104 protein-coding genes and 1 pseudogene (2 of these 105 running past the window's edge) are annotated in these 115,343 nt (G+C 55.8%); 67 read left to right on the top strand and 38 right to left on the bottom strand.

What is annotated here, in order from left to right:
- Both EKN83_RS04340 and EKN83_RS04335 read right to left on the bottom strand, forming a co-directional pair.
- Positions 1–770: the 5' portion of a Cof-type HAD-IIB family hydrolase gene (locus EKN83_RS04340; protein ID WP_126800401.1), read on the bottom strand. It extends 43 nt beyond the left edge of the window; 770 of the gene's 813 nt are visible here — the first part of the coding sequence; it begins with the start codon at positions 768–770; the stop codon falls past the left edge of the window.
- Complete coding sequence (locus EKN83_RS04335) at positions 760–1,974, bottom strand: MFS transporter (protein ID WP_025756088.1); 1,215 nt, start codon at positions 1,972–1,974, stop codon at positions 760–762. The genes EKN83_RS04340 and EKN83_RS04335 overlap by 11 nt, the downstream gene beginning before the upstream one ends.
- An 81-nt stretch (positions 1,975–2,055) precedes the next feature.
- Here EKN83_RS04335 and EKN83_RS04330 point away from each other — a divergent pair, with 81 nt between their 5' ends.
- Together EKN83_RS04330 and EKN83_RS04325 are read left to right on the top strand one after the other, a co-directional pair.
- Positions 2,056–2,619 (top strand): TetR/AcrR family transcriptional regulator, encoded by a 564-nt coding sequence (locus tag EKN83_RS04330; RefSeq protein ID WP_126800400.1) that lies wholly within the window; start codon positions 2,056–2,058, stop codon positions 2,617–2,619.
- A gap of 164 nt (positions 2,620–2,783) precedes the next feature.
- Entirely contained in the window at positions 2,784–4,241 is a 1,458-nt protein-coding gene (locus tag EKN83_RS04325; RefSeq protein WP_260591132.1) for a GGDEF domain-containing protein, read from the top strand.
- Positions 4,242–4,310: 69 nt separating this feature from the next.
- Here EKN83_RS04325 and arsC read toward each other — a convergent pair whose 3' ends face one another.
- The 4 genes from arsC to EKN83_RS04300 all read right to left on the bottom strand — a co-directional run bounded on the left by arsC (position 4,311) and on the right by EKN83_RS04300 (position 8,343).
- The gene (gene arsC, locus EKN83_RS04320) at positions 4,311–4,742 is read right to left on the bottom strand and encodes a glutaredoxin-dependent arsenate reductase (RefSeq protein ID WP_126800398.1); all 432 of its coding nucleotides are present in this window, start codon (positions 4,740–4,742) and stop codon (positions 4,311–4,313) included.
- A 12-nt stretch (positions 4,743–4,754) separates the two neighbouring features.
- Positions 4,755–6,044, bottom strand: a complete 1,290-nt coding sequence (locus EKN83_RS04315; RefSeq protein ID WP_126800397.1) for an arsenic transporter — start codon at positions 6,042–6,044, stop codon at positions 4,755–4,757.
- 40 nt (positions 6,045–6,084) lie between these two features.
- Positions 6,085–6,405 carry a metalloregulator ArsR/SmtB family transcription factor gene (locus EKN83_RS04310; protein WP_045284542.1) on the bottom strand — a complete coding sequence of 107 codons (321 nt, stop codon included), beginning with the start codon at positions 6,403–6,405 and terminating at the stop codon, positions 6,085–6,087.
- A gap of 252 nt (positions 6,406–6,657) precedes the next feature.
- Positions 6,658–8,343, bottom strand: coding sequence for an aspartate:alanine antiporter (locus EKN83_RS04300; RefSeq protein ID WP_008503440.1), 1,686 nt, complete (start codon positions 8,341–8,343; stop codon positions 6,658–6,660).
- Positions 8,344–8,617: 274 nt separating this feature from the next.
- On the opposite strand from EKN83_RS04300, the gene EKN83_RS04295 reads away from it, so the two are divergent.
- Positions 8,618–8,992: an inner membrane protein YbjM gene (locus EKN83_RS04295; RefSeq protein ID WP_045284541.1), complete on the top strand. Its 375-nt coding sequence runs from the start codon at positions 8,618–8,620 to the stop codon at positions 8,990–8,992.
- 30 nt (positions 8,993–9,022) lie between these two features.
- Here EKN83_RS04295 and EKN83_RS04290 read toward each other — a convergent pair whose 3' ends face one another.
- Positions 9,023–9,292, bottom strand: a complete 270-nt coding sequence (locus tag EKN83_RS04290; RefSeq protein WP_006809455.1) for a GrxA family glutaredoxin — start codon at positions 9,290–9,292, stop codon at positions 9,023–9,025.
- 184 nt (positions 9,293–9,476) lie between these two features.
- On the opposite strand from EKN83_RS04290, the gene nfsA reads away from it, so the two are divergent.
- From nfsA to EKN83_RS04230, 11 genes are all read left to right on the top strand, one after another.
- Positions 9,477–10,199, top strand: a complete 723-nt coding sequence (nfsA, locus tag EKN83_RS04285) for a nitroreductase NfsA (protein WP_095449403.1) — start codon at positions 9,477–9,479, stop codon at positions 10,197–10,199.
- A gap of 69 nt (positions 10,200–10,268) precedes the next feature.
- Positions 10,269–11,171 (top strand): 30S ribosomal protein S6--L-glutamate ligase, encoded by a 903-nt coding sequence (gene rimK / locus EKN83_RS04280; protein WP_025756080.1) that lies wholly within the window; start codon positions 10,269–10,271, stop codon positions 11,169–11,171.
- Between the two features lie 63 nt (positions 11,172–11,234).
- Complete coding sequence (locus tag EKN83_RS04275) at positions 11,235–11,711, top strand: YbjN domain-containing protein (RefSeq protein ID WP_025756079.1); 477 nt, start codon at positions 11,235–11,237, stop codon at positions 11,709–11,711.
- Between the two features lie 351 nt (positions 11,712–12,062).
- Positions 12,063–13,175: a spermidine/putrescine ABC transporter substrate-binding protein PotF gene (potF, locus tag EKN83_RS04265; RefSeq protein WP_025756078.1), complete on the top strand. Its 1,113-nt coding sequence runs from the start codon at positions 12,063–12,065 to the stop codon at positions 13,173–13,175.
- A gap of 143 nt (positions 13,176–13,318) precedes the next feature.
- Positions 13,319–14,452: a putrescine ABC transporter ATP-binding subunit PotG gene (gene potG / locus EKN83_RS04260; protein WP_025756077.1), complete on the top strand. Its 1,134-nt coding sequence runs from the start codon at positions 13,319–13,321 to the stop codon at positions 14,450–14,452.
- Between the two features lie 10 nt (positions 14,453–14,462).
- Positions 14,463–15,416: a putrescine ABC transporter permease PotH gene (potH, locus tag EKN83_RS04255; RefSeq protein WP_047958117.1), complete on the top strand. Its 954-nt coding sequence runs from the start codon at positions 14,463–14,465 to the stop codon at positions 15,414–15,416.
- Positions 15,413–16,258: a putrescine ABC transporter permease PotI gene (gene potI, locus EKN83_RS04250; RefSeq protein WP_023310934.1), complete on the top strand. Its 846-nt coding sequence runs from the start codon at positions 15,413–15,415 to the stop codon at positions 16,256–16,258. The genes potH and potI overlap by 4 nt, the downstream gene beginning before the upstream one ends.
- A 65-nt stretch (positions 16,259–16,323) precedes the next feature.
- Entirely contained in the window at positions 16,324–16,797 is a 474-nt protein-coding gene (locus EKN83_RS04245) for a YbjO family protein (protein WP_025756075.1), read from the top strand.
- 40 nt (positions 16,798–16,837) lie between these two features.
- Complete coding sequence (rlmC, locus tag EKN83_RS04240; RefSeq protein ID WP_126800396.1) at positions 16,838–17,965, top strand: 23S rRNA (uracil(747)-C(5))-methyltransferase RlmC; 1,128 nt, start codon at positions 16,838–16,840, stop codon at positions 17,963–17,965.
- Between the two features lie 72 nt (positions 17,966–18,037).
- Entirely contained in the window at positions 18,038–18,745 is a 708-nt protein-coding gene (locus EKN83_RS04235; RefSeq protein WP_025756073.1) for a response regulator transcription factor, read from the top strand.
- Complete coding sequence (locus EKN83_RS04230) at positions 18,729–20,198, top strand: ATP-binding protein (protein WP_126800395.1); 1,470 nt, start codon at positions 18,729–18,731, stop codon at positions 20,196–20,198. Before EKN83_RS04235 ends, EKN83_RS04230 begins: the two co-directional genes overlap by 17 nt.
- An 85-nt stretch (positions 20,199–20,283) precedes the next feature.
- Here the strand turns inward: EKN83_RS04230 and artJ are convergent, their stop codons facing one another.
- From artJ to EKN83_RS04200, 6 genes are all read right to left on the bottom strand, one after another.
- Positions 20,284–21,015, bottom strand: coding sequence for an arginine ABC transporter substrate-binding protein ArtJ (gene artJ, locus EKN83_RS04225; protein WP_126800394.1), 732 nt, complete (start codon positions 21,013–21,015; stop codon positions 20,284–20,286).
- Positions 21,016–21,195: 180 nt separating this feature from the next.
- Positions 21,196–21,864 carry an arginine ABC transporter permease ArtM gene (artM, locus tag EKN83_RS04220; RefSeq protein WP_025756070.1) on the bottom strand — a complete coding sequence of 223 codons (669 nt, stop codon included), beginning with the start codon at positions 21,862–21,864 and terminating at the stop codon, positions 21,196–21,198.
- The gene (gene artQ / locus EKN83_RS04215) at positions 21,864–22,580 is read right to left on the bottom strand and encodes an arginine ABC transporter permease ArtQ (RefSeq protein WP_025756069.1); all 717 of its coding nucleotides are present in this window, start codon (positions 22,578–22,580) and stop codon (positions 21,864–21,866) included. The genes artM and artQ overlap by 1 nt, the downstream gene beginning before the upstream one ends.
- Before the next feature lie 6 nt (positions 22,581–22,586).
- Complete coding sequence (artI, locus tag EKN83_RS04210; RefSeq protein ID WP_025756068.1) at positions 22,587–23,318, bottom strand: arginine ABC transporter substrate-binding protein ArtI; 732 nt, start codon at positions 23,316–23,318, stop codon at positions 22,587–22,589.
- Positions 23,319–23,337: 19 nt separating this feature from the next.
- A complete protein-coding gene (artP, locus tag EKN83_RS04205; RefSeq protein ID WP_008500030.1) occupies positions 23,338–24,066 on the bottom strand; it encodes an arginine ABC transporter ATP-binding protein ArtP in 729 nt (242 codons plus the stop codon).
- 226 nt (positions 24,067–24,292) lie between these two features.
- Positions 24,293–24,811: a lipoprotein gene (locus EKN83_RS04200; protein ID WP_023326990.1), complete on the bottom strand. Its 519-nt coding sequence runs from the start codon at positions 24,809–24,811 to the stop codon at positions 24,293–24,295.
- A gap of 97 nt (positions 24,812–24,908) precedes the next feature.
- On the opposite strand from EKN83_RS04200, the gene EKN83_RS04195 reads away from it, so the two are divergent.
- The 3 genes from EKN83_RS04195 (at position 24,909) to EKN83_RS04185 (ending at position 26,944) form a co-directional block, all read left to right on the top strand.
- Positions 24,909–25,232: a heavy metal-binding domain-containing protein gene (locus tag EKN83_RS04195; protein ID WP_025756066.1), complete on the top strand. Its 324-nt coding sequence runs from the start codon at positions 24,909–24,911 to the stop codon at positions 25,230–25,232.
- Positions 25,229–26,059, top strand: a complete 831-nt coding sequence (locus tag EKN83_RS04190) for an N-acetylmuramoyl-L-alanine amidase (RefSeq protein WP_126800393.1) — start codon at positions 25,229–25,231, stop codon at positions 26,057–26,059. Before EKN83_RS04195 ends, EKN83_RS04190 begins: the two co-directional genes overlap by 4 nt.
- 261 nt (positions 26,060–26,320) lie before the next feature.
- On the top strand, positions 26,321–26,944 hold the full coding sequence (locus EKN83_RS04185; protein WP_025756064.1) for a helix-turn-helix domain-containing protein: 624 nt from the start codon (positions 26,321–26,323) through the stop codon (positions 26,942–26,944).
- Here EKN83_RS04185 and EKN83_RS04180 read toward each other — a convergent pair.
- Together EKN83_RS04180 and EKN83_RS04175 are read right to left on the bottom strand one after the other, a co-directional pair.
- On the bottom strand, positions 26,941–27,549 hold the full coding sequence (locus EKN83_RS04180; protein ID WP_126800392.1) for a hypothetical protein: 609 nt from the start codon (positions 27,547–27,549) through the stop codon (positions 26,941–26,943). The two genes, EKN83_RS04185 and EKN83_RS04180, sit on opposite strands and share 4 nt — an antisense overlap.
- Positions 27,549–29,102 carry an ExeA family protein gene (locus EKN83_RS04175; RefSeq protein ID WP_126800391.1) on the bottom strand — a complete coding sequence of 518 codons (1,554 nt, stop codon included), beginning with the start codon at positions 29,100–29,102 and terminating at the stop codon, positions 27,549–27,551. Before EKN83_RS04175 ends, EKN83_RS04180 begins: the two co-directional genes overlap by 1 nt.
- Positions 29,103–29,401: 299 nt before the next feature.
- Here EKN83_RS04175 and gspC point away from each other — a divergent pair, with 299 nt between their 5' ends.
- The 15 genes from gspC (at position 29,402) to EKN83_RS04100 (ending at position 45,671) form a co-directional block, all read left to right on the top strand.
- Positions 29,402–30,133 carry a type II secretion system protein GspC gene (gene gspC / locus EKN83_RS04170; protein WP_025756061.1) on the top strand — a complete coding sequence of 244 codons (732 nt, stop codon included), beginning with the start codon at positions 29,402–29,404 and terminating at the stop codon, positions 30,131–30,133.
- Positions 30,134–30,145: 12 nt separating this feature from the next.
- Positions 30,146–32,074, top strand: a complete 1,929-nt coding sequence (gene gspD / locus EKN83_RS04165; RefSeq protein ID WP_045284530.1) for a type II secretion system secretin GspD — start codon at positions 30,146–30,148, stop codon at positions 32,072–32,074.
- Positions 32,075–32,087: 13 nt separating this feature from the next.
- Positions 32,088–33,566: a type II secretion system ATPase GspE gene (gene gspE, locus EKN83_RS04160; RefSeq protein ID WP_025756059.1), complete on the top strand. Its 1,479-nt coding sequence runs from the start codon at positions 32,088–32,090 to the stop codon at positions 33,564–33,566.
- On the top strand, positions 33,566–34,774 hold the full coding sequence (gene gspF, locus EKN83_RS04155; protein WP_126800390.1) for a type II secretion system inner membrane protein GspF: 1,209 nt from the start codon (positions 33,566–33,568) through the stop codon (positions 34,772–34,774). The genes gspE and gspF overlap by 1 nt, the downstream gene beginning before the upstream one ends.
- Positions 34,775–34,776: 2 nt before the next feature.
- The gene (gspG, locus tag EKN83_RS04150) at positions 34,777–35,226 is read left to right on the top strand and encodes a type II secretion system major pseudopilin GspG (protein WP_059310662.1); all 450 of its coding nucleotides are present in this window, start codon (positions 34,777–34,779) and stop codon (positions 35,224–35,226) included.
- Positions 35,226–35,711: a type II secretion system minor pseudopilin GspH gene (gene gspH / locus EKN83_RS04145; protein ID WP_104557619.1), complete on the top strand. Its 486-nt coding sequence runs from the start codon at positions 35,226–35,228 to the stop codon at positions 35,709–35,711. Before gspG ends, gspH begins: the two co-directional genes overlap by 1 nt.
- Positions 35,704–36,078 (top strand): type II secretion system minor pseudopilin GspI, encoded by a 375-nt coding sequence (gene gspI, locus EKN83_RS04140; RefSeq protein ID WP_045284528.1) that lies wholly within the window; start codon positions 35,704–35,706, stop codon positions 36,076–36,078. Before gspH ends, gspI begins: the two co-directional genes overlap by 8 nt.
- Positions 36,075–36,728: a type II secretion system minor pseudopilin GspJ gene (gene gspJ, locus EKN83_RS04135; protein ID WP_126800389.1), complete on the top strand. Its 654-nt coding sequence runs from the start codon at positions 36,075–36,077 to the stop codon at positions 36,726–36,728. The genes gspI and gspJ overlap by 4 nt, the downstream gene beginning before the upstream one ends.
- Entirely contained in the window at positions 36,725–37,741 is a 1,017-nt protein-coding gene (gspK, locus tag EKN83_RS04130) for a type II secretion system minor pseudopilin GspK (protein WP_126800388.1), read from the top strand. The genes gspJ and gspK overlap by 4 nt, the downstream gene beginning before the upstream one ends.
- Positions 37,742–37,756: 15 nt before the next feature.
- A complete protein-coding gene (gspL, locus tag EKN83_RS04125) occupies positions 37,757–38,887 on the top strand; it encodes a type II secretion system protein GspL (RefSeq protein ID WP_126800387.1) in 1,131 nt (376 codons plus the stop codon).
- Entirely contained in the window at positions 38,884–39,369 is a 486-nt protein-coding gene (locus EKN83_RS04120) for a type II secretion system protein M (RefSeq protein WP_025756051.1), read from the top strand. Before gspL ends, EKN83_RS04120 begins: the two co-directional genes overlap by 4 nt.
- Positions 39,366–40,163: a prepilin peptidase gene (locus EKN83_RS04115; RefSeq protein ID WP_025756050.1), complete on the top strand. Its 798-nt coding sequence runs from the start codon at positions 39,366–39,368 to the stop codon at positions 40,161–40,163. The genes EKN83_RS04120 and EKN83_RS04115 overlap by 4 nt, the downstream gene beginning before the upstream one ends.
- 263 nt (positions 40,164–40,426) lie before the next feature.
- Positions 40,427–43,108, top strand: coding sequence for a glycosyl hydrolase family 18 protein (locus tag EKN83_RS04110; protein ID WP_126800386.1), 2,682 nt, complete (start codon positions 40,427–40,429; stop codon positions 43,106–43,108).
- 137 nt (positions 43,109–43,245) lie between these two features.
- Positions 43,246–43,698, top strand: a complete 453-nt coding sequence (gene iagB / locus EKN83_RS04105) for a type III secretion system invasion protein IagB (RefSeq protein ID WP_047958137.1) — start codon at positions 43,246–43,248, stop codon at positions 43,696–43,698.
- Positions 43,699–43,835: 137 nt separating this feature from the next.
- Complete coding sequence (locus tag EKN83_RS04100) at positions 43,836–45,671, top strand: glycoside hydrolase family 19 protein (RefSeq protein ID WP_126800385.1); 1,836 nt, start codon at positions 43,836–43,838, stop codon at positions 45,669–45,671.
- A gap of 84 nt (positions 45,672–45,755) precedes the next feature.
- Here the strand turns inward: EKN83_RS04100 and EKN83_RS04095 are convergent, their stop codons facing one another.
- From EKN83_RS04095 to poxB, 4 genes are all read right to left on the bottom strand, one after another.
- A complete protein-coding gene (locus EKN83_RS04095) occupies positions 45,756–46,769 on the bottom strand; it encodes an NAD-dependent epimerase/dehydratase family protein (RefSeq protein ID WP_025756046.1) in 1,014 nt (337 codons plus the stop codon).
- 92 nt (positions 46,770–46,861) lie between these two features.
- Positions 46,862–48,298 carry an SDR family oxidoreductase gene (locus tag EKN83_RS04090; RefSeq protein ID WP_095449419.1) on the bottom strand — a complete coding sequence of 479 codons (1,437 nt, stop codon included), beginning with the start codon at positions 48,296–48,298 and terminating at the stop codon, positions 46,862–46,864.
- 10 nt (positions 48,299–48,308) lie between these two features.
- A complete protein-coding gene (gene ltaE / locus EKN83_RS04085; protein WP_025756044.1) occupies positions 48,309–49,310 on the bottom strand; it encodes a low-specificity L-threonine aldolase in 1,002 nt (333 codons plus the stop codon).
- Positions 49,311–49,347: 37 nt separating this feature from the next.
- A complete protein-coding gene (poxB, locus tag EKN83_RS04080) occupies positions 49,348–51,066 on the bottom strand; it encodes a ubiquinone-dependent pyruvate dehydrogenase (protein WP_126800384.1) in 1,719 nt (572 codons plus the stop codon).
- A 151-nt stretch (positions 51,067–51,217) separates the two neighbouring features.
- On the opposite strand from poxB, the gene EKN83_RS04075 reads away from it, so the two are divergent.
- Positions 51,218–51,652: a DoxX family protein gene (locus tag EKN83_RS04075; RefSeq protein ID WP_025756042.1), complete on the top strand. Its 435-nt coding sequence runs from the start codon at positions 51,218–51,220 to the stop codon at positions 51,650–51,652.
- A 91-nt stretch (positions 51,653–51,743) separates the two neighbouring features.
- Here the strand turns inward: EKN83_RS04075 and hcr are convergent, their stop codons facing one another.
- The 4 genes from hcr to aqpZ form a co-directional block, all read right to left on the bottom strand.
- Positions 51,744–52,712: an NADH oxidoreductase gene (gene hcr, locus EKN83_RS04070; RefSeq protein WP_126800383.1), complete on the bottom strand. Its 969-nt coding sequence runs from the start codon at positions 52,710–52,712 to the stop codon at positions 51,744–51,746.
- A gap of 10 nt (positions 52,713–52,722) precedes the next feature.
- Entirely contained in the window at positions 52,723–54,375 is a 1,653-nt protein-coding gene (gene hcp, locus EKN83_RS04065) for a hydroxylamine reductase (RefSeq protein WP_126800382.1), read from the bottom strand.
- A gap of 144 nt (positions 54,376–54,519) precedes the next feature.
- Positions 54,520–55,419: a lysine exporter LysO family protein gene (locus EKN83_RS04060; protein ID WP_025756039.1), complete on the bottom strand. Its 900-nt coding sequence runs from the start codon at positions 55,417–55,419 to the stop codon at positions 54,520–54,522.
- 168 nt (positions 55,420–55,587) lie between these two features.
- Positions 55,588–56,283 (bottom strand): aquaporin Z, encoded by a 696-nt coding sequence (gene aqpZ, locus EKN83_RS04055; protein ID WP_025756038.1) that lies wholly within the window; start codon positions 56,281–56,283, stop codon positions 55,588–55,590.
- Positions 56,284–56,655: 372 nt separating this feature from the next.
- On the opposite strand from aqpZ, the gene EKN83_RS04050 reads away from it, so the two are divergent.
- Positions 56,656–58,314, top strand: a complete 1,659-nt coding sequence (locus EKN83_RS04050) for an ATP-dependent endonuclease (protein WP_045284513.1) — start codon at positions 56,656–56,658, stop codon at positions 58,312–58,314.
- On the opposite strand, the gene EKN83_RS04045 is transcribed toward EKN83_RS04050, so the two are convergent.
- Positions 58,311–59,267 carry a VirK/YbjX family protein gene (locus tag EKN83_RS04045; RefSeq protein ID WP_094918121.1) on the bottom strand — a complete coding sequence of 319 codons (957 nt, stop codon included), beginning with the start codon at positions 59,265–59,267 and terminating at the stop codon, positions 58,311–58,313. The genes EKN83_RS04050 and EKN83_RS04045 overlap by 4 nt on opposite strands.
- A 159-nt stretch (positions 59,268–59,426) precedes the next feature.
- On the opposite strand from EKN83_RS04045, the gene macA reads away from it, so the two are divergent.
- Positions 59,427–60,542 carry a macrolide transporter subunit MacA gene (gene macA, locus EKN83_RS04040; RefSeq protein ID WP_059386160.1) on the top strand — a complete coding sequence of 372 codons (1,116 nt, stop codon included), beginning with the start codon at positions 59,427–59,429 and terminating at the stop codon, positions 60,540–60,542.
- Complete coding sequence (gene macB / locus EKN83_RS04035; RefSeq protein WP_047958146.1) at positions 60,539–62,479, top strand: macrolide ABC transporter ATP-binding protein/permease MacB; 1,941 nt, start codon at positions 60,539–60,541, stop codon at positions 62,477–62,479. The genes macA and macB overlap by 4 nt, the downstream gene beginning before the upstream one ends.
- Positions 62,480–62,549: 70 nt before the next feature.
- On the opposite strand, the gene cspD is transcribed toward macB, so the two are convergent.
- Positions 62,550–62,771 (bottom strand): cold shock-like protein CspD, encoded by a 222-nt coding sequence (gene cspD, locus EKN83_RS04030; RefSeq protein WP_008499993.1) that lies wholly within the window; start codon positions 62,769–62,771, stop codon positions 62,550–62,552.
- Between the two features lie 267 nt (positions 62,772–63,038).
- Here cspD and clpS point away from each other — a divergent pair, with 267 nt between their 5' ends.
- On the top strand, positions 63,039–63,359 hold the full coding sequence (gene clpS, locus EKN83_RS04025; RefSeq protein ID WP_006174393.1) for an ATP-dependent Clp protease adapter ClpS: 321 nt from the start codon (positions 63,039–63,041) through the stop codon (positions 63,357–63,359).
- A gap of 27 nt (positions 63,360–63,386) precedes the next feature.
- Positions 63,387–65,666, top strand: a complete 2,280-nt coding sequence (gene clpA, locus EKN83_RS04020; protein ID WP_014831269.1) for an ATP-dependent Clp protease ATP-binding subunit ClpA — start codon at positions 63,387–63,389, stop codon at positions 65,664–65,666.
- Between the two features lie 80 nt (positions 65,667–65,746).
- Here clpA and EKN83_RS04015 read toward each other — a convergent pair whose 3' ends face one another.
- Positions 65,747–66,220, bottom strand: coding sequence for an RES family NAD+ phosphorylase (locus EKN83_RS04015; protein ID WP_126800381.1), 474 nt, complete (start codon positions 66,218–66,220; stop codon positions 65,747–65,749).
- Positions 66,217–66,660 (bottom strand): antitoxin Xre/MbcA/ParS toxin-binding domain-containing protein, encoded by a 444-nt coding sequence (locus EKN83_RS04010; RefSeq protein WP_045284498.1) that lies wholly within the window; start codon positions 66,658–66,660, stop codon positions 66,217–66,219. Before EKN83_RS04010 ends, EKN83_RS04015 begins: the two co-directional genes overlap by 4 nt.
- A 234-nt stretch (positions 66,661–66,894) precedes the next feature.
- Here EKN83_RS04010 and EKN83_RS23660 point away from each other — a divergent pair.
- Both EKN83_RS23660 and EKN83_RS04000 read left to right on the top strand, forming a co-directional pair.
- Positions 66,895–67,101, top strand: a pseudogene (locus EKN83_RS23660) (group II intron maturase-specific domain-containing protein); the annotation flags it as partial.
- A gap of 146 nt (positions 67,102–67,247) precedes the next feature.
- The gene (locus tag EKN83_RS04000) at positions 67,248–67,571 is read left to right on the top strand and encodes a hypothetical protein (protein ID WP_126800380.1); all 324 of its coding nucleotides are present in this window, start codon (positions 67,248–67,250) and stop codon (positions 67,569–67,571) included.
- A 51-nt stretch (positions 67,572–67,622) separates the two neighbouring features.
- Here EKN83_RS04000 and EKN83_RS03995 read toward each other — a convergent pair whose 3' ends face one another.
- The 6 genes from EKN83_RS03995 to trxB all read right to left on the bottom strand — a co-directional run bounded on the left by EKN83_RS03995 (position 67,623) and on the right by trxB (position 74,365).
- Positions 67,623–67,952 (bottom strand): DUF4225 domain-containing protein, encoded by a 330-nt coding sequence (locus EKN83_RS03995; RefSeq protein ID WP_260591130.1) that lies wholly within the window; start codon positions 67,950–67,952, stop codon positions 67,623–67,625.
- Between the two features lie 589 nt (positions 67,953–68,541).
- Positions 68,542–68,760 (bottom strand): translation initiation factor IF-1, encoded by a 219-nt coding sequence (gene infA / locus EKN83_RS03990; RefSeq protein ID WP_002211347.1) that lies wholly within the window; start codon positions 68,758–68,760, stop codon positions 68,542–68,544.
- A 284-nt stretch (positions 68,761–69,044) separates the two neighbouring features.
- Complete coding sequence (aat, locus tag EKN83_RS03985; protein WP_126800379.1) at positions 69,045–69,749, bottom strand: leucyl/phenylalanyl-tRNA--protein transferase; 705 nt, start codon at positions 69,747–69,749, stop codon at positions 69,045–69,047.
- Positions 69,750–69,794: 45 nt separating this feature from the next.
- Positions 69,795–71,516: a heme ABC transporter ATP-binding protein/permease CydC gene (gene cydC, locus EKN83_RS03980; protein ID WP_126800378.1), complete on the bottom strand. Its 1,722-nt coding sequence runs from the start codon at positions 71,514–71,516 to the stop codon at positions 69,795–69,797.
- Positions 71,516–73,282: a heme ABC transporter permease/ATP-binding protein CydD gene (gene cydD / locus EKN83_RS03975; RefSeq protein WP_126800377.1), complete on the bottom strand. Its 1,767-nt coding sequence runs from the start codon at positions 73,280–73,282 to the stop codon at positions 71,516–71,518. The genes cydC and cydD overlap by 1 nt, the downstream gene beginning before the upstream one ends.
- Before the next feature lie 114 nt (positions 73,283–73,396).
- Positions 73,397–74,365: a thioredoxin-disulfide reductase gene (trxB, locus tag EKN83_RS03970; protein ID WP_025756025.1), complete on the bottom strand. Its 969-nt coding sequence runs from the start codon at positions 74,363–74,365 to the stop codon at positions 73,397–73,399.
- A 544-nt stretch (positions 74,366–74,909) separates the two neighbouring features.
- Between trxB and lrp the strand changes: the two genes are divergently transcribed.
- From lrp to EKN83_RS03915, 10 genes are all read left to right on the top strand, one after another.
- A complete protein-coding gene (gene lrp, locus EKN83_RS03960; protein ID WP_000228469.1) occupies positions 74,910–75,404 on the top strand; it encodes a leucine-responsive transcriptional regulator Lrp in 495 nt (164 codons plus the stop codon).
- Between the two features lie 135 nt (positions 75,405–75,539).
- Complete coding sequence (locus EKN83_RS03955) at positions 75,540–79,241, top strand: DNA translocase FtsK 4TM domain-containing protein (protein ID WP_126800376.1); 3,702 nt, start codon at positions 75,540–75,542, stop codon at positions 79,239–79,241.
- A 128-nt stretch (positions 79,242–79,369) separates the two neighbouring features.
- Entirely contained in the window at positions 79,370–79,981 is a 612-nt protein-coding gene (lolA, locus tag EKN83_RS03950; RefSeq protein WP_059386168.1) for an outer membrane lipoprotein chaperone LolA, read from the top strand.
- 9 nt (positions 79,982–79,990) lie between these two features.
- Positions 79,991–81,334 (top strand): replication-associated recombination protein RarA, encoded by a 1,344-nt coding sequence (gene rarA / locus EKN83_RS03945; protein WP_025756022.1) that lies wholly within the window; start codon positions 79,991–79,993, stop codon positions 81,332–81,334.
- Positions 81,335–81,426: 92 nt separating this feature from the next.
- On the top strand, positions 81,427–82,719 hold the full coding sequence (serS, locus tag EKN83_RS03940) for a serine--tRNA ligase (protein WP_126800375.1): 1,293 nt from the start codon (positions 81,427–81,429) through the stop codon (positions 82,717–82,719).
- Positions 82,720–82,930: 211 nt separating this feature from the next.
- Positions 82,931–85,375, top strand: a complete 2,445-nt coding sequence (gene dmsA, locus EKN83_RS03935; RefSeq protein WP_126800374.1) for a dimethylsulfoxide reductase subunit A — start codon at positions 82,931–82,933, stop codon at positions 85,373–85,375.
- A gap of 10 nt (positions 85,376–85,385) precedes the next feature.
- On the top strand, positions 85,386–86,003 hold the full coding sequence (locus tag EKN83_RS03930) for a DMSO/selenate family reductase complex B subunit (RefSeq protein ID WP_025756019.1): 618 nt from the start codon (positions 85,386–85,388) through the stop codon (positions 86,001–86,003).
- Position 86,004: 1 nt separating this feature from the next.
- The gene (locus tag EKN83_RS03925; RefSeq protein WP_126800373.1) at positions 86,005–86,868 is read left to right on the top strand and encodes a dimethyl sulfoxide reductase anchor subunit family protein; all 864 of its coding nucleotides are present in this window, start codon (positions 86,005–86,007) and stop codon (positions 86,866–86,868) included.
- Between the two features lie 275 nt (positions 86,869–87,143).
- A complete protein-coding gene (locus EKN83_RS03920; protein ID WP_025756017.1) occupies positions 87,144–88,292 on the top strand; it encodes an MFS transporter in 1,149 nt (382 codons plus the stop codon).
- A 122-nt stretch (positions 88,293–88,414) separates the two neighbouring features.
- A complete protein-coding gene (locus tag EKN83_RS03915) occupies positions 88,415–88,933 on the top strand; it encodes an anti-virulence regulator CigR family protein (RefSeq protein ID WP_025756016.1) in 519 nt (172 codons plus the stop codon).
- 41 nt (positions 88,934–88,974) lie between these two features.
- Here the strand turns inward: EKN83_RS03915 and pflA are convergent, their stop codons facing one another.
- The 4 genes from pflA to ycaO all read right to left on the bottom strand — a co-directional run bounded on the left by pflA (position 88,975) and on the right by ycaO (position 95,278).
- A complete protein-coding gene (pflA, locus tag EKN83_RS03910) occupies positions 88,975–89,715 on the bottom strand; it encodes a pyruvate formate lyase 1-activating protein (RefSeq protein WP_025756015.1) in 741 nt (246 codons plus the stop codon).
- Positions 89,716–89,919: 204 nt separating this feature from the next.
- Positions 89,920–92,202, bottom strand: a complete 2,283-nt coding sequence (gene pflB / locus EKN83_RS03905; protein WP_045284490.1) for a formate C-acetyltransferase — start codon at positions 92,200–92,202, stop codon at positions 89,920–89,922.
- A gap of 51 nt (positions 92,203–92,253) precedes the next feature.
- Positions 92,254–93,111, bottom strand: a complete 858-nt coding sequence (gene focA, locus EKN83_RS03900) for a formate transporter FocA (RefSeq protein WP_126800372.1) — start codon at positions 93,109–93,111, stop codon at positions 92,254–92,256.
- Between the two features lie 406 nt (positions 93,112–93,517).
- A complete protein-coding gene (gene ycaO / locus EKN83_RS03895) occupies positions 93,518–95,278 on the bottom strand; it encodes a 30S ribosomal protein S12 methylthiotransferase accessory factor YcaO (protein ID WP_162185033.1) in 1,761 nt (586 codons plus the stop codon).
- A gap of 127 nt (positions 95,279–95,405) precedes the next feature.
- Here ycaO and EKN83_RS03890 point away from each other — a divergent pair, with 127 nt between their 5' ends.
- The 13 genes from EKN83_RS03890 to EKN83_RS03830 all read left to right on the top strand — a co-directional run bounded on the left by EKN83_RS03890 (position 95,406) and on the right by EKN83_RS03830 (position 110,326).
- Positions 95,406–96,098, top strand: a complete 693-nt coding sequence (locus EKN83_RS03890) for a DUF421 domain-containing protein (protein WP_126800371.1) — start codon at positions 95,406–95,408, stop codon at positions 96,096–96,098.
- Between the two features lie 162 nt (positions 96,099–96,260).
- Positions 96,261–97,349: a 3-phosphoserine/phosphohydroxythreonine transaminase gene (gene serC, locus EKN83_RS03885; protein WP_126800370.1), complete on the top strand. Its 1,089-nt coding sequence runs from the start codon at positions 96,261–96,263 to the stop codon at positions 97,347–97,349.
- A gap of 66 nt (positions 97,350–97,415) precedes the next feature.
- The gene (gene aroA, locus EKN83_RS03880; RefSeq protein ID WP_045284487.1) at positions 97,416–98,699 is read left to right on the top strand and encodes a 3-phosphoshikimate 1-carboxyvinyltransferase; all 1,284 of its coding nucleotides are present in this window, start codon (positions 97,416–97,418) and stop codon (positions 98,697–98,699) included.
- A gap of 185 nt (positions 98,700–98,884) precedes the next feature.
- On the top strand, positions 98,885–99,568 hold the full coding sequence (gene cmk, locus EKN83_RS03875) for a (d)CMP kinase (RefSeq protein WP_013097305.1): 684 nt from the start codon (positions 98,885–98,887) through the stop codon (positions 99,566–99,568).
- A 111-nt stretch (positions 99,569–99,679) separates the two neighbouring features.
- Positions 99,680–101,353, top strand: coding sequence for a 30S ribosomal protein S1 (gene rpsA / locus EKN83_RS03870; RefSeq protein WP_008499966.1), 1,674 nt, complete (start codon positions 99,680–99,682; stop codon positions 101,351–101,353).
- 170 nt (positions 101,354–101,523) lie between these two features.
- A complete protein-coding gene (gene ihfB / locus EKN83_RS03865) occupies positions 101,524–101,811 on the top strand; it encodes an integration host factor subunit beta (protein ID WP_008499965.1) in 288 nt (95 codons plus the stop codon).
- Positions 101,812–102,025: 214 nt separating this feature from the next.
- Entirely contained in the window at positions 102,026–104,290 is a 2,265-nt protein-coding gene (locus EKN83_RS03860) for a ComEC family protein (protein ID WP_126800369.1), read from the top strand.
- Positions 104,291–104,325: 35 nt separating this feature from the next.
- Positions 104,326–106,074: a lipid A ABC transporter ATP-binding protein/permease MsbA gene (gene msbA, locus EKN83_RS03855; protein ID WP_045284485.1), complete on the top strand. Its 1,749-nt coding sequence runs from the start codon at positions 104,326–104,328 to the stop codon at positions 106,072–106,074.
- Entirely contained in the window at positions 106,071–107,048 is a 978-nt protein-coding gene (gene lpxK / locus EKN83_RS03850) for a tetraacyldisaccharide 4'-kinase (protein WP_126800368.1), read from the top strand. The genes msbA and lpxK overlap by 4 nt, the downstream gene beginning before the upstream one ends.
- Positions 107,049–107,092: 44 nt before the next feature.
- Positions 107,093–108,322, top strand: a complete 1,230-nt coding sequence (locus EKN83_RS03845) for a winged helix-turn-helix domain-containing protein (protein ID WP_126800367.1) — start codon at positions 107,093–107,095, stop codon at positions 108,320–108,322.
- Positions 108,323–108,367: 45 nt separating this feature from the next.
- Positions 108,368–108,550 (top strand): protein YcaR, encoded by a 183-nt coding sequence (ycaR, locus tag EKN83_RS03840; RefSeq protein WP_006174474.1) that lies wholly within the window; start codon positions 108,368–108,370, stop codon positions 108,548–108,550.
- Complete coding sequence (kdsB, locus tag EKN83_RS03835) at positions 108,547–109,293, top strand: 3-deoxy-manno-octulosonate cytidylyltransferase (protein ID WP_094918150.1); 747 nt, start codon at positions 108,547–108,549, stop codon at positions 109,291–109,293. The genes ycaR and kdsB overlap by 4 nt, the downstream gene beginning before the upstream one ends.
- Positions 109,294–109,432: 139 nt before the next feature.
- Positions 109,433–110,326: a YcbJ family phosphotransferase gene (locus EKN83_RS03830; protein WP_025756004.1), complete on the top strand. Its 894-nt coding sequence runs from the start codon at positions 109,433–109,435 to the stop codon at positions 110,324–110,326.
- Here the strand turns inward: EKN83_RS03830 and elyC are convergent.
- The gene (gene elyC / locus EKN83_RS03825; protein ID WP_126800366.1) at positions 110,303–111,082 is read right to left on the bottom strand and encodes an envelope biogenesis factor ElyC; all 780 of its coding nucleotides are present in this window, start codon (positions 111,080–111,082) and stop codon (positions 110,303–110,305) included. The genes EKN83_RS03830 and elyC overlap by 24 nt on opposite strands.
- A gap of 124 nt (positions 111,083–111,206) precedes the next feature.
- On the opposite strand from elyC, the gene cmoM reads away from it, so the two are divergent.
- The 4 genes in view from cmoM to mukB are tightly spaced (at most 3 nt apart) and all read left to right on the top strand, a layout consistent with a single transcriptional unit that may run on beyond the window.
- Complete coding sequence (gene cmoM, locus EKN83_RS03820; protein WP_025756002.1) at positions 111,207–111,986, top strand: tRNA uridine 5-oxyacetic acid(34) methyltransferase CmoM; 780 nt, start codon at positions 111,207–111,209, stop codon at positions 111,984–111,986.
- A gap of 3 nt (positions 111,987–111,989) precedes the next feature.
- Positions 111,990–113,312, top strand: a complete 1,323-nt coding sequence (gene mukF / locus EKN83_RS03815; RefSeq protein WP_025756001.1) for a chromosome partition protein MukF — start codon at positions 111,990–111,992, stop codon at positions 113,310–113,312.
- Complete coding sequence (gene mukE, locus EKN83_RS03810; protein ID WP_008499954.1) at positions 113,293–113,997, top strand: chromosome partition protein MukE; 705 nt, start codon at positions 113,293–113,295, stop codon at positions 113,995–113,997. The genes mukF and mukE overlap by 20 nt, the downstream gene beginning before the upstream one ends.
- Positions 113,997–115,343, top strand: partial view of a chromosome partition protein MukB gene (gene mukB, locus EKN83_RS03805; protein ID WP_025756000.1) — the beginning only. The gene runs 3,102 nt beyond the window's last position; the window shows 1,347 of its 4,449 coding nt (coding positions 1–1,347); the start codon lies at positions 113,997–113,999; its stop codon lies off the right edge, out of view. The genes mukE and mukB overlap by 1 nt, the downstream gene beginning before the upstream one ends.

Raw genomic sequence — 115,343 nt, 5'->3', positions numbered from 1 at the left:
TTTAAAACGCCTTCCTCGTTATTGTGCGGTGCTTCAAAGCGAGCCACCGCTTTAATATGCGGTCCGGCATTCGCCATCGCAAAGCTGAAGCCCGACTGACGCAGCATCTCCACGTCGTTGCCGCTGTCCCCGAAGGCCACCACCTCGCTGTTATCTATCCCCCAGCGCTGTTGCAGGATCCGCAGACCGTTGGCTTTATGCACGCCCGGGATAATCAGGTCGATACTGCCGTGACCGGTGGTGACGGGTACCATGATGTCGCTCAGCTTTTCATGCAGCAGCGCCTGAATAGGCGGAATTTCATCGTCAGAGACGTTAAGCCCAAACTTGAAGAAAATATCGTTCAGATTGTCAAAATTGCTGACCATTTCGAGCCGGTGATAGTACTTCGCCGCGATAGCCTTGAAGCTCTCGTCATAGCACTTTAGCGTATAGGCACTGCTCTTCCCGCAGGCGATGATCTCAATGCCCGGGACGTCGTTCAGCACGTTTGCGACGGTCTCAAAATGGGCCTTCGACAGTTCACCGTTAAAGACGTCTTCACCTTCACTCACGACCCAGCCGCCATTTTCCGCGACGAACGCAATCTCATGCGCAATCTCCGGGAAGAACGAGATCAGCTGGTAGTACTGGTTGCCGCTGGCGACCACAAAACGAATGCCCTGCGCCTTCATGCGGGCGTACTGGGCCAGAAAACGTTCGCGATTATAGGTTTTGGCATCGCTCAGAAAAGTACCATCCATGTCGACGGCGATCAGTTTAACGCTCATATCCCTTCTCCAGTGTCGTTTGTTTCGTTTCCGGCCTGGCCACGGCGCGCGCCACCAGCGCCGCGATGATGACCAACCCTAACACCACCAGCATGGCGCTGCGCAGCCCGTAATGCTCACCCAGGAAGCCGAGCAGCGGCGGCCCGACCAGGAAGGCGAGATAGCCGGTGGTTGCCACTACGCTGACGCGCGTCGGGGCATCCGGGCCGGTGTCGCTGGCGGCTGAAATGGTCAGCGGGAAGCCAAGTGAGGCCCCCAGACCCCAGAGGATCACCGAGACGCCGGCAATCCAGCCCACATCCACAAAGATGATCATCGCGATACCCAGGCCGCCGAGCAGGGCGCTGGCGCGCACCACCGCCACGCGGCTGTAGCGGTCGATAAACCAGCCGCCGGTGAAGCGTCCGACGGTCATTCCCAGCGTAAACCCGGCGTAAATCAGCGAACCGGAAGTCGGGCTGAAGCCGTGACCGTCCACCATCAGCAGCGGCAGCCAGTCGTTGGCGGAACCTTCCGCGAATGCCATCGCCAGCACCACCACGCCAATCAGCATCAGTTGATAATCGCGGTAGAAGGGCAGCCCCTTTTCGGCCGAGTGCTGTTCGTCCGCGGCGTTCTTGCCGTTACCGTTCGGGATGGCACGGATGCCGATCAGAATCGGAATGATGCACACCAGCGCCGCCAGCAGGATATGCAGATTCGCGCTTACGCCAGCAGCCGTCAGCGCCATGCCCACGCCAGCACCGGCCAGCGTGCCGAGGCTATAGAAGCCGTGCATCATGGGCAGCACGGTTTTGTTCATCTCGCGCTCAACCGCGGCCCCTTCAACGTTTATCGCCACTTCCGCTGAGCCTAAGCTGCCGCCAAATACCGTCAGCCCCAGAGCAAACAGCACCGGTGAGGCAAACCAGAGCGCCGCACTCAGCACTATCATCCCAATCACCCCGCAGCACATGGTCGTGCGGATCACCGCCCGCGTACCGAAGCGCTTCACCAGCCACGCGGAGCAGAGGATGCCGCTCATCGAACCTATCGACAGGCCGAACAGCACGATGCCCATCTCAGCGGTAGAGACGGACAAAATATCGCGAATGGCGGGCGTACGCGTGGCCCAGGAGGCCATCAGCAGGCCCGGAATAAAGAAGAACATAAACAGCGCCCACAGGCGGAGCTGCAGGGCTTTACGGGGAGAGGTTTGCGTCATCGGGGTTGCACCAGAAGTACATCAATAGCGACAACACTAGCAAGTTTGTGTACATTTGTACACAAACCACGTGAGGAATTTATGAGCAGACCACCGAACGATCCGCATCGCCGGGAGAAGATCCTGCAGGCAACGCTCGATACCATTGCTGAACACGGTATTCACGCCGTCACGCACCGTAAAATCGCCACCTGCGCCGGCGTGCCGCTGGGGTCGATGACCTACTATTTTGACGGAATGGAGCCGCTGCTGGAGGAGGCCTTCACGTGGTTTACCCGGCAGATGTCGCAGCAGTACCGGGATTTCTTCGCGGGTGTCACCGGCCCGGAGATGGCGTGCGAATCCATCACCACCCTGATCCACAGTTCGCAGGTGACGACGCCGCACAACATGGCGCTGATGTATCAGCTCTACGCCTTCATGCACCGCAGCGCGGCGCTCAAAACGGTGATGCAGGACTGGATGAAGATGAGCCAGACCACGCTGGAGCAGTGGTTTGACCCGGTCACCACCCGCGCGCTGGATGCCTTCATCGAAGGGATGACGCTGCACTACGTGACTGACCGGACACCGTTATCGCGCGAGGAGATCAGGGCGATGGTGGGAAGGATTGCGGGCGTTACACCGGTAAGTAAAATAAATTAGTTTATATTTTTCAATGTATTACGATTTTCCTTCATATTGACAATCCGGACTGATCAAGTGACTATCCACCGCGTTGGTTATTTACTGTTCAGTGGTTGAGGTTGGCGTTGGGTGAAAAAGTAAGTACATGGTTCGTGCAGGTTAGTCTGGCAAAAAAGAGAGCGTTGCTAGTCCTGGTGATTTTGGTTCAGGCGGGTCTGCTGATTGGGCATTTGCTCTACCAGCGCGGCTATGTGGAGGATAACGCTGCACGTATCCTTCGCAACACGGCCATTCTCCAGTCCCAGCAGTTTGATACCAGCCTCAACGCGATGCGCTACCAGATGCGCTTTATCGGTAATGCCTTTCTGCTCAACCATACGGTCACGCCTGAAAACGCACAGTCATTCCTGAAAGGAGAGCTGAAGCGCGCCTGGCTGGATGGCATTATCGTCTTTGATGAAGACGGTCATTTTCTCAGCACCCGCGCATTATTTACTTTCGAGCACGCGCTGGACGCTTCTACGCTTGCGCAGGCCAGCTTCCGGCAGCGCCCTCTCTTTAACGATTTTCGCCGGGATGAAGTCACCGAAAGTTTGTTTTACTGGCGGAGCAACGGTACAGATAAAAACATGGTGGGGTTCGTGATGTTCCGTGCGGTGCGCGATGCCCATGGACGCTTTCTGGGCGGTGCGGTGGGTTTCTTCAATGGTCACTCTATGAACGATATGTTCCGCAAAATGGAAGTGCAGGGCTTCGATTTAGGCCAGGGCGGGGCAATGGCGGTCCTTGACCGGGATAATGCAGTGCAGCTTGCCCGCATGGGGGCGAATGGCGGTACGCAATTGAACACCTCCGATCCGCATCTCGCGAAGCTGCTGGAATACGCGAGCGATACCGCACAGGTCCACCAATACACCTCTCCGATTGATGGCGTTGAACGTATGGGGGTATTTCTCAACCTTAACGAGCGCAAATGGGTGCTCGCCGTCGGGCTGGCCCGAAAAGATGTGCTGCACGGCTGGTATTATCAGGCCCTGTGGACGGCGCTGGCGATTCTGGTGATCTCCCTTACGCAGTGGTTTCTTATGCACTATATCCACGTCAACGCCCCGCAGCGGGCGCGTTTCCAGCAGGAGGCGCGGCACGATCCGCTCACCGGGCTGGCAAACCGTCGCCAGTTTGATGAGTGGTCTTTGCGGGCCTGCAATCTTGCCCGTCGGCATCAGCAGCCTCTGTGTCTGATGAGCATGGATCTGGATTTCTTTAAGCGCATTAACGACACCTGGGGTCATGACGGCGGCGATGCGGTGTTGAAGCACATTGGAAACGTGCTTCCGGCACTGGTGAGAGGCAGCGACATTGCCTCGCGCTTTGGCGGGGAAGAGTTTGTCGTGGCCATGCCGCATACCTCTCTGGAGGCGGCCGCAGAGATCGCCGAGCGCGTACGGATGAGCCTTGCCAGCCAGAATGTCGACTTCAACGGGCAGACGATCCGCTTCACCGCCAGCATAGGACTCGCGTGCATGACCCCGGATGAACTTGAAATAGAACATGGCATGCAGTCAGCCCTGGCACGCGCCGATCAGGCGCTATATCGTGCGAAACGTGAAGGGCGCAACCGCGTCTGCGTGGCGAGCTAGCGGGCGGCTGTCTTCGCCATGAGCTCAGAGCCTGACTGGATCAGGCTCTGTCGTCCTTCTGAAGATGGATTATTTTTTCAGGCGCTTCTTCCCGCTCTCATCCACTACCACTTCGCCATCCTCTTTGGTAAACGCCCCTTTTTGCGCATCCGGCAGAATGTCGAGCACGACTTCAGAGGGACGGCACAGGCGCGTGCCCAACGGCGTCACCACGATCGGACGGTTTATCAGGATTGGGTGCTGCAGCATCAAATCGATAAGCTGGTCGTCGCTGAATTTATCTTCGGCAAGGCCGAGTTGTTCATAGGGCTCCACGTTTTTACGCAGCAGATCCCGCACTGAAATGCCCATGTCGGCAATCAGTTTACTCAGTTCATCGCGTGATGGCGGGGTATCCAGATAGAAGATAATTTCTGGCTCCGCGCCGCTGTTGCGGATCATTTCCAGCGTATTGCGCGAGGTGCCGCAGGCGGGGTTGTGATAAATAGTGATGTGGCTCATATCAGTGGCTCATTACAGTGTGAAGGAGAGACGTAGCGCCAGCGCGGCGAGCGTCACAAACAGGACCGGCAGCGTCATGATGATGCCCGTCCGGAAATAGTCGCCCCAGGTAATCGTCATGTTTTTCTGCGCCAGCACGTGGAGCCAGAGCAGGGTGGCGAGGCTACCGATGGGCGTGATTTTCGGCCCCAGATCGCAGCCAATCACGTTGGCGTAATTCATCGCGTCCTTAATTAATCCTGTTGCCGTGCTGCCATCAATGGAGAGTGCGCCAATCAGCACCGTGGGCATGTTGTTCATTATGGATGACAGAAACGCGGTGATGAACCCGGTACCCAACGTGGTGGCCCATAATCCGTGTCCGGCCAGGCTATTCAGAACGCCTGTGAGTGAATCTGTCAGCCCGGCATTGCGCAGGCCATACACCACCAGATACATCCCCAGCGAGAAGATAACGATCTGCCAGGGCGCGCCACGCAGCACTTTTCCGGTGTTTATCGCATGTCCGCGTTTTGCGACGGCAAACAAAATCAGCGCGCCTGCAGTCGCAATGGCGCTGACCGGAATCCCGAGCGGTTCAAGCACGAAGAAGCCGACCAGAAGCAGCAGCAGGACGATCCAGCCTGTTCTGAACGTCGGGAGATCGTGAATGGCCCGAGCGGGTTCGCGGAGTTTTGCCAGGTCATATGCCGGGGGAATGTCTTTGCGAAAGAACAGATGCAGCATCACCAGCGTTGCGGCAATCGCGGCGATATCTACCGGGATCATCACCGAGGCGTATTCGCTGAACCCCAGCGAAAAGAAGTCTGCCGAGACAATGTTGACCAGGTTAGACACAATCAGCGGCAGGCTGGCGGTATCGGCGATAAAACCTGCCGCCATGACAAACGCCAGCGTGGCCTGCTTGCTGAACCCCAGCGCCAGCAGCATGGCGATAACGATTGGGGTCAGGATCAGCGCCGCGCCGTCATTGGCAAACAGCGCCGCCACGGCTGCGCCCAGCAGGACTATCCAGGTAAACAGCAATCTTCCGCGACCGTTCCCCCAGCGGGCGACGTGCAGCGCTGCCCACTCGAAAAAGCCGGACTCATCGAGCAGCAGGCTGATAATGATGACGGCAATAAACGTTGCCGTGGCGTTCCAGACAATATTCCAGACCACCGGAATATCGCTAATGTGGATCACGCCGCTGGCGAGCGCCAGCCCGGCGCCAAGGGTGGCACTCCAGCCGATACTCACCCCTTTGGGTTGCCAGATGACCAGTACCAGTGTAAACAGAAAAATAGCCCCTGCCAGAAACATTTTTTACTCCATTACATCTGTTTTTGTGAATGTGTTTTGCTTAGCACGAGCCCGGAAGTCGGTTTTTCAGCTTCAGGCGCGTCTCTTCCCGCAGGCAGTTCCAGCTGGTGTCGATGACGGCTGCCGCCCATGCAGGCATGTTGGGAGAGAGACGGTAATGGACCCACTTACCCTCGCGGCGGTCGATCACCAGCCCGGACTCGCGCAGCAGGGCCATATGGCGCGAGACTTTCGGTTGCGGCTCGTTGGTGGCGGAGCAGAGATCGCAGACGCACAGCTCGCCGGCTTCGCGGAGCAGCATGACGATGGCGAGCCGCGTTTCGTCGGCGAGGGTTTTGAAGAGGTGGAGTGGGTGGAGCATGGGGTTCCCTGCGGGTGTGATTTTTATATGCGTTTAATCATATGTGTTTTGGTGGCAAGAGAGAAGGCGAGATTTCAGGAAGGAGAATTTCAGGCAACAAAAAACCCATCAACCTTGAACCAAAACGGCGGGGTTGATGGGCTCCACAAATTGGGGACATCAAAGAAAAGCAGTGGCACTAGTTATGACTGCCCCCTGATTAAAAAGTTCTGCGCGTAACAAAAATTTTTTCGTTATGCGCAAACATCAGCGTTATCCGAGTCCTGGCCAGATGATGATGATCAGCGTACCCGCCAGCGTCAGCAGTACGTTAGCGATAGCATACGTGCCCGCATAGCCCAGCGCAGGGATGTTGCTGCGCGCGGTATCGCTGATGATTTCCATGGCCGGCGCACAGGTACGCGCCCCCATCATTGCCCCAAAGAGCAGGGCGCGGTTCATGCGCAGCACATAGGCGCCGAACAGGAAGCAGATCACCACAGGTACCAGGCTGACGATAAGTCCGGAAACCAACATCTGCCAGCCGACAGCGCCCAGGCTGTGGCCAATGCCGCTGCCGGCGCTTAAGCCAACGCCCGCCATAAAGACCATCAGACCGAACTCTTTCACCATGTTCAGCGCGCCCTGCGGAATGTAGCCGAAGGTCGGGTGGTTCGCTCGCAGGAAGCCCAGCATGATCCCGGCGAACAGCAGCCCGGCGGCGTTACCGATGCCGAAGCTAAAGTTGCTGAACTGGAAGGTGATCATCCCGATCATCAGGCCAACGATAAAGAAGGCGCAGAAGGCCAGCAGGTCGGTGACCTGGCTGTGAATGGAGATAAAGCCGATGCGGTCGGCGACGGTTTTCACGCGGCGGGCGTCACCGCTCACCTGCAGCACGTCACCTTTATTCAGGACAACGTTGTCGTCGATGGGCATCTCAATCTGGCTGCGGATCACGCGGTTGAGGAAGCAGCCATGGTCGGTCAGCTTCAGCTGCGCCAGACGGCGGCCCACGGCGTTATGGTTTTTCACCACGATCTCTTCGGTGACGATACGCATGTCGAGCAGATCGCGATCGAACACCTCTTTGCCGTTACGGAAGCTTGGGTCGAGACGCGCGTGGGCATCCGGGTAACCCACCAGCGCGATGTCGTCGCCCATCTGCAGCACCGCATCGCCGTCCGGGTTCGCCAGAATGCCGTTGCGGCGGATACGTTCGATGTAGCAGCCCGTCTGGCGGTAAATACCCAGCTCGCGGAGGTTTTTGCCGTCCGCCCAGGCCACCAGCTCCGGCCCGACGCGGTAGGCGCGGATCACCGGGAGATAAACTTTACGTTTGGAGTCGGTATCCAGACCACGCTCGCGGGCGATTTGCTGGGCGCTGGTCTGCAGATCCTGATGCTGCAGTTTTGGCAGATAGCGTGCGCCCACAATCAGGCTCACCAGACCAATCAAATAGGTCAGGGCATAGCCCAGGCTCAGGTGGTCGAGGGCGGTAGAGAGCTGTTCCCCGGCCATACCGGAATGGCGCAGGGTATCACCGGCACCCACCAGCACGGGGGTGGAGGTCATGGAGCCTGCCAGCATACCGGCCGTTAACCCGATATCCCAGCCAAACAGTTTGCCCAGCCCTAAGGCGATCAGCAGCGCGCTGCCGACCATCACCAGCGCCAGCATCAGATAATTTTTGCCGTCACGGAAGAAAATTGAAAAAAAGTTAGGTCCCGCTTCCACGCCAACACAAAAAATAAACAGCATAAAACCTAAGTTGAGCGCGTCCGTGTTAATGCTGAAATGCTGCTGGCCTAATAATAAGGAGACGACTAAAACGCCAATGGAATTACCCAGTTGAACTGAACCGAGACGCAATTTACCCAGGCAAAGACCCAGCGCCAGTACCACAAATAATAACAGGATGTAATTCCCGTTTAACAAGTCTGCGACGTTTATATTCACGGAGGCTAACTTCTTGTTTACCAGTAAGTTGTTGAATGAAAGGACTATTTGGGCTACTGTTTTCTGGGTCAGGGAACGCGTGCAACACTCCCTGTTTCCTAATTTATTCCCTAAAACATTAGCTGGCCGATAGTTTAATCGTATTAGCTACTGACAGCTACCTATTATCGCATAACCCTGTGCGGGCTTTGGCAAGGATTGCCACATTGCTTTATCTGACTGGGCGTCCACTGGACGAAGCTGTATTTGATAGAGATGAAGTCAGGAGGATAGTTTGAACATTACACGGAACTGGGCGGGGGTGATCAGCTGCTTTTTGCTGTTTATCGTCGTATGCATGGCGCTCGCTTTTAATGTGAAAGGGGCGTTCAGGGCTGCCGGTCACCCGGAGCTCGGGCTGCTCTTTTTTACCCTGCCGGGAGCGGCAGCCAGTTTCCTCTCCCGTAAAGGGGAGGTGGTTAAGCCACTGATCGGCGCCATGCTGGCCGCACCGCTCTGTTTGCTGCTGATGCGGTTACTGTATGTCCCGACGAGAAGTTTCTGGCAGGAGCTGGCGTGGTTACTGAGTGCGGTATTCTGGTGCGCGCTGGGGGCGCTGTGCTATTTGTTTGTGTGCAGTCTGCTTAAGCACTGGCGACACCACAAATAAAAACGCCCTCCAGGTGAGGGCGTCTTAGCGTTACTGGGCGGCAAACAGACCCAGATGCTCTTTAGCGTAAGCTTCAAAGTCGGTGCAGCCACCAATGTGTTTCTGATCGAGGAAAATCTGCGGTACGGTTTCAACCGGTTTACCCACGGTTTTTTCCAGATCGGCTTTGGTGATGCCTTCTGCGTGGATATCCACATAGCGGAAGTTAAAGTCATCACGCTCTTCAGTCAGTTTTTCAGCCAGCTCTTTTGCGCGCACACAGTAAGGGCATCCTGGACGACCAAAAATTACTGCAAACATTTCTCTCTCCTCAAAAAACAAGCCTGACGGCGAATAGGACATATAGTGCCCGATAACCTGCCGTCATTAAAGAAGGTTTCGCCTGTCACTTTGATACAGTAAGGCTATGTTTCGCCAATTACACCGCGCAAATCATTGCCTATACTGGCTGCAATACGGTTTAAGCACGACAAAGAGAGACAAGATGACACCAACGATTGACCTGCTCCTTTCCCATCGTTCCATTCGACACTTCACCGGTGAACCAATTACCGAAGCGCAGCGCGAAGCGATTATTAACAGCGCAAGGGCGACCTCCAGCTCCAGCTTCCTGCAGTGCAGCTCCATTATCCGCATCACCGACCCGGCCCTGCGCGAGCAGCTGGTTACGCTCACCGGCGGGCAGAAACACGTGGCGCAGGCCGCGGAGTTCTGGGTGTTCTGTGCCGACTTTAACCGCCACCTGCAGATCTGCCCTGAGGCCGAATTAGGCCTGGCAGAACAGCTGCTGCTGGGCGTAGTGGATACCGCGCTGATGGCGCAAAACGCCTTTACGGCGGCGGAGTCGCTGGGGTTAGGCGGTGTGTATATCGGCGGGCTGCGTAACAACATTGAAAGCGTGACCGAACTGCTGAAGCTGCCAAAACATGTCCTGCCGCTGTTTGGCCTGTGCCTTGGCTGGCCGGCGGATAACCCGGATCTGAAGCCGCGTATTCCTGCTGCCATGCTGGTGCACGAAAACCACTACCAGCCGCTCGATCGCGACGTGCTGGAGCAATACGACGAGGAGCTGGCGCACTACTATATGACCCGGGGGAGCAATACCCGTCGCGATACCTGGAGCGACCATATTCGCCGCACTATCATTAAAGAAAATCGTCCGTTTATTCTTGATTACCTGCACAAACAGGGCTGGGCGACGCGATAGTCCATTTATCCTGTGCCTGCCTGCGTATATGATACGCAGGCTTTTTCCATGTCTTTAGCGAGGTGCAGGGTGAAAATTGCCATATTATCCCGGGATGGAACGCTCTATTCATGTAAACGCCTACGAGAAGCGGCGGCAAAGCGCGGGCATCAGGTTGAAATCCTCGATCCGATGTCCTGCTATATGAACATCGATCCCGCGGCCTCATCGATTCACTACAAAGGCCGCAAGCTGCCGCATTTTGATGCGGTGATCCCCCGCATCGGCTCCCAGATCACCTATTACGGCACCGCCGCGCTGCGCCAGTTCGAGATGCTGGGCAGCTACCCGCTCAACGAATCTGTCGCCATTTCCCGCGCCCGGGATAAGCTGCGCTCGCTGCAGCTGCTCGCCCGGCAGGGGATCGATCTTCCGGTGACCGGTATCGCTCACTCCCCGGACGACACCAGCGATCTCATCGACATGGTGGGCGGCGCGCCGCTGGTCATCAAGCTGGTGGAGGGCACCCAGGGCATTGGCGTGGTGCTGGCGGAGACGCGTCAGGCGGCGGAGAGCGTTATTGACGCTTTCCGGGGCCTCAATGCGCACATCCTGGTGCAGGAGTATATTGAAGAAGCTAAAGGACGTGATATTCGCTGCTTCGTGGTGGGTAACGAGGTGGTGGCGGCCATCGAACGCCAGGCGAAAGAGGGCGATTTTCGCTCCAATCTCCATCGCGGAGGCATTGCGCGGGTGGCGACGATCAGCGATCGTGAGCGTGAGATAGCGGTGAAAGCCGCGCAAACGCTGGGGTTGGATGTCGCGGGCGTCGATCTTCTGCGGGCGACGCGCGGGCCGCTGGTGATGGAGGTGAACGCCTCGCCGGGGCTGGAAGGCGTGGAAAAAACCACAGGGGTCGATATTGCGGGTAAAATGATCGCATGGATCGAGCGTCATGCGACCCCAGGTTACTGTCTGAAAACGGGTGGGTGAATGGTATTGATCGCACTTTTTGCGTACCCTATGCGAAGTTTTTATTAAAGAGGCTGCACAGCGATGGATTTACAGGTCGTTCCAACACTGGATACGTTACGTCAATGGCTCGATGATGCGGGTATTACGTTCTTTGAATGTGACTCCTGCCAGGCGCTGCATCTGCCTCATATGCAGAATTTCGACGGCATTTTTGACGCCAAAATCGATCTCATTAACGACGTGATCCTCTTCTCCGCGCTGGCTGAAGTGAAGCCGTCTGCGCTGCTGGCGCTGGCCTCGGACCTGTCAGCGATCAACGCCAGTTCTTTGACGGTGAAAGCATTTCTCGACATACAGGATGATAATCTGCCAAAACTGGTCGTTTGCCAGTCTTTATTCTCCGGTGCCGGGCTGTCGTTCAAGCAGTTCGCCTGGTTTATGCGCTTGAGCGAAGAGCAAATTTCCATGGTCATGATGGAAGCCAGTGCACACCATCTCCTGTACAGCACGGAAGACGATGCAGAGAATAATGATGCATCTCCCAATTTTCTTCACTAAACCTGTCTGACTTTTGCGCAGTCGCTGCCATAGCGGCTGCAGAAGGCCATTTTTTCTGCTGCTTTTAACCTTTCCTTAAAGAATTTTTCACCTCCCCAAAGGCCATTTCGGCTTATCACGTAGACATAACCTGCATAAAAAATTGATAAAAGGCGTTTTTTCGTCTGGGCTATAGCCGGGGACACGGGCTACAGTTATTCTTGCGATGCTTAAAAAAGCGAGCGGAGGCTGCCGGATAAAGAGGTTTCTTTTTATTTCGGGCAGAGCGACAAACTATGCATGATTTTTGCATATATCCAGATTGCACAGTTTTAGTTCGTTTGTTAACGAGCTTTCAGAAGGAATAACACTATGATCGCCTTAAATAAAAAATGGTTATCGGGTCTGGTTGCGGGTGCTCTGATGGCCGTCTCTGCCGGCACGCTCGCTGCGGAACAAAAAACGCTGCACGTTTACAACTGGTCTGACTATATTGCGCCGGACACGGTCGCGAATTTTGAAAAAGAGACCGGCATTAAAGTGGTCTATGACGTGTTCGATTCCAACGAAGTGCTGGAAGGCAAACTGATGGCCGGCAGCACCGGCTTCGACCTCGTGGTACCGTCCGCGAGCTTCCTGGAGCGTCAGCTTACTGCCGGCGTCTTCCAGCCGCTGGATAAGAGCAAATTACCGAACTGGAAAAACCTCGACCCGGAAGTGCTGAAGCTGGTGGCCAAACACGACCCGGAGAACAAATACGCTATGCCGTATCTGTGGGCGACTACCGGTATTGGCTACAACGTCGATAAAGTCAAAGCGGCGCTGGGCCCGGATGTCAAGCTGGACAGCTGGGACGTGGTGCTGAAGCCGGAAAACCTTGCGAAGCTGAAAAGCTGCGGCGTCTCCTTCCTTGATGCGCCGGAAGAGATCTTCGCCACCGTGCTGAACTACCTGGGCAAAGATCCGAACAGCAACAAGGCGGATGATTACACCGGTCCGGCGACGGATCTGCTGCTGAAGCTGCGTCCAAACATTCGTTACTTCCACTCGTCTCAGTACATCAATGACCTGGCGAACGGTGACATCTGCGTCGCGATTGGCTGGGCAGGGGACGTATGGCAGGCGGCTAACCGCGCGAAAGAGGCGAAAAACGGCGTGAATGTCTCCTACTTCATTCCGAAAGAGGGGGCGCTGGCCTTCTTTGACGTCTTCGCGATGCCGACGGATGCGAAAAACAAAGATGAAGCTTATCAGTTCCTCAACTACCTGATGCGTCCTGACGTGATCGCCCACATCAGCGACCACGTTTACTACGCAAACGGTAACAAGGCCTCCGTGCCGCTGGTGAGCGAAGAAATCCGTAATAACCCGGCTATCTATCCGCCAGCGGATGTGTTCGCCAAGCTCTTCACCCTGAAAGTTCAGGATCCAAAAATTGACCGTGTGCGTACCCGCGCGTGGACCAAGGTGAAAAGCGGTAAATAACGGCGTTTGGTATTGTTGCCCGGTGGCGCTATCGCTTACCGGGCCTATACAAGCCGTAGGCCGGGCAAGCGTTAGCGCCGCCCGGCGATGCGCACCCTGACGGTGCGTTTGCACCAGTTTTGATCTATGCCGGAGAGCACCCCGTGAATGACGCGATCCCCCGCCCGCAGGCGAAAGTCCGTAAAGCGCTGACCCCGCTTCTTGAAATTCGTAACCTCACCAAATCTTTCGATGGCCAGCATGCCGTGGACGACGTCAGCCTGACTATCTATAAAGGCGAAATTTTTGCCCTTCTGGGGGCGTCCGGCTGCGGCAAATCGACCCTGCTGCGTATGCTGGCCGGTTTTGAACAGCCCACGGCCGGGCAGATCATGCTTGATGGCGTGGATCTCTCCAGCGTGCCGCCGTATCAGCGCCCCATTAACATGATGTTCCAGTCCTACGCCCTGTTTCCGCACATGACGGTGGAGCAGAACATCGCCTTTGGCCTGAAGCAGGATAAGCTGCCGAAGGCTGAAATAACCGCGCGCGTGGCCGAGATGCTGAGCCTGGTGCATATGCAGGAGTTCGCGAAACGTAAACCGCACCAGCTCTCTGGCGGCCAGCGTCAGCGTGTGGCGCTGGCCAGAAGCCTGGCAAAACGCCCGAAACTGCTGCTGCTTGATGAGCCGATGGGGGCGCTGGATAAAAAACTGCGCGACCGTATGCAGCTCGAAGTGGTGGATATTCTCGAACGCGTGGGCGTGACCTGCGTGATGGTCACCCACGACCAGGAAGAAGCCATGACCATGGCCGGACGGATCGCGATCATGAACCGCGGCAAGTTCGTGCAGATTGGCGAGCCGGAAGAGATTTATGAGCATCCGACCACCCGCTACAGCGCAGAGTTCATCGGTTCGGTTAACGTCTTTGAAGGGCTGCTGAAAGCGCGTCAGGAAGATGGCCTGATCATCGAATCGCCGGGGCTGCAGCATCCGCTTAAGGTCGATCCGGATAACTCCGTGGTAGATAACGTGCCGGTCTACGTCGCGCTGCGCCCGGAGAAGATCATGCTGTGCGACGATCCGCCTGCCGATGGCTATAACTTTGCCGTGGGTGAAGTGGTGCACATTGCCTATCTGGGTGACCTCTCCATCTACCACGTACGCCTGAAAAGCGGGCAGATGCTGAGTGCCCAGTTGCAGAACGAACACCGCTATCGCAAAGGCCAGCCAACCTGGGGTGACGAGGTGCGCCTGTGCTGGGATGCGGACAGCTGTGTTGTGCTGACGGTATAAGGAGCGGCCAATGAGTACACTTGAACCTCCAGCCCGCGCAGGTAAACCGGGCGGCGTTGCCAGCTGGCTGACGCGCATGCAGATGAACCACGGCCGCAAGCTGGTGATCGCCATGCCTTACGTGTGGCTGATCCTGCTGTTTCTGCTGCCGTTCCTGATTGTTTTCAAGATAAGCCTGGCGGAAATGGCGCGGGCGATCCCGCCCTATACCAACCTGCTGGACTGGGCCGACGGGCAACTGACGCTGACGCTGAATCTCGGCAATTTCCTGCAGCTGACGGATGACCCGCTCTATTTCGAGGCGTACCTGCAGTCGCTGCAGGTGGCGGCGATCTCGACGCTCTGCTGCCTGGTCATGGGCTATCCGCTGGCGTGGGCCGTGGCGCACAGTAAACCGTCGACGCGGAATATTTTGCTGCTGCTGGTGATCCTGCCGTCGTGGACCTCGTTCCTGATCCGCGTTTACGCGTGGATGGGGATCCTGAAAAACAACGGCGTGCTGAACAACTTCCTGATGTGGTTAGGCGTTATCGATCAGCCGCTGACGATCCTGCACACCAACCTCGCGGTTTATATTGGCATTGTGTACGCCTATCTGCCGTTTATGGTGCTGCCGATCTATACGGCGCTGACGCGTATTGATTACTCGCTGGTGGAAGCCTCGCTGGATCTTGGTGCCCGTCCGTTAAAAACCTTCTTCAGCGTCATTGTCCCGCTGACCAAAGGCGGCATTATCGCCGGGTCGATGCTGGTCTTTATCCCGGCGGTAGGGGAGTTTGTGATCCCGGAACTGCTCGGCGGGCCAGACAGCATCATGATTGGTCGCGTGCTGTGGCAGGAGTTCTTCAATAACCGCGACTGGCCGGTGGCGTCGGCGGTGGCGATCGTGATGTTACTGCTGCTGATCGTGCCGATCATGTGGTTCCACAAGCATCAGCAGAAACAGATGGGAGACCACGGATGAACAACTTACCGGTAGTGCGCTCCCCGTGGCGAATAGCGATCCTGGTTATCGGCTTCACCTTCCTGTATGCGCCGATGCTGATGCTGGTGATCTACTCGTTCAACAGCTCCAAACTGGTGACGGTGTGGGCCGGCTGGTCGACGCGCTGGTACAGCGAGCTGTTCCACGATGATGCGATGATGAGCGCGGTGGGGCTGAGCCTGACCATTGCGGCGCTGGCGGCGACAATGGCGTCCGTTCTGGGCACGATCGCCGCGCTGGTGATGGTGCGCTTCGGCCGTTTTCGCGGTTCGAACGGGTTTGCCTTTATGATCACCGCGCCGCTGGTCATGCCCGACGTCATCACCGGCCTTGCGCTGCTGCTGCTGTTCGTGGCGCTGGCGCATGCCATCGGCTGGCCGGCGGATCGCGGCATGCTCACCATCTGGCTGGCGCACGTCACCTTCTGTACCGCGTATGTCGCGGTGGTGATCTCCTCGCGCCTGCGCGAGCTGGATCGCTCCATTGAAGAGGCGGCGATGGATCTCGGCGCGACGCCGCTGAAGGTCTTTTTCATCATCACCCTGCCGATGATTATGCCGGCGGTGATCTCCGGCTGGCTGCTGGCGTTTACCCTGTCGCTCGACGATCTGGTGATCGCCAGCTTTGTCTCCGGCCCTGGCGCGACGACGCTGCCGATGCTGGTCTTCTCCAGCGTACGCATGGGGGTCAACCCGGAGATCAACGCCCTGGCCTCGATCATCCTCGGCGTGGTCGGAATTGTCGGATTTATCGCCTGGTATTTGATGGCGCGCGCGGAAAAGCAGCGCGTGCGTGATATCCAGCGTGCAAGACGCGGCTGAAGGATTTAAAATTTCCAGTGATGTGCCGCGCATGACGCGGCACTGTTTTTCAGGGAAGTAAAACATTGGGATTATTAAAGAAATCACGTATTACGCACGCGCGTCCTAACGTTCCTGCTCTGGTTCAGGTGGCGGCGCTCGCCATTATTATGATCCGCTGCCTGGATGTGCTGATGATTCTCAACACCCTGGGCGTGCGCGGCATCGGTGAGTTTATTCACCGCAGCGTGCAGACGTGGAACCTGACGCTGGTCTTTTTGAGCAGCCTGATGCTGGTCTTTATCGAGATCTACTGCGCATTCTCGCTGGTCAAAGGGCGCAACTGGGCGCGCTGGGTCTATCTGCTGACGCAGGTGACCGCGGCGAGCTATCTGTGGGCGGCTTCGCTGGGATACGGCTACCCGGAACTGTTCAGCATTGCCGGCGGATCCAAACGCGAAATCTTCCACGCGCTGGTCATGCAGAAATTGCCGGATATGCTGGTGCTCCTGTTGCTCTTTGCGCCAGCTTCAAGCCGACGGTTCTTCCGCCTGCAATAATGTGTATAATCGCTGCCCTCGCTTTCCTTAAGGTTTTCATATGCAGTGCGCACTCTATGACGCCGGACGCTGCCGCTCCTGTCAGTGGATAGAACAGCCGGTCTCTCAACAACTCACCGCCAAAATGACCGACCTGCAACAGCTGCTGGCAGCACACGCGGTGGCGGAGTGGTGCGCACCCGTCAGCGGCCCGGAGCAGGGCTTTCGTAATAAAGCCAAAATGGTGGTCAGCGGCAGCGTTGAAAAACCGCTGCTCGGGATGCTGCATCGCGACGGCACGCCGGAAGATTTAACCGACTGCCCGCTCTATCCTGCCTCCTTTGCGCCTGTTTTTGCCGCGCTGAAACCGTTTATCGCGCGGGCCGGGTTAACGCCTTATAACGTCGCCCGCAAGCGCGGTGAGCTGAAATACCTGCTGCTGACGGAGAGTCAGGCAGATGGCGGCATGATGCTGCGTTTTGTGCTGCGCTCGGAAACCAAACTGGAGCAGCTGCGCGAGGCGCTGCCGTGGCTGCAGGAACAGCTTCCGCAGTTAAAGGTCATAACCGCAAACATTCAGCCGGTGCATATGGCGATCATGGAAGGGGAGAAAGAGATCTACTTGACCGAGCGACACGCGCTGGCCGAGAACTTCAACGGCGTGCCGCTGTGGATCCGCCCGCAAAGCTTCTTCCAGACGAACCCGACGGTGGCGAGTGCGTTATACGCCACCGCCCGCGACTGGGTACGGTCGCTGAATATCCATCATATGTGGGATCTGTTCTGCGGCGTCGGGGGTTTTGGCCTGCACTGCGCCACGCCCCAGATGCAGCTCACCGGGATTGAGATCTCTGCCGAAGCCATTGCCTGTGCGAAACAGTCCGCCGCCGGGCTGGGTTTGACGAATATCCACTTCCAGGCGCTGGACTCCACGCAGTTCGCGACCGGCCAGGGCAACGTGCCGGCGCTGGTGCTGGTCAACCCGCCGCGCCGTGGCATCGGCAAGGCGCTGTGCGACTACCTGAGCCAGATGGCGCCGGAGTACATCATCTACTCCAGCTGCAATGCGCAGACCATGGCGAAAGACATCGCTCAACTGCCGGGCTATCGCGTTGAACGCGTTCAGCTTTTCGATATGTTCCCGCATACCGCCCATTATGAAGTGTTGACGTTGCTCGTAAAATCTTAAACAAAATGTGAACTCTTCATTCCTGCGAAATCAGGTAAGCTTACGTCATAAGACATGAATGAAGGCTTACCCATGAAGCAGATCCTGCTGGTGGAAGATGACCACGATATCGCGGCGCTTCTGCGACTCAATTTAGAAGACGAAGGCTACGCCATCACCCACGAGCCCGACGGGGGCAACGCCCTGCAGCGTCTTGAAAAACAGCCGTGGGATGCGGTGATCCTCGACCTGATGCTGCCCAACGTTGACGGGCTGGAGATTTGCCGCCGTATTCGTCAGATGACGCGTTACCTGCCGGTCATCATCATCAGCGCCCGCAGTAGCGAAACTGACCGCATTACCGGGCTGGAAACCGGTGCCGATGACTATCTGGCAAAACCGTTTTCGGTGCAGGAGTTGATTGCGCGCATCAAAGCCCTGTTTCGCCGCCAGCAGGCGATGGGGCAGGCGCAAACCGACGGTCACATTCAGGCTCACGGTCTGACCATCGATCCGCTGGCGCGCAGCGTGCTGCTTCATGGCCAGGTGGTGGATCTCACCCCGCGTGAATTCGAGCTGCTCTACTTCTTTGCCCGTCATCCTGGCGAGGTGTTTTCGCGTCTGGCCCTGCTGGAGCAGGTCTGGGGCTACCAGCACGAAGGCTACGAGCACACTGTGAACACCCACATCAACCGCCTGCGCATCAAGATTGAGAAGGATGCCGCCGAGCCGGAGATCATTCGCACCGTCTGGGGCAAGGGCTACAAATTTGCGGAGGCGCACCATGATGCGCCGCTTTAGCCTCAGCCAGCGCCTGACGCTGCTGTTTATCCTGCTGATGATGCTCTGCGCCGCCGTTGCCTGCGCAGTACAGCTCTACAGCAGTATGCAGTACGGTAATGCTATGGTGCAGCGGTTGTCGGGCGGGCTGGCGCAGCAGATTGTCCAGCGTGAACCGATTCTGGACGCGCAGGGCAGGGTTGACCGCAGCGCGCTGAAACCGCTGTTTGACCGGCTGATGACCTTTAACCCCAGCGTTGAGCTGTACGTCGTCTCCCCGGACGGCACGCTGCTGGCCGATGCCGCGCCGCCGGGCCATATTCAGCGACAAACCATTGACCTTGCGCCGGTGCAGAGCTTCCTCAGCGGCGAGGTCATGCCAATCTATGGCGACGATCCGCGCAGCCAGAGTAAAAAAGTCTTCAGCGCGACGCCGTTACGTCAGGACGGCGAGCTTAAAGGCTATCTGTACATTATTTTGCAGGGCGAGGAGTCGAACGCGCTGGCGGAAATGGCCTGGCATAAGGCGCTCTGGAGTACCGTCCTCTGGTCCCTGCTGTGGGTGGCGCTGTTTGGACTGCTGGCAGGCTTACTGATCTGGTACTGGGTCACGCGTCCGGTCAAACGCCTGACCCGCGAAGTGGCGGGGCTGGAGCAGGACAGCATCAGCGCCATCAGGCAGCTGGCGGCGCAGCAGCCGGACGCGGCGGCGAAAGATGAAGTGGCGCTCCTGCGCAGCAGTTTTATCGAGCTGGCGCGTAAAATCACCCGTCAGTGGGATCAGCTGGCGGACAGCGATCGCCAGCGCCGGGAGTTTATCGCCAATATCTCGCACGATCTCCGCACACCGCTGACGTCGCTGCTGGGCTATCTCGAAACCCTGTCGCTCAAATCTGCGACCCTGACGCCGCAGGAGCACCAGCAGTATCTCGCCACCGCCCTGCGTCAGGGGCAAAAGGTGCGTCATCTTTCCCAGCAGCTGTTTGAGCTGGCGCGCCTTGAACACGGCGGCATTAAACCGCAGCGTGAGCGTTTCGCGATGGCGGAGCTGATTTCCGACGTGGCGCAGAAGTTTGAATTAACCGCCCGCACGCGGCAGGTGAACCTGCATATTGATGTGCCGGGACCGCTGCCGCTGATTAACGCCGATGTGTCGATGATTGAGAGGGTGGTGACCAACCTGCTCGATAACGCGATGCGGCATACGCCAGCGGGCGGGGAGATCCGTCTGGCGGTCTGGCAGGAGAATCAACAGCTTCAGGTCGAAGTGGCCGACAATGGCACGGGTGTCGATGCCGCGCTGCGCGACGATCTGTTCCAGCGGCCGTCGGCGTTGACGACCCAGGCATCACGCGAGGATCGCGGCGGGTTAGGGCTGCTGATTGTGAAAAGGATGCTGGAGCTGCACGGAGGCGGGATCAGGCTGATGGAGTCGGTGAGTGGGGCGCGTTTTCGCTTCTTTGTTCCGCTGTAGAATTGCCGGATGACGCTACGCTTATCCGGCCAGGAATTCCCCCCGTAGGCCGGGTAAGGCGTAGCCGCCACCCGGCAAAAAAATCTTACTGCGGGAACCACTGCTCGCTGATTTTCTGATACGTACCGTCGGCTTTAATCGCTTTCAGCGCGCCGTTCAGTTTTTCCAGCAGGGTTTTGTTATCCGGACGTACCGCGATGCCGAGGCCCGTGCCGAAGTACTGCGGATCGGTCACTTTTTCCGTTGCGGTGCCCAGCTGCGGGTTGGTTTTCAGCCATTCGTTCACCACGGCGGTATCACCGAATACGCCATCGATACGGCCGTTTTTCAGGTCGATAATCGCATTCTGGTAGCTGTCATAGGCCACGGTTTTCACTTCAGGATGCTTGTCCTGCAGGTACTTCTGGTGGGTGGTGCCGTTTTCCATCCCGATGCGTTTGCCTTTCAGCTCGTCGAAGGTCTTGTACGCCCCTTTCTTCGCAATCACCACCGCCGAGTTGGCGTAGTACGGGTCGGTGAAGGCCACCTGCTTGCTGCGCTCAGGCGTGATGTCCATACCGGAGATCACCGCATCGTATTTTTTAAATTTCAGCGACGGGATCAGGCTGTCGAAGGCATGGTTGGTAAAGGTGCAGTCGGCCTGCATCTGTTTGCACAGCGCTTTCGCCAGGTCGATATCGAAACCGACGATCTGGTTGCTGGCATCCAGCGATTCAAACGGCGGATAGGTGGCGGAAACGCCAAAATTGATTTTATCCGCAGCGGATGCGCCAGCGGCGAACGTTGCCAGTAAGGCGGCCAGAACTAACTTTTTCATTATCATACTCCCGTCTGTAGGTCCTATGAATAAACAATGCCAGTAAATGAATTTATATTCAATAAAAATGATTAAATATTATTTATGATATAAAAAAAAGCGGATAACCAGAAGGTTACCCGCATTGATGTTTATATTTTATGCATTCTGTAGGTCGGGTAAGGCGAAGCCGCCACCCGACTAATTCCGGCGCTCAAACGCCAGCGCTTTACGCTCGATCAGGCGCATCATCAGCGTCAGTAGACCGTTCACCACCAGATACACCACGCCCGCCGCACCGAACACCATCACATCATAGGTGCGTCCGTACAGCAGCTGTCCGTGCCCCATCACTTCCATCAGGGTGATGGTGTAGGCCAGAGAGGTACTCTTGAACACCAGCACCACTTCGTTGGAGTAAGAGGAGAGGGCGCGCTTAAAGGCGTACGGCAGCAGGATCGCCAGCGTGTCTTTCTTGCTCATGCCCAGCGCCCCGCAGGACTGCCACTGTCCTTCCGGAATGGCACGGATCGCCCCATAGAACAGTTGGGTGGTATAGGCCGCACTGTTCAGCGAAAGGGCTATCAGGGCACACAGCCACGGCTCAGAAAGCAGGTGCCAGATAACCGGATACTCCTGCAGCGACGGGAACTGGCCCGGGCCGTAATAAATCAGGAATATCTGCACCAGCAGCGGCGTACCGGTAAACAGGGTGATATAAGCGCGCACAATCCACACCAGCACCGGCGTTTTCAGCGTCAGGATGATGGTGAAAATGAGCGCCAGGATCAGCGCCACGATGATGGACGCCACGGTCAGCGTCAGGCTGGTGTGCAGCCCTTTCATCAGCTCGGGAAAGTATTCAAGCATCAGCCTGGTCTCCGTTCAAAGCGCGTGGCACGCAGGTCAATACGCTTGAGGATGTACTGACTGAGCAACGTGATCACCAGGTAGATCGCCGCCGCCACAATGTACCAGGTAAAGGGTTCCTGGGTACGGGTGGCGATGCTTTTGGTTTGCAGCATCAAATCGTTAACGCTTATCAGGCTTACCAGTGCGGTATCTTTCAGCAGCACCAGCCACTGGTTGCCGAGGCCCGGCAGGGCATGACGCCACATCTGCGGCATCACCAGACGGAAGAAGATCGCGGATTTCGACAACCCTAACGCCTGACCCGACTCCCATTGCCCCTGCGGCACGGCCTTCAGCGCACCGCGCAGGGTTTGCGACGCGTACGCGGAGTAGAGCAGGGAGAGGGCAATCACGCCGCACAGGAACGGGCTGACGTCGAAGTTTTCAATCTGCATCTGCACCGGAATCTGCGCAAAACCGAGATTGAGGGTAAAGCCGTCCGACAGCGTAAGCAGCAGCTGTGAGGAGCCGAAATAGATAAACAGGACCACCAGAATTTCCGGTAGTCCACGCAGCACGGTGACCAGCGCGGAGCCTGTCCAGGCGACGGGGAACCATTTCGCGGATTCCCACACCGCAAAGAACATCGCCAGCACAAGGCCGATAATCAGTGCGCAAACGGCAAGGCCGACGGTCATCCCGGCGGCGCTTGCTAAAGGAAAAATTTCATTCATCAGGAATTACTTCTGGAACCATTTTTTGTAGATGGTTTCGTAGGTGCCGTCTTTCTTCACTTTTTCCAGCGCAGCGTTGAATTTCTGCTGCAGCTCAGTGTTGCCCTGACGAACGGCAATCCCCAGACCGGTACCGAAGTAGTCCTTATCGGTCACTTTGTCGCCCACTGGCGCCAGCTTGTCATTGGCTTTCAGCCATTCAGTCACGACCGCGGTATCACCAAATACGCCATCGATACGGCCATTTTGCAGATCCAGCTTCGCGTTCTGGTAGCTGTCATACGGAACGGTGGTGATTTCCGGATGCTTATCCATGATGAATTTCTGGTGGGTGGTGCCGTTCTGCACGCCCACTTTTTTGCCTTTCAGCTGATCGACAGAGGTGAATTTGCCTTTCTGACCAATGAACAGGGCGGAGTTGTCGTAGTACGGGGTGGTGAACAGCACCTGCTTTTCACGCTCTGGGGTGATGTCCATACCGGCCATCACGGCGTCGATACGGCGGAACTTCAGGCTTGGGATCAGGCTGTCGAACGCCTGGTTGCTGAAGGTGCAGGTCGCATCGATCTCTTTACACAGGGCATTCGCCAGGTCTACGTCGAAGCCAACAATTTTGTTGTTCGCATCCATAGACTCAAACGGAGGATAAGAGGCTTCCGTGGCGAAACGAATGGTCTGGGCTGCGGTAGCGGAAAGGGTAACGCCAGCAAGCAGCACGGCAAGTAATACTTTTTTCATTATATTTCCCCTGACACAATCAATGAGATAAATAGTTTTTGAAGGCATCGGTTTGCGGGTTCGCGAAGCAGCTCGCATCACCTTGCTCAACGATATACCCGTTTTCCATATAGACCACACGGCTGGCGGTTTTACGCGCCACTTCCACTTCGTGGGTGACGATAACCTGCGTAATGTTGGTTTCCGCCAGCTCGCGAATGATGCTGACGATCTGAGCGGTGATTTCCGGGTCCAGCGCCGCCGTCGGTTCATCAAACAGCAGTACCGCAGGCTCCATCATCAGCGCACGGGCAATCGCCACGCGCTGCTGCTGGCCACCGGAAAGGTGCAGCGGGTAGCGGTCGCTGTAGGGCTTAAGGCGCAGACGCTCCAGCAGCTTTTCCGCACGCGCGATCGCCTGATCCTTGCTTAAGCCCAGCACGCGGCATGGCGCTTCAATCAGGTTTTGCAGCACGGTGAGATGCGGCCAGAGATTGTATTGCTGGAAGACCATGCCGACGTTTTGACGCAGTTCGCGAATCGCCTTATCAGAGGGCGTTTTGGCGAAGTCAAAATGGTTACCGGCGATAGCCAGCGTACCTGAACGGGGCATTTCAAGCAGATTAAGGACACGCAGAAGGGAGCTTTTGCCTGCGCCGCTAGGACCCAGCAAAACCAGCGTTTCGCCTTCCGGGCAGTTCAGCGTGATGTCAAACAGCGCCTGGTGTGCGCCGTAGAAGCAGTTAATGCCGTTTAGTTTAATACTCATCGGGGCAGTCTTTACTCATCCAGGCAATCTATAGCAATTGAGGCCGCAGATAGTACCGTTGACAGAATAGTTATGCAATATTTCTGCGTTAAAAGTTAAATATAACCCGTGTTTCCCCTTAAACATAGCACAAAATAGCGAGCGGCAAGGTCGGCGAGTATAAATGTCGGCATTCCGCATGAAATGCCGCACATTTTACGGGGGTTACCGCGCGGTATCGCAGAAGTTAGCGATTCTCAATCGACTGGCGAAGCGTGCCGGCCGGGGCATGAACGCTGCCGCCAACGTAGCGCACGTCGTCCACCGCCCAGCACTGGCCTTCACGGATCATCAGCACTTCATCCTGCCAGGTTTGGCTGCCCTGGGTCAGCTTTACGCGCAGCGGAATATTTCGCGCATCGGTGTTCGGAATGGTGGACGCGCTGGCCACCTCGGCGCTGTCTGGCAGCGTGGTGCGGCTGGAGAATGGGTCGGACTTCAGCAGCGCGTTGTGCTGCGGATCGCGGGTGGCGTCGTTGAGCAGTTTTGCCAGCCCATCGCTCAGGTACGGGCGCAGACCGGTAAGATCGTTGCTGCGGTGCTGAATGCGATAATCATAGAACTGTTGCGCCACGGTATCCGGGCCGCCCTCGATACAGGGGCCGCTGCGGGTACCGATATCCTTAAAGGCTGGCGTGACCGTGGTGGTACAGGCGCTGAGCACCAGCGCGCAGGGCACTAAAAGTGTTAAAGCTGAATAGCGCATGTTGATTTCCTTATTTATTAACTATCCTTTCAATCATAGCGTAACGAACCGATAATGCTGTCCCTAAGGCATTGAACGCTAAAGAAGGAGAGAAACCATGCAGTTTTCAACAACGCCAACCCTGGAAGGGCAGACCATTACCGAGTATTGCGGCGTGGTCACCGGTGAAGCGATTCTCGGTGCCAATATCTTCCGTGACTTTTTTGCCGGAATTCGCGATATCGTGGGTGGCCGCTCTGGCGCGTACGAAAAAGAGCTGCGCAAAGCGCGCGAAATTGCTTTTAAAGAGCTCGGCGAGCAGGCGCAAGCCCTCGGCGCGGATGCGGTTGTGGGGATCGACATCGACTACGAAACGGTCGGCAAAGACGGCAGTATGCTGATGGTGAGCGTAAGCGGTACGGCGGTGAAAACCCTGCGATGAGGCGTGCGTTTGCCCCACTCCTGCTGGCGCTGTTGCTGGCAGGATGTGTTTCGGAAAAAGGGATTGTCGATAAAGGTGCCTACGAGCTGGATACGCGCCATCAGGCCCAGGCGGCGTATCCGCGCATAAAGGTGCTGGTTTTTCACTACACCGCGGATGATTTTGACAGCTCGCTGGCCACGCTGACGGATAAAAACGTCAGCTCTCACTATTTGATCCCTGCCACACCGCCAGCCCCCGACGGTAAGCCGCGCATCTGGCAGCTGGTGCCTGAAAGCGAACTGGCGTGGCATGCGGGTATCAGCTTCTGGCGCGGCACCAACCGTATCAATGATACCTCGGTGGGCATAGAACTGGAGAACCGTGGCTGGCAGAAAACGGCCGGAGTGAAGCATTTTACGCCGTTCGCACCAGCGCAAATTGCGGCGCTGGTCCCGCTTGCTAAAGACATTATCGCCCGCTACAACATCAAGCCTGAGAACGTCGTGGCTCATGCGGATATTGCGCCGCAGCGCAAGGACGATCCCGGCCCGCTTTTCCCCTGGCGTGAGCTGGCGCAGCAGGGGATTGGCGCCTGGCCTGATGCAGACCGGGTGGCGTTTTATATGAATGGGCGGCCGCCTTATCAGCCGGTGGACACCGCCGCGCTGCTGGATCTGCTCGCGCGCTATGGTTACGAAGTGCCCGATAACAGCACTCCCGCCCAGCAGAAACGCATCATCATGGTGTTCCAGATGCACTTCAGGCCGCAGTTGTGGAACGGTGTCGCGGATGTCGAAACGCTGGCCATCGCCGAAGCGCTTCTGGAGAAATACGGACAGGGGTAATTCTTCGGAAAGCCCCCGAAAGAAAGATTAGCTATAAATGCGCTTAAGATTAATCTTAAGTACATTCTCAATTCATTTTAAGTTAATTGATTTAAAATCGGCCTCAATTAAGATGGATTCATCGATTCACAGCATGAATCAAATTAAAAAAACAGCGCTTGTTTGGTTTTTTTAATTTTAAAAGAATACGAAATTAACTTTACGGCAACATTTATCGCTGCCGATCACTTTCCCTTTTAAACATCTTAATCAGGTATAACAATGTTAAGCATTTTCAGTAAAAAAACGCGTCCTCATCATGAAATGGCAGCCATTATTGCGTCAACGTCTGGTTACGAAGAAAAAACGTTAAAAAAATGGCAACGAATTTCCACACAAAACTCGGATAATATTCATATTATCATCAGCGGTGAAGTTGAGTTCCGCCGCAGTTCTGATGATTTATGCTTATTCACGCTGGAGGGACAATGTATTTTTGGCCTCTCCGCCATTTTTTACAACTCGGCACACATGCACGGCGTTGTGCGCACCAACACCGTAATACGCACCATTCATAAAGATGATTTCCAGCGGTTAATGACCGAGCAGGGGCTGTGGCCTGAGTTAACCAAAGTGCTGGCATGGTATATCTGTATGCTCAGCAAACGTGATGACCGTTTAGTTGCCCGCAGCGCGTATTCCGTAGTGCGTGAATTTCTGATTGAAATTAACGAGCTGATTGTTCAGCAGCAGCGCGATATTAATATTTACGATTATATTCAGGAATACACCAACCTGGCACGCAGTACCATTATCAAAATTCTCTCCGACCTGAAAAAAGGCCAATATATTGTGGTGGAAAAAGGGCGGTTGATTAGCCTGACCACGTTACCGGAAAAATATTAGTCTCCTCCTGCGTCTCCTTTTATCACCGAAGGAGACGCATTTTGCGTTTCATCGACCGGTGGTGCCGGCATTTTTCCCTTCGCCATATCATCCTGCTGCTGTTTTAACGCCTGCATAAATAACGCTTTTAACGCACCGTCATCCTCAGATGTCGTCGCCTGTTCGTGTGCCTCGGTGCCGGGTAAGGTATCGCGCGAGGTGTCATGCGTGACGGAGCTATCCGGTAAGGTGCCATCAGGCGCCTGCTGCCAGTCATTTTCGTCGCTGTTGATCGGCATATTCTCCATCGGCGGTAAATCGTCCTTTATTTTCACCGGCTGCGGTTTGGGCTGCGGGTGCGGGAACGGCTTCGTTACATAGATATAGTGCATATCCGAGAGGCTGGTTTCCGGCTTCGCGACGCTGACCTTTTTCACCACCGGCGCCGGATGGCGTAAGTTCCAGTACACATGGGCATAAAGCCCGGCGACGATCAGCGCGCACATCCCCAGACACCAGAGCGTGACCACGCTGAACATTTTACTGAACGACGGTAACCGCCAGGAAAACCAGACCGGTTCCCCGGTAGTATAGCTGCGCTGGGCAGCGAGACAGATAGTAGACATTATGCGTGCTTCTCTTGCGTGTTCGGGGGGGTCTGCGATGCCTGGATCTGAACGCTCGGTGTGGTATGCGTTTCACGCATCAGCTGCATCAGGGTCTCTTCCCCCGGGATACCGTCGACGCGAAGGTGCATCTTCTCCTGGAATTCGCGGGTGCGTTTCATCAGCTCCGCCGTCCAGTTTTTATCGTGCGTTTCGTTTTCACCGAGCGCGACGCTGAGCTGCTGATCCAGCCACTCAAGATCGTTGCTGTCGCTGGCCGCGGTAATTTCATCTTTGCCGGAAGGCGTCAGGCGGTGAAGCAGGGTGTAACTTCCCGTGGCGTGTTGGGTATACCAGGCGCGGCTCACCTGCCAGGTCCGGTTGTTCATCAGCAGATCCAGAGAGGTTTTTCCGGCGCGCGCCACCACGGCGTAGTTAATGTGGTTGCCCATTTTGACTTCACTGACCCACGGGTACCCTTCGCTGGCCAGGGTATCCAGGCTGGCCGTTCCCTGTTTACACATCAGGTTCACTTTGGCCGCGTTCTGACACAGGGCGTCGTCTGCTGAAGCGTCATACCCCCACATGGCGTACAGCTGGTGCATGGCATCAGGCTGATTCACCACCTCGTTTTCGATAACCGGAACCACCGGCGCGTCTGGCGTTTTGACTGGCTGTTTCCAGCTGGCCGGCACCGGCAGCGCCACCGGCAGTTTTGCCGTAATGGAAGAGGTCATCATCCAGCCGCAGGCAGCGAACAGGACGGAGGCGAACAGCCCGACGGTAGCCAGCGCTTTACCGCGTTTCGGCGCCGGGAGCACTTCGCCGATGGCCAGACGCAGATGGCGAGGCCCGACGTTCGGCGCGCGTTCGGTCCAGGCGGCCAGCATTGAGAGATGCGCCAGCGCATTCAGCTTGCTGATATTACCTTTGGTCAGGGCGTGGATTTTTTTCACGCGAGCAGGCGTCAGCGGGGAGATCGCTGCGCCGTGCTCTTCGCACTGGGCGTCGACATAGCGCAGGAACTCGCGGCAGGTCAGGTTACGCAGCGTGTGGCGGGTCAGAACAAACGCCTGCAGCGCGGAGTCTGTCAGCATCGTCTCCCTGTCTTCACTGCCCATCAGGATGACCGATAAACGCACGTCCAGCTCCTGGGCACGCGTGAGCAGCATGGCCAGCAGATCATAGCAGTTGTGCTTCATCGCCTCAGCATGGGTGATGACCAGCACCTTCTGCGCGGCACGGGCATCGCGCCACTGGCGCAGCACGGCATCCACGGCCTGCAGTTTATTTTTGCTCTCTTTCACCGACGGGTTGAGCTTATAAAGAAGAGTATTGGCGCTCAGCTTCGGAAAGGCATTAACCGGGATGACGGCGTTGCTGCGCTTCAACGCCTCGCTGAACTGCCCCAGCAGTTCGCTGTCGTGGTAAAAGAGCCCGGTGATCCCTGCCTGCTGGCTTTTTTCTTTCAGAAGATTGAACACATCCTGATGATAGGGCACCAGAAAATCACCCGATTTGCGGGTGATATTTCTGAACGGAGGGGTACTGAATTTAAAATGACTCTGATACATAGCGACTAACCGTCTCATCTCTTTAATAGCAATGGGCGAAAAGTACGGGATGCACCAGGCCTGGTCAATTTAACACCAGAGTAAAAATAACCTGCCGTCAGGCTCTAACATTCCCCTTTTTTCCGGTCAATCATTTTCTTCATTAAAGTTAATAGCGAAGCCGATAGTCCACCTTCAGGGGGCTGATTATTATTAGCTCACTCAGTGATGCAGCACGTCGCTGCAAATGACTGCTTTGCTAAAAGGCCAGATAAATAATGAGGAACGCATTCCTTTCCCGTTTAATGACACCCTGCGTCATGCTTGTCATGCTGATATTCTGCAGCCAGCAGGGATATGTCGTTTATAAAGATTATAAGAAGGTTACGAATAAGTTAGCGAATGCTGATAAGCCAGCGCTAAAAAAAACTGACGCTGAAAAATCCTTTGGGCTTTTCACCGCCGCAGTGCGTCAAAGCAACGCGCCGGCCGCGGCAAAAGCGCCACTGTCGGCAGAGATTGAGGGCATTATTCGTAGCGATGAATCCTGGTTATCGTTCGCTGTGATCAAGACGCCCGCCGGTCAGCAGAGCTACCGGGAAGGGGAGCCACTGGTGGGCTTTGACGATGCCTATGTAAGTGAAATTAATCAAGATAATGTGGTTGTGCAGTACGAGGGGGCGAAACAGACGCTGGCCCTCAATAAACCGGCGTATTTCAAGGGCGGTGTTGACAGCGCCCCGGTTACCAAATCGAAAAAAGATGCCGGCGCCGACAGTCTGCATCTCGATGATTATCTGGTGTTAAAACCGTTAATCGATAAAGGCCAACTGGAAGGCTTTACTATTAATCCACGGAACGCAACGCCTTTTTACCATAATGCAGGACTGGAAAAAGGCGACGTGGTGTTGAAAGTCAATGACGTCGATATGACGCAAGAAGCGCAGGCGAAAAATATCATCGCCAACTGGTCGAAAATGAAAGAAGCGGATGTTGTCGTCAGACGGCACGCTCACCTTGAAAATATTCGGGTTAATGTATTCAACAATTAACAAGTGTACATCATGAAGAAATTTCCGTGGGCGTGCGTAGCGCTGACCGCATTGTCGTTATATTCCGGTTCGCTGCTTGCAGCCAACTTTAGCGCCAGTTTTAAAAATACCGATATCCGCGAATTTATCGATACGGTAAGTCGTAATCTGAATAAAACCATACTCGTCGACCCGTCCGTTCAGGGCACCGTGTCGGTGAGAACCTATAACGTGCTGTCGGAGGAGGAATATTATCAGTTCTTCCTGAGCGTGCTGGACCTGTATGGTCTGTCGGTTATTCCGATGGATAACGGCATGGTCAAAGTGGTGCGTTCAAGCGTGGCGCGTACTGCCGGTGTGCCGGTGGCCGACAGCAAAAACCCTGGCAAAGGGGATGAGATCATCACCCGCGTGGTGCGTATGGAAAACGTCCCGGTGCGCGAGCTGGCGCCGTTGCTGCGCCAGCTGAACGACGCTTCGGGCATCGGTAACGTGGTCCATTTTGAACCTTCAAACGTGCTGTTGTTAACCGGTAAAGCCTCGGTGGTGAACCGCCTGGTGGATCTGGTGGAGCGCGTGGATCGTTCCGGCATGCAGCGTCGTGAAATCGTGCCGCTGCGCTATGCCTCCGCCAAAGAGCTCTCTGACATGTTGAATAACCTCAACAATGAAGAGCAGAAAGGGCAGAACGCGCCGCAGCTGGCAACCAAAGTGGTGGCCGATGACGAAACCAACAGCCTGGTGATCAGTGGGACGGAAGATGCGCGTGCGCGCACCCGGTCGCTGATCGGTCAGCTCGACCGCGAACAGAATAACGAGGGCAATACCCGCGTCTTTTACCTGAAGTACGCCAACGCCTCAAAAGTGGTGCCGGTGCTGACCGGTATTGGTGAGCAGCTAAAAGACAAAGCGGGTACGCCGAAAAGCAAAACCGCAAGCCCTTCAGGGGATCTGAATATTACCGCCGATGATGCGACCAACTCCCTGGTGATCACCGCCCAGCCAAACGTCATGAACTCGCTGGAGAAGGTGATCGACAAGCTGGATATTCGCCGTCCGCAGGTGCTGGTGGAAGCGATCATTGCTGAGGTACAGGATGGCAACGGCCTGGATCTCGGCGTGCAGTGGACCAGCTCACACGGCGGCGTGCAGTTTGGCTCGACCGGTCTGCCGATCAGCCAGATTAAGAACAAGACGCTGAAAACGGCCAGCTTTACCGGCCTGGCGACCGGCTTCTTTAACGGCGACTTTGGTGCGCTAATGACTGCGCTGTCGACCACCGGTAAGAACGACATTCTCTCCACGCCGAGCGTGGTCACGCTGGATAACAAAGAAGCGTCGTTCAACGTCGGTCAGGATGTGCCGGTACTGTCCGGCTCCCAGACCACCAGCGGTGACAACGTCTTTAACTCGGTTGAACGTAAAACCGTCGGTACCAAGCTGAAGATTGTGCCGCAGATCAACGACGGGGATATGATCCACCTGAAGATCGAACAGGAAGTCTCCAGCGTCGATGCCAGCGCCACCACGGACGCCAGCCTGGGGCCAACCTTCAACACCCGCACCATCAATAACGAAGTGATGGTTCACAGTGGCCAGACGGTGGTGCTCGGCGGGTTGATGGAGAATGTCAACAAACAGAACGTGTCAAAAGTGCCGCTACTGGGTGACCTGCCGCTGGTGGGACAGCTGTTCCGCTATACCTCGCAGGACACGTCGAAACGTAACCTGATGGTGTTTATCCACACCACCGTGCTGCGTGATGACGACAACTACAGCGCGGCGACGAAAGAGAAATACGATCAGATCCGCGCCCGTCAGCAGCAGCGTATGGAAGAGCAGAAGCTGGGGATTATTGAAAACAGTGATAACCCGGTACTGCCGGCACTTCCGCCGCAAAGCCGTTCGACGCCGGTGGGGACGACTGCGCCGTCATCGACCCGCAATCCCTTCAAAGAGTAAGCGGAGGTGATGCGTGGATGAACTGACGAAACAGCTTTGCACCAGCAGCTTTGCGAAAGACAACGGCATCCTGTTCTGGAACGACACGGTCTATATCCGTGAAGATGTGCCCGCGTTTGCGCTGCTGGAGATGCGCCGGGTGCTGGGGCGCGCCTTTGTGCCCCAGACACTGAGCGCCGAAGCGTTTGATGAAATGCTGGCCAAAATCTGGCAGCAGAACAGCGGCGTTTCGCAGCAGCTGGTGGACGACATGGATGCGGATATCGATCTGATGGCGTTAACTGAGGAGATCCCGGACAACGAAGATCTGCTGGATAACGACGAAAACTCGCCGGTGATCCGCCTGATCAACGCCATTCTTGGCGAAGCGGTGAAAGACGGCGCCTCGGATATCCATATCGAAACCTTCGAGCGCACGCTGAGCATCCGTTTTCGCGTTGACGGCGTGCTGCGCCCGGTACTGCAGCCGGCGCGTAAGCTGGCGCCGCTGCTGGTGTCGCGTATTAAGGTGATGTCGAAGCTCGATATCGCCGAAAAACGACTGCCGCAGGATGGCCGTATCTCCCTGCGCATTGGCCGTAAAGCGATCGACGTGCGTGTCTCGACTATTCCGTCGCAGTACGGCGAGCGCGTGGTCATGCGTCTGCTTGATAAGAGCAACCTGAAGCCGGACATCAACAAGCTCGGGCTGATTGATGAAGAGCTGGAAAAACTGAAAGGGCTGATTGCTCGCCCGCACGGCATTATCCTGGTCACCGGGCCGACAGGCTCCGGTAAAAGTACCACCCTGTACGCCATTCTGTCGGCGCTGAACGGCCATGAACGTAACATCCTGACCGTCGAAGATCCGATTGAGTATGAGCTGGAAGGGGTGGGGCAGACGCAGGTGAACCCGCGCGTGGACATGACCTTTGCCCGCGGCCTGCGCGCCATTTTGCGTCAGGATCCTGACGTGGTGATGATCGGGGAGATTCGTGACGGCGAAACCGCGCAAATTGCGGTGCAGGCGTCGCTCACCGGTCACCTGGTCATGTCTACGCTGCACACCAACAGTGCGGCGGGGGCAATTACCCGTCTGCGGGATATGGGCCTTGAGTCCTTCTTGATTGGTTCATCGCTACTTGGCGTCATTGCCCAGCGTCTGGTGCGGCGGCTGTGTCCGCACTGCCGGACCACCAGTCCGCTGGACGACAATGAAAAAGCGCTGTTTAGCTTTATGGATAAACCGCCGAAGGCCATCTATCGCGCCGTGGGTTGCGAACACTGCCGTCAGAGCGGGTATCAGGGGCGGGCGGGCATTCACGAGTTTCTGGTGGTCGACAGCGCCATGCGCCGCGCCATTCACGAAGACAAAGATGAAATGTCCATTGAGACCGAGCTGTTCAAACAGGCCTACAGCCTGCGCGAAAACGGCCTGATGAAGGTCATCAGCGGCATCACCTCGCTGGAAGAGGTGATGCGCGTGACCGCCGAGCGTGGAGGCGATGAATAATGGCTTTCTACGCGTGGACCGCCACCGATGCCGCCGGGAAAAACCAGCGCGGCACGCTGCAGGCGGAAGGGCCAAAGCAGGTGCGTCAGTCGCTTCGTGAACAGAAGCTGATGCCGCTGACCATCACCGAAACCTGTGAAAATGCGGCCAGCGCCAAAGCCAAAACCGGCGCCAGACTCTCTGTGCCGGTGCTGTCGATGTTTACCCGTCAGCTGTCGACGCTGGTTAATGCGTCGCTGCCGCTGGAAAGCGCCCTGAAGGCGATTTCAAAGCAGACGGAAGACAAAAAGCTGGCGGCGATGGTGACCGAAATCCGCGAGAAAGTGGTGGAAGGCCATACCCTTTTTGACGCCTTCAGCCAGTTCCCGCGCACGTTTGACAAGCTGTACTGCACGCTGGTAATGGCCGGGGAAAAAACCGGCCACCTCGGCGACGTGCTGGAGAAGCTGGCGGAGTACAACGAGCAGCGTCAGAAGATGAAAAGCAAGCTGACGCAGGCGATGGTCTACCCGATCACCCTGACGGTGGTCGCCGTGGCGGTGATCAGCATCCTGCTGGTGGCGGTGGTCCCGCAGGTGATCGAGCAGTTTGTGCATATGAAGCAGCAACTGCCGATTACCACCCGTACCCTGATTGCCGTCAGTGATTTCCTGCAGGCATACGGGATCTTCATTGCGGGTGCCTTCTTTGGCGCGATGGTCGGCTTTAAGGTCTGGGTCAAGAAAACGGCGAACCGTTTTCGCTGGCACAGCTGGCTGGTGAACGGCTCGCCGATCAAAAAGCTGGTCTGCGCCATTAACAGCGCGCGCTATATCCGCACGCTCAGTATCCTGCAGGCCAGTAGCGTCCCGTTGCTGGAGGGGATGTATATCGCGATGGACGGGATCGAAAACCGCTATGCCCGGCAGGTGCTGGAGCAGGCGGCGGATACCGTGCGTCAGGGGGCCTCCCTGTATAACGCCCTGGACCAGGCGAAACTGTTTCCGCCGACCATGCTGTATATGATTGCCTCTGGTGAAGAGAGCGGGGAATTAGGTTCATTAATGGATCGCGCCGCGGAAAATCAGGAATCGGCTTTACAACATCGAATTACGTTAACGCTGTCGGTCTTTGAACCGGCACTGGTGGTGACAATGGCGACAGTGGTTTTATTTATCGTGCTGTCAATATTACAACCGCTTCTTCAGCTCAATAATATGGTGGGTTAAATATGTCCTTAAAAAGAAATAGCCTGAAACGTCAGGCCGGGTTTACGTTGCTCGAATTAATGGTGGTCATCGTTATTCTTGGCGTGCTCGCCAGTATGGTGGTGCCAAATTTAATGGGAAATAAAGAAAAAGCCGATGCCCAGAAAGCGACCAGCGATATCGTAGCGCTGGAAGGTTCGCTGGATATGTACAAGCTGGATAACCACCGTTATCCCACGACAGAGCAGGGGCTGCAGGCGCTGGTGACCAAACCGGAAATCGCCCCGATCCCGAAAAACTACCGTGACGATGGCTATATTCGTCGTCTGCCGGAAGACCCATGGGGTAATGATTATATCCTGGTAAGCCCGGGTGAACATGGAGCGGTGGATGTGTTCTCTGCCGGTCCGGATGCCGAAGCGAATACCGCGGATGATATTACCAACTGGTCTTTAGATAAAAAAGAGAAGTAATGAATAAGCAGCGCGGGTTTACCTTACTGGAAATTATTCTGGCGCTGGTGATATTTGCCAGCTGCGCCATGATGGTGGTGTCGACTATACCGTCGCGCAGCGGCGCGGATATTTTCGGTCAGCAGTTAAAAGCCCTCGTTGAATATGGTTCGGACCGTGCGGTGATGGACGGCAATATTGTCGGGCTGGTGATCACCCCCTCGGAATATCAGCTGGTCACATGGGCCGAAAAAGAGGGCGAGTGTCACTGGGAACCCTTAACCGCCGGGCGCATTGTTACCCACGGTCAGTTCCCGGAAGAGATGCACGTCTCACTGTCACCGCAGCGCCTTGCGGCAACGACTGACGCGACGCCGCAGATTGTCTTTTTGCCGGACGGGGAGATCGGCCGCTTCACGCTTTCCCTGCAGAGCTTTGACAAAAAGCAACGCTTTCGCGTGGTGTCGCAGGGGGCATCACCGGTTTTGGTAGAGAACGATGACTAAACGCAAAGAACAGGGGATGACCCTGCTGGAAGTGATGGTCGCTCTGGTCATCTTCTCCACCGCCGCGCTGGCCCTGATGAATTCCGTCTCGCTGAACGTGCGCTTCACCCACGGTCTCGGCGACTCGCTGCAGGCGAGCTGGGTGGCGGAAAACCAGCTGGCGGAAGCGAAACTGAGCAACACACCGCTCCCGGATGCCCTGCAGACGGGCACGGAGATGATGGGCGGGCGCAACTGGACCTGGCGCAAGCAGCGGGTCAACGTCACCGAAAAACGCTTTGCTGATGAGGTGCAGGTGTTCGCCGAGGGCGACGAAGACAAGCCGGTGATTACCCTGCAGGTGCCGGATCCGGGAGAAGTGAAATGAGCAAGCAGATTCAGCGTCAGCAGGGCTTTACGCTGCTGGAGATCATGATTGCGCTGACCATTTTCGCGGTTATCAGCTTGCTTGCCTGGCAAATCCTTGACGGGGCGATGCGCACCTCGAACGCCACCGACGCGGCGGCCACCCGCTTAAACCAGCTTCAGCGCGCTTACAACCTGCTGGAGCGGGATTTCTTCCAGCTTCAGGCCCGCGCCCCGCGCAACGAGCCTGAGGTTTTTGTCCAGCATGACGATGCGCTGGAGCTGACCACGCTGAACGGCGTGAGCGGTCAGGTTCAGCTGGAGCGCGTGCGCTGGCGGCTCAAAGATAAAAAGCTGTGGCGGGATATCTGGCCGGTCATTGACGGCCCGGCGGATGCGAAGCCGGAAGAGGTGGCGATCCTCAGCGAGGTGAAAGAGATCTCCTGGCGCTTCTGGAAAGCGAGCTGGCTCGACAAGTGGACCGACACGGCGCATCAGCCGGACGGCGTGGAGCTGCTGCTGACCATGGAAAATGGCGATACCTGGCGCTGGGTCTTTACCACCCCGGGCGATCTGCCGGACGCGCCTGCGGCGCCAAAAGAAGCTAAGCCAGAAGCCCCTGGGGATGCGCAACCGCAGCCGGCACCTGCCCCGTCCGGAGAGAAGAAATGAGCGGAAAATCGGTTCGAAAACAGCGCGGTGTCGCGCTGCTGGTGGTGCTAATTTTGCTGGTCATGATGTCAGCGCTGGCGGCCAAAATCAGCCAGCAGTTCTGCCGCAATCTGCAGAAGACCCGCTATCAGGTGAGCCAGCAGCAGCTGCGCTGGTCCATTCAGAGCCAGCAAAAAGCGATTGAAGACCGGCTGCAGACGTACGCCAGCGGTGAGAGCAAAGGGCTGTCGCCAAAAGGGGAATGGACGGATCCGGTGAAAACCGAAGGCGAACATTACACCGTGGTAAGCCAGATTGAGGACGCCCAGACCTGTTTTAACGTGAACAATTTACTGGCCGCTGATCCGACACCGGCGACCCAGACGGCGGGCGCGCTGCCGGAAAAACCGGTCAAAGAGCGCATCGTTGAACAACTGCTCGCCGACAGCGGGATCTCCACGGGGGATGCCGAAGAGATCTACCAGCAACTGATGGACTATCTCGATGGCGATACCACGACGGTTAAAGAGGGGCTGGAGACGGATGCCTGGGCTGGCGTAGAGCCAGCGCGGCAGCCCGCGAATCAGATGATGCGCACCCCGGGGGAATTAAAGCTGCTGCCCGCCTTTCCGGCGGCGGCCTACGGCAAAGTCAGTAAGGTGCTGTGCGTCTTACCGGACACGGCCAGTAAGGTGGATGTGAATACATTGACCGAAGAACAGGCGCCGCTACTGGCCGCGCTGTTCATCGGCTCGCTGACTGAGGATGAAGCCATCCGGCTTATCGCCTCCCGCCCGGAAGAGGGCTGGGAGTCGATGGAGGCATTCCTGAAAGCGCTTGAGACAAATTATCCGCAGACCAAAGACGCCCTCAAGCAGGTTCAGGCGTTGCTTGCGGTGAACAGTAACTATTTCCGGGTCAACAGTACCGGCAATACCGATGATTTAACGCTGCGCGTCGTCAGCCAGCTTCATGTTGATAATGAAGCCGGGAAGGTGATTACCTGGCAACGTCGCTACCGAATGGTTGAATAACACAAGACGATCTCTATGAAACAGGTGCTTTTTATTCGTCCCGATACGCATGAAGACGGGAACATAATGTGGTGCGAGTCCGGTAGCGACCAGGTAGGAGAACGCCAGGGGGCGGCGTCACTGGCGGAACTCGCCGGTCACGCGCTTGCCGCGCGGGTATGTCTGTTACTCCCGGCCTGCGAAATGATCTTCCGCCATTTCACCTTGCCGAAAAAAGGGAGCGTTGAATTCTCCTGGCTGGCCGAAGAGACGCTGATAGGTGACGTGGACACGCTCCACTGGACGGTGCTCAGCAAAAAAGGGCGGGACGTTGACGCGGTGGCCATTGATGCGGCGCGTCTGCGCTACTGGCTGGACCGCTGTGCCGGGGCCGGACTGACGGTGGTGCAGGTGCTGCCCGATGCCATCCTTCTGCCGGTGGCCGAAGGCGGGACCACGCTGGTGTCCACCGACGACGGCTACTGGATGCGCTACTCGCCGTTTGGCGCCTGCGAAACCGACGCCGCGCTGCTGCCGCTGCTGCTGAGCCAGCAGCGCGCCGGGGAAATCGTCTGCTACGGCGATGCGCCCGCGGGCGTGCAGGTGGATGAGCAACTGGCCTGGCAGCACCCGCTGGTGCTGCTCCAGCCGCAGTGGAAAACCTGCAAAGCCAATCTCTTGCACGGCGAATTTTCTGCCAAAGGCACCGACGGCGGTTTTTGTTACGCCAGATCGGCTATCGCCGCCGTGGCGCTGCTGAGCCTGGGACTGCTGATCGGCCCTCGCATCGGCATGGCCTGGATGCTGACTCACCAGGAAAATCTGGCCCAGCAGCAGATGGTTGAGCTGGCTCAGCACTACTTTCCCACGCTGCGCCAGACCACCAACCTGAAGTACCACGTCGGGCAGAACATTAAGAAAGAGAAAAAAGGCGTCTTTCTGCAACTGGAGGCGCTGGAGCAGATCAAAGCCGCGCTCCCGTCGGTTGAACTGAGTGAAGTCGGGTATGACGACACGCAGAATCAGCTCACGCTCAACATCAGCGCCACGGATCCCGCTGCGTTGCAGGCGTTCGTCAATAAGGCCAGTGACACCTTCGACTTTACGCTGCAGCCGGTTTCCAGTGAAGCGCCGTATACAGCCATTATCACAGGGAAATATAAATGAAAGAGAAAATTGGACAATTAAAGGCGCGCTATCAGGGCTACAGTCCGCGCGAGCGAAATCTGTTTAAACTGTGCGGCGCGGCGCTCTGCTGCGCCATTATCTGGTACGGCGTAATGACTCCGCTGGACAGTATGATTAAAAATAGTGAAAGTACGCTGGCCAAACAGAAACAAACTCTCAACTGGATGCGTGCCGAAATAAATAAAAACCATCTTCAGGCTAAAATATTAAAAACCAGTAATCCACGTAGCGTGGTGGAAGAGAGCGCGAAAGAGATCCACGTTGCGCTGAGTAATATTCAGCAGGACGGTCAGACCCTGTCATTTAATATTGATCGGGTTAACGTCTATGAACTGAAAAACTGGCTCCGGGAGGTGAATTTAACCACCGGGGTGCGTCTGGAGAAAATGGATCTCACCCCGGTCGATCATCTCAGCGACGTAAAAGCGCAGATAAAACTCACCTGGGCGAAAGTGGCATGAACCCGCTGATGCTGCTTCAGAGCAGCCAGATGCCCGCCCTTTGCCTGCTGAGCGGTACGCTTGGCGGCATTATCGGCAGCTTTCTGGGCGTAGTTGTCGAGCGCATTCCCCCGCTTATAAACGAAGAGGAGGGCGCCGGGAACCTGCTGTTTCCTGCCTCCCACTGCCCCGCGTGTGCCCACAGGCTCTCCTGGTGGGAAAATATCCCTGTGGTGAGCTGGTGCTGTCTGCGCGGGCGCTGCCGCTGCTGTAAAACCGCGATCCCGCTGCGTCTGCTGCTGCTTGAGCTTTCCTGCGCCCTGTTTTTTGCCCTGACGGCGGCGTTTGCCCCGTCTGCGGCCGCATTGGCCTCACTGTGGGTGCTCTGGTGCGGGCTGCTGCCGCTGGCAGTGATTGACGCGAAACACCTGCTGCTGCCGGATTGTCTGACGCAACCCCTGCTGTGGGCGGGGCTGTTAAGCCATGCACTGTTTCATCAGTTGCCGCTGACGGATGCCCTGTATGGCGCGGCGGCAGGCTACCTGTCGCTGTGGCTGATGTACTGGGCGTTTCGCCTGAGCACAGGCCGCGAAGGTTTGGGCTACGGTGATTTTAAGCTGCTGGCCGCGCTGGGCGCGTGGTGCGGCTGGCAGGCATTGCCTTCTTTATTGCTGGCGGCTGCATTGAGCGGCATCGCGTTGTATTTCCTTTTTTATAAATCTGTTAAAGAAAATAGCGTTATTCCGTTTGGACCGATGTTGTCACTGGCGGGTTTGGTTATTTTTATTCTGCAGACCTTGCACGTTACATTCTGAACGGCGCGGTCAAGTTTTTTTTGAAATTTTTTCGATAAGGGAATGGCAGGATTTTATTAAATTCCCGGCGTATTGTAAGAGACATAAACTGTAAGGATTGTCGCTTATGTCTTTTTAGGGAGGATAATTTAGCGTAATAGCTGTCTGGTTTAATTAAGTAAGGCTCACGGTTTTAGTTAAATAATATATTCACTACCCGCCCATGTTATATGGAATACATGGTTGTTTTAATTTATCACAAATAAGATTATCAGGAATTAATAATGAAATTTATGAAGCCAACTTATCTGGCACTGTTTGTCGCCGCCGTCTCCGGCTCTGCGTTCGCCGCAGCCCCAGGTACGCCAACTATCAGCAGCGGTAATGACAAATTTGCTATCGTTGAAGTGGATCAGTCTGTGGTGGACTACGGTAACCTCGTTAAGGTCCATAACGATGGCGTTGACGTGAAGGTGGAGTGGAACGTCTGGAGCGGCGATGCGCCGACTACCGGTAAAGTCCTGCTCGACGGTCAGACCGTATGGTCTGGCGCTGCCGGTGCCTCTGGCTCTGCGACCTTTAAAGTGAAAAAAGGTGGCCGTTACCAGGAACAGGTTGAACTCTGTAACACCAGCGGTTGTACCAAAAGCGCCAGCAAGCTGATTATCGTTGCGGATACCGACGGTAGCCACCTGCAGCCGCTGAATGCGCCTATGCGTGAAAACAACAAAACCTTCGCACAGCATACCGATAAAGTAGTTGCCGCTTACTTCCCTGAGTGGGGCGTATACGGTCGTCAGTTCCCGGTTGATAAAATTCCAGCCTCTAACCTGAACCACCTCCTGTACGGCTTCATTCCAATTTGTGGCGGTGATGGCATCAACGACGGTCTGAAAACCGTTGAGAATGGCAACAGCTTCGCAAACCTGCAGAAAGCCTGTGCTGGCCGTCCTGACTACACTGTGGCGATCCACGATCCGTGGGCTGCGCTGCAGATGCCACAATCTGGCGTATCTAACTGGGACGACCCGTACAAAGGTAACTTTGGCCAGCTGATGGCGCTGAAAAAAGCCCATCCGGACCTGAAGATCCTGCCATCCATCGGCGGCTGGACCATGTCCGATCCGTTCTATCATATGAACGACACCGCGATCCGTGCCCGCTTCGTGGCGTCTGTTAAAGACTTCCTGAAAACCTGGAAATTCTTCGACGGCGTGGATATCGACTGGGAATTCCCTGGCGGCGGCGGTGTAAACGAAGGTCTGGGTAATGCTCAGCAGGATAAAGCGACCTATACCGCGCTGATGCACGATCTGCGCACCATGCTGAACGAGCTGTCTGCGGAAACCGGACGTACCTATGAGCTGACCAGCGCTATCGGTGCGGGCAAAGATAAGATCGAAGACGTGGACTACACCACGGCGCAGCAGTACCTCGACCACATCTTCCTGATGAGCTATGACTTCTACGGTGCGTGGAGCATGACCGATCTCGGCCACCAGGCGGCACTGCATGCGCCAGCATGGCGTCCGGACACCAACTACACCACCTCTAACGGCGTTGACGCGCTGCTGCAGCAGGGCGTACAGCCAGGCAAAATCGTGGTGGGTACCGGCATGTATGGCCGCGGCTGGAAGGGCGTTCACGGTTACACCGGCGACAACCCGTTCACCGGTACGGCGACTGACGCCGTGAAAGGCACCTGGGAACCCGGCGTTGTTGACTATCGTCAGATTGTGAACGAGTACAAAGGCAAGCCAGGCTGGGAATACGGTTATGACGCGGATGCTGAAGCGCCATACGTCTTTAACAAGTCTACCGGCGAGCTGATCTCTTATGAAGATGCCCGTTCCGCGACGGCGAAAGGTAAATACGTGATGGCCAAAAACCTCGGTGGTCTGTTCGCCTGGTCTATCGACTCTGATAACGGTGACATCCTGAACGCGATGAACGAAAGCCTGCTGGGTGGTTCAACGCCGGATCCGGTGGTGACTAACCATGCGCCAATTGCCTCCGCTGCGGATCAAACCGTGACCGGTCCGGCAACTGTCACCCTGGACGGCTCTGCGTCTACCGATCCTGATGGCGATGCGCTGACGTACAAGTGGACCCAGATCTCTGGCCCATCCGTCACGCTGACCAACAGCACCAAAGCGAAAGCGACCTTCTCCGTTGGCGCGGTGACCAGCAACCAGACCCTGGCATTCCGTCTGACCGTGACCGATCCTAAAGGTCTGAGCAGCACCGCTGATGTTCAGGTTGTGAACAAGGCGCCGAAAGCGAACCAGGCTCCAGTGGTTAACCAGATGCAGGCTGTAACCCTGGAAGCAGGCCAGTCTTATACCCTGAACGTACAGGCTGCGGATCCAGATGGTGATGCACTGACCTATACCTGGAGCGTTCCATCTGATATGCACGCCACCGGTACGAACACCTCAAGCGTACAGATCACCGCACCGGATGTGAGCACTGACTCAACCTACACCCTGAGCGTGATGGTGAGCGACGGTAAAGCCAGCGTTCAGTCTAACGTACAGGTTACGGTCACGCCGAAAGCAACGCCGGTTGTGCCTGATGAAGACAACACCCCCGCTGACGAAGGCGACAAACCTTCTGACGAAGGGCAAGCAACCGGCAGCTGTGACAACCCGGTTGACGCCAACGCCAGCAAATATGCGGCATGGGAATCCAGCAAAGTCTACAACAATGGCGATATGGTCAGTTCCGATAATCTGGTATGGAAAGCGAAATACTGGACTCAGGGCAACAAACCTGGCTTTGATGCAGACGCATGGGAAATGGTCAGCCAGGTGAAAATGAACTGGCGTGCCGATAAAGTCTACAACGGTGGTGACAAAACGTCCTATCAGGGCTTTGAATACCGTGCGAAATGGTGGACTCAGGGCGACAAACCCGGTAACAGCGATGTATGGGTGAAAGAAGGCGCGTCTGCGGACTGCAAATAATCTTCTGATGTGAAATTGTGGGTGCGATATCTGCCCACAATGACTGGTCACACCCCGCTTCGGGTGTGACCAGTCACTTCACCTAATTTAACAGGACGTGTTTAAGGAGAATCGAGTCATACCACAGCAGGTGAATAATGAAGCGTTTACTGTTTCTGTTATTGATATTAAGCCAAAGCGCGTTAGCGAATTGCTGGAATAAAGCAGCGCACTATTATCATGTTGATCCGTATTTGCTGTATGCGATTGCTAATGTTGAATCAGGAATGAATCCCTATGCGGTCGGGAAAAATCACGATGGCACGATTGATGTGGGATTAATGCAAATTAACAGCACGCACTTTACGGCGCTTGAACAACACGGTATCAGCGAACGAAGACTCATGACTGAACCTTGTACCTCCATTATGGTGGGCGCATCGATCCTCTCAGGCATGATTAAAGTTTACGGTTATAACTGGGAAGCCGTCGGCGCTTATAACGCCGGGCTCAAAAAAGAGAATTACCCCAAACGCATGGTGTATGCCCATAAAGTCTGGGAAAAATATCAGCAACTCAAATCCGTTGCCCATGAAAGAAATGACTGGTGAGTTTTTTCTTTTTTGAAGAGTACCAATACGTATTCTTCAGAAAATGAAAAGCAGCTGTCTGGAGTTTATTTATTAATGGATTAATAAATAAGCTGGATTTTTATTTAACACTATCGAAATTAACAGGAATAACCGAGATGAATAAAAGGACATTACTGAGCGTGCTTATTGCAGGTGCATGCGTAGCACCTGTTATTGCTCAGGCCACCATGCTGAAGGCGGATAACAGCGAGCCTTACACCATGAAAGCCAGCGATCTGGCGAAAAAGGAGAAAGCGCTCACCGATTTCCCGCTGATGAAATCCGTGAAGGATACTATCCGTACGCTGGACAACGCGTCAGTTGAGCAGATTGAGCCAGGCCGTGCGGCAAACCCGGATAACGTAAAACGCGTTGAAGGGATCCTGAAAGAGAGCGACTGGGAATACCTGTTCCCACTGCGCGCGAAGGATTACAGCTACAGCAACTTCCTGAAAGCGGTGGGCAAATTCCCTGCACTGTGCGACACCTATAAAGACGGCCGCAACAGCGATGCCATCTGCCGTAAAGAGCTGGCAACCATGTTTGCTCACTTTGCGCAGGAAACGGGGGGGCACGAAAGCTGGCGTCCGGAAGCTGAATGGCGTCAGGCGCTGGTGTACGTGCGTGAAATGGGCTGGAGTGAAGGCCAGAAGGGCGGCTATAACGGCGAATGTAATACCAGCGTCTGGCAGGGTCAGACCTGGCCGTGCGGTAAAGACAAAGACGGCGATTTCCTGAGCTACTTCGGTCGCGGTGCGAAACAGCTGTCTTACAACTATAACTACGGTCCGTTCTCTGAAGCGATGTACGGCGATGTCCGCACGCTGCTCGACAAACCAGAGCTGGTGGCAGACACCTGGCTGAACCTGGCAAGTGCGATCTTCTTCTTCGCCTATCCACAACCGCCAAAACCAAGCATGCTGCAGGTTATCGACGGGACCTGGCAGCCGAACGACCACGACAAGGCTAACGGCCTGGTCCCAGGCTTCGGCGTCACCACCCAGATCATCAACGGCGGCGTTGAGTGCGGCGGTCCGACCGAGATTGCCCAGTCTCAGAACCGTATCAAGTACTACAAAGAGTTCGCAAACTACCTGAAAGTGCCTGTTCCTGCTGATGAAGTGCTGGGCTGTGCCAACATGAAGCAGTTCGATGAAGGCGGCGCGGGTGCCCTGAAGATTTACTGGGAGCAGGACTGGGGATGGAGCGCGGATACGCCTGACGGCAAAACCTACGCGTGCCAGCTGGTGGGCTACCAGACGCCATTCAGCGCGTTCAAAGACGGCGACTACACCAGGTGTGTACAGAAGTTCTTTAACGTGAAGATCGTGAATGACGATGGCTCAAATGTGAACCCGGCGGATAACACCCCTGCTGACAACACCCCGGCAGATAATACGCCAGCGGACAACACGCCAGCAGACAATACCCCAGCGGATAATACGCCTGCTGACAACACGCCGGCTCCGGTAAACCACGCACCGGTTGCGCAGATTGCCGGTCCGATTGGTGCGGTTGAAGCGGGTGCGCAGGTGTCTCTGAGCGCGGAAGGTTCTACTGACGAAGACGGTAACCAGCTGACTTACACCTGGCGTTCCCAGGACGGCCAGACGGTGACCGGTCAGGACAAAGCGGTGATCACCTTTACGGCACCAGAAGCCGCCACGGCTAAACAGTACGAAGTCAGCCTGACCGTCAGCGATGGTGAACTGAGCAGCACCACCACTTACCTGCTGAACGTCAAAGCCAAAGCGGCGACCCCGTCTCAGGATGAAGGTACCTACCCGGCGTGGAGCGCGAACAGCAAGTACAGCGCAGGCGATATCGTGAACAACCACGGTAAATTGTTCCAGTGCAAACCGTTCCCGTACAGCGGCTGGTGTAACAACGCCCCGGCATACTATGAACCAGGCGCGGGTCTGGCATGGTCTGAAGCCTGGACGGCTCTGTAAAAACAAAACGGCAACCGAAAGGTTGCCGTTTTAGTCTTTACTCCCTCTCCCTGTGGGAGAGGGCATCAGGCCGCACCAGATTAACTACCGATGCAACTTCCCGTGATCCCGCAGCCACGCCGCGGTACGCACAATCCCTTCATCCAGCGTCACAATCGGCTTATACCCCAGCTCATTCTCCGCGCGGGAAATATCCAGCGTGAAATCAAAATTTAGCTTTGAGACGCCATAGTGGGTCAGCGCAGGCTCTTTGGCCGATTTACTGCCAAAACGCTCCATGCTGCGGGCGATCATATCCAGCATCGGGTAAGGCACGGAACGGATACGGCAGTTGATCTGCAGCTCATCAATCAGGCGCTGCACAATGCTGCGAAGCGTGCAGGGCTCGCCGTTGGTGATGTTATAGGCGCGACCGGAAATCAGCGTATCGCAGTCAGGCTGGCTGGCCAGCCACATGGCGTGGACCGCATTTTCGTAATAGGTCATATCCACCAGCGCGTCGCCGCCGCGCGGCAGCAGCACGCTGCCGTAGTGGTGCATCATCTGCGCCAGACGGGGAATAAACACTTTGTCGTGCGGTCCGAACAGGCTCTGCGGACGCAGGATCGTAAAACGGGTATGCGGGTTCGACTGTGCCAGCAGATCAATCACCTCTTCGCTGGCTGCCTTGCTGCGGGCAAACTCACAGGCAAAACGGGCCGGCCGGAAATCTTCCTGCACATCGCGGTGGTGGTGATAGTCGAAATAGAGCGACGGAGAGGAGATATGAATAAAGTTACGCACGCCCCAGGCGACGGCCCATTCGCCCAGACGGCGGGTGGCCCGCACGTTGGCGAGATCAAAGGCTTCCTGGGTACCCCACGGAGAGGTAAAGCTGGAGCAGTGCCACAGGGTATCGATACCGGCGAGCATCACTTTGGCCTGAGAGGAGACCAGCTCCGTCAGATCGGCATGGACGAACTCTGCGCCCATTTTTTGCAGCAGTTTACCCATCGCTTCGTTGCGACCGGTAGCCCTGACGCTGATGCCCTTGTTGCGCAGAAATTCGACCGCATTTCGGCCTAAGCCGCTGGTCGCCCCGGTAACCAGTACCTTCATATCAATCCACTGTGTTGAAAAGAATTTCGTGCGCATTCTTTCGTGAATTACGGCGCTATGCAATGGGAAAGGTGAAAGAAAGAGAGTTTTATTTAGATCTTTTCCGTCTTTTGTTCTGCCCGTTGCGCAATCCGCTTTGCCATACCGCGAAAGATAAACAGGTGCGCCGGGATCATGAACAACCAGTAGAACAGACCGGGCATGCCGTGAGGATGCCACCAGGCGCGAACGTCCAGTTCACGATGATCGCCTTTGTCTTTCAGGGTAAAGCAAAGCCGGCCGAGTCCCGGCGCTTTCATACCGAACAGCAGTGCCAGCTGTTTTTCCGGTTCGACGATGATCACCTTCCAGCTGTCCACCGCGTCGCCCACCTCAAGATACGGACGTGCCGGGCGGCCTTTTGCCAGCCGGTGGCCCACCAGCAGGTCCATCGCTCCGCGGGTTTGCCAGAGCAGGTTGCCGAAGAAATAGCGCTCTTTACCGCCAATCTGGTTTACCACCTCCCACAGCGCGGCCAGGCTTGCCGGGGTTTTTACCGTGCAGCCCGCCTGTTTCGGGTAATAACCGTACTCCGGCCGCCAGCGAGCAAACGCCTGGGCGTCGTAGCCCCAGTCGCTGGAGTTCACCAGCTGCGCCTCTTCTTGCAGGGTGTTGCGCACGGCCTCGTCAAAGCGGATCAACGGCTGGGGAATTAAGGCGCGGAGCGCGCTATCGTCTGCCAGCAGATCGTGTTTCAGCCCCTGGATCAGGGCCTTGGCGGTCGTCGGTGGGACGGAGGTGATCACATTCAAAAACCACACCGAGATCCAGCGGGTCGGGAAGGGGATCGGGATCAGCCAGCGTCGACGGCCGCTGACGCGCATAAAGTGTTCAAACTGTTCCTGATAGCTCAGCACTTCCGGGCCAGCGGCTTCGAACACGCGGTGCTGTTCCGCCGGATGATCCAGTAATGCCACCAGATAATGCAGCAGATTCTCCAGCGCGATGGGCGTGGTACGCGAGCGGACCCAGCGCGGCGGCGTGAGCACCGGCAGGTTGTAGACCATATCGCGCATCACTTCGAAGGCAGCGGAACCGGCACCGACGATAATGCCGGCGCGCAGTTCCGTGACGGGAATGTTCGCACTGCGCAACGTGTCAGCGGTAAGCTGGCGCGCACGCAGATGATCGGACTGCGCGTTTTCAGGGGCCTGAAGCGAACTTAAAAAAATCACCTGCTTCACCGGCGTTTGCCGCAGCGCATCGCGCACGTTGAGGGCCACCTGACGTTCGTGGGCGATAAAATCGCCCCCTTCGCCCATGCTGTGCACCAGGTAATAAAGCGTATCGACCCCCTCCAGCAGTGCTGGCAGCGCGACAGGCCAGTTGAGGTCGACGTTGTGGCAGGTCACGCCGGGCAGGTTCTGCTTTTGCAGGCGTTCCGTGTTGCGTGCCGCCGCCAGCACCTGATGCCCCTGCTGGCTTAACGCCGCGGTGAGATGCTGACCGATATACCCGCTGGCGCCAAGCACCAGAATACGCTGCGGCACGTTCTGCTCCTTAACGCTGTAAAAAGGCCTGCCAGTGTTTCACCACGTCCGCCAGCTGTGCGCGACTCACGTCGAGATGCATCACCAGACGCACAACGGGTGACGCATTGATCAGCACGCCACGCGCTTTCAGAAACTCACCCAGCGCCGCGGCATGGTCATCGCCCACGCGCACGAACAGCATGTTGGTGTCGTGGCGCATCACGTCGGCGCCAATTTCACGCAGCTGCGTCGCCATCCACGCGGCATTGTCGTGATCGTCCTTCAGGCGCGCCACGTTGTTTTTCAGGGCATACAGACCCGCCGCCGCCAGAATACCGGCCTGGCGCATGCCGCCGCCGGTCATCTTGCGCCAGCGGTTCGCGCGCTTAATGTAGTCCGCGTTGCCCACCAGCAGGGAGCCGACAGGCGTACCCAGCCCTTTAGAGAGGCAGATGGTGAACGAATCGCAGTATTGTGTAATCTCTTTCAGCTCGCAGCCGTAGGCCACCACGGCGTTAAAAATACGCGCGCCGTCCACGTGCAGCCCGAGTTTGCGTTCGCGGGTGAATTCCCACGCCGCTTTCAGGTACTCGCGCGGCAGGACTTTGCCGTTATGGGTGTTTTCGAGGCTGAGCAGCCGGGTGCGGGCGAAATGGATATCGTCGGCTTTGATTTTCGCGGCGACTTTGTCGAGCGGCAGGGTGCCGTCCGGTGCGGCGTCAATCGGCTGCGGCTGAATGCTGCCGAGCACTGCGGCACCGCCTGCTTCGTAGAGATAGTTATGCGCCCCCTGGCCGACAATGTACTCTTCGCCGCGCTCGCAGTGGCTGAGCAGCGCCACCAGGTTAGCCTGGGTTCCGGTGGGCAGGAACAGGGCGGCCTCTTTGCCGCTGAGCTCCGCGGCATAGCGCTGCAGCTCGTTTACGGTCGGATCGTCACCGTAAACGTCGTCCCCGACCGGGGCGGCCATCATCTCTTCGAGCATGGCGCGACTCGGGCGGGTAACGGTATCACTGCGTAAATCAATCATGGCATGTCCTTATATTTAAAAGGCGATGCCAGATGTTTTACCTGAGCCAGTTGGTTTTTGCCAGTTCGATCACCTCATCGCCGCGGCCGCTGATGATCGCACGCAGCATGTAGAGGCTAAAGCCTTTGGCCTGCTCCAGCTTGATCTGCGGCGGGATGGCCAGCTCCTCTTTGGCGACCACGACATCCACCAGCACCGGGCCGTCGATGGAAAAGGCGCGCTGCAGGGCTTCATCCACCTCTGACGCTTTCTCCACGCGGATGCCGGTAATGCCACAGGCCTCGGCGATGCGCGCGAAGTTGGTGTCGTGCAACTCGGTGCCGTCTGTCAGATAGCCGCCAGCTTTCATCTCCATCGCCACAAAGCCCAGCACGCTGTTATTAAAGACCACGATTTTCAGCGGCAGCTTCATTTGTACCACCGACAGGAAATCCCCCATCAGCATGCTGAACCCGCCATCGCCGCACATCGCCACCACCTGACGCTCCGGCGCTGTCGCTTTTGCCCCCAGCGCCTGCGGCATGGCGTTCGCCATCGAGCCGTGGTTGAACGAGCCGAGCAGACGGCGTTTGCCGTTCATTTTCAGATAGCGCGCCGCCCAGACGGTGGGGGTGCCTACGTCACAGGCGAAGATGGCATCGTCGTCTGCGAAATGGCTGATCTGCTGGGCCAAATACTGCGGATGGATCGCTTTGTCGCTCGGTTTGGCGAGGTCGTCCAGCCCCTTGCGGGCATCGCGATAATCGCTGAGGGCCTTGTCGAGGAACCTGCGATCTGTTTTCTCTTCCAGCAGCGGCAGCAGGGCGGCAAGGGTGGATTTGATGTCCCCCACCAGCGCCATATCGACCTTACTGTGTGCGCCGATGCTGGCCGGGTTGATATCAATCTGAATGATTTTGGCATCCGTCGGGTAGAACGCGCGATACGGGAACTGGGTGCCGAGCAAAATCAGGGTGTCGGCGTTCATCATGGTGTGGAAGCCGCTGGAAAAACCGATCAGCCCGGTCATTCCCACGTCATAGGGGTTGTCGTACTCGACGTGCTCTTTGCCGCGCAGGGCATGAACTATCGGGGCTTTCAGCTTGCCCGCAAATTCAAGCAGCTCCTTGTGCGCGCCAGCACAGCCGCTGCCGCACATCAGGGCGATATTGCTGGAGTAGCGCAGCAGCTGCGCCAGCTTTTTCAGCTCCTCTTCCGCTGGGGTGATGACCGGCTGCGGCGCGTGGTACCAGTGGGTACTGGCCCCTTCAGGCGCCGCCTTCAGGGCCACGTCGCCCGGGATGACGACCACAGAAACGCCCCGGTTCAGCACCGCCTTGCGCATGGCGATGGCCAGCACCTGCGGGATCTGCTCCGGGGATGAAACCAGCTCGCAATAGTGGCTGCATTCACGGAACAGCTCCTGCGGATGCGTCTCCTGAAAATAGCCGCTGCCGATTTCGGAAGAGGGGATGTGGGCGGCTATCGCCAGCACCGGCACGTGATTGCGGTGGCAGTCGAACAGCCCGTTGATCAGATGCAGGTTACCCGGCCCGCATGACCCGGCGCAGACGGCCAGTTCACCCGTGAGCTGTGCTTCGGCACCGGCAGCAAAGGCGGCGACCTCTTCATGACGGGTCGACATCCATTCAATGGTCTTCATCCTGTTAAGGCTATCGCTGAGGCCGTTAAGGGAATCCCCGGTTACGCCCCAGATACGTTTTACGCCTGCCTGTTCCAGGGTCTTCGCTATATATGCAGCCACGGTTTGTTTCATGGTGGTCCGTCTCCTTTTTGTGATTTCGCCTACAAGCTTAGAAGAAAGTCACTGTATTGCCTGCGCAATACCCCTCATTTAAAGGTGGTTTTCATGAGTGATTGTTCGGCATAATCTGTTCGGGTACAGGGTGAAAAATAAAGGATTTCAAATGGTTAAATCATTGTTAATGGCTGTAAATGAAAAGCTCGCGTGTGACGATCTCGGCAAACTCTTGTTACGACTTGCCGTCGGCGGGCTGATGCTGTTTCACGGTTTACACAAGTTGTTTGGCGGCGTCGGGTTTATCAGCGGCATGCTGGTGGAAAAAGGATTGCCGGGATTTATCGCTTACGGTGTGCTGATTGGCGAAGTGGTGGCACCGATCCTGATTATTGTCGGGCTCTTCACGCGCCCGGCGGCGCTGGTACTGGCGTTCACCATGATCGTGGCATGGCTGATGGTGGGCACGGGTAAAACCTTTGCGCTGGATGCCGTGGGGGCCTGGGCGATTGAGAGCCTGATGTACTTCTTTATCGGCTCGCTGGCGGTGGCGTTTTTAGGAGCCGGGCGTTACGCGCTGGGGAAAGCGCCCGCGTGGCGGTAGGGTAGTTGTAGGCCGGGTAAACGCAGTGCCACCCGGCAAAAAAGCCCGGTGGCGCTTACGCTTACCGGGCCTACGAACGAGCGTTTATTGTTTATGCGAGGACCAGATCGCCCTGCGGATGGCACGAACACGCCAGCACGTAACCTTCCGCGATCTCTGCGTCCGTCAGCGTCATGGTGCTGGTGACGGTATAATCACCGGACACCACTTTCGTTTTACAGCACCCACACACGCCAGCACGACAGGCTGCAGCCACCGGTACTTTATTGCTCTCCAGCGCCTCCAGCAGCGTGGTGCCCACGCGGCCAAAGAAGGTCTGCGCCGGTTGCAGTCTGGTGAACTGGATCCCGCTGGTTGCCGCTTCTGCCACCGGCGTGAAGAACTGCTCTTTGAAGAAGCGGGTGACGCCGAGCGCTTTTACGTCCTCTTCCACAATAGCCATGTACGGCGCCGGGCCGCAGGTCATCACGGTACGGTTTGCGATATCCGGTACGCTTCGCAGCAGTTCGCGGTTCAGACGCCCCGCGACAAAACCGTGCGTCGCGTTGCGTTCTGCCACCAGCGTGACCGGATAGTTGCGCCATTCGTCGGCAAAGATCACATCGTCCGGTGAACGCACGCTGAAGATCACCTGCACGTCAGCCTGCGGGCGGTTTTTGGCCAGCCAGCGGCGCATTGACATAATCGGCGTCACGCCACAACCGGCCGCCAGCAGCAGGAACTTATCCTCTGCTTTGTCGTCACAGGTGAAATCGCCCTGGGCGTCAGACAGCCAGAGGTAATCTCCACGCTTCACGTCCTGGGTCAGCCACCGGGAGCCTGCCCCGTCATCAATACGGCGGATGGTCAGCGTAATGTACTCGCTCACGCCCGGCGTCGAGGAAAGCGTGTAGGCGCGCAGCGTATCCGCACTGTTGCGGACACTGACCAGTGCATACTGACCTGCGCGGTACGGATAGTAGTCATGGCACAGCAGTGACAGCGTCCACACATCCGGCGTCTCCTGATGGATGTGATGGACCTGCATCCGCCACGGACATTGTGAGGTTGGCATGGTCATGAATAACTCCTTACGCGCTCAGCAGCTGCTGCATGTCTTCTTCAACGGTGGTCACGGAACGCAGACCGAATTTTTCATTCAGTACGGCCAGCAGGTCCGGTGTCAGGAAACCTGGCGCGGTCGGGCCGGTGACGATGTTGGTTACGCCCAGCGAAAGCAGGGTCAGCAGGATCACGATGGCCTTCTGCTCAAACCAGGAGAGCACCAGAGACAGCGGCAGATCGTTTACGCCACAGCCCAGTTTTTCCGCCAGGGTGACAGCCAGAACGATCGCCGAGTAAGCATCGTTACACTGACCGGCATCCACCAGACGCGGCAGACCTTCGATGTTGCCGAAGTCCAGCTTGTTGAAACGGTATTTACCGCAGGCCAAAGTCAGGATCAGGCAATCTTCTGGCACGCGGGTGGCGAAGTCGGTGAAGTAGTTACGCTCGCCGCGCGCGCCGTCGCAGCCGCCGATCAGGAAGATATGACGCAGTTTTTTACGGCTGACGAGGTCAATCAGGGAATCTGCAGCGCCGAGCAGGGTTTCGCGACCGAAGCCGACGGTGATGAGATGCGGGATCTCGCTGTACGGGAAGCCAGCCATCTGCTGCGCCTGCGCAATCACCGGACCGAAATCGTCACCTTCAAGGTGGCTCACGCCCGGCCAGCCAACAATGCTGCGGGTCCAGATGCGATCGTCATATGCCCCGACGGTCGGGTCGATGATGCAGTTTGAGGTCATCACAACAGGACCCGGGAAGCGGGCGAACTCGACCTGCTGGTTCTGCCAGCCGCTGCCGTAGTTACCGATCAGATGCGTAAATTTACGCAGCTCCGGATAGCCGTGCGCCGGTAGCATTTCCCCGTGGGTATAGACGTTAACGCCGGTGCCTTCGGTTTGTTTCAGCAGGTTGTAGAGATCTTTCAGGTCATGACCGGAGATCAGAATGCATTTGCCTTTGGTCGCTTTGACGTTGACCTGGGTTGGCGTTGGGTGCCCATAGGTGCTGGTTTCACCGGCATCCAGAATGCTCATTACGCGGAAGTTCATCTGGCCGATTTCCATCGAGCATTCCAGCAGCGCGTTCATATCGGCAGGCCAGGTCCCCAGCCACGCCATGATGTTGTGGTACTGGGCGTAAATCTCATTGTCTGACTTCCCGAGCACGTGCGCGTGCTCCATATACGCCGCAGCGCCTTTCAGACCGTACAGGCACAGCAGGCGCAGGCCGAGAATGTTCTCACCAATCACGGCTTTGTCTTTGTTTGGAGTGAATTCCGCCGCCTGACGCTGCAACTCGCCCAGATCGTCACTCAACAGCTGAAGTTCAGACATCGGGTGTTCCACGCGGGCGCTCGCATCCGCCTTCAGGCACTGTGCTTTCAGCGCTTCACGCAGGGCAATTGCTTCACGGGCATACCCGACGATGCGCGGGGAGTCGAAGTTGACGTTGGTCAGCGTGGAAAAGAAGGCGCGCGGGGCGAAGCTGTCGACGTAGTGGTCGATGATGCCGTATTCGCGGGCTTTGGATGCCCATGCGGAAAGGCCTTGCAGGGCCGCAATCAGCAGGTCCTGCAGGTCAGATGTTTCTGCGGTTTTGCCGCACATACCCTGTGCGTAAGAGCAGCCATTGCCTGCCGGGGTACGGATGGTTTGTTCACATTGCACACAAAACATAATCACACCTGTTAAAGTTATATTTGATATACATGTTTAAGGTTATGCCTGTGTCAGAACGGTGAAAAGGGCTTTCTACGACAAAATAGAGGGAGCTTGATTTAGCGCAATTTTGGCGGCAGGTTCGCTACCGCCAAAGAGGTATCAGGCAGAGAAGAGTGCCATCAGAACGGGAACCAGCAGGCTTAAAATAAAGCCGTGAACAATGGCGGCAGGGACCATCTCCAGCCCGCCAGAACGCTGCAGTACCGGGAGGGTAAAGTCCATCGACGTCGCGCCGCAAAGCCCCAGCGCGGTAGAGCGGCTGCGGCGCACCAGGCCCGGGATCAGCATGATAGCAAGCAGCTCACGCGCCAGATCGTTAAAGAAGGCGGCGCTGCCAATCACCGGACCGAAGGACTCGGTCAGCAGAATGCCGGAGAGGGAGTACCAGCCAAACCCTGATGCCATGGCCAGACCGGTTTTCAGCGGCAGGTCGAGAATAAAAGCGTTAATCACGCCCGCCACCATAGAACTGGCGATAACAATAACCGCGACCATCATTCCCCGACGATTGAGGACAATTTGCTTCAGGGTCATGCCATTATTTCGCAGCTGGATACCAATCAGGAACAGCAGGAAGATCAGCGTATATTCGCTGGCCTCTGTCGCGTGCTGTAAAAACGCCCAGCCGGTCAGCCCCAGAAGAAAACCGAGCACCACGACGCCGCACAGTTTTAATGATTCCAGCGCCATCGCTATGCGGGACGGAAGTTTTTCCTGATGGTGGTGGTTTTTCCACGGAATAGTGCGTTCAAGCCAGAACAATGCGGCAATATTACACAGCAAAATAACCACAACAGTGACCGCAGAATAATGCAGGATCGCCAGCAGATTGGTCGCCAGGTTATCCAGAAAGGCCAGGCTGATTCCCATAAAAAAAAGAATGACGTAAACAATCCAGCTGAGAAAACGGTTAATCAGCCGTAAGGCGGATTCCTGATGCAGTGGGATAAGGTAGCCCACAATCAGGGGCAGCAGAATAATGAGGAGTCCTGAAAACATGAACAGCCGGTCCTTGTGAGTATCTGTTGAGCGCCAGAGACACTACCCAATAAAGGCTGTTCAGTAAAGCGGCAAAAAGAAAGCCGGGTGGCGCTACGCCTTACCCGGCCTGTGTGTGCGGCCTGTTGCCCTCACCCCGGCCCTCTCCCACAGGAGAGGGAGGGAAGATTAATCGCGTTTTTCCAGCAGGGTGCGATACAGCACGCCGCCCAGAATACCGCCGACGATAGGCATGACCCAGAACAGCCACAGCTGCTCCAGCGCCCAGCCACCCTGGAAGATAGCCACTGCGGTACTGCGCGCCGGGTTAACGGAGGTGTTGGTGACCGGAATGGAGATCAGGTGGATAAGCGTCAATGCCAGACCAATGGCAATCGGCGCGAAACCAGCAGGTGCGTGTTTGTCGGTTGCGCCGTGGATGACCAGCAGGAAACCAGCGGTCAGCACAATTTCAATCACGATAGCCGACAGCATGGAATATCCGCCCGGAGAGTGTTCGCCGAAGCCGTTAGAGGCGAAACCGCTGGCTGCCGCGTCGAAGCCCGCTTTACCGCTGGCGATGACGTACAGAACGGCTGCGGCAATAATACCGCCCACCACCTGGGCGACGATATAACCGATCACCTCTTTCGCCGGGAAACGACCACCGGCCCATAAACCCAACGTCACGGCCGGGTTAAAATGACCGCCGGAAATATGACCCACGGCAAAGGCCATGGTTAATACGGTTAAACCAAAGGCCAGCGCCACGCCGACAAAACCAATACCTAATTCCGGGAATGCTGCTGCCAGAACGGCGCTACCGCAGCCACCAAATACCAGCCAGAATGTACCAAAGCATTCTGCTGCCAATTTTCTAAACATAACCACCTCAACATAATTTCCGCACGCTTTCCCGCATGCGGGATATATCGCCATAAAGGGATGACGACTCAAAGAGCCTGTATTTTAAAAACCAATAACATCCCTTCGCCACTTAAATAAATTTGTTTAATTTGATTTAAGGCAATGTGATGTCAATCCTTGTTCAAACTGGAGGTGAATACAGCATAGTCCAATTTGCGGACAATAGTTTGTTGTGCTGTTGACACTATTTCAAATGAAACCTGCCACGGAAATTCTTAATTTTTCGTGCTGGCGCAGAATAATCAGGACCTCTGGCAGTGTTCCGCGCGGCATCCTCCCGCTATACTGCTGATAACTTAAAGGAAAAAGTGATTATTTCGCGGGGGACTTATGCTTCTCGAACGAGTGGAAATTGTCGGGTTTCGCGGTATTAACCGCCTGTCGCTGCAGCTGGAGCAGAACAACGTCCTGATCGGCGAGAACGCGTGGGGTAAGTCCAGCCTGCTGGATGCGCTGACGTTACTGCTTTCGCCCGAAGACGATCTGTATCACTTCGTCCGGGACGATTTCTGGTTTCCGCCCGGTGATGTCAATGGCCGCGAGAAGCACCTGCATATCATCCTGACGTTCCGGGAATCCGAACCGGGCCGTCACCGCGTGCGGCGCTTCCGTCCGCTGTCACCCTGCTGGGTGCCGTGCGATGACGGCTTCCACCGGATTTTCTATCGGCTGGAAGGGGAGATGGCGGAAAACGAAGGCGTACTCACGCTGCGTGAGTTTCTCGACGAGAAAGCCAATCCTATCCCGCTGGACAATATTGACGATCTGGCCCGCCACCTGATCCGCCTGACGCCGGTATTACGCTTGCGCGATGCGCGTTTTATGCGGCGTATTCGTAACGGTACCGTACCGAATATGCCGGAAGTGGAAGTCACCGCTCGCGAGCTGGATTTTCTGGCGCGGGAGCTGGTGTCTCGTCCACAAAATCTGACCGATGGCCAAATCCGCCAGGGGTTGTCCGCGATGGTACAACTGCTGGAGCACTATTTTTCCGAGCAGGGGACCTCGGAGTCCCGCCATCGTCTGATGCGCCGCCGCTCTCATGATGAGCAACGAAGCTGGCGCTATCTCGATATCATTAACCGGATGATTGACCGGCCCGGCGGGCGTACGCATCGGGTGATTTTGCTGGGGCTGTTCTCCACGCTTCTGCAGGCCAAAGGCACCGTCCGTCTTGACCGGGACGCCCGACCGCTGTTGCTGGTGGAAGATCCTGAAACCCGCCTGCATCCCATTATGCTCTCCGTGGCATGGCATCTGCTGAATCTGCTGCCGCTCCAGCGCATTACGACCACCAACTCCGGTGAGCTGTTATCCCTGACGCCGGTTGAACACGTCTGTCGTCTGGTGCGTGAATCTTCCCGTGTCACCGCTTACCGACTGGGGCCGGGCGGCATGAACGCGGAAGACGGGCGGCGCATCGCGTTTCATATCCGCTTTAACCGGGCGTCATCGCTCTTTGCCCGCTGCTGGCTGCTGGTGGAGGGAGAGACGGAAACCTGGGTCATTAACGAACTGGCGCGCCAGTGTGGTCACCATTTTGATGCGGAAGGCATTAAGGTGATCGAATTCGCCCAGTCGGGATTAAAGCCGTTGATTAAATTCGCACGCCGGATGGGGATCGAGTGGCACGTCCTGGTCGACGGTGATGAGGCGGGCAAAAAATATGCTTCGACCGTGCGTAGCCTGCTCAATAACGAGCGGGAAGAAGAGCGCGACCATTTAACTATGCTGCCCGCGATGGACATGGAGCACTTTATGTATCGTCAGGGGTTCGACGACGTATTCCACCGAATTGCCATGGTGCCTGTCGATGTCCCGATGAACATGCGGCGAGTGATCGCCAAAGCCATTCATCGTTCGTCAAAACCGGATTTAGCCATTGAAGTGGCGACGGAAGCGGGAAGGCGGGGCGTGGAGGCGGTACCGACTCTGCTGCGTAAGATGTTTTCCCGCGTGCTGTGGCTGGCACGCGGGAAAGCGGATTAGCGTTGAGTTGCCTGATTGACCTGCTGAATCAGGCTATCCAGCAGTTCATAACGGCGGCGATACTCGGCGCGCTTTTTGCTCGCGATCTCTTCCATCGGTTTACGCGGCATGGCAAGCGGCAGCAGGAAGTGACCGTTATCCTGTTTTTCACCGCCGATCGAGACCCAGAAACTGTCGTAATCAGCCAGCAGTTTCCCCTCTTTTTTCTTGCGGTAACGCCAGCTGCGATAGATGTGTGTGGCGTTACTGACGGCAACGATCTGCTCGACCGGGAAAGCGGTGCCAAGCGTCATCGCGGCTTCCAGCAGCAGACGTTTCGGGAACAGACCGTGACAGGCTTTCGTCGCCCCCTGGATCAGCTCATGGGGAACGTGCGCTTTTGCGCCCTGTAGACCGCCGATGAACAGCGTCGTTTTTCCTGCAAACTGGCAGAGCGTAAAGGTCATTTCCGCCAGCACCGTGTTGTGCCTGTCGCAGAAGGCGAGGGTGGCTTCCCCTTCTTTATCCAGGAACGCATCAGCGCACAGACGAACGGTGAACTGCTGTTCCTCTTTGCCGGTTAAGGTCAGCAGGGTGTAACCTGGCTTAGAAAGATAACCCGCAAGCAGCGTCGCAGGAAGCTGGCGGCTCAGGGTCTGATAGTGCCAGTTAAGCGATTCCAGCGCATGCTGACGATCCATCTTCACCGTCAGCCAGGGGCGGTGCAGCCGGCACGGCAGTCCTGGCTGGACCTGCAGCATCTGCATCAGACGCGGTTGCTTAGCAAGGCTCGTTAACAGGCGCGCGGTGCTAATGGGTGTCGCCAGCGAACGTAACATGAATTTACGTCGATAGGCGGGGTTCTGCCACGCCAGCCCTGGCGTGAGCGTACCGAAAGCCAGATTTTTGAAGAGCTGCCAGCCCGATTTAGGCTGTGGCAGGCTGGAAAAAGGTGTATCGACGATGGAAGACATGATAGATCCTGCTTCTTGATGAATATCTCCATTTCAGCAGGCGAACGTTCAACGTCTCGTAAACAAATTGTGACGATTTCAGGGAACGGGGGTTTCGTTGAGGAGTCGTTTAGATAGAATCAACATTTATTATTGCCAGAACATTTAATTGGAATATTTATGAACCTTAAGGGAAAACGCAGAACGCTGTTTCTGCTGCTGGCGGTCGTGGTGTTAGCCGGTGGGTACTGGCTATGGCAAGTGCTTAATGCGCCTGTGCCACAGTATCAGACATTGATTGTTCGTCCTGGCGAACTGCAGCAAAACGTCCTCGCGACGGGCAAGCTGGATGCCCTGCGCAAGGTTGACGTGGGTGCCCAGGTGAGCGGCCAGTTGAAAACGCTGTCGGTAGAGATTGGCGATAAGGTGAAAAAAGGTCAGCTGCTTGGGGTTATCGATCCTGAACAGGCTGAGAACCAGATCCGCGAGGTGGAAGCCACGCTGATGGAGCTGCGCGCTCAGCGCGCCCAGGCGCTGGCAGAGCGTAACCTGGCTCAGGTCACACTGACCCGCCAGCAGGCGCTGGCGAAAACCCAGGCTATTTCGAAACAAGATTTAGATACGGCCACCACAGAACTGGCGGTAAAACAGGCGCAGATTGGCACCATCGACGCGCAAATCAAACGCAACCAGGCCTCGCTGGATACGGCGAAAACCAACCTCGACTATACGCAAATCGTCGCGCCGATGGCTGGCGAAGTCACCCAGATCACCACTCTGCAGGGGCAGACGGTGATTGCCGCGCAGCAGGCGCCAAACATCCTGACGCTGGCGGACATGAGCACCATGCTGGTCAAAGCCCAGGTCTCCGAGGCGGACGTTATCCATCTCAAACCGGGGCAAAACGCCTGGTTTACGGTGCTGGGGGATCCGCAGACTCGTTACGAAGGCGTGCTGAAAGACATTCTGCCGACGCCGGAAAAGGTTAACGACGCCATCTTCTACTATGCCCGTTTTGAAGTGCCGAACCCGCAGGGCGTGCTGCGTCTGGACATGACCGCGCAGGTGCATATCCAACTGACCGGCGTGAAGAACGTGCTGACTATTCCCCTCTCTGCGCTGGGCGAGTCCGCCGGGGATAACCGCTATAAAGTCAAAGTGCTGCGCAACGGGGAAACGCGCGAGCGTGAAGTGGTGATTGGCGCGCGCAACGACACCGATGTAGTGGTGGTGAAAGGGCTGGAAGAGGGGGAGGAGGTTGTCATCAGCGAAAGCCTGCCCGGAGCCGCGAAATGACGGCGCTGCTTGAGCTGAACGACATTCGCCGCAGCTACCCCTCGGGCGATGGCCCGGTGGAGGTGCTGAAAGGGATCTCTCTGCGCGTGGAGGCGGGCGAGATGGTGGCGATTGTCGGCGCATCGGGATCCGGGAAATCGACGCTGATGAACATTCTCGGCTGTCTGGATAAACCGACCAGCGGCACCTATCGCGTGGCCGGAACGGACATCTCCACGCTGGACGGCGACGCGCTGGCGAAGCTGCGTCGGGAGCACTTCGGCTTTATCTTCCAGCGTTACCATCTGCTCTCTCACCTCAATGCGGCGCAGAACGTCGAAGTGCCGGCGGTCTATGCCGGCGTGGAGCGGAAAAAGCGTCTTGAGCGCGCGCAGATGCTGCTGACGCGTCTGGGGCTGGCGGAGCGGGTGGAGTACCAGCCTTCGCAGCTTTCAGGCGGCCAGCAGCAGCGCGTGAGTATTGCCCGTGCCCTGATGAACGGCGGGCAGGTGATCCTCGCGGATGAACCCACCGGGGCGCTCGATAGCCATTCCGGCGAAGAGGTGATGGCGATCCTCCACCAGCTGCGCGATCAGGGACACACGGTGATTATCGTGACGCATGACCCGCAGGTGGCGGCGCAGGCGGAACGCATTATTGAGATCCACGACGGCGAGCTGGTCAGCAATCCGCCTCCGGGAGCGTCCAGAGCGGCGGCGACGAAAGAAGCGCTACCGCCGTCCACCGGCTGGGGACAATTCTCCAGCGGCTTTCGTGAAGCGCTTGCCATGGCCTGGCTGGCGATGGCGGCGAATAAAATGCGCACCCTGCTCACCATGCTCGGCATCATTATCGGTATCGCCTCGGTGGTATCGATTGTGGTGGTGGGCGACGCGGCCAAGCAGCTGGTGCTGGCCGATATCCGCGCGATTGGCACCAATACCATTGACGTCTATCCCGGCAAAGACTTTGGCGACGACGAGCCGCAGTATCAGCAGTCCCTGAAATATGACGATCTGGCGGCGATTCAGAAGCAGCCGTGGGTCAACTCGGCTACGCCGGCCGTGTCGCAAAATTTGCGCCTGCGCGTGGGTAACGTGGACGTTGCCGCCAGCGCGAACGGCGTCAGCGGGGACTATTTCAACGTTTACGGTATGACCTTCAGTGAAGGTGCGACCTTCAATGCCGAACAGCTGGCAGGCAGGGCGCAGGTGGTGGTACTGGACGCGAACTCACGCAGACAGCTTTTCCCCAATAAAGCGAATGTGGTGGGGGAAGTGATCCTGGTCGGCAATATGCCGGCTACGGTCATCGGCGTGGCGGAAGAGAAGCAGTCGATGTTTGGCAGCAGCAAGATCCTGCGCGTCTGGCTACCCTATACCACCATCTCCGGGCGGATTATGGGGCAGTCCTGGCTTAACTCCATCACCGTGCGCGTGAAGGAGGGCTACGACAGCGCGCTGGCTGAACAGCAGCTTGAGCGGCTGTTAACCCTGCGCCACGGGAAGAAGGATTTCTTCACCTGGAACATGGACGGCCTCTTGAAAACGGCGGAAAAGACCACACGTACTCTTCAGTTGTTCCTCACGCTGGTGGCAGTCATTTCGCTGGTCGTTGGCGGTATCGGGGTGATGAATATCATGCTGGTGTCGGTGACCGAACGCACCCGTGAGATTGGTATCCGCATGGCGGTCGGGGCCAGAGCCAGCGACGTGCTGCAACAGTTTTTGATTGAAGCTGTGCTGGTGTGTCTGGTGGGGGGCGCGATGGGCATTGCGCTCTCGATGATGATCGCATTTGCGCTGCAGCTCTTTTTACCCGGCTGGGAAATTGGCTTCTCACCGGTGGCCATTCTTACCGCGTTTTTGTGTTCAACCTTTACCGGCATTTTGTTTGGCTGGTTACCCGCCCGCAATGCGGCGCGGCTGGATCCGGTGGATGCACTGGCCCGCGAATAGGCTGAAAATAAAAATGCCAGCCGATCGGGCTGGCATTTTGACTGCGGGATGTACACAATAAAACAGAGAGCTATGCAACCGTCTCTGCTTCAATGGGTACGATAAGGCTTGCGTGATTGCCTTTGGGTCCCTGGTGTACATCGAACCGGACGGACTGCCCGGCTTTGAGCGTTCTGTAACCATCCATCTGAATGGTGGAATAGTGAGCGAAGATATCCTCGCCGCCGCCTTCGGGGCAGATGAAGCCAAACCCTTTGGCGTTGTTGAACCACTTAACAGTACCCATTTCCATGCTTCGACATCCTTCGTAAATCTTATAAGTTAAGATGGAATGAACCGGTGGTGGAGTGGGGGCTGTTCAAAACCTCGCCATCTCACGCTTGTACAATTTAGAGAAACGAAAGAAGTCGTCAAGCGTTTGGCGCTGGAGATGGGACAATAATCAACCAAAGTTTGAAGCAGTTAACGCTATTGCAACAGTTTGTGACAGACATCGCGGATGACAGTAATAGATGATTGTTATCTAACATCTGAGGTAGATTCAAAGTGGTTATGCAAAATGGGTAAGACCAACGACTGGCTGGATTTTGACCAGCTGGCGGAAGACAAAGTGCGTGACGCGCTAAAACCGCCATCTATGTATAAAGTTATGTTAATGAACGATGATTACACGCCGATGGAATTTGTTATTGACGTGCTACAAAAGTTCTTTTCTTATGATGTAGAACGTGCAACGCAACTGATGCTTACCGTTCATTATCGTGGCAAAGCTATCTGCGGCATCTTCACAGCCGAAGTGGCGGAAACCAAAGTGGCGATGGTGAACGACTATGCGAGGGAGAACGAGCATCCGTTGCTGTGTACGCTGGAAAAGGCCTGATAAGGCATAAAATTGGGGGAGGTGCCTATGCTCAATCAAGAACTGGAACTCAGTTTAAACATGGCTTTCGCCAGAGCGCGTGAGCACCGACATGAGTTTATGACCGTCGAGCACCTGCTGCTCGCACTGCTTAGCAACCCATCTGCCCGCGAAGCGCTGGAAGCCTGCTCCGTGGATCTGGTGGCGCTACGTCAGGAACTCGAAGCCTTCATCGAACAAACCACACCGGTGCTGCCAGCCAGTGAAGAGGAGCGCGACACGCAGCCGACGCTCAGCTTCCAGCGTGTGCTGCAGCGCGCGGTATTTCACGTCCAGTCTTCCGGACGTAGCGAAGTGACTGGCGCAAACGTCTTGGTCGCCATCTTCAGCGAGCAGGAGTCACAGGCTGCCTACCTGCTGCGCAAACACGAAGTCAGCCGACTCGATGTGGTTAACTTTATTTCTCACGGAACGCGCAAAGACGAGCCTAACCAGGCATCGGATTCCAGCAATCAGGTCAATAACAATGAAGAGCAAGCAGGCGGGGAGGATCGTATGGAAAACTTCACCACCAACCTTAATCAGCTTGCTCGCGTTGGCGGTATCGACCCGCTGATTGGTCGCGATAAAGAGCTGGAGCGTGCCATCCAGGTACTGTGCCGTCGCCGCAAGAACAACCCGCTGCTGGTGGGGGAATCTGGCGTGGGTAAAACCGCGATTGCCGAAGGTCTTGCCTGGCGCATTGTGCAGGGCGACGTGCCGGAAGTAATTGCCGATTGCACCATCTACTCGCTGGATATTGGCTCGCTGCTGGCGGGCACGAAATACCGTGGTGATTTTGAAAAACGCTTCAAGGCGCTGTTAAAACAGCTGGAGCAGGACACCAACAGCATCCTGTTTATTGATGAGATCCACACCATCATCGGTGCCGGTGCGGCCTCCGGTGGCCAGGTGGATGCCGCAAACCTGATCAAACCGCTGCTCTCCAGCGGCAAGATCCGCGTGATTGGCTCTACCACCTACCAGGAGTTCAGCAACATCTTTGAGAAAGATCGTGCGCTGGCGCGTCGCTTCCAGAAAATCGACGTGACCGAACCGTCCGTCGAGGAAACGGTGCAGATCATCAACGGCCTGAAACCGAAGTATGAAGCGCACCACGACGTGCGTTATACCGCGAAAGCGGTGCGTGCGGCGGTGGAGCTGGCGGTGAAATACATCAACGACCGTCATCTGCCGGATAAGGCGATCGACGTCATTGATGAGGCAGGGGCGCGTGCGCGTCTGATGCCGGCCAGCAAGCGTAAGAAAACCGTTAACGTGGCGGATATTGAGTCCGTGGTGGCCCGTATTGCGCGCATTCCTGAGAAGAGCGTCTCTCAGAGCGACCGCGACACGCTGCGTACTCTTGGCAACCGCCTGAAAATGCTGGTCTTTGGTCAGGATAAAGCCATTGAGGCCTTAACCGAAGCGATCAAGATGGCCCGTGCCGGGCTGGGGCATGAGCATAAACCTGTCGGTTCCTTCCTGTTCGCCGGTCCAACCGGTGTGGGGAAAACCGAGGTGACGGTTCAGCTCTCCAAAGCACTGGGCATCGAGCTGCTGCGCTTTGATATGTCCGAGTATATGGAGCGTCACACCGTCAGCCGTTTGATCGGTGCGCCTCCGGGCTACGTGGGCTTTGACCAGGGCGGGCTGCTCACCGACGCGGTGATCAAGCATCCGCACGCGGTACTGCTGCTTGATGAAATCGAGAAAGCGCACCCGGACGTGTTCAACATCCTGCTGCAGGTGATGGACAACGGGACGCTGACCGACAACAACGGGCGCAAGGCGGACTTCCGCAACGTGGTGCTGGTGATGACCACCAACGCCGGGGTACGTGAAACCGAGCGTAAATCCATCGGTCTTATCCACCAGGATAACAGCACCGATGCGATGGAAGAGATCAAGAAGATCTTTACGCCGGAGTTCCGTAACCGTCTGGACAACATTATCTGGTTCGATCACCTGTCTACCGAGGTGATCCATCAGGTGGTGGATAAGTTCATCGTCGAGCTGCAGGTTCAGCTGGATCAGAAAGGCGTGTCGCTGGAAGTGAGCCAGGAGGCCCGCAACTGGCTGGCCGAGAAAGGCTACGACCGTGCGATGGGTGCCCGTCCGATGGCGCGTGTGATTCAGGATAACCTGAAGAAACCGCTGGCGAACGAGCTGCTGTTTGGCTCGCTGGTGGACGGCGGTCAGGTGACCGTGGCGCTGGATCAGGCGAAGAACGAACTGACGTACGATTTCCAGAGTGCGGCGAAGCATAAGCCGGAAGCGGCTCACTAAGTGGAAAGTTAAACGTAAAAACCGGGCACAGGCCCGGTTTTTTTATGCCTGGTCCTGAAAAATCAGAGCCGTATCTGCTTTCAGGGTGCGGTTTTTTCTGCCAGGCGGGGATCAAAAATAAACGGCAGTCGCTTAACCGTGCCCAGTACCTGTTGAAACACCGGATGTAATGGGTTAAGTATGGCGTTATTTTCGTAAGGAATGATGCAGGAAGGCAGGATAAGCGCCAGCGCGCTGCGGGATTGTAGCCAACCGGTGCCCAGATCCATCGTCGAGACCGGTGCCGGGTTCTCCTGCCAGTCATCGGGCAGCCATGCTTTGTCCAGATAATCAATCTGCTCATCCGGGATTTCGATGCTGAACAGCTGGTACTGATTCAACACGCTGTCTTTTTTGACATGTACCAGAATTTCCAGCGATGCCAGCGAGATGGTGGTGGAAACATACACGGCAGGATGCCCCTTATGATTCCAGCGCCCGCCATACTGGTTTGCGCCGCTACCACTCCATGCTTCGCTGGCATAGCGTCCCGTCACCAGCCGATAAAAAATCATGCAAACACACCGTGTTCAAGCCGACCAATCAAATCGGTCACTTCCAGCGCGCCCGTTTCTGTCGCAATTAAATCGACAGGTGCTCTGTTCCCCAACCCTCGCACCGGAGATTGCAGCCAGGTCCAGGCTTCATCTTTACTGCCAAAGTAATCGACGGCAGCATCCAGCACCCGAACGAAACGCGCGACGCGTTCGCTTTCATCTGGGGTCAGCGTACGGCCCGCGCTTTTGCGGCGCGCGACGTTACGCTCGTTAATCCCGGTCACGCGCAAAATGTCTGCTTTCGACATCGCCGTCCACTCGTGGATATTGTCGAGGACGCTAACGGGTAATCCCTGATTGAGATACTCGACCAACCGCATACCCCGGTTTGCCGGTAACCCCGCAAATCGCCAGAGCGCGTTATCAGCAGGCTTCTGTGCAGGAACCCATGTTCTCATTTTTACCTCCTGATGATTGTCATTTGTCATGGTTTATTATAGTCATTTGTCAGATGGTCGGAAGTGATTGTTTTACGCAGGGGTAAATAAAGGAAGGCGGGCTATGATCCTAATTTTTAATTGAAGTGTAATGAACTGATTTTCAATGATAATTTAATGGCTGTAAAAAAGGGTGAGAAAAGCGTTTTTAGCTTTTTTGTATGAAAATCATAAAGTTGTTTAGATAATATTTCAGTGCACTGCCGTACAGGCAGCTTAGAAATTACCGTCCGGAACCATCTGATCGCAGTACTGGTGCACTGTTGTATCCGGGTTGTTCGCGGATGGATCAATTATCACGGCATCTCAGATAATAAAAGGCGAGTGGGACAGTTCATCTACCAGAGCAAGCGAATCATCTACAGATGGTTTAACCGCAAAGTTCTGCGGAGGGGCCTGACCGGGTAACCGGCGGGTCTACTCACCCAGAACCCCAATATACAGGCTTGCCGTACAATCACTGACGCCCTAACGCGGCGTACCCATCCATCATGTGCAAAATAGTGTATCCTGTGTCCACAGGTTAAACAGAAAGAAGGTCGGTGCCAGTGGAAGAACATGATCTACACGCGTCAGGTTTTACAAAAAAGGAAATCATAAGGATTAAACGTTACCTTGAAACCGGTGATTCACTGGACAGGGTTCTGTTAGATCTTTCCCGTTATTTCAAAATGTTCGTTTGGGTCACAATTATTATGACCGTGATTACCATTCTCAGTTTCATTTTAGGCAGCACCGTACAGGCAATCTCAAGCGCGATAGCAGCAGTTTTCCTGTTTGTTGTTATTCTCCTGGTGATGCCTGTTAAAGTTGGTTATAAATCCTGGAAGCTATTGAGAACGTATGTTAGCGATTTTGATCGTCGTGGGTGAGTAGCTCCAGTACCACCTTTGCACTGACTCCCCATCCTAAAACTTTCATGCTTAATTTGCCGGAAGATATCTGAATAACCGCCAGGCCTCGGCTTTGCCTGTCAATCCGAACACACCAGAGACGCTTGCCGCTAAAGTAGTGGCATTGTAAACGCCAAGACCAACATCACGACTAAATCCCTTGAACTCAGCAATGGACATCGCGCTATCTGCGAACATCCCCTGTGAGGCAGGTGCATTCAGCAATTGCCTGGCCGCTTCTCTGGATATCGTATTAAAAGCGTCACCGATGAGGATAGCTCCCAAGCTACGGGCTTCGAGATTTATCATAGTGTCAGCCCACTGGCGCCTGTTCTGACCAGGAAAAAGCGCGATATCCATCAAAACATCCTTATGTATGATCCATAAACACAATTGGACTTAAATTTATGGCAGATGCATAAAGCTCGATGCAACCATTTTTTAGAGAGCAGGAGCAAGAGGTTACCCCTGGGTTCACCGGGCAAGCCTGGTCAGTACATTGGGGGTCTACGACGGAACCCCAGAAAATTCCGTCACTAAAGCTAAAAAACATCTGATTTGCATGACACTGAATAAATGGCGGGTTATTTGACAGAGTCCAGCATTAGAACCATCGTTTTAATCGTTGTCACCCAACTGATCGTTTGTGTGACAAGAGCCTGTCAGCAATTCTGTGTAACTGCCACGGAATATCGCCGCAAGTGCACTGCCGTGCAGGCAGCATAAAAAAGCAAATAAAGAGGTTTTACATACTACCGCGTCGCCTGGCGGCGCTACGCTTGCGCAGGCCTACAATGTGTTGTGCAATTTTGGCGTGTAGGCTGGGTAAGCGCAGCGCCACCCGGCAAGAAAGGCGACTGTATAGTTAAGGGGAGGGTTTTCCATAAATTTAAGGCCGGGAAGAACCCGACCTTATTTAATATTCATCTGCCATTACAGGCGAAAACAATTAGCGACTACGGAAGACAATGCGGCCTTTGCTCAGGTCGTACGGGGTCAGTTCAACAGTCACTTTGTCGCCCGTCAAAATGCGGATGTAGTTTTTGCGCATTTTACCGGAGATGTGCGCAGTTACCACGTGACCGTTTTCCAGCTCTACGCGAAACATGGTATTAGGCAACGTATCAAGTACGGTACCCTGCATTTCAATATTGTCTTCTTTGGCCATCTAATCCTCTGGGGTATCACTACCAAGTTTTGAACCGGCAAGATAATGCCGAAATTCATCTATTAAGTAAAGAATTGCGCGATTAAAACGCAGCAAAACAGTTTCGGCGCATTGCCCAAGCGTCACGGTACAACCGAACAGGAAGCGCATTCGTAAAGGGGAGACAACAGGATAAACGTCAGGACGTTATCTGAAGCGAGGGTCCCAAACGGCGGCGGGGCAACAGGCAGAAGCTACTCTGCGGCATAATTATAACACCCTCACAAAAAATATGCGGAAAACATTTAGGCATAGGGCATAAAGAGCGTTCTCGGGACCCAGAAGTCGCGCGGGAGCTTCTCCTGACGGCTGGCATCCAGATGCCCGATATACTGGCGTCGCGGGATTTCAACGGCACCCAGTGAGGCCGTGTGTTCGTTGAGCACCTGACAATCGATTAGACGTCCGCCGTATTGGGCAAAGGCCTGGCAGAAAACCAGCAGCGCGGTTTTCGAGGCGTTGACCGAACGAGAGAACATCGACTCGCCACAAAACAGCGTCCCCTGCGCCACGCCGTACATGCCGCCGACGAGCGTCCCATCTTGCCAGACCTCGATAGAGTGGGCGTAACCCAGCTCATGCAACTGGTGATAGGCGGTAATGATATCGCGGGTTATCCATGTCCCTTCATAGCGGTCTTCGGCACAGCCTTCTATAACCTGACCAAAGGCGTGATTCAGGGTGACACGGTACGGTGATTTTGCATGGAAACGCTTCATGCTGCGGCTCAGGTGAAACTGCTCTGGCCACAGCACGGCGCGGGGATCGGGAGACCACCATAAAATCGGGTCGCCGGGGGAGAACCACGGGAAAATGCCGCGCTGGTACGCCATTAATAGCCGAGCAGGGCTAAGGTCACCGCCAAGGGCCAGCAGACCATTGGGCTCGCGTAGCGCCCCCTCCGGCGAAGGGAACGCGATATTATGACGAGAAAGCTGGACCAGGCGCATGACAGCAAAACTCCAGTACGCGAGTGAGGACGCTACAAATATAGTCTACAGACGCTGTTTAAACTGGTAGTAGCGACCCTGTTTCGTCAACAGCTCTGCGTGACTACCTTGCTCAATAATCTGTCCGTTGTCCATCACAATTATCCGATCAAAACTCGCCAGACCGCGCAGGCGGTGCGTGACCATCAGCACGGTTTTCCCGCGCATCACATTCGCAAGCAGATCAAGGATTTGGCTCTCAGTTGTCGCGTCCAGCCCTTCGGTGGGTTCGTCGAGCAACATCAGCGGGGCATCGTGCAGCAGCGCGCGCGCAATCGCCAGTCTGCGCAGCTCACCGCCGGAGAGTTGACGGCCGCCTTCGCCCAGCCAGCTATTTAATCCCTCGTCCTCAAGCAGCTTGTGCAGACCGACCTCCTCCAGCATGGCGCGAAGAGCGTCATCCGACGCGTGCGGTGCGGCCAGCAGCAGGTTATCACGCAGGGTGGCGCTAAACAGGTGTACGCGCTGTGGAACGACGCTGACGGTTTGACGCAGGGCCTGCTCGCTGAAATCTGTCAGCAACGTATTGTTAAAACGGATCTGGCCGCGCTGCGGATCCCAGGCGCGGGTCAGCAGCTGCAGCAGCGTCGATTTACCGCAACCGGTACGGCCGAGGATCGCAATTCGCTCTCCGGCGTTAACAGACAGGTTGATGCTTTCCAGCGCGTTTTGCGCCTGTTTGTCGTAGGCGAAGGTGACATCATCCAGCGCCAGCGCAACCTGCGCGGGTACCGCTGTCTGCCCGGCACTGAATGTTACTTCAGGTTCCTGTTCGGCAATCTGGGTGATGCGCAGGGCTGAGGCGATGACCTGCCCCAGATGCTGGAAGGCGCCCGTCACGGGTGCCAGCGCTTCAAACGCGGCCAGCGCACAAAAAACGAAGAGGGCGATCAGGGGACCTGGCTGTGTATTTCCCCCAATACTTCCGGACGCCAGCCACAGCATGGCAATCACCGCGATGCCGCCAATGAGCGTCATCAGTGCCTGGGAAAACGCAGTCAGTTCCGACTGTCGGCGCTGAGCTTCATGCCAGTTCAACTCCGTACTTTCCATACGCGCGCGATAGCGCTTGCTTGCACCGAAAATGGTCAGTTCTGCCTGCCCCTGAAGCCAGGAGGTCAACTGCTGGCGGTAATCTCCGCGCAGACGCGTCAGGTTTTCCCCGGTGGATTTCCCGGCGCGGTAAAAGAGCGGCGGCAGAATTATAAGCGTCAACAGCATGATCCCGCCCAGCGTGAGCGCAACGGGAACATCCAGAAAAGACAATCCCAGCGTCACCACCACAATCACCACAAACGCGCCTACAATCGGGGAGATCACGCGCAGGTAAAGGTGATCCAGCGTGTCGACATCGGCAACGACACGGTTAAGTAACTCACCCTGACGAAAACGCGCCAGCCCGGCAGGGGAGAGGGGCAGCAGTTTACTGAAGGTGTAGATGCGCAGGTGCTGCAGCACGCGGAAAGTGGCGTCGTGGCTGACCAGCCGCTCAAAATAGCGTCCGGCAGTACGGGTGATGGCGGTACCGCGAACGCCGGCCGCCGGGAGCATATAGTTAAAGCTGTACAACCCGGCAACGCCCGCGACGGCAGAGGCTGACAGGAACCAGCCGGAAAGCGTGAGCAGACCAATGCTGGCGAGCAGAGTCACAATCGCCAGCACGATCCCCAGCGTCAGCATCCATTTGTGGCGTTTATAGAGCGCAAGATAAGGCAGCAGAGCACGCATCAGATGTCCTCCTGACGGTTCGCCAGCAGGGCGGCAAACGGCCCCTGCGCGGCAACAAGAGAGGCGTAATCGCCTTGCTCAACAAGACGGCCATTTTCCATGACCCAGATCTGGTCCCAGTCGGCAAGACCTTCCAGCTGGTGGGTGACCATCAGGGTCGTTTGCTGGCGTGAGGCGGCGTTAAGCGCTTCCATCACGCGCTGCTCACTGTGGGCATCCAGGCTGGCAGCAGGCTCATCCAGCAGCATCAGCTGACATGGGTTAAGCAGCGCGCGGGCAACGGCTACACGCTGCGCCTGGCCAACAGACAGCCCGGCGGACTGGTCACCAACGACGGTGTCTACCCCTTGCGGGAGCAGCGGCAGAAACTCGCTGACCCAGGCGCGGTCGAGCACCGATTGCAGTTCATCTTCACGCGCATCCGGACGCGCCAGAAGCACATTTTCACGTAGCGTGGAGGCAGGAAGCTGCGGGTTTTGTCCTACCCAACTGAGCTGTTTACGCCAGGCGTCAGGGTCGAGTTTACGCAACTCGGTTTTGTTTATTTGCAGCGAACCGGTGTAGGCCATAAAACCGGATAGCGCATTCAGTAACGAACTTTTCCCGGAACCGCTGGTGCCGACGAGCACCACGCGCTGTCCGGCGGGCAGGGTAAAGTTCAGCGGGCCTGCCAGCACCTTACCTTCCGGCGAGAGGATGCAAAAATCCTGGGCCTCGACGGTCACGGGTTCTTTGGCATTTAGCATCACGTCACCCCGCTCCGGATGCGCCAGTGGTGTTTCCAGGAACGTTTTCAGGCTGTCGGCCGCGCCAACCGCCTGTGCTTTAGCGTGATAGAAGGTCCCCAAATCGCGAAGAGGCTGGAAAAATTCCGGGGCCAGGATCAGCGCCAGGAAACCGGCAGAAAGGGTCACTGCCGTGCCGTAATGGCCGAAATCCAGCGCACCGAGATAGGAGAAGCCGAAGTAGACGGCCACAAGGGCGATCGACAGCGAAGTAAAGAATTCCAGCACGCCTGAGGATAAGAAGGCGAGGCGTAACACTTCCATGGTGCGCTGGCGGAAATCCTGCGATGCCAGACGAATGTTGTCGGTTTCCGCTTCACCGCGGCCAAAAATGCGTAATGTCTCCATGCCGCGCAGGCGGTCAAGGAAATGGCCGCTTAAGCGACCCAATGCCAGGAAGTTACGGCGGTTGGCATCCGCCGCTCCCATCCCAACCAGCGCCATAAACAGGGGGATCAGCGGGGCGGTGCCCAGCAGAATCAGTGCTGCCATCCAGTTAATCGGGAAGATGGCGATCACAATCAACAGCGGAACGAAGACGGCAAGCGCCATTTGCGGCAAATAGCGCGCGTAATAGTCGTGCATATCGTCAATTTGCTCAAGGATCAGCGTCGCCCAGCTTCCGGCTGGTTTTCCCTGAATCCACGCCGGGCCGGCTTCCTGAAGCCTGTCGAGCACCTGACGACGGATCTCGTAGCGGATATGCTGTCCGGCATGAAAACCGACGCGTTCACGCAGCCAGACCACCCAGGCGCGCAGGATAAAAACCAGGATCAGGACAATAAAGGGCAGCAGGAGCGCCTCGCGGGGAATGTTCTCCATGATCATGTGATTGAGAATGCGGGCCAGCAGCCATGCCTGGGCAACAATCAACAGGCCGCTAACAAATCCCAGCAGACGGGAAATGGTAAGCCAGCGGCGGGAAATAACGCTTTGCTGTTTCAGCCAGCGTGTTAACTCTTGTTGACGGGTTTTTTCCATTGCGTACTTTGCAGGTGACGTTATTAGAAATTGGGCAGCGCAATGTTACAACGGGGAGACAATAAAGGCGACTTATCGCCGCCTTTATTTACGTTTGTTACTGACTTGTAAAGATTATTTACCTTGTTCCGCCAGTCCATCGAGGTAGCGTTCAGCATCCAGCGCGGCCATACACCCGGTACCCGCAGAGGTAATTGCCTGACGGTAAATGTGGTCCATGACATCGCCCGCCGCAAACACGCCCGGGATACTGGTCTGGGTCGCGTTACCGTGAATGCCTGACTGCACTTTAATGTAGCCGTTTTCCAGCTCCAGCTGCCCTTCGAAGATTGCCGTGTTCGGGCTGTGACCGATAGCAACAAACAGGCCCGCCACGTCCAGCGTTTCGACGTTATCGCTGTTCTGGGTATCACGAATACGCAGACCGGCAACGCCCATCTGATCGCCCGTGACCTCTTCCAGCGTGCGGTTGGTGTGCAGCACGATGTTGCCGCTTGCCACTTTATCCATCAGACGTTTGATCAGGATCTTCTCCGCGCGGAATGTATCGCGGCGGTGGATCAGGTGCACTTCTGAGGCAATGTTTGCCAGGTACAGCGCTTCTTCCACGGCAGTGTTGCCGCCGCCGATGACCGCAACTTTCTGATTGCGGTAGAAGAAACCGTCACAGGTAGCGCAGGCAGAGACGCCGCGGCCTTTAAACGCTTCTTCTGATGGCAGGCCCAGGTAACGGGCAGAAGCACCGGTGGCGATGATCAGCGCGTCACAGGTGTATTCGCCGCTGTCACCCGTCAGGCGGAACGGACGGTTCTGCAGATCGACCTTGTTAATATGGTCGAACAGAATTTCGGTTTCGAATTTGGCAGCATGCTCGTGCATACGTTCCATCAGTAGCGGCCCGGTCAGGTCGTTCGGGTCGCCTGGCCAGTTTTCCACTTCGGTGGTGGTGGTCAGCTGACCGCCTTTTTCCATGCCGGTGATTAATACCGGTTGCAGGTTAGCGCGTGCAGCATAGACCGCCGCGGTATATCCCGCAGGTCCAGAACCAAGGATTAGCAGCTTACTGTGTTTGGCCGTGCCCATGAGATCCCCATTGTTGTTGGCAGACATTTGGCTGGATTGTAGGGAATTTGTTGTCGTAAAAAAAGAGCGCAGCAATTTTGATATCAATCTGTGTAATAGCCACGGACGATGAATGGCGCGCTATAACATCAAGCTTTCTCCTGAAAACCGGTTGTTTATAAGGCAATAAAATGAGGATTAATACCCTGCCGTAATGAATATCCGGCATGTTGTACTAAAAAACGATGTTTTGCTTTGACAATCCCCTGCGCTTTTGCGAAAACATTCAAGGAAGAAAAAAAACCGCGTTAACCGTATGCCGCATAGGCATGCACGTAAATGCCATTTTTACCGGGTCAGTGAAATCTACGCATGGCGTGGACAGACGCCATACGTGATGTCGGTGACAGCCTTCGGGCAACGGTCTTCTTACCAACAGAACCCGAATCCGCATCGCGTCTAATACAAAATCAGGCGATGTGATGAGTAACGGGTACAGGCTCTGAACAGTGATGTGCACAGGGTCCAGGCAGGAGTAGGGAAGGAATACAGAGAGACAATAATAATGGTAGATAGCAAGAAGCGCCCTGGCAAAGATCTCGACCGTATCGATCGTAACATTCTTAATGAATTGCAAAAGGATGGGCGTATTTCCAACGTCGAGCTTTCAAAACGTGTGGGACTTTCCCCGACGCCGTGCCTTGAGCGTGTGCGCCGACTGGAAAGACAGGGTTTTATTCAGGGCTATACAGCTCTGCTGAACCCGCATTATCTGGATGCCTCACTTCTGGTATTTGTTGAGATTACTCTGAATCGTGGTGCGCCGGATGTGTTTGAGCAATTTAACGCCGCTGTACAAAAACTTGAAGAAATTCAAGAGTGTCATCTGGTGTCCGGTGATTTCGACTACCTGTTGAAAACCCGTGTGCCTGATATGTCCGCCTACCGTAAGCTGCTGGGGGAAACCCTGCTGCGTCTGCCAGGCGTGAACGACACCCGTACCTATGTGGTGATGGAAGAGGTCAAACAGAGCAATCGTCTGGTTATTAAGACGCGCTAACACGGAACAGGTGCAAAATCAGCGTAGTTTGATTACACTCCTGTTAATCCATACAGCAACAGTGCCGGGGAGTCCCGGCGCTGTTGTCCGTTTTAGCAAACAGGCAGGATATGCCTGATACCTGGAGAGCCTTTCTTGAGCCAGGAATACACTGAAGACAAAGAAGTCACACTATCGAAGCTAAGCAGCGGACGTCGTCTCCTCGAGGCTTTGCTGATTGTTATTGCCCTTTTTGCCGTCTGGCTGATGGCAGCCTTACTCAGTTTCAACCCCTCAGATCCCAGCTGGTCACAAACTGCATGGCATGAGCCTATTCATAATTTAGGCGGCGTACCCGGTGCCTGGCTTGCGGACACGCTCTTTTTCATTTTCGGTGTGATGGCCTACACCCTTCCCGTCATTATTATCGGCGGGTGCTGGTTTGCGTGGCGACATCGTCAAAACGATGATTACATCGACTATTTCGCCGTTTCGCTGCGTCTGATTGGCGCACTGGCACTGATCCTCACCTCATGCGGGCTGGCGGCCATTAATGCGGATGATATCTGGTACTTCGCTTCGGGTGGCGTGATTGGCAGCCTGTTGAGTTCTGCGCTGCAGCCGATGCTTCATAGCAGCGGCGGCACGCTGGCGTTGCTGTGCATCTGGGCGGCGGGGCTGACGTTATTCACCGGCTGGTCCTGGGTGAGCATTGCCGAGAAAATTGGCAGTTTTATCCTCACTATTCTGACCTTCGCCAGCAACCGTACCCGTCGTGACGATACGTGGGTTGATGAAGATGAGTACGAAGATGAAGAGGAAGATGACGCGCCTGTGCAGCGTCGCGAGTCTCGTCGTGCTCGAATTCTGCGTGGCGCGCTGGCGCGTCGCCAACGTGTTGCAGAGAAATTTGCCAATCCGCTGGGCCGTAAAACTGATGCGGCGCTCTTCTCTGGTAAACGCATGGATGAAGACGAGCAGGTGGTCTATCGCGCTGCGGGAAATCAGGTCGATCCTGACGATGTGCTCTTCTCCGGCAACCGTGCCACCCCAGGCGATTTCGACGAATACGATCCGCTGTTAAACGGTCATTCGGTCACCGAGCCGGTTGCAGCCGCAGCCGCCGCGACGACCGCTGCTCAGGCCTATGCCGTCCCCGTTGACGCCGTGATGCCTTCTGCGCCGGTTTCACCGCCGGAATCCGTTATTCAGCAGCCTCAGGTAGACTGGCAGACTGCGCCGGGTGTTCATATCCCGGAACCGGTTATTGCGCCTGAACCAGAAAGCTATATTCCCGTTCAGCAGGAGCAGTGGCAGCAGCCTTATCAGCCGCCGCAGCCTGCGTATGAACCACAACACAACCCACACTATGAACAGCCTGTAACTCAACCGTATCAGGAGTATGTGCCTGAACCGGTTGAACCCGTGCAGCCTTATGTCGCACCGCAACCTGAGCCGGAACCTGAGCCCGAAATCGTGGAAGAGGTGAAGCCAGCGCGTCCGCCGCTGTACTATTTTGAAGAAGTCGAAGAGCGCCGTGCGCGTGAACGCGAACAGCTGGCGGCCTGGTATCAGCCAGTGCCTGAACCGGTGCAGGAACCTGTTACGAAAGCAGCTGCTGTTTCGGCTCCTCAGGTTGATCCAACCCCTTCGGTTGCCCCTGTAGCGGAAAGCGTGAAGCAGGCCACCGCGGCGGCGGCCGTGGCTGCACCTGTCTTTAGCCTGGCAACAGGGGGGGCGCCACGTCCTCAGGTGAAAGAGGGGATTGGTCCTCAATTGCCTCGTCCTAACCGTGTCCGCGTGCCAACCCGTCGTGAGCTTGCCTCTTATGGTATCAAACTGCCTTCCCAGCGGATGGCCGAAGAAAAAGCCCGCGAGTCTGAGTACGAGGATGATGCCGATGACATGCAGCAGGCTGAGCTGGCTCGCCAGTTCGCCGCGCAGCAGAATCAACGCTACGGTGAGGAATATCAGCACGATGAGCCTGCGCTGGACGACGATGACGCGGCGGAAGCCGAACTGGCGCGCCAGTTTGCCGCTACCCAGCAGCAGCGCTATTCCGGCGAACAACCGGCTGGTGCAAATCCATTCTCCCTGTCGGATTTTGAATTCTCGCCGATGAAAGATCTGGTGGATGATGGCCCGAGCGAGCCTTTATTTACCCCGAGCGTGATGCCGGAAGCGGAGCCTGTGCGCCAGCAACCCGCACAGCCGTCATACGCACCGCAACCGCAGCAGCCGGCGCCGCAGGCTTACACGCAACCGCAGCAGCCACAACAACCGCCGCAGTTCCAGCAGCCTGCGCCACAGCCGCAGGAGAGTCTGATTCACCCGCTGCTGATGCGTAACGGTGACAGCCGTCCGCTGCAGCGTCCAAGCACGCCACTGCCGTCGCTGGATCTGTTAACGCCGCCACCAGCGGAAGTTGAACCGGTTGATACCTTTGCGCTGGAGCAGATGGCGCGTCTGGTCGAAGCGCGTCTGGCTGACTTCCGCATTAAAGCGGACGTGGTGAACTACTCCCCGGGGCCGGTCATCACCCGTTTCGAACTGAACCTGGCGCCAGGCGTAAAAGCCGCACGTATTTCTAACCTCTCCCGTGACCTGGCGCGTTCTCTGTCGACCGTAGCGGTGCGTGTGGTGGAGGTCATACCGGGCAAACCGTACGTTGGCCTTGAACTGCCGAACAAGAAACGTCAGACCGTCTACCTGCGTGAAGTGCTGGATAACACCAAGTTCCGCGATAACCCTTCCCCGCTAACGGTGGTGCTGGGTAAAGATATTGCGGGCGATCCGGTAGTGGCAGACCTTGCGAAGATGCCTCACCTGCTGGTGGCCGGTACGACCGGTTCCGGTAAGTCCGTCGGTGTGAACGCCATGATCCTTAGCATGCTCTATAAAGCGCAGCCGGAAGATGTGCGTTTCATCATGATCGACCCGAAAATGCTCGAACTGTCCGTCTATGAAGGCATCCCGCACCTGCTGACGGAAGTGGTTACCGACATGAAAGACGCGGCCAACGCCCTGCGCTGGAGCGTGAACGAGATGGAACGTCGCTACAAGCTGATGTCGGCACTGGGCGTGCGTAACCTGGCCGGTTATAACGAGAAAATCGCCGAGGCGGCGCGTATGGGCCGTCCGATCCCGGATCCGTACTGGAAACCGGGAGACAGCATGGATGCACAGCATCCGGTGCTGGAAAAACTGCCTTATATCGTGGTGCTGGTAGATGAATTCGCCGATCTGATGATGACCGTCGGTAAGAAAGTGGAAGAGCTGATTGCCCGCCTGGCGCAGAAAGCGCGTGCTGCCGGTATTCACCTTGTGCTGGCGACCCAGCGTCCATCCGTGGACGTTATCACCGGTCTGATTAAAGCGAACATCCCGACGCGTATCGCCTTTACCGTATCCAGTAAAATTGACTCACGTACCATCCTTGATCAGGGTGGCGCAGAGTCGCTGCTGGGGATGGGGGACATGCTCTATTCCGGCCCGAATTCCACCTCTCCGGTGCGTGTTCACGGCGCATTCGTTCGCGACCAGGAAGTGCACGCGGTAGTGCAGGACTGGAAAGCACGTGGTCGTCCGCAATATGTTGATGGCATCACCAGCGACACGGAAAGCGAAGGCGGCGGCGGTGGCTTCGACGGCGGCGAAGAGCTGGATCCGTTATTCGATCAGGCGGTGAACTTCGTGACCGAAAAACGCAAGGCCTCCATCTCTGGCGTACAGCGTCAGTTCCGCATCGGCTATAACCGCGCGGCGCGTATCATCGAACAGATGGAAGCGCAGGGTATTGTCAGCGAGCAGGGGCACAACGGTAACCGCGAGGTGCTGGCACCACCGCCGTTTGATTAACCTTCGGCAATTGCAAAGAAGGGTAAATCAACCAAAATTAAGCATTTTCTTCTGTCGCCTGCCTGCGGGCAGGTTCAGAATAGAAGACGGAAACCCCATATCGGGAAGACGTATTTTAAGGAATAACAATGAAAAAAATCGCCATCGCCTGTGCATTACTCACCAGTTTTGTTGCCAGCAGCGTCTGGGCTGATGCAGCCAGCGACCTTAAAAGCCGACTGGATAAAGTAAGCAGCTTCCACGCCAGCTTCACGCAAAAAGTGACTGACGGCAGCGGCAACGCGGTGCAGGAAGGTCAGGGAGATTTGTGGGTAAAACGCCCGAATCTGTTTAACTGGCACATGACCCAGCCGGATGAAAGCATCCTGGTGTCTGACGGTAAAACACTATGGTTCTTCAACCCGTTCGTTGAGCAGGCAACGGCGACCTGGCTGAAAGATGCCACCAGCAATACGCCATTTATGCTGATTGCCCGCAACCAGGCCAGCGACTGGCAGCAGTACAATATTAAGCAGACGGGGGACGAGTTTGTCCTGACGCCAAAAGGCAGCAACGGCAACCTGAAGCAATTCACCATTAACGTAAGCCCCAACGGTACCATTAATCAGTTTGGCGCCGTTGAGCAGGACGATCAGCGCAGCAGCTATCAGCTGAAGTCTCAGCAGAATGGCGCTGTAGATGCATCGAAATTCACCTTTACCCCGCCGCAGGGCGTAACGGTGGATGACCAACGTAAGTAAGAGGCGTGAGTGAGCAATCTGTCGCTCGATTTTTCAGACAACGCGTTTCAACCTCTGGCCGCTCGTATGCGGCCAGAAAATTTAGCGCAGTATATCGGCCAGCAACACCTGCTGGCTGCCGGTAAGCCATTGCCGCGCGCCATTGAGGCCGGGCATCTTCACTCGATGATCCTCTGGGGGCCACCAGGCACGGGCAAAACCACGCTTGCCGAAGTGATCGCCCGCTATGCGAACGCGGATGTTGAACGTATCTCAGCTGTTACCTCCGGCGTGAAAGAGATCCGCGAAGCGATCGAGCGCGCGCGGCAGAACCGCAATGCCGGGCGCAGGACTATCCTCTTCGTGGACGAAGTTCACCGCTTCAACAAAAGCCAGCAGGATGCCTTTCTGCCGCACATTGAAGACGGCACGATCTTCTTCATCGGGGCGACCACCGAAAATCCCTCGTTTGAACTGAACTCAGCGCTGTTGTCTCGTGCGCGCGTTTACTTGCTCAAATCGTTGACCGTCGAGGATATCGAAAAGGTTCTCACCCAGGCGATGGACGATAAAGCGCGCGGCTACGGCGGGCAGGATATCGTACTGCCTGACGACACGCGTCGTGCGATTGCGGAGCTGGTGAACGGTGATGCGCGTCGGGCTCTGAACACGCTGGAGATGATGGCCGACATGGCCGAAGTCGACGATGCTGGCAAACGAGTGCTGAAGCCGGAACTGCTCACCGAAATAGCCGGGGAGCGCAGCGCGCGTTTCGATAATAAAGGCGATCGATTTTACGATCTCATTTCTGCCCTGCATAAATCCGTGCGCGGCAGCGCGCCAGATGCGGCACTGTACTGGTACGCGCGCATCATTACTGCCGGTGGCGATCCGCTGTACGTTGCGCGCCGCTGCCTGGCGATTGCCTCAGAAGATGTCGGCAATGCCGATCCTCGTGCCATGCAGGTCGCGCTGTCGGCGTGGGACTGTTTCACCCGTGTGGGTCCGGCGGAAGGCGAACGTGCAATTGCCCAGGCGATTGTCTATCTGGCCTGTGCGCCGAAAAGCAATGCCGTTTATACCGCGTTTAAAGCGGCGATGTCTGATGCGCGTGAACGCCCGGACTACGATGTGCCGGTTCACCTGCGTAATGCGCCAACGAAACTGATGAAAGAGATGGGGTATGGGCAGGAGTACCGTTACGCCCATGATGAACCCAATGCCTACGCGGCCGGTGAGGAATATTTCCCGCAGGAGATGGCACAAACCCGCTATTATCACCCCACAAACAGAGGTCTTGAAGGCAAGATTGGCGAAAAGCTCGCCTGGCTCGCCGGACAGGATCAAAATAGCCCTATAAAACGCTACCGTTAGTGCAGTCGTTGCGGTAATGTTGGCGTTGTATCCCTGTGATCGCAGGCTGTGGTCACTTTTTCCTATTTTAATTCGATAAGCACAGGATAAGCATGCTCGATCCCAATCTGCTGCGTAATGAGCCAGACGCAGTCGCTGAAAAACTGGCACGCCGGGGCTTTAAGCTGGATGTAGATAAGCTGCGCGCTCTCGAAGAGCGTCGTAAAGTTCTGCAGGTACAAACTGAAAATCTGCAGGCAGAGCGTAATTCTCGATCGAAATCCATTGGCCAGGCGAAAGCGCGCGGGGAAGATATTGAGCCATTACGCCTGGAAGTGAACAAACTGGGTGAAGAACTGGATCAGGCGAAAGCCGAACTGGATGTTCTTCAGGCCGAAATTCGTGATATTGCCCTGGCTATCCCGAATATTCCTGACGACAGCGTCCCTGTCGGTAAAGATGAAAACGACAACGTTGAAGTGAAACGCTGGGGTACGCCTCGTGAGTTTGACTTCGAGGTGCGCGATCACGTGACGCTAGGCGAAATGCACACAGGCCTGGACTTTGCAGCAGCAGTTAAGCTGACCGGTTCTCGCTTTGTGGTGATGAAAGGCCAGATTGCTCATCTGCACCGCGCTCTGGCGCAGTTCATGCTGGATCTGCACTCCGAGCAGCACGGCTACAGTGAAACTTATGTTCCGTATCTGGTTAACCACGATACCCTGTACGGTACCGGTCAGCTGCCGAAATTTGCCGGCGATCTGTTCCACACCCGTCCGCTGGACGAGGAAGCGGACAGCAGCAACTACGCGCTGATCCCAACGGCGGAAGTGCCGCTGACCAACCTCGTGCGTGATGAGATCATCGATGAAGACGATCTGCCGATCAAACTGACGGCGCACTCTCCGTGCTTCCGTTCTGAAGCAGGCTCTTACGGTCGCGACACGCGCGGTCTGATCCGTATGCACCAGTTTGATAAAGTTGAGATGGTGCAGATCGTCCGTCCTGAAGATTCCATGGATGCGCTGGAAGAGATGACCGGTCACGCAGAGAAGGTGCTGGAGCTGCTGGGTCTGCCGTACCGTCGTATGGCCCTGTGCACCGGTGATATGGGCTTTGGCGCCCGCAAAACCTTCGACCTTGAAGTGTGGGTGCCTGCGCAGAACACCTACCGTGAAATCTCCTCCTGCTCTAACGTCTGGGATTTCCAGGCGCGCCGTATGCAGGCACGCTGCCGCAGCAAATCTGACAAGAAAACCCGTCTGGTGCACACCCTGAACGGTTCTGGTCTGGCGGTTGGCCGTACGCTGGTTGCCGTGATGGAAAACTACCAGCAGGCAGATGGTCGCATCGAGATCCCTGAAGTGCTGCGTCCATACATGAAAGGCCTGCAGTACATCGGCTAATTATTTGCCGCAAAACAAAAAAGCGCCTGCGGGCGCTTTTTTTATGTCTGTGAATTGATACGACGCAATACCCCCTCCCTCCAAAGTAGTAATACTGTTGCGAATGAAAGTCAGCATAAAAAGCTGAATACCCGGAAATTCGATATCTATAAAGCTATGTTGCGGTTCGCGCCGCCTCTCTTTTCTTTGTGAGCAACCAAAGTGAGTTTCTATGAAAATCAACGCGCCTGAAGCACTCATGGCTGCCGAGGTCACTCGCCGTGGGTTGATGAAAACCACGGCAATAGGCGGTCTGGCTGTAGCCAGCAGCGCCTTCACGCTCCCTTTTACCCGACTGGCATCGGCGGCAGAGGCACTCTCCCCAGCCACCACGCCGGAAAAAGTGGTGTGGAGTGCCTGTACCGTCAACTGTGGTAGCCGTTGTCCCCTGCGTATGCACGTGGTGGACGGCGAAATTAAGTATGTCGAAACCGATAATACCGGCGACGATAGCTACGAAGGATTACATCAGGTTCGGGCTTGTCTGCGTGGCCGCTCCATGCGTCGTCGCGTGTATAACCCGGACCGTCTGAAATACCCGATGAAACGCGTCGGTAAGCGTGGAGAAGGAAAGTTCGAGCGGATTAGCTGGGATGAAGCCTACGATATCATCGCCAGCAATATGCAGCGTTTGATCAAAGAGTACGGTAATGAATCCATCTACCTGAACTACGGCACCGGAACGCTCGGCGGCACGCTGACCCGCTCCTGGCCACCGGGTAAAACGCTGGTAGCGCGCCTGATGAACTGCTGCGGCGGTTATCTCAATCACTACGGTGATTACTCCTCGGCGCAGATCGCCGCTGGCCTGAACTACACCTACGGTGGCTGGGCGGACGGCAACAGCCCGTCGGATATCGAAAACAGTAAGCTGGTCGTGCTGTTCGGTAACAACCCGGGTGAAACGCGTATGAGCGGCGGCGGGGTGACCTACTATCTGGAACAGGCCCGCGCCAAATCCAATGCCCGCATGATCATCATCGATCCGCGCTATACCGACACCGGTGCAGGGCGTGAAGATGAATGGATCCCCATTCGTCCAGGGACCGATGCGGCGCTGGTCTCCGCACTGGCCTGGGTGATGATCACCGAAAACCTCGTCGATCAGCCTTTCCTGGATAAATACTGCGTCGGCTATGACGAGAAAACCCTGCCGGCCAGCGCGCCAGCAAACGGGCATTACAAAGCGTATATTCTCGGCCAGGGCAGCGACGGCGTGGCGAAAACGCCGGCGTGGGCCTCTACCATCACCGGTATTCCGGCGGAACGTATTGTGCAGCTGGCACGTGAAATTGGCTCAGCCAAACCTGCCTACATCAGCCAGGGCTGGGGCCCGCAGCGCCATGCGAACGGCGAAATTGCCACCCGCGCTATCTCTATGCTCTCTATTCTGACCGGCAACGTCGGTATTCACGGCGGTAATACCGGCGCGCGTGAAGGTTCGTACTCGCTGCCGTTTGAACGGATGCAGACCCTGGACAACCCCGTGAAGACCAGCATCTCCATGTTTATGTGGACCGATGCGATTGAACGTGGCCCGGAAATGACCGCCCTGCGCGACGGTGTGCGCGGCAAGGACAAGCTGGACGTGCCGATCAAGATGATCTGGAACTATGCCGGCAACTGTCTTATCAACCAGCACTCCGAAATCAACCGTACCCATGAAATCCTGCAGGACGACAAGAAGTGCGAGATGATTGTGGTGATCGACTGCCACATGACCTCCTCGGCAAAATATGCCGATATTCTGCTGCCAGACTGCACCGCCTCTGAGCAGATGGATTTCGCGCTGGATGCCTCCTGCGGCAACATGTCCTATGTGATCTTCACCGACCAGGCCATCAAGCCGCGTTTTGAGTGCAAAACCATCTATGAAATGACCTCCGAACTGGCGAAACGGCTTGGTGTAGAGCAGCAGTTTACCGAGGGGCGTACTCAGGAAGGGTGGATGCGCCATCTTCACGCGCTCTCCCGTAAAGCGATCCCCGATCTGCCGGACTTCGATACCTTCCGCAAGCAGGGTATGTACAAACAGCGTGACCCGGAAGGGCATCACGTGGCGTACAAAGCGTTCCGTGAAGATCCGCAGGCGAACCCGCTAACCACGCCGTCGGGCAAAATCGAAATCTACTCCGAAGAGCTGGCAAAAATCGCCTCTACCTGGGAGCTGCCGGAAGGGGACGTTATCGATTCGCTGCCGATCTACACGCCGGGTTTTGAAAACTATAACGATCCACTGACGGCGAAATTCCCGCTGCAACTGACCGGTTTCCACTACAAAGCGCGTGTTCACTCCACCTACGGTAACGTCGATGTCCTGAAAGCGGCCTGTCGACAGGAGATGTGGATCAACCCGATGGATGCCAAAGCGCGCGGTATCAGCAATGGCGATCGCGTGCGGATCTTTAACGGCCGCGGCGAGGTCCATATTGAAGCCAAAGTGACCCCGCGCATGATGCCCGGCGTGGTGGCGCTGGGGGAAGGCGCCTGGTACAGCCCGGATGCAAAGGGCATCGATCAGGCTGGCAGTATTAACGTACTGACCACGCAGCGCCCGTCGCCGCTGGCGAAAGGCAACCCATCCCACACAAACCTTGTCCAGGTTGAAAAGGTTTAAGGAGTAACCGATGACAACCCAGTATGGATTTTTTATTGATTCCAGCCGTTGCACCGGGTGCAAAACCTGCGAGCTGGCCTGTAAAGATTACAAAGACCTGACTCCGGACGTGAGCTTCCGTCGCATCTACGAATACGCCGGGGGCGACTGGCAGGAAGATAACGGCGTCTGGCATCAGAACGTGTTCGCTTATTACCTGTCGATTGCCTGTAACCACTGTGAAGATCCCGCCTGTACCAAGGTCTGCCCGAGCGGCGCGATGCATAAGCGCGAAGACGGTTTTGTGGTGGTGGATGAAGATGTTTGCATCGGCTGTCGCTATTGCCATATGGCCTGCCCCTACGGCGCACCGCAGTACAACGCCGCGAAAGGGCATATGACCAAATGCGATGGCTGCCACACCCGCGTCGCAGAGGGCAAAAAGCCGATTTGCGTCGAATCCTGCCCGCTGCGCGCGCTGGACTTCGGCCCTGTTGAAGAGCTGCGTCAAAAACACGGTCAGCTTGCCGCAGTGGCGCCCCTGCCGTCTGCGCACTTCACGAAGCCAAGTATTGTGATTAAACCTAACGCCAACAGCCGTCCTACAGGTGATACCACCGGCTACCTGGCAAATCCGAAGGAGGTGTGAGATGGGAAGTGGATGGCATGAATGGCCGCTGATGATCTTCACGGTCTTTGGTCAGTGCGTGGCTGGTGGCTTCATTGTGCTCGCGCTGGCGCTGCTGAAGGGCAATCTCAGCGGCGAACAGCAGCAGCGTTTAGTGTTGAGCATGTTTGGCCTGTGGGTGCTCATGGGAATTGGTTTCATTGCTTCTACGCTGCACCTGGGCTCGCCGATGCGCGCATTTAACTCTCTGAACCGTGTGGGCGCCTCGTCCCTCAGTAATGAGATTGCCAGCGGGGCGATTTTCTATGCCGTTGGCGGGCTGGGCTGGCTGCTGGCCGCAATGAAGAAGCTGCCTGCGGCTCTACGCAGCCTGTGGCTGATCGTGACCATGGTGCTGGGCGTGGTGTTCGTGTGGATGATGGTGCGCGTCTATAACACCATCGACACGGTTCCCACCTGGTACACCGTCTGGACGCCAATGAGCTTCTTCCTGACCATGTTTATCGGCGGGCCGCTGCTGGGCTATCTGCTGCTGCGCGTGGCGGGGGTAGACGGTTGGGCTATGCGCTTGCTGCCTGCCGTTTCGCTGCTGGCGCTGGTCGTGAGTGCTATGGTTGCCCTGATGCAGGGCGCTGAACTGGCAACCATTCACAGTTCGATTCAGCAGGCGTCTGCCCTGGTGCCGGATTACGGTTCGCTAATGGCCTGGCGTGTCGTTCTGCTCGTCGCGGCATTGGTATTCTGGATTGCCCCGCAGCTCAAAGGTTATCAGCCCGCGCTGCCGCTGCTGTCACTGGCCTTTGTACTCGTCCTGGCGGGCGAACTGATTGGCCGTGGGGTATTCTACGGATTGCATATGACCGTGGGTATGGCTGTCGCCAGTTAATACGGACATTCCTTCTGTAAAGCCGGGTCAGAGCGCCCGGCTTTTCTTTTTTTCGATCATGAAATTTTTCGACTGTCGTTTTGTTTTAATTTAGGCCATTAATAAACAAAAACAGAGACATAATTAATATCTATAGCAGGCGTGGCATTAGCAGGATAAGTTTTTTAAATCGACAGGGAACATATTGTGCCTGGCGGCTAAGTCAGTGGATTGACTTTGTTTTTGCCAGTGGCATGATGCGCACGAAATCTGAACTTCCTCACGGCTTTTAATCCATGACCACCTATACCCGGCCAGTGCTGCTGTTGCTCTGTGGCCTGCTGCTGTTGACCCTGGCGATCGCAGTGTTAAATACGCTCGTTCCGCTGTGGCTCGCCCATGAAAACTTACCGACCTGGCAGGTGGGTATGGTCAGCTCGTCCTTTTTTACCGGAAACCTGCTGGGCACGCTGGTGACAGGGAGCCTTATTAAGCGCTTAGGCTTTAACCGCAGCTATTACCTGGCCTCGCTGATTTTCGCCGCCGGGTGTGCGGGGCTGGGCCTGATGGTCGGCTTCTGGAGCTGGATGGTGTGGCGTTTTATCGCCGGCGTAGGCTGCGCGATGATTTGGGTGGTTGTTGAAAGTGCGTTAATGTGCAGCGGCACGTCGCGCAACCGCGGGCGCCTGCTGGCAGCCTATATGATGGTGTACTACGTGGGGACCGTGCTGGGGCAGCTGATGGTCAGCAAGCTGCCAACCGATCTGATGAGCGTTCTGCCGTGGGTGACGGGTATGGTGCTGGCCGCAATCCTGCCGCTGCTCTTTACCCGTATTGTGAACCAGAACAGCGAACATCAGGAAGCCACCCACGTCTGGCCAATGCTGAGACTCCGGCAGGCACGTCTGGGGGTAAACGGCTGCATTATTTCCGGGATTGTACTGGGCTCGCTCTATGGCCTGATGCCGCTCTATCTGAACCATCAGGGCGTCAGCGATTCCGGGATCGGCTTCTGGATGGCGGTGATGGTGAGTGCGGGCATTCTCGGCCAGTGGCCTATTGGCCGTCTGGCGGACCGTTTTGGCCGCCTGCTGGTGCTGCGCGTTCAGGTCTTCGTGGTGATCATGGGATGCCTCGCCATGCTCAGCAACGCCGCGATGGCACCGGCGCTGTTTATTCTTGGGGCTGCCGGTTTCACGCTCTATCCGGTCGCGATGGCCTGGGCCTGTGAGAAAGTGGAACATCATCAGCTGGTGGCTATGAACCAGGCGCTTTTACTGAGCTATACCATCGGCAGTTTATTAGGGCCGACATTTACCGCGATGCTAATGCAGAATTATTCCGACAATTTGCTGTTCATCATGATCGCCAGCGTGTCGTTTATTTATCTCCTGATGCTGCTGCGCAAAGCGGGCGAACATCCAACGCCAGTGGCCCATGCCTGATTAAATAAAAGCCAGTCATCGACTGGCTTTTTATCCCCATCACATCTAAGACTTTTACGCATTGTTTGTTTACCGCGCCAGGCGATAATTCAGGTGAGTTCTATCACTAAAAGGCAGCAACCATGGCTACACGTCGTTTAACCACTACCGCACTGGCAGTAGTGTTGTCTTTAACGTTTGCTACAGCACCGGTCATGGCTAATCCTGGAAACGGGAATGGCGGTGGTGGTCACGGTAACAGTGGCGGACAAGGTAATGGTGGTAATCACGGCAATTCCGGAAATCACGGTAACGGAAATTCCGGTACCCATGGTAGTAAACACAATACAGACAACCCGGGTAAATCAAATAAAAGCGTCAGCGATGATGTCGATGCTCGTGTAAGCTTCGATCATGCCCGTCATCTGGCAGTGAACTATGGTTTAACCGGCTATGAGTCACTGCCTCCGGGCATTGCGAAAAACCTTGCACGCGGTAAACCACTGCCTCCGGGGATTGCGAAGAAAACCGTGCCGGCTTCTATGCTGGACCAGCTGCCCTCCTATCCTGGCTATGAATGGCGCGTGGTCGGTGACGATCTGGTCTTAATTGCACTCAGCACGGCTGTGGTGACGACCATTATTAACGGTGTGTTCAAATAGAATAAATAAGGCCCGGTTTTTACCGGGCCTTTTCTTTAATACTAATACATTACTTTGTGACCGTACTGTTCAAGAATACCTTTCACGCGCTCCATCGTCTCTTTCTTCGGCGGCTTCACGCCATCAAGCTTATATTCTTCGCCCATTGCCACCCATTTATGTTTTCCCAGTTCATGGTAGGGCAGAAGCTCAATTTTCTCGACGTTGCCCATGTCGCGGGTAAATTCGCCCAGGCGGTGCGCGGAATCGTCGTCATCTGACCAGCCTGGGACCACCACGTAGCGGATCCAGGTTTTAATGCCTTTCGCTGAGATATATTTAGCAAACTCCAGCGTACGGTGGTTGGACACGCCAACCAGATTCTGGTGGATCTCGTCGTTCATCTGTTTGAGATCGAGCATCACCAGATCGGTCACTTCGAGCAATTCATCAATAACGGGATCGTAGCGGCGCACAAAACCGTTCGTGTCGAGGCAGGTATGAATACCTTCTTTGTGGCAGGCGCGGAACCAGTCGCGGACAAACTCGGCCTGAAGAATGGCCTCGCCACCGGACGCCGTCACACCACCGCCGGACGCGTTCATAAAGTGGCGGTAGGTCACCACCTCTTTCATCAGATCGTCGACGGTCACTTCTTTCCCGCCGTGCGTGTCCCAGGTGTCGCGGTTATGGCAGTACAGGCAGCGCATCAGGCAGCCCTGGAAAAAGGTAATAAAGCGGATACCCGGGCCATCGACGGTGCCACAGGATTCAAAGGAGTGAATGCGACCAATAGTTGACATTGCGGTGATATCTCCAGCATCGGCCCGTCCGGGGCCTGTGTATGCACAGCTCAAAACCGGCTGTGTTGAAGTCTGTTTTGGCTGATATCCATAGAGTATAGATAGCGGACAAAAGAGACTGAGGTGGAGAGGGTGCTAAAAAGGCCCCACTGACGTGGAGCCTTTATTGTACGCTTTTTAACGCGTGATTTCAGTCATTTCCACTTACATGGACTGAGTGAAAGTACGGGTGATAACGTCCTGCTGCTGTTCTTTGGTCAGGGAGTTAAAACGTACTGCGTAGCCAGATACGCGGATGGTCAACTGAGGATATTTCTCAGGGTGTTCCATCGCGTCGAGCAGCATTTCACGGTTCATTACGTTCACGTTCAGGTGCTGACCACCTTCGATGGACGCTTCGTGGTGGAAGTAACCATCCATCAGACCCGCGAGGTTTGTTTTACGCACTTCGTCGTCTTTACCCAGCGCGTTTGGCACGATAGAGAAGGTATAGGAGATACCATCTTTCGCGTAAGCAAACGGCAGTTTCGCAACGGATGTCAGAGAGGCAACAGCACCTTTCTGGTCACGACCGTGCATTGGGTTAGCACCTGGGCCGAATGGCGCGCCAGCACGACGACCGTCTGGGGTGTTACCGGTTTTCTTACCATACACAACGTTAGAGGTGATGGTCAGAACAGACTGAGTCGGGATAGCGTTACGGTAGGTAGTGAGTTTCTGAATTTTCTTCATGAAACGTTCTACCAGGTCAACCGCCATGTCATCCACGCGAGCGTCGTTGTTACCAAACTGCGGGTATTCGCCTTCGATTTCGAAGTCGATAGCCAGACCATCTTCGTCACGAATTGGTTTAACTTTCGCATATTTGATTGCAGACAGGGAGTCAGCAGCAACGGACAGACCTGCGATACCACACGCCATGGTGCGGATAACGTCACGGTCGTGCAGCGCCATCAGAGAGGCTTCGTAGCTGTACTTGTCGTGCATGTAGTGGATAACGTTCAGCGCAGTGACATACTGTTTAGCCAGCCAGTCCATGAAGTGATCCATGCGGTCCATGACTTCGTCGAAGTTCAGAACATCGCCTTTTATCGGCTCAGACTTAGGACCCACCTGCATTTTCAGTTTTTCATCAACGCCGCCGTTGATAGCGTACAGCATGGTTTTCGCCAGGTTTGCACGCGCACCGAAGAACTGCATTTGTTTACCAACAACCATTGGGCTTACGCAGCAAGCGATAGCGTAATCGTCGTTGTTGAAGTCCGGACGCATCAGGTCATCGTTCTCGTACTGCAGAGAAGAGGTGTCGATGGACACTTTAGCGGCGAATTTCTTGAAGTTCAGAGGCAGTTTTTCAGACCACAGAACGGTGATGTTCGGCTCCGGAGAAGGACCCATGGTGTACAGGGTGTTCAGGAAGCGGAAGCTGTTTTTAGTTACCAGAGTACGACCATCAACGCCCATACCACCGATAGATTCAGTTGCCCAGATTGGGTCACCGGAGAACAGCTCATCGTATTCAGGGGTACGCAGGAAGCGAACCATACGCAGTTTCATGACCAGGTGGTCAATCATTTCCTGTGCGTCTTGCTCGGTAATTTTGCCAGCTTTCAGGTCACGTTCGATGTAGGCATCCAGGAAGGTGGATACGCGACCGAAGGACATTGCGGCACCGTTCTGAGACTTAACTGCGGCCAGGTAGCCGAAGTAGGTCCACTGGATAGCTTCCTGAGCGTTGGTTGCAGGACCAGAGATATCGCAGCCGTATTTCGCTGCCATTTCTTTGATCTGACCCAGCGCGCGGTGCTGTTCAGCAATCTCTTCACGCAGACGGATAGTCGCTTCCAGGTTTACGCCGTTTTCCAGATCGGACTGCAGGGAAACAAACTGCGCGTACTTGTCTTTCATCAGGAAGTCGATACCGTACAGCGCAACGCGACGGTAGTCACCGATGATACGGCCACGGCCATAGGCATCTGGCAGACCAGTCAGAACGCCAGATTTACGGCAGTTCAGAATGTCTTTGGTGTAAACATCGAATACGCCCTGGTTATGGGTTTTGCGGTATTCGGTGAAGATTTTTTTCAGCATTGGGTCCAGCTCGCGGTTATACGCTTTGCAGGAACCTTCAACCATTTTAATACCACCGAACGGGATGATTGCGCGTTTCAGTGGTGCTTCAGTCTGCAGACCAACGATTTTCTCAAGGGCTTTGTTGATATAGCCAGCGTCGTGAGAAGTGATGGTGGAAGCCACGGAGGTGTCAAAATCAACTGGCGCGTGAGTGCGGTTTTCCAGTTTAACGCCTTCCATTACGCTGTCCCACAGCTTGGTGGTCGCTTCAGTTGCGCCAGCCAGGAAGGATTCGTCACCTTCATACGGGGTATAGTTTTTCTGAATGAAGTCACGTACGTTGACTTCATTCTGCCAGTCACCTTTCGCAAAACCTTCCCAGGCTGTGGCTAACTTTTCATTAAGCTCGGACATGTAACACCTACCTTCTTAAGTGGATTTTTTATTTACTGCCTGAGAAAACCATCAATGATGATCGTCGCCACGCAGGTAAATGACCCAGTATGTCAACCCAACTAACAGACCCCCACCGATAATGTTCCCGATAGTGACAGGGATCAGGTTATCAGTAATGAAATTCATAATAGTCAGGTGAGAGAAACTTTCCGGGGATGAACCAACTGCGGTCCAGAACTCCGGGCTTGCAAAGTCGCGGATGACAATGCCCATTGGGATCATGAACATATTCGCGATACTGTGCTCAAAGCCGCTGGCAACAAACATCGCAACCGGCAGAACCATGATTAAGGCTTTGTCCATCAGGCTACGACCGGAGTAGCTCATCCATACAGCCAGGCAGACCATCAGGTTCGCGAGGATGCCGAGAGCAACGGCTTCAATAAATGTGTGGTGCATTTTGTGGTCGGCGGTTTGCAGGACGTTCAGTCCCCAGCCGCCGTTGGCGGTCATGTACTCGCCAGAAAGCCACATCAACAAAACAAAGAGCAGACAGCCAACCAGGTTACCCAGGTAGACGTTAAGCCAGTTACGTGCCAGCTGACCCCAGGTAATTCTTCCGCTGGCCTTTGCCACGACAATCAGCACCGTTGAGGTGAAGAGATCGGCACCGCAAATGACGCAAAGAATCAGACCCAGTGAGAAGCAAATGCCGCCAATCAGTTTGGCCATGCCAAAAGGCATTCCGGCTGTACCGGTGGTGGCGGTGATGTAGAAGACGAAAGCGATAGAGATGAACACACCAGCCGTGATCGCCAGATAGAACGTCTTCATCGGGTGTTTCGTTGCTTTATAGACACCCGCTTCTTCGGCGACTTTTGCCATCGCAGCGGGGAGTAAAAGATCAAAAGGGTTGTCAGCTTTCACACTAACTCTCTCTTTATTAAGTCGGCGACGAGATACTAACAAAGCATTATAGAAGAGAAATTGATATAGATCATATCTCGCCTGGCTTATAGGCCCGCAGTGTGTATGGTTTTACACCAAATGCGGAGTAAGTATTTGATTATCCGTATAAAAATAAATTTTAAAAGTTGTGAAAAGAGTTGAATTTTTTCGTTCGGCCACCTCTGAAACAGTTAATTAATATGGAGTATTAGCCATAAAAAGTAACAGTAAAGTCCGGGTAGATATTATTATATTTACCCATGATTAACTTTATTATTACAATCAACAGTCATTGCCGAAGAAAATAAAAAAAGGGGCAATGAAATTGCCCCGTAATATAGCCCAGCTGATTGAATACGCCTACTGCTGGTAATGTTATGTGCGCTTATTTTGACCAGTAAGCGGCTTTCGCTTTCTGCAGCTTCTCATAGGCCTTCAGCAGCGACTGATGCGCCGGGAAGGCTTTCAGATCGCTGTCAACAGCCTGCAGACCGTAGAACGGCTCTTCACCGCTCAGCGCCGCGCTGGCCGCTTCTACCGCCTCGGCACCGTACATGCGCACAAAAGCATTCAGATACTGCAGCGGCTCACGATCCTCTTCCTGCGCGAGAAGCAGGAGGGTTTGCAGGCAGCGGTAATAGTTGGTGCGCTCGGCAGAGAAGACCGACTGGTTAAACTCCATGGTCCACTCGGTCCAGGCCAGGGCCTGATCCAGATCGCCGCCCGCCAGCGCCAGCATCGCTTTCAGCTCGCCGATGCGCAGGGTATACCAGCCGTTATCTTTACCGGTGGCCAGACCGAGCAGCTCGCGTACGCGTGTGAAGTCATCGTGGCCTTCCTCGTCCAGCTGGGCGATCAGGTTCAGATAATCCTCTTTTTCCCATTCGCTGCCCGGCAGTGCCAGCAGCGTTTCACGCAGATGCGCGCCCATGCTGTTATTCGCCAGCCACAGATCTTCAGCAGGGTAGATGTCGGACATGCCAGGAACAATAATACGGCACGCATAGACGCCCAGGTGCTCGTAGTCAGCAATGTAGACTTCTTTATCTTCGGATTTGAAGATGGCCATCAGCGTGGCGAACTCTTCTTCCGTGGTACCGGCAAAGCTCCAGTCCACGAAAGGATAGTCTGCGTCCTGTTTGAACAGATCCCATGAGATCAAACCGCTGGAGTCGATGAAGTGGGTTTCCAGATTGGTATGCTCAGCCACTTCTTCATCGTCGAACGTTGGCGGCGTAAACACGTCGAGGTCTTTCAGGCTACGGCCCTGAAGCAGTTCGGTCACGGTACGTTCCAGCGCTACGCCGAAGTCCGGATGTGCGCCGAAGGAGGCGAAGCAGGTGCCATTCGTCGGGTTAAACAGCACAACGCAGATAACCGGGTATTTACCGCCCAGCGAGCCGTCATACGCAAAGATTGGGAAACCTTCGGCTTCCAGTTTGGCGATGGATTCCACCACGCCCGGATAACGCGCCAGCACGTCTGCCGGAATTTCAGGCAGGCTGATGGATTCGGCAATAATGCGGTTTTTAATGTGGCGTTCGAAGACTTCAGACAGACCCTGCACGCGCGCTTCATTGCGGGTATTACCGGCGGACATGCCGTTAGACACGTACAGGTTGCCGACGATGTTCATCGGGATATAGACGGTCTGCTCATCCGACTGACGGGTGAATGGCAGGGCGCAAATACCGCGATCTTCGTTACCGGACTGCAGATCGATCAGCATGCTGGCGGTCAGTTCGTTTTCGGGATCGTAAAACGCACGCAGACGCGTATCCAGGATACCTTCCGGCAGTTCGTCATCTTCGGTCAGCGGGAACCATTTTTCATTCGGGTAGTGAACGAACGGGCCGTTAGCGATGGTTTCACCCAGCCAGAAATCGGCGAAGAAGTAATTGGTGGACAGACGCTCAAAATACTCACCCAGCGCAGAGGCCAGTGCCGCTTTTTTTGTCGCGCCTTTACCGTTGGTAAAGCACAGGGCACAGTCTTTATCGCGAATATGTACGGACCAGACATGCGGCACCGGATTGAGCCAGGAGGCTTCTTCGATGTTAAAACCCAGGTCGGTCAGTTTCTGCTGGAAGCGAGCGATGGAATCTTCCAGGGCGGCGTCTTTGCCGGGGATAAACGTTTGAGTCATGGCGTTCACTTTTATCGTACGTAAAGCGCGCAATGATACGGGTTTTGCGTGACAGGTGCTATCTCCGGCGAAAATAAAAGACTGGGCTATGCTTACTGTCAGTAACTCACTGTTAAGGCATAGAAAAATGAAAGCATTCGATCTCCAGCGGATGGCGTTTGATAAAGTCCCTCCCGAATTTTTAGGCGAAGTGGCGCTGCGTAGTCTGTATACCTTCGTTCTGGTCTTCCTGTTTCTTAAAATCACCGGCCGTCGCGGCGTGCGGCAGATGTCGCTTTTTGAAGTATTGATCATCCTGACGCTGGGTTCAGCGGCGGGGGATGTCGCTTTTTATGATGATGTGCCGATGGTGCCGGTGTTTATCGTTTTTGTCTCACTGGCGCTCCTCTATCGCCTGGTAATGTGGCTGATGTCGAAAAGCGAAAAGCTGGAAGATCTGCTTGAAGGAAAGCCGGTCGTGATCGTCGAGGACGGTCAGCTGGCCTGGGAAAATGTCCAGAGTGCCAATATGACCGAGTTTGAGTTCTTTATGGAGCTGCGCCTGAACAGCGTGGAACAGCTCGGGCAGGTGCGTCTGGCGATAATGGAAACTAACGGGCAGATCAGCGTCTATTACTACGCGGATGAGGACGTAAAGCCCGGTCTCTGTATTTTGCCGGATATGCTGATCGAGCGTTTCAGGACGGTCCCCGAAGCAGGCGATTACGCTTGCGTAAGATGTAGCCATGTTGTGACCATGAAGCCTGGCGATCGTCAATTATGCCCTCGCTGTGCAAATCCGGAATGGACGAAGGTTAGCCGGGCTAAACGGATCACCTGACAGCCATTTTGTCGGTTTTGCGATAGCGAAGCGGCAGATTGTTTTGTGTGACGCGGGGCACATTTCACCGGTCATAAGTTTTAGACATTGCGGCGCGTGTCACTGAATGATAAAACCGATATCCACAGTTATAACTTATGGCTTTTAGCGTGGTGAGGGGAAATGGCTCAAGTCTTTAATTTCAGTTCAGGTCCGGCAATGTTACCGGCAGACGTGCTTAAACAGGCTCAACAGGAACTTTGTGACTGGAACGGTCTGGGGACGTCGGTGATGGAAATCAGCCACCGGGGTAAAGAGTTTATTCAGGTGGCGGAAGAGGCAGAAAAGGATTTTCGCGATCTGCTGAATATTCCCTCGAACTACAAAGTATTGTTCTGCCATGGCGGCGGACGCGGCCAGTTTGCTGGCATACCGCTAAACATCCTGGGTGATAAAACGACGGCAGACTACGTTGATGCGGGCTACTGGGCGGCCAGTGCGGTGAAAGAAGCGCACAAGTACTGCACGCCGAATGTTATCGACGCCAAAGTGACCGTTGACGGTCTGCGTGCCGTGAAGGCCATGAGCGAGTGGCAACTCTCTGACAACGCTGCGTATCTTCACTACTGCCCGAACGAAACCATCGACGGTATCGCCATCGACGAGACCCCGAACTTCGGTAAAGACGTGGTGGTTGCCGCAGATTTCTCCTCCACCATTCTTTCTGCGCCAGTTGACGTCAGTCGCTACGGTGTAATTTATGCGGGCGCGCAGAAAAATATCGGCCCTGCTGGCCTGACTATCGTCATCGTGCGCGAAGACCTGCTGGGTAAAGCGCATAAATCCTGCCCGTCGATTCTCGATTACACCGTGCTGAACGATAACGACTCCATGTTCAACACCCCGCCGACGTTTGCCTGGTACCTGTCCGGCCTGGTCTTCAAATGGCTGAAGCAAAACGGTGGTGTGGCGCAGATGGACAAGGTTAATCAGCAGAAAGCCGAGCTGCTGTACGGCGTGATTGATAAGAGCGATTTCTATCGTAACGATGTGGCGAAAGCCAACCGTTCGCGCATGAACGTGCCGTTCCAGCTGGCGGACAGCAACCTGGATAAAGTCTTCCTGGAAGAGTCCTTCGCGGCAGGTCTGCACGCGCTGAAAGGCCACCGAGTGGTGGGCGGCATGCGTGCCTCCATCTATAACGCCATGCCGCTGGAAGGCGTTAAAGCGCTGACCGATTTCATGATTGACTTCGAACGTCGCCACGGTTAATTGCGCTGTTTTCACCCCCGTAGCCCTGCTGCGGGGTTTTTATTATGTTGAGTTGAGATAAGTTTCATGGAATCCCTGACGTTACAACCTATCGCGCGGGTAGATGGCACCATCAATCTGCCTGGTTCAAAAAGTGTCTCGAACCGCGCTCTGCTGCTGGCAGCTCTGGCAAACGGCACCACCGTCCTCACGAACCTGCTGGACAGCGATGACGTGCGCCATATGCTCAATGCGCTGAAAGCGTTGGGAGTTCATTACACGCTGTCTGACGACCGTACCCGCTGCGAGGTGACGGGGAACGGCGGCGCGCTACGCTCGGCTGATGAGCTTGAACTGTTTCTGGGTAACGCGGGGACCGCAATGCGTCCGCTGGCGGCAGCGCTGTGTCTGGGCAGCAACAACATTGTCCTGACAGGCGAGCCGCGCATGAAAGAGCGCCCGATCGGCCATCTGGTGGATGCCCTTCGTCAGGGCGGCGCGCAGATTGAGTATCTGGAGCAAGAGAATTATCCACCCCTGCGTCTGCGCGGGGGCTTTACCGGCGGTAACGTCGAGGTTGACGGTAGCGTATCCAGCCAGTTCCTGACGGCGCTGCTGATGACCGCACCGCTGGCACCGCAGGATACCGTTATCACTATTAAGGGCGATCTGGTTTCCAAACCGTACATTGATATTACGCTGCATCTGATGAAGACCTTCGGTGTAGAGGTTGAAAACCAGGCTTATCAGCGTTTTGTCGTTCGCGGCGCCCAGCAATATCAGTCTCCGGGCCATTACCTGGTGGAAGGGGATGCCTCTTCCGCTTCGTATTTCCTGGCTGCCGGGGCGATTAAAGGCGGCACGGTGAAAGTGACCGGCATTGGCCGTAACAGCGTGCAGGGCGATATTCGTTTTGCTGACGTGCTGGAGAAAATGGGCGCCATTGTCACCTGGGGCGATGATTTCATCTCCTGTACACACGGTGAATTGAAGGCCATTGATATGGACATGAACCATATCCCGGATGCGGCGATGACCATCGCCACGGCGGCGCTGTTTGCAAAAGGCACCACCACGCTGCGTAACATCTACAACTGGCGCGTGAAAGAGACAGATCGTCTGTTCGCAATGGCCACCGAGTTGCGTAAGGTGGGAGCTGAAGTGGAAGAGGGCGAAGACTACATTCGCGTTACACCTCCGGCAAAACTGCAGTTCGCGGAAATTGGGACCTACAACGATCACCGTATGGCGATGTGCTTCTCGCTGGTGGCGCTGTCCGATACCGCGGTGACCATCCTCGATCCAAAATGTACGGCGAAAACCTTCCCGGACTACTTCGAACAGCTGGCCCGCATCAGTACTCTGGCCTGATAACAGCGTGCCGCATCGCCCGATGCGGCATTTGCTTACGCTTCCTGACGTTCATTCACGCGCATTTCTTCTACACTCTGCTTCATTAATTCCCTAATTTGCACGCAAAGGTAACAGTTGCGCACGTTGGCGCGTATAATGCGCGGCGTTTATGTAAACGGTATGCCTTATTTAAGGAGAAAAAGATGACGGCAGTTGCCCCGGTAATCACCATTGATGGGCCTAGTGGCGCAGGGAAAGGTACGCTGTGCAAAGCGATGGCGGAAGCATTGCAATGGCATCTTTTAGATTCGGGAGCAATCTATCGCGTGCTGGCGCTGGCTGCACTGCATCATCATGTGGATGTAGCCTCTGAAGAGGCGCTGGTTCCGTTGGCGGCGCATCTGGATGTGCGTTTCGTGTCGACCGATGGCAACCTCGAAGTCATCCTTGAAGGGGAAGATGTGAGCGGCGAAATTCGTACGCAGGAAGTGGCGAATGCCGCCTCCCAGGTGGCGGCATTCCCGCGCGTTCGTGAGGCGCTGTTACGTCGTCAGCGCGCGTTCCGTGAAGCCCCGGGTCTGATTGCGGACGGGCGTGATATGGGAACCGTGGTATTCCCTGATGCGCCGGTGAAAATTTTCCTTGACGCCTCTTCGGAAGAACGTGCGCAACGCCGCATGCTTCAGTTGCAGGAGAAGGGGTTTAGTGTTAACTTTGATCGCCTTTTATCCGAGATAAAAGAGCGCGATGACCGCGATCGTAACCGCGCCGTCGCCCCACTTGTTCCTGCAGAAGATGCATTAGTTCTGGATTCCACCAGTTTAACTATTGAGCAAGTGATTGAAAAAGCGCTACAATATGCGCGCCAAAAACTGGCACTCGCGTAATCGCGACCGATTTAGCAGTACCCCCGCTGCAATGGATTGACGGCGGGTATGTGAAACAACCCCATCCGGCACGGAGCCAGGTGGACGTTAATATTAACCTGAAGATTAAACATGACTGAATCTTTTGCTCAACTGTTTGAAGAATCCTTAAAAGAAATCGAAACCCGTCCGGGTTCCATCGTTCGCGGTGTTGTTGTTGCTATCGACAAAGACGTAGTACTGGTTGACGCCGGTCTGAAATCTGAGTCCGCCATTCCGGCAGAGCAGTTCAAAAACGCCCAGGGCGAGCTGGAAATCCAGGTGGGTGACGAAGTTGACGTTGCTCTGGACGCAGTAGAAGACGGCTTCGGCGAAACCCTGCTGTCTCGTGAGAAAGCTAAACGTCACGAAGCATGGATCACGCTGGAGAAAGCTTACGAAGAAGCTGAAACTGTGGTCGGTGTTATCAACGGCAAAGTTAAAGGTGGCTTCACTGTTGAGCTGAATGGTATTCGTGCGTTCCTGCCAGGTTCTCTGGTAGACGTTCGTCCAGTCCGTGACACCCTGCACCTCGAAGGCAAAGAGCTTGAGTTCAAAGTAATCAAGCTGGACCAGAAGCGTAACAACGTTGTTGTTTCCCGTCGTGCCGTTATCGAATCCGAAAACAGCGCAGAACGCGATCAGCTGCTGGAAAACCTGCAGGAAGGCATGGAAGTCAAAGGTATCGTTAAGAACCTCACTGACTACGGCGCATTCGTTGACCTGGGCGGCGTTGATGGCCTGCTGCACATCACCGACATGGCGTGGAAACGCGTTAAGCACCCAAGCGAAATCGTGAATGTGGGCGACGAAATCACTGTTAAAGTGCTGAAGTTCGACCGCGAGCGTACTCGTGTATCCCTCGGCCTGAAACAGCTGGGCGAAGATCCATGGGTAGCTATCGCTAAGCGTTACCCAGAAGGTACCAAACTGACTGGTCGCGTGACCAACCTGACTGACTACGGCTGCTTCGTTGAAATCGAAGAAGGCGTTGAAGGTCTGGTACACGTTTCCGAAATGGACTGGACCAACAAAAACATCCACCCATCCAAAGTTGTTAACGTTGGTGATGTAGTGGAAGTGATGGTTCTGGATATCGACGAAGAACGTCGTCGTATCTCCCTGGGCCTGAAGCAGTGCAAAAACAACCCATGGCAGCAGTTCGCGGAAACCCACAACAAGGGCGACCGTGTTGAAGGTAAAATCAAGTCTATCACTGACTTCGGTATCTTCATCGGCCTGGACGGCGGCATCGATGGCCTGGTTCACCTGTCTGACATCTCCTGGAACGTTGCAGGCGAAGAAGCAGTTCGTGAATACAAAAAAGGCGACGAAATCGCTGCAGTTGTTCTGCAGGTTGACGCAGAGCGTGAGCGTATCTCCCTGGGCGTTAAACAGCTCGCGGAAGATCCGTTCAACAACTGGGTTGCACTGAACAAGAAAGGCGCAATCGTAAACGGTAAAGTAACTGCAGTTGACGCTAAAGGCGCAACCGTAGAACTGGCTGACGGCGTTGAAGGTTACCTGCGCGCTTCTGAAGCTTCCCGTGACCGCGTTGAAGATGCCACTCTGGTTCTGAACGTAGGCGACGACGTTGAAGCTAAGTTCACCGGTGTTGACCGTAAGAACCGTGCAATCAGCCTGTCTGTTCGTGCTAAAGACGAAGCTGATGAGAAAGATGCAATCGCAACTGTTAACAAACAGGAAGATGCAAACTTCTCTAACAACGCAATGGCTGAAGCTTTCAAAGCAGCTAAAGGCGAGTAATATCAGGTTCTCAGCATCATTTGAGCTGTAACGCATTTACAGCGCGAAGGATGAGGAGCAAACTTGACAGATTGCAGGATCCGTCCTGTAATCAATAACAAAGGGCGGCTACGGCCGCCCTTGTTTAATGAGCTGTTCAGCTAATTGGTTTGAAAGGAACCGGAGGAATCATGACCAAGTCAGAATTGATTGAAAGACTTGCCAGTCAGCAACCGCATATCCCTGCCAAGGCAGTGGAAGATGCCGTAAAAGAGATGCTGGAGCATATGGCCTCCACTCTTGCCCAGGGCGAGCGCATTGAAATCCGCGGTTTCGGTAGTTTTTCTCTGCACTATCGTGCTCCACGTACCGGGCGTAACCCGAAAACGGGCGATAAAGTCGAACTGGAAGGTAAGTACGTTCCGCACTTTAAGCCAGGTAAAGAATTGCGCGATCGCGCCAATATTTATGGCAACTGAGTTTATCCCTTGGGGTAAACTGGGTTCGAAAGAAAGCACCTGCGGGTGCTTTTTTTGTGCTTAACGTTTTCATTCTGAAGAGCTCCCGCATTTTTCATTTCCGTTTCTGCAAACGGATAAAAACAGTACGGCACGTGCTGTAAAACCTGGTCTTCCCACCTGACAACACGCTCTGTCTGCTTACATACTGCCATCCTGAAACAGGGAGGTAGCAATGGGCATACCCGCGCTGAGCATCTGCGCCATTCTGGCAATAACCCCTTTGCTCTGGTTACCTGAGCTGCCATCACGTTATCTCGTCTGGATAATGATTGGGGGTGGTGTCGTGCTGGCTGCACGGCGAAACGTACAACTGAAGTATGTGGGGATGGGGGTGTTATTTTGTGTATGGGGGATCCTTGCCGCGCAGGAGAGCGTCTGGCCTATGGCGCATTTAACCTCGGGAGCGGTGCGGGCTGAGGTCGAGATCACCGCGACAGATGGCAAAACCCTGCTCCAGGGAAACATTCTCAGCGTGGACGGTCAACGCTGGTGGGCGTCCACGGGCGTAACCCTGTATGGCAACGATCTGCCACAGAACGTATGTGCCGGTCAGCGCTGGGCCATGACGCTCAGACTCAGGCCAGTGCACGGCGAACTGAACGACGGAGGCTATGATGCCCAGCGAAGCGCTCTTGCTCAACATCAAACGCTGAGCGGACGGTTCACCCATGCGGAACGCGTCGATGGGCGCTGCAGCCTGCGCGCACAATACCTGATGTCACTGCAAAAGCGACTTTCTGCTTATCATTGGGGAGCGGTTATCCTCGGGTTGGGGATGGGGGAGCGTCTGGATGTCCCACGGGAAATAAAAGATCTGATGCGAGAAACCGGCACGCTGCATCTCATGGCGATTTCAGGTCTGCATATCGCACTGGCAGCATCCATCGTCTGGTTACTGGCTCGCGGTTTCCAGTTGTTATTACCCGCCCATCGGATCCGCTGGCAAATGCCTCTCCTGGCCGGGTTGGCGTTTGCCGCTTTTTACGCCTGGCTTACCGGTTTACAACCACCGGCAATGCGAACGGTTATCGCCCTTGCTGTACTCGCGACGTTACGTATTACGGCCCGTCAATGGTCTCCCTGGCAGGTATGGTTTTGCTGTATCGCGGCGATCCTGCTAAGCGATCCGTTAGCCGTACTGTCGCAAAGTCTGGCCCTGTCAGCATTTGCCGTCGCTGCGTTGATTTTCTGGTTTCAGTGGTTGCCGCTTCCTCACTGGCACCGGGCTCGTCGGATACGACCACTCCTGAACCTCGTATATCTACAGGTCGGAATGTTGCTGCTGCTTATGCCGTTGCAGGTGCTGATTTTCCATGGTTTCAGCCTCTCATCCCTCATTGCCAATCTCTTTGCCGTTCCCCTGGTGACGTTTGTCTCCGTGCCGCTGATCCTGCTCGGTATGCTGCTCCATCTGCTGCCGCTGGCGGCGGTAGAAAGTGCCGTCTGGTTTGCGGCCGATAAGTCGCTTGCGGGACTCTTCTGGCTACTGATGCGCCTGCCTGATGGCTGGCAAAATGTGGATCAACGCTGGCAGTACCTGTCATTGCTGCCCTGGCTTGCCATCGCGGGCTGGCGTTTTCGTGCCTGGAAAATCGTTCCTGCCGTTTGTCTGGCAGGCAGCGTCCTGTTGACATATCCCCTGTGGCGAACAACAAAAAGCGATAGCTGGACGCTACATATGCTGGATGTAGGGCAGGGGCTGGCTATGGTCATTGAACGGCAGGGAAAAGCCATTCTGTATGATACCGGGCTCGCCTGGCCGGGCGGAGACAGCGCGCAGCGGTTAATTATTCCGTGGCTTCGCTGGCATCACCTGCGGCCGGAAGGCGTCATTCTCAGTCATGATCACCTCGACCATGCAGGGGGCCTGGTATCGCTGAAAAAAGCCTGGCCTGAAATGTGGATAAGAAGCCCCTTACGTCAGGCAGGTCATCGCCCTTGTTTCCGGGGACAACGCTGGCAATGGCAGGGACTTACCATTACCGTTCACTGGCCACCAGAGAATTATCCCTCCCAGGGGAATAACGCTTCCTGTGTGGTAAAAGTTGATGACGGTGAGCAGAGTGTTCTGCTGACGGGAGACATTGAAGCGCCTGCGGAACAGGCTATGCTTAGCCATTACTGGCGTCATCTGACGACCACGCTCATACAAGTTCCCCATCATGGCAGCAATACGTCTTCATCGTTGCCACTGGTACAGCGGGCGGAAGGGCAGATTGCACTGGATTCGGCGGCCCGCTACAACGCGTGGCATTTCCCGTCGGCTAAAGTCGTGCGGCGTTATCGAAAAGAGGGGTATCTCTGGCATGATACGCCTCATTCTGGACAAATATCGGTGACATTCTCGCAACATCACTGGCAAATCCGACGCTTGCGAGAACAAATTTTACCCCGCTGGTATCATCAGTGGTTTGGCGCGCCCGTAGATAACGGGTAGAATATGCGGCTATTTCAACAATGCTGGTTTTTTGAATGCATAACGACAAAGATCTCTCCACGTGGCAAACGTTCCGCCGACTCTGGCCGATGATTGCTCCTTTTAAAGCAGGCTTGATCGTGGCGGGTGTAGCGTTAATCCTCAACGCAGCCAGCGATACTTTTATGCTATCGCTTCTTAAACCGTTACTGGACGACGGTTTTGGTAAAACGGATCGCTCAGTGCTGCTATGGATGCCTCTGGTGGTGATCGGACTGATGATCTTACGCGGTATCACCAGCTATATCTCCAGCTACTGTATTTCCTGGGTTTCAGGAAAAGTGGTGATGACCATGCGCCGTCGACTGTTCAGTCATATGATGGGCATGCCGGTTGCGTTCTTCGATAAACAGTCGACCGGAACGTTGCTGTCGCGTATTACCTACGACTCCGAGCAGGTTGCCTCTTCCTCTTCCAGCGCGCTGATTACCGTTGTGCGCGAGGGTGCGTCGATTATCGGGCTGTTCGTGATGATGTTCTACTACAGCTGGCAGCTGTCGCTGATCCTTATCGTACTGGCTCCGGTCGTGTCCGTGGCTATTCGCGTCGTGTCGAAGCGTTTCCGTAATATCAGCAAGAATATGCAGAATACGATGGGACAGGTGACCACCAGCGCAGAGCAGATGCTGAAAGGGCATAAAGAAGTTCTGATTTTTGGTGGTCAGGACGTCGAAACAAAACGCTTTGATAAAGTCAGCAACAAAATGCGTCTGCAGGGAATGAAAATGGTGTCAGCCTCTTCCATCTCTGACCCGATTATTCAGCTGATTGCCTCACTGGCGCTGGCATTCGTTCTGTATGCGGCAAGCTTCCCAAGCGTGATGGAAACGCTGACGGCAGGTACCATCACCGTGGTCTTCTCCTCCATGATCGCCCTGATGCGTCCGCTGAAGTCCCTGACAAACGTCAACGCCCAGTTCCAGCGCGGGATGGCGGCCTGTCAGACCCTGTTCAGCATTCTCGATTCCGAACAGGAGAAAGATGAAGGTAAGCGCATCATTGAGCGCGCGAACGGTGACGTTGAGTTCCGCAATGTGACCTTCACCTATCCTGGCCGCGAAACACCGGCTCTGCGCAATATCAACCTGACCATTCCGGCAGGAAAAACCGTTGCGCTGGTAGGCCGTTCCGGCTCCGGTAAATCGACCATTGCCAGCCTGATCACCCGTTTCTACGACATTGACGAAGGTGAAATTCTGTTAGACGGCCACGATCTGCGCGAGTATACCCTGCAGTCGCTGCGTAACCAGGTGGCGCTGGTCTCCCAGAACGTGCACCTGTTCAACGATACGGTGGCAAACAACATCGCTTATGCGCGCACTGAAGAGTACAGCCGTGAGCAGATTGAGAATGCCGCGCGTATGGCCTATGCAATGGACTTTATCAACAAGATGGATAACGGTCTCGATACCATCATCGGCGAGAACGGCGTACTGCTCTCCGGTGGTCAGCGTCAGCGTATCGCCATTGCCCGCGCGCTGCTACGTGACAGCCCGATCCTGATCCTGGACGAAGCGACCTCTGCGCTGGATACGGAATCAGAACGTGCGATTCAGTCGGCGCTGGATGAGCTGCAAAAGAACCGTACCTCGCTGGTGATTGCGCACCGTCTGTCGACTATCGAGCAGGCTGATGAAATCGTCGTGGTTGAGGATGGGGTCATTGTTGAACGCGGAAGCCATGCCGATCTGCTGGAACACCGCGGCGTTTATGCTCAGCTACATAAGATGCAGTTCGGCGAATGATTGCACGCATCTGGTCCGGTGAATCTCCGCTGTGGCTGCTGCTTCTGCCGCTCTCCTGGCTGTATGGCCTGGTGAGCGGTGCTATTCGCCTGCTTTACCGTCTGGGGCTGAAGCAGGCATGGCGCGCGCCGGTACCGGTTGTGGTGGTGGGTAATCTTACGGCAGGTGGCAACGGTAAAACCCCGGTGGTCATCTGGCTGGTCGAGCAACTGCAACAGAGCGGTATCCGTCCCGGCGTGGTGTCGCGAGGGTATGGCGGTAAAGCGGCGAAATACCCTCTGTTGCTGACGGCGAAAACCACGACCGCCGAGGCGGGTGATGAGCCAGTATTGATTTACCAGCGTACTGGCGCCCCTGTTGCGGTCTCGCCGGTGCGCAGCGATGCCGTCCGGGCCCTGCTTGCCGAACACGCGGTACAGATAATCATCACGGATGATGGCCTGCAACACTACGCGCTGGCGCGTGATAAAGAGATTGTGGTCATTGATGGCGTTCGTCGTTTTGGTAACGGCTGGTGGCTGCCCGCTGGCCCCATGCGAGAACGGGCTTCACGGCTGAAGTCCGTGGATGCGGTGATCGTGAACGGCGGTGAGGCAAAAACGGGCGAAATCCCTATGCACCTCCAGCCTGGCATGGCCGTCAATCTTGTGACGGGCGAACGTCGTCCGGTTTCTCATTTACCTGCGCTGGTCGCCATGGCGGGTATTGGTCATCCTCCCCGCTTCTTCTCGACGCTGGAACAGGGCGGTGCCCGGCTTGAAAAACGCGTTCCGCTGGCCGATCATCAGGCGCTGTCGGTGGAACAGGTTGACGCACTGACGACGCCCGGTCAGACATTGATCATGACTGAAAAAGATGCGGTGAAATGCCGTCTCTTTGCGAAAGATAACTGGTGGTATCTGCCGGTTGACGCTGAACTCAGCGGCGAGCAGCCGGAACACTTGCTCCAGGAACTGCTGGCGTTGGTGAAATAAACGCTTATGCGGTTCTGGTGGCGCTTTGACTGACAGGAAAACGCATGTCTTTACCGCAACTCTCGCTTTCAGCCGCACGTCATTTACATCTTGCCGCACAGGGGCTGCTTAAAAAGCCCCGTCGCCGTGCGCAGCCTGCCGATATTCTCTCTACCGTCCAGCGCATGTCGCTACTTCAAATCGACACCATTAACATCGTGGCGCGCAGCCCTTACCTGGTGCTGTTTAGCCGGCTGGGGAGTTATCCTTCACAGTGGCTGGATGAGTCGCTCAGCAAGGGGGAGTTGATGGAGTATTGGGCGCACGAAGCCTGCTTCCTGCCCCGTAGCGACTTTGCCCTGGTTCGTCACCGTATGCTTGCGCCGGAGAAGATGGGCTGGAAATACCGCCAGGCGTGGATGCTGGAACATGCGGCTGAAATCGAGCAGCTTATCGCACATATTCAGGAGAACGGTCCGGTACGTTCCGCCGATTTTGAACATCCCCGGAAAGGCACGAGCGGCTGGTGGGAGTGGAAGCCACACAAACGTCATCTGGAAGGCCTGTTTACCTCAGGCAAAGTCATGGTGATTGAACGGCGTAATTTTCAGCGCGTTTACGACCTCACGCATCGCGTGATGCCGCACTGGGACGACGAGCGCGACCTGCTTTCCCGTGAGGCCGCTGAGGCCATCATGCTGGAGAACAGTGCCCGCAGTCTGGGTATTTTCCGTTCACAGTGGCTGGCAGATTATTACCGTCTGCGCCAGCCTGCGCTAAAACCGCTGCTGGAAATGTGGCAGCAAGAACAGCGCATAATCCCCGTCATGGTAGAAACACTGGGCGAAATGTGGCTGCATGAGGAGCTTCTCCCGCTATTGCCTCAGGCTCTGGAAGGGAAACTTCAGGCAACCCACAGCACGGTGCTGTCGCCTTTCGATCCGGTGGTCTGGGACAGAAAACGGGCCGAGCAGCTGTTCGGTTTCAGCTACCGGCTGGAGTGTTACACCCCGGCACCCAAGCGCCAGTATGGCTACTTCGTCTTACCTCTGCTGCATAAGGGGCAACTGGTCGGGCGTATGGATGCCAAAATGCACCGCAAGACCGGTACGCTTGAAATCATTGCGCTTTATCTGGAAGAGGGCGTCAGGGTGACGGCGGCTCTGGAAAAAGGGCTAACGCTCGCCATAAGCGAATTCGCGCGCTGGCAGGGGGCTCACGATGTGACGCTGGGGCGGGTACCTGATGGATTGTTTACATCCTGTCGAAGTGGCTGGGAAACAGGCACTCCCTGAAAAAGGAATGTGTTAAGCTTTAGCGATTACCCATACGGAGGAACTATGGATCACCGTTTACTTGAAATTATTGCCTGCCCGGTATGCAACGGCAAACTCTACTACAGCCAGGACAAACAAGAGCTGATTTGCAAGCTGGACAGTCTGGCTTTCCCGCTGCGTGACGGTATTCCGGTATTGCTGGAAAACGAAGCCCGTTCTCTGGTGGCAGAAGAGAGCAAACCATGAGTTTTGTTGTCATTATTCCTGCGCGTTACGCCTCAACCCGGCTGCCGGGTAAACCGCTGGTGGATATCAATGGCAAACCGATGATTGTGCACGTTCTTGAACGTGCCCGTGAATCGGGTGCTGAGCGCATTATCGTGGCGACCGACCATCCCGATGTCGCGCGTGCGGTTGAGGCTGCCGGTGGGGAAGTGTGTATGACCCGCGCCGATCACCAGTCTGGCACCGAGCGTCTGGCGGAAGTGGTTGAGAAATGCGGTTTCAGCGATGATACGGTCATCGTGAACGTGCAGGGTGACGAGCCGATGATCCCGGCGGTCATTATTCGTCAGGTGGCTGAAAACCTGGCGCAGCGTCAGGTTGGAATGGCCACGCTGGCGGTACCCATTCATCATGCAGAAGAAGCGTTCAACCCGAATGCGGTGAAGGTGGTGACGGATGCTGAGGGCTATGCGCTCTATTTCTCCCGCGCCACCATTCCGTGGGATCGCGATCGCTTTGCGGTTTCAAAAGAGACTATTGGTGATACATTCCTGCGTCACATTGGCATCTACGGCTATCGCGCTGGCTTTATTCGTCGCTACGTGAGCTGGGCACCGAGCCCGCTGGAACATATCGAAATGCTGGAGCAGCTGCGTGTGCTCTGGTATGGCGAGAAAATCCACGTTGCTGTTGCCGAGGAGGTCCCTGGCACGGGCGTTGACACTCCTGAAGATCTTGAGCGCGTTCGCGCCGAACTGCGTTAATCCTGCCTGCATCCCTCATGGAGGGATGCACTCTCCGGTTTATTTTTTCCTATCTTTTCCATAATTGATCTCTGCAGGGTGACATCTGCTTTCTACGCGCTCATTATAAAAGCAGTAGTCTTAATGGGGGTAATCTCATATGGAACAGCTGCGTGCCGAACTGAGTCACCTGCTTGGCGAGAAATTAAGCCGGGTTGAATGTGTGAGTGAAAAGGCTGATACCGCGCTCTGGTCGTTGTACGACAGTCAGGGAAACCCAATGCCGCTGATGGCCAGGAGCTTTACCTCGCCGGGGGTTGCCCGACAGCTCGCCTGGAAAATTTCAATGCTCGCACGGCAGGGAACCGTCCGTATGCCGACGGTTTACGGCGTGATGACGCATGAGGAGCACCCTGGCCCGGATGTGCTGCTGATTGAGCGGCTGCGCGGGGTGTCTGTTGAAGCCCCGGCACGTACGCCGGAGCGCTGGGAACAGCTCAAGGACCAGATTGTCGAGGCGCTGCTGGCCTGGCATCGTCAGGATAGCCGTGGACTCGTTGGCCCGGTCGACAGTACCCAGGAAAACCTGTGGCCGCTGTGGTATCGCCAGCGGGTCGAAGTGCTGTGGGGGACGCTTAACCAGTTCAATAACACCGGTTTAACCATGCAGGACAAACGTATTCTGTTCCGCACTCGCGAGTGCTTACCGGCGCTGTTTGAAGGTTTTAACGACAACTGCGTGCTGATCCACGGTAATTTCACCCTGCGCAGTATGCTCAAGGACTCCCGCAGCGATCAGCTTCTGGCCATGCTGGGGCCGGGAGTCATGCTCTGGGCACCGCGCGAATATGAGTTATTCAGGCTCAGCGACAGCGGGGCGGCGGAAGGTCTGCTTTGGCACTACCTTCAACGTGCGCCCGTTGCCGAAGCGTTTCTCTGGCGGCGCTGGCTCTACCTGCTGTGGGATGAGGTGGCGCAACTGGTGAATACCGGTCGTTTCAATCGCGCCAACTTCGATCTGGCGACAAAATCACTCCTGCCCTGGCTTGCCTGAGGACCCCTTCATCCACTGCCAGAGGCGTCCAAGCGTCTCATAACCCACGCGATCACTGTGCATCAGCCAGGCCGGGGACGGGATCGCCCGTTCCCAGGGGTTAAGCGGCGCGTCGATGGCCATCTGGTTTGCCGGTGCCGGAAGCGGGTGCAGGCCCTGCTTTTCAAAGAAAATCATCGCTCTTGGCAGGTGTGAGGCGGAGGTCACCAGTAAGAACGGGACATCACCAATCGCCTGCTTCACCGCAGCGGCCTCTTCTTCGGTATCTTTTGGGCGATCCAGGGTAATGATCGATGACCGCGGCACGCCGAGCGACTCCGCCACCCTGGCCCCCGCTTCAGCCGTACTCACCGGGTTGGTTTTAGCCGCCGCACCGGTGAAGATCATTTTTGATCCCGGATTCGCCAGCCACAGGCGAATGCCTTCGTTGAGCCGTGGCAGGCTGTTGTTGATCAGGTTTGAGCTGGGGGCCCAGTCCGGGTCCCAGGTATAGCCGCCACCCAGCACCACGATGTAGGCCACTTTCTGATTACCCTGCCATGTTGGGTACCTGTTTTCGATGGGACGTAACAGGCCATCCGCGACCGGTTGCAGGCTCAGCAGCAGCAAGACCAGCCAGCCGAACGTAATAAGCGTTTTGCCACTTTTCTGAAAGCGACTGAACCACACCAGCGCCAACCCCAGCGCGATGATGAGCAGCAGGAGCGGAAGGGGAAGCATCATCCCTCCCACATATTTCTTCAGGGTAAAAAGCATCCTTTTTGGTTCCTTTTTTAACCATATAGCAGGTGAATACCCGTGATATTACACCAGAGAGGTTCATTCTCCGCGCGGGTGTGACAAAATAGCGGTTTTGCAGTTAGCGAGTGGAACTCTCCCAATGCGGGATCGCAATTTTGATGACATCGCGGAAAAGTTTTCGCGCAACATTTATGGCACCACTAAAGGGCAGCTCCGGCAGACGATCCTCTGGCAGGATCTGGACACGATTCTGGCCACCTTCGGGGGGCAAACGTTGCGCGTGCTGGACGCCGGAGGCGGTGAAGGACAGACGGCCATAAAAATGGCGGAACGCGGTCATCACGTCACGCTTTGCGATCTTTCTGCTGAAATGGTCGCCCGTGCGACGCGTGCAGCGGAAGAGAAAGGTGTGAGCGACAACATGCATTTTATACAATGCGCCGCTCAGGACATTGCACAGCATTTGGAAACCCAGGTTGATCTGATATTGTTTCATGCGGTGCTGGAGTGGGTGGCCGATCCGCAAAGCGTGTTACAAACCCTGTGGTCGATGTTGCGCCCGGGCGGCACGCTGTCGCTGATGTTCTACAATGCTAACGGCTTCCTGATGCACAACATGGTTGCGGGTAACTTCGACTATGTTCAGGTCGGGATGCCTAAAAAGAAAAAGCGCACGCTTTCCCCGGACTATCCGCGCGATCCGCAGCAGGTTTATGGCTGGCTGGAAGCGATCGGCTGGAAGATAACCGGGAAGACGGGCGTCAGGGTGTTTCATGATTATCTGCGTGAAAAACACAAACAGCGTGACTGTTTTGACACCTTAACAGAATTAGAAACGCGGTATTGCCGTCAGGAGCCTTTTGTCAGCCTTGGCCGCTATATTCACGTCACCGCGCACAAGCCGCAGATGCAAGGATAACCTATGAGTGAATTTTCCCAGACAGTCCCCGAACTGGTTGCCTGGGCCAGGAAAAACGATTTCTCCATCTCGCTGCCGGTAGACAGACTCTCTTTCCTGCTGGCGGTGGCTACGCTGAACGGCGAACGGCTGGACGGGGAAATGAGCGAGGGTGAACTGGTGGACGCGTTCCGCCATGTCAGTGATGCGTTTGAGCAAACCAGCGAAACCATTAGCGTGCGTGCCAACAACGCAATCAACGATATGGTGCGTCAACGTCTGCTGAACCGCTTTACCAGCGAGCAGGCGGAAGGAAACGCCATCTATCGCCTGACGCCACTGGGCATCGGGATTACCGATTACTACATCCGCCAGCGCGAATTTTCCACGCTGCGTCTCTCGATGCAGCTCTCGATTGTGGCGGGTGAGCTTAAGCGTGCCGCCGATGCTGCGGATGAAAACGGTGATGAGTTCCACTGGCACCGTAACGTCTACGCCCCGCTGAAATACTCGGTGGCGGAAATTTTCGACAGTATCGATCTGACCCAGCGTCTGATGGACGAACAGCAGCAGCAGGTGAAAGATGATATCGCGCAACTGCTGAATAAAGACTGGCGTGCGGCTATCTCCAGCTGTGAACTGTTGCTCTCAGAAACCTCCGGCACGCTGCGCGAACTGCAGGATACGCTGGAGGCGGCGGGGGACAAGCTGCAGGCGAACCTGCTGCGCATTCAGGATGCGACCCTGGCGCATGACGATTTGCATTTTATCGACCGTCTGGTCTTTGATTTGCAGAGCAAGCTCGATCGCATTATCAGCTGGGGCCAGCAGTCGATCGACCTGTGGATCGGCTACGATCGCCACGTGCATAAATTTATCCGTACCGCGATCGATATGGATAAAAACCGCGTCTTTGCTCAGCGTCTGCGCCAGTCGGTACAGACCTATTTCGATGCGCCATGGGCGCTGACCTACGCCAACGCCGATCGTCTGCTGGATATGCGCGACGAAGAGATGGCGCTGCGCGATGAAGAGGTGACCGGTGAACTGCCACCGGATCTGGAATATGAAGAATTTAACGAAATTCGCGAGCAACTTGCGGCCATGATCGAAGAACAGCTCGCTGTCTACAAAACCAGACAAGTGCCGCTGGATCTTGGCCTCGTGGTGCGCGACTATCTGGCGCAATATCCTCGCGCGCGCCACTTCGACATTGCCCGCATTGTGGTAGACCAGGCGGTACGCCTGGGCATCGCGCAGGCAGATTTCACCGGACTGCCGCCGAAGTGGCAGCCAATTAACGATTACGGAGCCAAGGTACAGGCGCATGTCATTGACAAATATTGAACAAGTGATGCCAGTTAAGCTGGCACAGGCGCTGGCGAATCCGTTATTTCCGGCGCTGGACAGCCAGCTGCGTGCCGGTCGTCACATTGGCCTCGACGAGCTGGATAATCACGCCTTTTTGATGGACTTCCAGGAGTACCTGGAAGAGTTTTACGCACGCTACAACGTGGAGCTTATCCGCGCGCCGGAAGGGTTTTTCTACCTGCGCCCACGCTCCACGACGCTGATTCCGCGTTCCGTACTCTCCGAGCTGGATATGATGGTCGGCAAAATTCTGTGCTACCTCTATCTCAGCCCTGAGCGTCTGGCCAATGAAGGCATCTTCACCCAGCAGGAGCTTTACGATGAGCTGTTAACGCTGGCAGATGAGAGCAAGCTGCTTAAGCTGGTCAATAACCGTTCAACGGGGTCGGATCTCGATCGTCAGAAATTACAGGAAAAAGTCCGCTCTTCCCTGAACCGTCTGCGCCGTCTGGGGATGGTCTGGTTTATGGGCCACGACAGCAGCAAATTCCGCATTACGGAATCTGTCTTCCGCTTCGGCGCCGACGTGCGTGCGGGTGACGACGCGCGTGAAGCGCAGCTTCGCATGATCCGCGACGGTGAAGCGATGCCGGTGGAAAACCATTTGCAGCTCAATGATGAGCATGAAGAGAATCTGCCGGATAGCGGGGAGGAAGAGTAATGATTGAACGCGGTAAATTTCGCTCACTGACGCTGATTAACTGGAACGGCTTCTTTGCCCGAACGTTCGATCTGGACGAGCTGGTGACAACCCTCTCCGGCGGTAACGGCGCAGGGAAATCCACCACCATGGCGGCGTTTGTCACGGCGTTGATCCCTGACCTGACGCTGCTCCACTTCCGTAACACCACCGAAGCGGGGGCGACAAGCGGCTCCCGCGATAAAGGCCTCCACGGTAAGCTGAAGGCCGGTGTCTGTTATTCGGTGCTGGACGTCATTAACTCCCGTCATCAGCGTGTGGTGGTGGGTGTGCGACTGCAACAGGTGGCCGGGCGCGACCGTAAAGTCGATATTAAACCGTTCGCCATTCAGGGACTGCCAACCTCAATGCAGCCGACGGCGTTGCTGACGGAAACCCTGAACGAACGCCAGGCGCGCGTACTGACGCTGCAGGAGCTGAAAGATAAGCTTGAGACTATCGAAGGCGTGCAGTTCAAGCAGTTCAACTCGATTACCGACTACCACTCTCTGATGTTCGATCTGGGCGTGGTGGCGCGTCGTCTGCGCACGGCATCTGACCGTAGCAAATACTACCGTCTGATCGAAGCGTCCCTGTACGGCGGGATCTCCAGCGCCATTACCCGCTCCCTGCGCGACTACCTGTTGCCGGAAAACAGCGGGGTACGGAAGGCGTTCCAGGATATGGAAGCGGCGCTGCGTGAAAACCGCATGACGCTGGAAGCCATTCGCGTTACCCAGTCTGACCGCGATCTGTTTAAACACCTGATCAGCGAGGCCACCAACTACGTGGCGGCGGACTACATGCGTCATGCCAACGAGCGCCGGGTGCATCTCGATCAGGCATTAGAGTATCGTCGTGAGCTCTTTACCTCCCGTAAACAGCTGGTGGCCGAGCAGTATAAGCACGTTGAAATGGCGCGTGAACTGGGCGAACACAACGGTGCTGAGGGCGATCTGGAAGCCGATTATCAGGCTGCCAGCGATCACCTGAACCTGGTGCAAACCGCACTGCGTCAGCAGGAAAAAATCGAGCGCTATGAAGCGGATCTCGATGAACTGCAAATTCGTCTCGAAGAGCAAAATGAAGTGGTGGCCGAAGCCGCCGAGATGCAGGAAGAGAACGAAGCCCGCGCCGAAGCCGCCGAGCTGGAAGTGGATGAGCTGAAAAGCCAGCTTGCCGATTACCAGCAGGCGCTGGACGTGCAGCAGACGCGTGCGATTCAGTACACCCAGGCCCTGCAGGCGTTACAGCGTGCAAAAGAGCTGTGCCATCTGCCTGACTTAACGCCGGACAGCGCCGACGAATGGCTGGAAACCTTCCAGGCA

Source organism: Enterobacter sp. WCHEn090032 (genome assembly GCF_003986875.1).
Lineage (GTDB): Bacteria > Pseudomonadota > Gammaproteobacteria > Enterobacterales > Enterobacteriaceae > Enterobacter > Enterobacter sichuanensis.
The sequence above is the reverse complement of the archived record's forward strand: the minus strand, read 5'-3'. Positions and strand labels throughout refer to the sequence as shown.

Excerpts from the sequence above, each read along its gene's own strand:
- gspF (WP_126800390.1), top strand. The coding sequence starts at position 33,566 with ATGGCTTTCTACGCGTGGACCGCCACCGATGCCGCCGGGAAAAACCAG.
- cmoM (WP_025756002.1), top strand. The coding sequence starts at position 111,207 with ATGCGGGATCGCAATTTTGATGACATCGCGGAAAAGTTTTCGCGCAAC.
- EKN83_RS04200 (WP_023326990.1), bottom strand. The coding sequence starts at position 24,811 with ATGCGCTATTCAGCTTTAACACTTTTAGTGCCCTGCGCGCTGGTGCTC.
- cydD (WP_126800377.1), bottom strand. The coding sequence starts at position 73,282 with ATGGAAAAAACCCGTCAACAAGAGTTAACACGCTGGCTGAAACAGCAA.
- rpsA (WP_008499966.1), top strand. The coding sequence starts at position 99,680 with ATGACTGAATCTTTTGCTCAACTGTTTGAAGAATCCTTAAAAGAAATC.
- aroA (WP_045284487.1), top strand. The coding sequence starts at position 97,416 with ATGGAATCCCTGACGTTACAACCTATCGCGCGGGTAGATGGCACCATC.
- EKN83_RS04120 (WP_025756051.1), top strand. The coding sequence starts at position 38,884 with ATGAAAGAGAAAATTGGACAATTAAAGGCGCGCTATCAGGGCTACAGT.
- EKN83_RS04045 (WP_094918121.1), bottom strand. The coding sequence starts at position 59,267 with ATGTCTTCCATCGTCGATACACCTTTTTCCAGCCTGCCACAGCCTAAA.
- EKN83_RS03845 (WP_126800367.1), top strand. The coding sequence starts at position 107,093 with ATGTCTTTACCGCAACTCTCGCTTTCAGCCGCACGTCATTTACATCTT.
- EKN83_RS03995 (WP_260591130.1), bottom strand. The coding sequence starts at position 67,952 with ATGGATATCGCGCTTTTTCCTGGTCAGAACAGGCGCCAGTGGGCTGAC.
- macB (WP_047958146.1), top strand. The coding sequence starts at position 60,539 with ATGACGGCGCTGCTTGAGCTGAACGACATTCGCCGCAGCTACCCCTCG.
- hcr (WP_126800383.1), bottom strand. The coding sequence starts at position 52,712 with ATGACCATGCCAACCTCACAATGTCCGTGGCGGATGCAGGTCCATCAC.
- EKN83_RS04100 (WP_126800385.1), top strand. The coding sequence starts at position 43,836 with ATGAATAAAAGGACATTACTGAGCGTGCTTATTGCAGGTGCATGCGTA.
- artJ (WP_126800394.1), bottom strand. The coding sequence starts at position 21,015 with ATGAAAAAGTTAGTTCTGGCCGCCTTACTGGCAACGTTCGCCGCTGGC.
- aat (WP_126800379.1), bottom strand. The coding sequence starts at position 69,749 with ATGCGCCTGGTCCAGCTTTCTCGTCATAATATCGCGTTCCCTTCGCCG.
- EKN83_RS03860 (WP_126800369.1), top strand. The coding sequence starts at position 102,026 with ATGGGCATACCCGCGCTGAGCATCTGCGCCATTCTGGCAATAACCCCT.
- ycaR (WP_006174474.1), top strand. The coding sequence starts at position 108,368 with ATGGATCACCGTTTACTTGAAATTATTGCCTGCCCGGTATGCAACGGC.
- aqpZ (WP_025756038.1), bottom strand. The coding sequence starts at position 56,283 with ATGTTTAGAAAATTGGCAGCAGAATGCTTTGGTACATTCTGGCTGGTA.
- gspL (WP_126800387.1), top strand. The coding sequence starts at position 37,757 with ATGAAACAGGTGCTTTTTATTCGTCCCGATACGCATGAAGACGGGAAC.
- artM (WP_025756070.1), bottom strand. The coding sequence starts at position 21,864 with ATGCTTGAATACTTTCCCGAGCTGATGAAAGGGCTGCACACCAGCCTG.
- gspH (WP_104557619.1), top strand. The coding sequence starts at position 35,226 with ATGAATAAGCAGCGCGGGTTTACCTTACTGGAAATTATTCTGGCGCTG.
- EKN83_RS04330 (WP_126800400.1), top strand. The coding sequence starts at position 2,056 with ATGAGCAGACCACCGAACGATCCGCATCGCCGGGAGAAGATCCTGCAG.
- EKN83_RS04095 (WP_025756046.1), bottom strand. The coding sequence starts at position 46,769 with ATGAAGGTACTGGTTACCGGGGCGACCAGCGGCTTAGGCCGAAATGCG.
- mukF (WP_025756001.1), top strand. The coding sequence starts at position 111,990 with ATGAGTGAATTTTCCCAGACAGTCCCCGAACTGGTTGCCTGGGCCAGG.
- lolA (WP_059386168.1), top strand. The coding sequence starts at position 79,370 with ATGAAAAAAATCGCCATCGCCTGTGCATTACTCACCAGTTTTGTTGCC.
- EKN83_RS03930 (WP_025756019.1), top strand. The coding sequence starts at position 85,386 with ATGACAACCCAGTATGGATTTTTTATTGATTCCAGCCGTTGCACCGGG.
- EKN83_RS04060 (WP_025756039.1), bottom strand. The coding sequence starts at position 55,419 with ATGTTTTCAGGACTCCTCATTATTCTGCTGCCCCTGATTGTGGGCTAC.
- EKN83_RS04075 (WP_025756042.1), top strand. The coding sequence starts at position 51,218 with ATGGTTAAATCATTGTTAATGGCTGTAAATGAAAAGCTCGCGTGTGAC.
- nfsA (WP_095449403.1), top strand. The coding sequence starts at position 9,477 with ATGACACCAACGATTGACCTGCTCCTTTCCCATCGTTCCATTCGACAC.
- cydC (WP_126800378.1), bottom strand. The coding sequence starts at position 71,516 with ATGCGTGCTCTGCTGCCTTATCTTGCGCTCTATAAACGCCACAAATGG.
- EKN83_RS04185 (WP_025756064.1), top strand. The coding sequence starts at position 26,321 with ATGTTAAGCATTTTCAGTAAAAAAACGCGTCCTCATCATGAAATGGCA.
- gspC (WP_025756061.1), top strand. The coding sequence starts at position 29,402 with ATGCTTGTCATGCTGATATTCTGCAGCCAGCAGGGATATGTCGTTTAT.
- pflA (WP_025756015.1), bottom strand. The coding sequence starts at position 89,715 with ATGTCAACTATTGGTCGCATTCACTCCTTTGAATCCTGTGGCACCGTC.
- lrp (WP_000228469.1), top strand. The coding sequence starts at position 74,910 with ATGGTAGATAGCAAGAAGCGCCCTGGCAAAGATCTCGACCGTATCGAT.
- pflB (WP_045284490.1), bottom strand. The coding sequence starts at position 92,202 with ATGTCCGAGCTTAATGAAAAGTTAGCCACAGCCTGGGAAGGTTTTGCG.
- rlmC (WP_126800396.1), top strand. The coding sequence starts at position 16,838 with ATGCAGTGCGCACTCTATGACGCCGGACGCTGCCGCTCCTGTCAGTGG.
- ihfB (WP_008499965.1), top strand. The coding sequence starts at position 101,524 with ATGACCAAGTCAGAATTGATTGAAAGACTTGCCAGTCAGCAACCGCAT.
- cmk (WP_013097305.1), top strand. The coding sequence starts at position 98,885 with ATGACGGCAGTTGCCCCGGTAATCACCATTGATGGGCCTAGTGGCGCA.
- EKN83_RS03890 (WP_126800371.1), top strand. The coding sequence starts at position 95,406 with ATGAAAGCATTCGATCTCCAGCGGATGGCGTTTGATAAAGTCCCTCCC.
- EKN83_RS03915 (WP_025756016.1), top strand. The coding sequence starts at position 88,415 with ATGGCTACACGTCGTTTAACCACTACCGCACTGGCAGTAGTGTTGTCT.
- iagB (WP_047958137.1), top strand. The coding sequence starts at position 43,246 with ATGAAGCGTTTACTGTTTCTGTTATTGATATTAAGCCAAAGCGCGTTA.
- EKN83_RS04110 (WP_126800386.1), top strand. The coding sequence starts at position 40,427 with ATGAAATTTATGAAGCCAACTTATCTGGCACTGTTTGTCGCCGCCGTC.
- clpA (WP_014831269.1), top strand. The coding sequence starts at position 63,387 with ATGCTCAATCAAGAACTGGAACTCAGTTTAAACATGGCTTTCGCCAGA.
- hcp (WP_126800382.1), bottom strand. The coding sequence starts at position 54,375 with ATGTTTTGTGTGCAATGTGAACAAACCATCCGTACCCCGGCAGGCAAT.
- EKN83_RS04190 (WP_126800393.1), top strand. The coding sequence starts at position 25,229 with ATGAGGCGTGCGTTTGCCCCACTCCTGCTGGCGCTGTTGCTGGCAGGA.
- EKN83_RS04310 (WP_045284542.1), bottom strand. The coding sequence starts at position 6,405 with ATGCTCCACCCACTCCACCTCTTCAAAACCCTCGCCGACGAAACGCGG.
- gspK (WP_126800388.1), top strand. The coding sequence starts at position 36,725 with ATGAGCGGAAAATCGGTTCGAAAACAGCGCGGTGTCGCGCTGCTGGTG.
- gspJ (WP_126800389.1), top strand. The coding sequence starts at position 36,075 with ATGAGCAAGCAGATTCAGCGTCAGCAGGGCTTTACGCTGCTGGAGATC.
- gspG (WP_059310662.1), top strand. The coding sequence starts at position 34,777 with ATGTCCTTAAAAAGAAATAGCCTGAAACGTCAGGCCGGGTTTACGTTG.
- dmsA (WP_126800374.1), top strand. The coding sequence starts at position 82,931 with ATGAAAATCAACGCGCCTGAAGCACTCATGGCTGCCGAGGTCACTCGC.
- EKN83_RS04290 (WP_006809455.1), bottom strand. The coding sequence starts at position 9,292 with ATGTTTGCAGTAATTTTTGGTCGTCCAGGATGCCCTTACTGTGTGCGC.
- poxB (WP_126800384.1), bottom strand. The coding sequence starts at position 51,066 with ATGAAACAAACCGTGGCTGCATATATAGCGAAGACCCTGGAACAGGCA.
- EKN83_RS04175 (WP_126800391.1), bottom strand. The coding sequence starts at position 29,102 with ATGTATCAGAGTCATTTTAAATTCAGTACCCCTCCGTTCAGAAATATC.
- gspD (WP_045284530.1), top strand. The coding sequence starts at position 30,146 with ATGAAGAAATTTCCGTGGGCGTGCGTAGCGCTGACCGCATTGTCGTTA.
- EKN83_RS03925 (WP_126800373.1), top strand. The coding sequence starts at position 86,005 with ATGGGAAGTGGATGGCATGAATGGCCGCTGATGATCTTCACGGTCTTT.
- clpS (WP_006174393.1), top strand. The coding sequence starts at position 63,039 with ATGGGTAAGACCAACGACTGGCTGGATTTTGACCAGCTGGCGGAAGAC.
- EKN83_RS04335 (WP_025756088.1), bottom strand. The coding sequence starts at position 1,974 with ATGACGCAAACCTCTCCCCGTAAAGCCCTGCAGCTCCGCCTGTGGGCG.
- EKN83_RS04315 (WP_126800397.1), bottom strand. The coding sequence starts at position 6,044 with ATGTTTCTGGCAGGGGCTATTTTTCTGTTTACACTGGTACTGGTCATC.
- EKN83_RS04230 (WP_126800395.1), top strand. The coding sequence starts at position 18,729 with ATGATGCGCCGCTTTAGCCTCAGCCAGCGCCTGACGCTGCTGTTTATC.
- potF (WP_025756078.1), top strand. The coding sequence starts at position 12,063 with ATGATCGCCTTAAATAAAAAATGGTTATCGGGTCTGGTTGCGGGTGCT.
- serC (WP_126800370.1), top strand. The coding sequence starts at position 96,261 with ATGGCTCAAGTCTTTAATTTCAGTTCAGGTCCGGCAATGTTACCGGCA.
- EKN83_RS04010 (WP_045284498.1), bottom strand. The coding sequence starts at position 66,660 with ATGAGAACATGGGTTCCTGCACAGAAGCCTGCTGATAACGCGCTCTGG.
- EKN83_RS04015 (WP_126800381.1), bottom strand. The coding sequence starts at position 66,220 with ATGATTTTTTATCGGCTGGTGACGGGACGCTATGCCAGCGAAGCATGG.
- macA (WP_059386160.1), top strand. The coding sequence starts at position 59,427 with ATGAACCTTAAGGGAAAACGCAGAACGCTGTTTCTGCTGCTGGCGGTC.
- mukE (WP_008499954.1), top strand. The coding sequence starts at position 113,293 with ATGTCATTGACAAATATTGAACAAGTGATGCCAGTTAAGCTGGCACAG.
- EKN83_RS04050 (WP_045284513.1), top strand. The coding sequence starts at position 56,656 with ATGCTTCTCGAACGAGTGGAAATTGTCGGGTTTCGCGGTATTAACCGC.
- cspD (WP_008499993.1), bottom strand. The coding sequence starts at position 62,771 with ATGGAAATGGGTACTGTTAAGTGGTTCAACAACGCCAAAGGGTTTGGC.
- serS (WP_126800375.1), top strand. The coding sequence starts at position 81,427 with ATGCTCGATCCCAATCTGCTGCGTAATGAGCCAGACGCAGTCGCTGAA.
- infA (WP_002211347.1), bottom strand. The coding sequence starts at position 68,760 with ATGGCCAAAGAAGACAATATTGAAATGCAGGGTACCGTACTTGATACG.
- potH (WP_047958117.1), top strand. The coding sequence starts at position 14,463 with ATGAGTACACTTGAACCTCCAGCCCGCGCAGGTAAACCGGGCGGCGTT.
- EKN83_RS04180 (WP_126800392.1), bottom strand. The coding sequence starts at position 27,549 with ATGTCTACTATCTGTCTCGCTGCCCAGCGCAGCTATACTACCGGGGAA.
- trxB (WP_025756025.1), bottom strand. The coding sequence starts at position 74,365 with ATGGGCACGGCCAAACACAGTAAGCTGCTAATCCTTGGTTCTGGACCT.
- ycaO (WP_162185033.1), bottom strand. The coding sequence starts at position 95,278 with ATGACTCAAACGTTTATCCCCGGCAAAGACGCCGCCCTGGAAGATTCC.
- EKN83_RS03830 (WP_025756004.1), top strand. The coding sequence starts at position 109,433 with ATGGAACAGCTGCGTGCCGAACTGAGTCACCTGCTTGGCGAGAAATTA.
- gspI (WP_045284528.1), top strand. The coding sequence starts at position 35,704 with ATGACTAAACGCAAAGAACAGGGGATGACCCTGCTGGAAGTGATGGTC.
- artI (WP_025756068.1), bottom strand. The coding sequence starts at position 23,318 with ATGAAAAAAGTATTACTTGCCGTGCTGCTTGCTGGCGTTACCCTTTCC.
- EKN83_RS04275 (WP_025756079.1), top strand. The coding sequence starts at position 11,235 with ATGGATTTACAGGTCGTTCCAACACTGGATACGTTACGTCAATGGCTC.
- EKN83_RS04115 (WP_025756050.1), top strand. The coding sequence starts at position 39,366 with ATGAACCCGCTGATGCTGCTTCAGAGCAGCCAGATGCCCGCCCTTTGC.
- lpxK (WP_126800368.1), top strand. The coding sequence starts at position 106,071 with ATGATTGCACGCATCTGGTCCGGTGAATCTCCGCTGTGGCTGCTGCTT.
- msbA (WP_045284485.1), top strand. The coding sequence starts at position 104,326 with ATGCATAACGACAAAGATCTCTCCACGTGGCAAACGTTCCGCCGACTC.
- EKN83_RS03920 (WP_025756017.1), top strand. The coding sequence starts at position 87,144 with ATGACCACCTATACCCGGCCAGTGCTGCTGTTGCTCTGTGGCCTGCTG.
- elyC (WP_126800366.1), bottom strand. The coding sequence starts at position 111,082 with ATGCTTTTTACCCTGAAGAAATATGTGGGAGGGATGATGCTTCCCCTT.
- EKN83_RS04195 (WP_025756066.1), top strand. The coding sequence starts at position 24,909 with ATGCAGTTTTCAACAACGCCAACCCTGGAAGGGCAGACCATTACCGAG.
- arsC (WP_126800398.1), bottom strand. The coding sequence starts at position 4,742 with ATGAGCCACATCACTATTTATCACAACCCCGCCTGCGGCACCTCGCGC.
- ltaE (WP_025756044.1), bottom strand. The coding sequence starts at position 49,310 with ATGATTGATTTACGCAGTGATACCGTTACCCGCCCGAGTCGCGCCATG.
- EKN83_RS04235 (WP_025756073.1), top strand. The coding sequence starts at position 18,038 with ATGAAGCAGATCCTGCTGGTGGAAGATGACCACGATATCGCGGCGCTT.
- kdsB (WP_094918150.1), top strand. The coding sequence starts at position 108,547 with ATGAGTTTTGTTGTCATTATTCCTGCGCGTTACGCCTCAACCCGGCTG.
- artP (WP_008500030.1), bottom strand. The coding sequence starts at position 24,066 with ATGAGTATTAAACTAAACGGCATTAACTGCTTCTACGGCGCACACCAG.
- potI (WP_023310934.1), top strand. The coding sequence starts at position 15,413 with ATGAACAACTTACCGGTAGTGCGCTCCCCGTGGCGAATAGCGATCCTG.
- artQ (WP_025756069.1), bottom strand. The coding sequence starts at position 22,580 with ATGAATGAAATTTTTCCTTTAGCAAGCGCCGCCGGGATGACCGTCGGC.